Origin of the sequence: Pseudomonas sp. HB05, assembly GCF_016756915.1 — a bacterium.
Taxonomy (GTDB): domain Bacteria; phylum Pseudomonadota; class Gammaproteobacteria; order Pseudomonadales; family Pseudomonadaceae; genus Aquipseudomonas; species Aquipseudomonas alvandae.
Genome location: NZ_JAESPG010000022.1, coordinates 1 through 113827 on the forward strand (window position 1 = coordinate 1; position 113827 = coordinate 113827).

101 protein-coding genes (1 of these 101 cut by a window edge) are annotated in these 113827 nt (G+C 61.6%); 49 read left to right on the forward strand and 52 right to left on the reverse strand.

The genetic code is table 11. The annotated features are described in order from the left end of the window. Positions 1–54 precede the first annotated feature (54 nt). Both JMN22_RS19065 and JMN22_RS19070 read right to left on the reverse strand, forming a co-directional pair. A complete protein-coding gene (locus JMN22_RS19065; RefSeq protein ID WP_198797487.1) occupies positions 55–1338 on the reverse strand; it encodes an arsenic transporter in 1284 nt (427 codons plus the stop codon). 172 nt (positions 1339–1510) lie between these two features. Next, positions 1511–2068: an NADPH-dependent FMN reductase gene (locus JMN22_RS19070; protein WP_198797486.1), complete on the reverse strand. Its 558-nt coding sequence runs from the start codon at positions 2066–2068 to the stop codon at positions 1511–1513. Between the two features lie 186 nt (positions 2069–2254). Between JMN22_RS19070 and JMN22_RS19075 the strand changes: the two genes are divergently transcribed. Both JMN22_RS19075 and JMN22_RS19080 read left to right on the forward strand, forming a co-directional pair. Further along, positions 2255–2515: a hypothetical protein gene (locus JMN22_RS19075; protein WP_030142625.1), complete on the forward strand. Its 261-nt coding sequence runs from the start codon at positions 2255–2257 to the stop codon at positions 2513–2515. A gap of 85 nt (positions 2516–2600) precedes the next feature. Continuing rightward, positions 2601–3494 (forward strand): LysR substrate-binding domain-containing protein, encoded by an 894-nt coding sequence (locus tag JMN22_RS19080; protein WP_030142626.1) that lies wholly within the window; start codon positions 2601–2603, stop codon positions 3492–3494. On the opposite strand, the gene JMN22_RS19085 is transcribed toward JMN22_RS19080, so the two are convergent. The 4 genes from JMN22_RS19085 to JMN22_RS19100 all read right to left on the reverse strand — a co-directional run bounded on the left by JMN22_RS19085 (position 3460) and on the right by JMN22_RS19100 (position 6634). Next, positions 3460–4074, reverse strand: a complete 615-nt coding sequence (locus JMN22_RS19085) for a GNAT family N-acetyltransferase (RefSeq protein WP_030142627.1) — start codon at positions 4072–4074, stop codon at positions 3460–3462. The two genes, JMN22_RS19080 and JMN22_RS19085, sit on opposite strands and share 35 nt — an antisense overlap. 262 nt (positions 4075–4336) lie before the next feature. Then, positions 4337–5098 carry a DNA polymerase III subunit epsilon gene (gene dnaQ / locus JMN22_RS19090; protein ID WP_030142628.1) on the reverse strand — a complete coding sequence of 254 codons (762 nt, stop codon included), beginning with the start codon at positions 5096–5098 and terminating at the stop codon, positions 4337–4339. Positions 5099–5331: 233 nt separating this feature from the next. Next, positions 5332–5784 carry a ribonuclease HI gene (gene rnhA / locus JMN22_RS19095; protein ID WP_030142629.1) on the reverse strand — a complete coding sequence of 151 codons (453 nt, stop codon included), beginning with the start codon at positions 5782–5784 and terminating at the stop codon, positions 5332–5334. 91 nt (positions 5785–5875) lie between these two features. Continuing rightward, the gene (locus tag JMN22_RS19100) at positions 5876–6634 is read right to left on the reverse strand and encodes a class I SAM-dependent methyltransferase (RefSeq protein WP_030142630.1); all 759 of its coding nucleotides are present in this window, start codon (positions 6632–6634) and stop codon (positions 5876–5878) included. Between the two features lie 65 nt (positions 6635–6699). Between JMN22_RS19100 and gloB the strand changes: the two genes are divergently transcribed. From gloB to fabI, 8 genes are all read left to right on the forward strand, one after another. After that, complete coding sequence (gloB, locus tag JMN22_RS19105; protein ID WP_030142631.1) at positions 6700–7467, forward strand: hydroxyacylglutathione hydrolase; 768 nt, start codon at positions 6700–6702, stop codon at positions 7465–7467. Between the two features lie 99 nt (positions 7468–7566). Continuing rightward, positions 7567–9015 (forward strand): transglycosylase SLT domain-containing protein, encoded by a 1449-nt coding sequence (locus tag JMN22_RS19110; protein ID WP_030142632.1) that lies wholly within the window; start codon positions 7567–7569, stop codon positions 9013–9015. A gap of 284 nt (positions 9016–9299) precedes the next feature. Beyond that, entirely contained in the window at positions 9300–11132 is a 1833-nt protein-coding gene (locus JMN22_RS19115; protein ID WP_206768588.1) for an extracellular solute-binding protein, read from the forward strand. Beyond that, on the forward strand, positions 11129–12982 hold the full coding sequence (locus tag JMN22_RS19120; RefSeq protein WP_198797485.1) for an extracellular solute-binding protein: 1854 nt from the start codon (positions 11129–11131) through the stop codon (positions 12980–12982). The genes JMN22_RS19115 and JMN22_RS19120 overlap by 4 nt, the downstream gene beginning before the upstream one ends. Before the next feature lie 4 nt (positions 12983–12986). Beyond that, the gene (locus tag JMN22_RS19125; RefSeq protein ID WP_030142635.1) at positions 12987–14060 is read left to right on the forward strand and encodes a microcin C ABC transporter permease YejB; all 1074 of its coding nucleotides are present in this window, start codon (positions 12987–12989) and stop codon (positions 14058–14060) included. A 1-nt stretch (position 14061) separates the two neighbouring features. Further along, on the forward strand, positions 14062–15081 hold the full coding sequence (locus tag JMN22_RS19130) for an ABC transporter permease (protein ID WP_030142636.1): 1020 nt from the start codon (positions 14062–14064) through the stop codon (positions 15079–15081). A gap of 1 nt (position 15082) precedes the next feature. Next, positions 15083–16693: an ABC transporter ATP-binding protein gene (locus tag JMN22_RS19135; protein WP_198797484.1), complete on the forward strand. Its 1611-nt coding sequence runs from the start codon at positions 15083–15085 to the stop codon at positions 16691–16693. Positions 16694–16712: 19 nt separating this feature from the next. Then, positions 16713–17507, forward strand: a complete 795-nt coding sequence (gene fabI, locus JMN22_RS19140) for an enoyl-ACP reductase FabI (protein ID WP_003202751.1) — start codon at positions 16713–16715, stop codon at positions 17505–17507. 53 nt (positions 17508–17560) lie between these two features. Here fabI and JMN22_RS19145 read toward each other — a convergent pair whose 3' ends face one another. The 3 genes from JMN22_RS19145 to JMN22_RS19155 all read right to left on the reverse strand — a co-directional run bounded on the left by JMN22_RS19145 (position 17561) and on the right by JMN22_RS19155 (position 19832). Next, positions 17561–17974, reverse strand: a complete 414-nt coding sequence (locus tag JMN22_RS19145) for a hypothetical protein (protein ID WP_030142638.1) — start codon at positions 17972–17974, stop codon at positions 17561–17563. Positions 17975–17980: 6 nt separating this feature from the next. Further along, a complete protein-coding gene (locus JMN22_RS19150; RefSeq protein ID WP_198797483.1) occupies positions 17981–18526 on the reverse strand; it encodes a lipid II-degrading bacteriocin in 546 nt (181 codons plus the stop codon). Positions 18527–18869: 343 nt separating this feature from the next. Beyond that, positions 18870–19832, reverse strand: coding sequence for a sensor domain-containing diguanylate cyclase (locus tag JMN22_RS19155; protein WP_198797482.1), 963 nt, complete (start codon positions 19830–19832; stop codon positions 18870–18872). 119 nt (positions 19833–19951) lie between these two features. Between JMN22_RS19155 and JMN22_RS19160 the strand changes: the two genes are divergently transcribed. Then, positions 19952–20776 carry a helix-turn-helix transcriptional regulator gene (locus tag JMN22_RS19160; protein WP_198797481.1) on the forward strand — a complete coding sequence of 275 codons (825 nt, stop codon included), beginning with the start codon at positions 19952–19954 and terminating at the stop codon, positions 20774–20776. A gap of 136 nt (positions 20777–20912) precedes the next feature. Here JMN22_RS19160 and JMN22_RS19165 read toward each other — a convergent pair whose 3' ends face one another. Then, on the reverse strand, positions 20913–21500 hold the full coding sequence (locus tag JMN22_RS19165) for a LysE family translocator (RefSeq protein WP_198797480.1): 588 nt from the start codon (positions 21498–21500) through the stop codon (positions 20913–20915). A 176-nt stretch (positions 21501–21676) separates the two neighbouring features. Between JMN22_RS19165 and JMN22_RS19170 the strand changes: the two genes are divergently transcribed. After that, on the forward strand, positions 21677–23131 hold the full coding sequence (locus JMN22_RS19170; protein WP_198797479.1) for a TrkH family potassium uptake protein: 1455 nt from the start codon (positions 21677–21679) through the stop codon (positions 23129–23131). 77 nt (positions 23132–23208) lie between these two features. Here JMN22_RS19170 and JMN22_RS19175 read toward each other — a convergent pair whose 3' ends face one another. After that, positions 23209–23697, reverse strand: coding sequence for a hypothetical protein (locus JMN22_RS19175; RefSeq protein ID WP_198797478.1), 489 nt, complete (start codon positions 23695–23697; stop codon positions 23209–23211). 146 nt (positions 23698–23843) lie between these two features. On the opposite strand from JMN22_RS19175, the gene JMN22_RS19180 reads away from it, so the two are divergent. The 3 genes from JMN22_RS19180 (at position 23844) to JMN22_RS19190 (ending at position 26255) form a co-directional block, all read left to right on the forward strand. Then, the gene (locus tag JMN22_RS19180) at positions 23844–24926 is read left to right on the forward strand and encodes a bifunctional transcriptional activator/DNA repair enzyme AdaA (protein WP_198797477.1); all 1083 of its coding nucleotides are present in this window, start codon (positions 23844–23846) and stop codon (positions 24924–24926) included. 23 nt (positions 24927–24949) lie between these two features. Beyond that, a complete protein-coding gene (locus tag JMN22_RS19185; protein ID WP_198797476.1) occupies positions 24950–25564 on the forward strand; it encodes a DNA-3-methyladenine glycosylase family protein in 615 nt (204 codons plus the stop codon). 202 nt (positions 25565–25766) lie between these two features. Then, positions 25767–26255 carry a GFA family protein gene (locus tag JMN22_RS19190; protein WP_030142646.1) on the forward strand — a complete coding sequence of 163 codons (489 nt, stop codon included), beginning with the start codon at positions 25767–25769 and terminating at the stop codon, positions 26253–26255. Here JMN22_RS19190 and JMN22_RS19195 read toward each other — a convergent pair. Next, on the reverse strand, positions 26252–26854 hold the full coding sequence (locus JMN22_RS19195; protein ID WP_198797475.1) for a tRNA-(ms[2]io[6]A)-hydroxylase: 603 nt from the start codon (positions 26852–26854) through the stop codon (positions 26252–26254). The genes JMN22_RS19190 and JMN22_RS19195 overlap by 4 nt on opposite strands. A gap of 159 nt (positions 26855–27013) precedes the next feature. Here JMN22_RS19195 and JMN22_RS19200 point away from each other — a divergent pair, with 159 nt between their 5' ends. Next, complete coding sequence (locus tag JMN22_RS19200; RefSeq protein WP_198797474.1) at positions 27014–27877, forward strand: universal stress protein; 864 nt, start codon at positions 27014–27016, stop codon at positions 27875–27877. Between the two features lie 104 nt (positions 27878–27981). Here JMN22_RS19200 and JMN22_RS19205 read toward each other — a convergent pair whose 3' ends face one another. Next, complete coding sequence (locus tag JMN22_RS19205) at positions 27982–28452, reverse strand: DUF1289 domain-containing protein (RefSeq protein WP_198797473.1); 471 nt, start codon at positions 28450–28452, stop codon at positions 27982–27984. A 406-nt stretch (positions 28453–28858) separates the two neighbouring features. On the opposite strand from JMN22_RS19205, the gene acnB reads away from it, so the two are divergent. Continuing rightward, positions 28859–31468, forward strand: coding sequence for a bifunctional aconitate hydratase 2/2-methylisocitrate dehydratase (gene acnB, locus JMN22_RS19210; RefSeq protein WP_030142650.1), 2610 nt, complete (start codon positions 28859–28861; stop codon positions 31466–31468). Positions 31469–31758: 290 nt separating this feature from the next. Here acnB and JMN22_RS19215 read toward each other — a convergent pair whose 3' ends face one another. Beyond that, positions 31759–33039, reverse strand: coding sequence for a serine/threonine transporter (locus tag JMN22_RS19215; RefSeq protein ID WP_198797472.1), 1281 nt, complete (start codon positions 33037–33039; stop codon positions 31759–31761). 635 nt (positions 33040–33674) lie between these two features. On the opposite strand from JMN22_RS19215, the gene JMN22_RS19220 reads away from it, so the two are divergent. Then, positions 33675–34628, forward strand: a complete 954-nt coding sequence (locus JMN22_RS19220; protein ID WP_198797471.1) for a 2-hydroxyacid dehydrogenase — start codon at positions 33675–33677, stop codon at positions 34626–34628. On the opposite strand, the gene tssA is transcribed toward JMN22_RS19220, so the two are convergent. From tssA to JMN22_RS19245, 5 genes are read right to left on the reverse strand one after another with little or no spacing between them, the layout of a single operon-like run. Beyond that, the gene (gene tssA, locus JMN22_RS19225; RefSeq protein ID WP_198797470.1) at positions 34625–35707 is read right to left on the reverse strand and encodes a type VI secretion system protein TssA; all 1083 of its coding nucleotides are present in this window, start codon (positions 35705–35707) and stop codon (positions 34625–34627) included. The two genes, JMN22_RS19220 and tssA, sit on opposite strands and share 4 nt — an antisense overlap. After that, entirely contained in the window at positions 35704–39528 is a 3825-nt protein-coding gene (locus JMN22_RS19230; RefSeq protein WP_198797469.1) for a type VI secretion system protein, read from the reverse strand. The genes tssA and JMN22_RS19230 overlap by 4 nt, the downstream gene beginning before the upstream one ends. After that, entirely contained in the window at positions 39525–40286 is a 762-nt protein-coding gene (locus tag JMN22_RS19235; protein ID WP_198797468.1) for a DotU family type IV/VI secretion system protein, read from the reverse strand. The genes JMN22_RS19230 and JMN22_RS19235 overlap by 4 nt, the downstream gene beginning before the upstream one ends. Before the next feature lie 18 nt (positions 40287–40304). Next, positions 40305–41636, reverse strand: a complete 1332-nt coding sequence (gene tssK, locus JMN22_RS19240) for a type VI secretion system baseplate subunit TssK (RefSeq protein WP_030142657.1) — start codon at positions 41634–41636, stop codon at positions 40305–40307. Between the two features lie 50 nt (positions 41637–41686). Then, on the reverse strand, positions 41687–42145 hold the full coding sequence (locus tag JMN22_RS19245; RefSeq protein ID WP_198797467.1) for a type VI secretion protein: 459 nt from the start codon (positions 42143–42145) through the stop codon (positions 41687–41689). 224 nt (positions 42146–42369) lie between these two features. Here JMN22_RS19245 and tssB point away from each other — a divergent pair, with 224 nt between their 5' ends. The 10 genes from tssB to JMN22_RS19295 all read left to right on the forward strand — a co-directional run bounded on the left by tssB (position 42370) and on the right by JMN22_RS19295 (position 54617). After that, positions 42370–42930 (forward strand): type VI secretion system contractile sheath small subunit, encoded by a 561-nt coding sequence (gene tssB / locus JMN22_RS19250; protein WP_030142659.1) that lies wholly within the window; start codon positions 42370–42372, stop codon positions 42928–42930. 30 nt (positions 42931–42960) lie between these two features. Beyond that, on the forward strand, positions 42961–44442 hold the full coding sequence (gene tssC, locus JMN22_RS19255; RefSeq protein ID WP_030142660.1) for a type VI secretion system contractile sheath large subunit: 1482 nt from the start codon (positions 42961–42963) through the stop codon (positions 44440–44442). A gap of 205 nt (positions 44443–44647) precedes the next feature. Beyond that, the gene (locus JMN22_RS19260) at positions 44648–45145 is read left to right on the forward strand and encodes an Hcp family type VI secretion system effector (protein ID WP_030142661.1); all 498 of its coding nucleotides are present in this window, start codon (positions 44648–44650) and stop codon (positions 45143–45145) included. 12 nt (positions 45146–45157) lie between these two features. Next, positions 45158–45601 (forward strand): type VI secretion system baseplate subunit TssE, encoded by a 444-nt coding sequence (gene tssE, locus JMN22_RS19265; RefSeq protein ID WP_198797466.1) that lies wholly within the window; start codon positions 45158–45160, stop codon positions 45599–45601. Next, positions 45585–47375 carry a type VI secretion system baseplate subunit TssF gene (gene tssF / locus JMN22_RS19270; protein ID WP_198797465.1) on the forward strand — a complete coding sequence of 597 codons (1791 nt, stop codon included), beginning with the start codon at positions 45585–45587 and terminating at the stop codon, positions 47373–47375. The genes tssE and tssF overlap by 17 nt, the downstream gene beginning before the upstream one ends. Beyond that, on the forward strand, positions 47339–48364 hold the full coding sequence (gene tssG / locus JMN22_RS19275) for a type VI secretion system baseplate subunit TssG (protein ID WP_198797464.1): 1026 nt from the start codon (positions 47339–47341) through the stop codon (positions 48362–48364). Before tssF ends, tssG begins: the two co-directional genes overlap by 37 nt. Position 48365: 1 nt before the next feature. Further along, positions 48366–50909, forward strand: coding sequence for a type VI secretion system ATPase TssH (gene tssH, locus JMN22_RS19280; RefSeq protein ID WP_198797463.1), 2544 nt, complete (start codon positions 48366–48368; stop codon positions 50907–50909). A gap of 54 nt (positions 50910–50963) precedes the next feature. After that, positions 50964–52004: a LirA/MavJ family T4SS effector gene (locus JMN22_RS19285; RefSeq protein WP_030142666.1), complete on the forward strand. Its 1041-nt coding sequence runs from the start codon at positions 50964–50966 to the stop codon at positions 52002–52004. 48 nt (positions 52005–52052) lie between these two features. Beyond that, positions 52053–54062, forward strand: a complete 2010-nt coding sequence (gene tssI, locus JMN22_RS19290; RefSeq protein ID WP_030142667.1) for a type VI secretion system Vgr family protein — start codon at positions 52053–52055, stop codon at positions 54060–54062. A gap of 12 nt (positions 54063–54074) precedes the next feature. Beyond that, on the forward strand, positions 54075–54617 hold the full coding sequence (locus JMN22_RS19295) for a toxin-antitoxin system YwqK family antitoxin (protein ID WP_030142668.1): 543 nt from the start codon (positions 54075–54077) through the stop codon (positions 54615–54617). A 142-nt stretch (positions 54618–54759) separates the two neighbouring features. Here the strand turns inward: JMN22_RS19295 and JMN22_RS19300 are convergent, their stop codons facing one another. Continuing rightward, positions 54760–55155 carry a DUF4280 domain-containing protein gene (locus JMN22_RS19300; RefSeq protein ID WP_198797462.1) on the reverse strand — a complete coding sequence of 132 codons (396 nt, stop codon included), beginning with the start codon at positions 55153–55155 and terminating at the stop codon, positions 54760–54762. A 197-nt stretch (positions 55156–55352) separates the two neighbouring features. On the opposite strand from JMN22_RS19300, the gene JMN22_RS19305 reads away from it, so the two are divergent. The 3 genes from JMN22_RS19305 to JMN22_RS19315 all read left to right on the forward strand — a co-directional run bounded on the left by JMN22_RS19305 (position 55353) and on the right by JMN22_RS19315 (position 58545). Continuing rightward, positions 55353–56420, forward strand: a complete 1068-nt coding sequence (locus tag JMN22_RS19305; RefSeq protein ID WP_198797461.1) for a phosphotransferase family protein — start codon at positions 55353–55355, stop codon at positions 56418–56420. Positions 56421–56444: 24 nt separating this feature from the next. Next, positions 56445–57212: an SDR family oxidoreductase gene (locus tag JMN22_RS19310; protein ID WP_003180553.1), complete on the forward strand. Its 768-nt coding sequence runs from the start codon at positions 56445–56447 to the stop codon at positions 57210–57212. Positions 57213–57432: 220 nt separating this feature from the next. Further along, positions 57433–58545, forward strand: coding sequence for a Gfo/Idh/MocA family protein (locus JMN22_RS19315; RefSeq protein ID WP_198797460.1), 1113 nt, complete (start codon positions 57433–57435; stop codon positions 58543–58545). Between the two features lie 159 nt (positions 58546–58704). On the opposite strand, the gene JMN22_RS19320 is transcribed toward JMN22_RS19315, so the two are convergent. Both JMN22_RS19320 and JMN22_RS19325 read right to left on the reverse strand, forming a co-directional pair. Further along, the gene (locus tag JMN22_RS19320; RefSeq protein ID WP_198797459.1) at positions 58705–60135 is read right to left on the reverse strand and encodes an FAD/NAD(P)-binding protein; all 1431 of its coding nucleotides are present in this window, start codon (positions 60133–60135) and stop codon (positions 58705–58707) included. A gap of 676 nt (positions 60136–60811) precedes the next feature. Further along, positions 60812–61375 carry a helix-turn-helix domain-containing protein gene (locus JMN22_RS19325; RefSeq protein WP_018612737.1) on the reverse strand — a complete coding sequence of 188 codons (564 nt, stop codon included), beginning with the start codon at positions 61373–61375 and terminating at the stop codon, positions 60812–60814. A gap of 12 nt (positions 61376–61387) precedes the next feature. Here JMN22_RS19325 and JMN22_RS19330 point away from each other — a divergent pair, with 12 nt between their 5' ends. After that, on the forward strand, positions 61388–62392 hold the full coding sequence (locus JMN22_RS19330) for a DMT family transporter (protein ID WP_198797489.1): 1005 nt from the start codon (positions 61388–61390) through the stop codon (positions 62390–62392). Between the two features lie 26 nt (positions 62393–62418). On the opposite strand, the gene JMN22_RS19335 is transcribed toward JMN22_RS19330, so the two are convergent. The 6 genes from JMN22_RS19335 to JMN22_RS19355 all read right to left on the reverse strand — a co-directional run bounded on the left by JMN22_RS19335 (position 62419) and on the right by JMN22_RS19355 (position 68886). Then, entirely contained in the window at positions 62419–64257 is a 1839-nt protein-coding gene (locus tag JMN22_RS19335; protein ID WP_198797458.1) for a bacteriocin immunity protein, read from the reverse strand. Between the two features lie 82 nt (positions 64258–64339). After that, positions 64340–64621, reverse strand: a complete 282-nt coding sequence (locus JMN22_RS19340; protein ID WP_198797457.1) for a bacteriocin immunity protein — start codon at positions 64619–64621, stop codon at positions 64340–64342. After that, positions 64618–65052, reverse strand: coding sequence for a hypothetical protein (locus tag JMN22_RS26725; RefSeq protein ID WP_337248696.1), 435 nt, complete (start codon positions 65050–65052; stop codon positions 64618–64620). Before JMN22_RS26725 ends, JMN22_RS19340 begins: the two co-directional genes overlap by 4 nt. Positions 65053–65223: 171 nt before the next feature. Beyond that, complete coding sequence (locus JMN22_RS19345; protein ID WP_198797456.1) at positions 65224–65700, reverse strand: DUF6392 family protein; 477 nt, start codon at positions 65698–65700, stop codon at positions 65224–65226. Between the two features lie 136 nt (positions 65701–65836). Further along, positions 65837–66313 carry a DUF6392 family protein gene (locus tag JMN22_RS19350; protein WP_198797455.1) on the reverse strand — a complete coding sequence of 159 codons (477 nt, stop codon included), beginning with the start codon at positions 66311–66313 and terminating at the stop codon, positions 65837–65839. Next, positions 66313–68886 (reverse strand): S-type pyocin domain-containing protein, encoded by a 2574-nt coding sequence (locus tag JMN22_RS19355; protein ID WP_198797454.1) that lies wholly within the window; start codon positions 68884–68886, stop codon positions 66313–66315. The genes JMN22_RS19350 and JMN22_RS19355 overlap by 1 nt, the downstream gene beginning before the upstream one ends. Positions 68887–69144: 258 nt before the next feature. Here JMN22_RS19355 and JMN22_RS19360 point away from each other — a divergent pair, with 258 nt between their 5' ends. The 6 genes from JMN22_RS19360 to JMN22_RS19385 are packed head-to-tail and all read left to right on the forward strand — an operon-like array spanning position 69145 to position 75205. Beyond that, positions 69145–72069 (forward strand): monovalent cation/H+ antiporter subunit A, encoded by a 2925-nt coding sequence (locus tag JMN22_RS19360; RefSeq protein WP_198797453.1) that lies wholly within the window; start codon positions 69145–69147, stop codon positions 72067–72069. Then, positions 72069–72413, forward strand: coding sequence for a Na+/H+ antiporter subunit C (locus tag JMN22_RS19365; RefSeq protein ID WP_030141296.1), 345 nt, complete (start codon positions 72069–72071; stop codon positions 72411–72413). Before JMN22_RS19360 ends, JMN22_RS19365 begins: the two co-directional genes overlap by 1 nt. Then, the gene (locus JMN22_RS19370; protein ID WP_030141295.1) at positions 72410–74095 is read left to right on the forward strand and encodes a monovalent cation/H+ antiporter subunit D; all 1686 of its coding nucleotides are present in this window, start codon (positions 72410–72412) and stop codon (positions 74093–74095) included. Before JMN22_RS19365 ends, JMN22_RS19370 begins: the two co-directional genes overlap by 4 nt. After that, positions 74092–74580 carry a Na+/H+ antiporter subunit E gene (locus JMN22_RS19375; RefSeq protein WP_198797452.1) on the forward strand — a complete coding sequence of 163 codons (489 nt, stop codon included), beginning with the start codon at positions 74092–74094 and terminating at the stop codon, positions 74578–74580. Before JMN22_RS19370 ends, JMN22_RS19375 begins: the two co-directional genes overlap by 4 nt. After that, positions 74577–74855: a K+/H+ antiporter subunit F gene (locus tag JMN22_RS19380; protein ID WP_030141293.1), complete on the forward strand. Its 279-nt coding sequence runs from the start codon at positions 74577–74579 to the stop codon at positions 74853–74855. The genes JMN22_RS19375 and JMN22_RS19380 overlap by 4 nt, the downstream gene beginning before the upstream one ends. Further along, entirely contained in the window at positions 74852–75205 is a 354-nt protein-coding gene (locus tag JMN22_RS19385) for a Na+/H+ antiporter subunit G (RefSeq protein ID WP_198797451.1), read from the forward strand. Before JMN22_RS19380 ends, JMN22_RS19385 begins: the two co-directional genes overlap by 4 nt. 80 nt (positions 75206–75285) lie before the next feature. Here the strand turns inward: JMN22_RS19385 and JMN22_RS19390 are convergent, their stop codons facing one another. The 3 genes from JMN22_RS19390 to JMN22_RS19400 all read right to left on the reverse strand — a co-directional run bounded on the left by JMN22_RS19390 (position 75286) and on the right by JMN22_RS19400 (position 77653). Continuing rightward, a complete protein-coding gene (locus tag JMN22_RS19390; RefSeq protein WP_030141291.1) occupies positions 75286–75723 on the reverse strand; it encodes a DUF3995 domain-containing protein in 438 nt (145 codons plus the stop codon). 282 nt (positions 75724–76005) lie between these two features. Next, positions 76006–77016, reverse strand: coding sequence for an ABC transporter substrate-binding protein (locus JMN22_RS19395; protein WP_030141290.1), 1011 nt, complete (start codon positions 77014–77016; stop codon positions 76006–76008). 187 nt (positions 77017–77203) lie between these two features. Continuing rightward, positions 77204–77653, reverse strand: coding sequence for a hypothetical protein (locus tag JMN22_RS19400; protein ID WP_030141289.1), 450 nt, complete (start codon positions 77651–77653; stop codon positions 77204–77206). Positions 77654–78062: 409 nt separating this feature from the next. On the opposite strand from JMN22_RS19400, the gene JMN22_RS26900 reads away from it, so the two are divergent. From JMN22_RS26900 to JMN22_RS19415, 3 genes are all read left to right on the forward strand, one after another. Continuing rightward, complete coding sequence (locus JMN22_RS26900) at positions 78063–78299, forward strand: hypothetical protein (protein WP_148290004.1); 237 nt, start codon at positions 78063–78065, stop codon at positions 78297–78299. A 122-nt stretch (positions 78300–78421) separates the two neighbouring features. Beyond that, entirely contained in the window at positions 78422–78652 is a 231-nt protein-coding gene (locus JMN22_RS19410) for a hypothetical protein (RefSeq protein ID WP_181290429.1), read from the forward strand. A gap of 90 nt (positions 78653–78742) precedes the next feature. Next, a complete protein-coding gene (locus JMN22_RS19415; RefSeq protein WP_030141288.1) occupies positions 78743–78979 on the forward strand; it encodes a DUF2789 family protein in 237 nt (78 codons plus the stop codon). 192 nt (positions 78980–79171) lie between these two features. Here the strand turns inward: JMN22_RS19415 and JMN22_RS19420 are convergent, their stop codons facing one another. The 14 genes from JMN22_RS19420 to JMN22_RS19485 all read right to left on the reverse strand — a co-directional run bounded on the left by JMN22_RS19420 (position 79172) and on the right by JMN22_RS19485 (position 96340). Next, a complete protein-coding gene (locus tag JMN22_RS19420; RefSeq protein WP_198797450.1) occupies positions 79172–80779 on the reverse strand; it encodes a methyl-accepting chemotaxis protein in 1608 nt (535 codons plus the stop codon). Between the two features lie 171 nt (positions 80780–80950). Next, the gene (locus JMN22_RS19425) at positions 80951–81355 is read right to left on the reverse strand and encodes a TraR/DksA family transcriptional regulator (RefSeq protein ID WP_030141286.1); all 405 of its coding nucleotides are present in this window, start codon (positions 81353–81355) and stop codon (positions 80951–80953) included. A 467-nt stretch (positions 81356–81822) separates the two neighbouring features. Next, positions 81823–82845: an ABC transporter permease gene (locus tag JMN22_RS19430; protein ID WP_030141285.1), complete on the reverse strand. Its 1023-nt coding sequence runs from the start codon at positions 82843–82845 to the stop codon at positions 81823–81825. A 34-nt stretch (positions 82846–82879) separates the two neighbouring features. Beyond that, complete coding sequence (locus JMN22_RS19435; protein ID WP_030141284.1) at positions 82880–84433, reverse strand: sugar ABC transporter ATP-binding protein; 1554 nt, start codon at positions 84431–84433, stop codon at positions 82880–82882. Between the two features lie 73 nt (positions 84434–84506). After that, a complete protein-coding gene (locus tag JMN22_RS19440) occupies positions 84507–85430 on the reverse strand; it encodes a sugar ABC transporter substrate-binding protein (protein WP_030141283.1) in 924 nt (307 codons plus the stop codon). A 53-nt stretch (positions 85431–85483) separates the two neighbouring features. Next, positions 85484–85636 carry a hypothetical protein gene (locus JMN22_RS19445; protein WP_187293342.1) on the reverse strand — a complete coding sequence of 51 codons (153 nt, stop codon included), beginning with the start codon at positions 85634–85636 and terminating at the stop codon, positions 85484–85486. Between the two features lie 142 nt (positions 85637–85778). Next, the gene (locus tag JMN22_RS19450) at positions 85779–86831 is read right to left on the reverse strand and encodes a Gfo/Idh/MocA family protein (protein WP_198797449.1); all 1053 of its coding nucleotides are present in this window, start codon (positions 86829–86831) and stop codon (positions 85779–85781) included. A 150-nt stretch (positions 86832–86981) separates the two neighbouring features. Then, positions 86982–87992 (reverse strand): Gfo/Idh/MocA family protein, encoded by a 1011-nt coding sequence (locus JMN22_RS19455; RefSeq protein ID WP_030141281.1) that lies wholly within the window; start codon positions 87990–87992, stop codon positions 86982–86984. Between the two features lie 31 nt (positions 87993–88023). After that, positions 88024–89955 carry a 3D-(3,5/4)-trihydroxycyclohexane-1,2-dione acylhydrolase (decyclizing) gene (iolD, locus tag JMN22_RS19460; protein ID WP_198797448.1) on the reverse strand — a complete coding sequence of 644 codons (1932 nt, stop codon included), beginning with the start codon at positions 89953–89955 and terminating at the stop codon, positions 88024–88026. A 152-nt stretch (positions 89956–90107) separates the two neighbouring features. After that, positions 90108–90929: a TIM barrel protein gene (locus JMN22_RS19465; RefSeq protein ID WP_198797447.1), complete on the reverse strand. Its 822-nt coding sequence runs from the start codon at positions 90927–90929 to the stop codon at positions 90108–90110. A 32-nt stretch (positions 90930–90961) separates the two neighbouring features. Next, positions 90962–92464: a CoA-acylating methylmalonate-semialdehyde dehydrogenase gene (locus JMN22_RS19470; protein WP_198797446.1), complete on the reverse strand. Its 1503-nt coding sequence runs from the start codon at positions 92462–92464 to the stop codon at positions 90962–90964. A 30-nt stretch (positions 92465–92494) separates the two neighbouring features. Beyond that, positions 92495–93304 (reverse strand): 5-deoxy-glucuronate isomerase, encoded by an 810-nt coding sequence (gene iolB / locus JMN22_RS19475; RefSeq protein WP_198797445.1) that lies wholly within the window; start codon positions 93302–93304, stop codon positions 92495–92497. After that, positions 93301–94194 (reverse strand): myo-inosose-2 dehydratase, encoded by an 894-nt coding sequence (gene iolE / locus JMN22_RS19480; protein ID WP_198797444.1) that lies wholly within the window; start codon positions 94192–94194, stop codon positions 93301–93303. The genes iolB and iolE overlap by 4 nt, the downstream gene beginning before the upstream one ends. A gap of 208 nt (positions 94195–94402) precedes the next feature. Further along, positions 94403–96340 carry a bifunctional 5-dehydro-2-deoxygluconokinase/5-dehydro-2-deoxyphosphogluconate aldolase gene (locus tag JMN22_RS19485; protein WP_198797443.1) on the reverse strand — a complete coding sequence of 646 codons (1938 nt, stop codon included), beginning with the start codon at positions 96338–96340 and terminating at the stop codon, positions 94403–94405. A gap of 312 nt (positions 96341–96652) precedes the next feature. On the opposite strand from JMN22_RS19485, the gene JMN22_RS19490 reads away from it, so the two are divergent. Further along, on the forward strand, positions 96653–97573 hold the full coding sequence (locus JMN22_RS19490) for a MurR/RpiR family transcriptional regulator (RefSeq protein ID WP_030141273.1): 921 nt from the start codon (positions 96653–96655) through the stop codon (positions 97571–97573). A 32-nt stretch (positions 97574–97605) separates the two neighbouring features. Beyond that, the gene (locus tag JMN22_RS19495; RefSeq protein WP_198797442.1) at positions 97606–98217 is read left to right on the forward strand and encodes a glutathione S-transferase; all 612 of its coding nucleotides are present in this window, start codon (positions 97606–97608) and stop codon (positions 98215–98217) included. A gap of 412 nt (positions 98218–98629) precedes the next feature. Here the strand turns inward: JMN22_RS19495 and hcnC are convergent, their stop codons facing one another. The 3 genes from hcnC to hcnA are packed head-to-tail and all read right to left on the reverse strand — an operon-like array spanning position 98630 to position 101611. After that, entirely contained in the window at positions 98630–99889 is a 1260-nt protein-coding gene (gene hcnC, locus JMN22_RS19500; protein ID WP_030141271.1) for a cyanide-forming glycine dehydrogenase subunit HcnC, read from the reverse strand. Then, on the reverse strand, positions 99882–101291 hold the full coding sequence (gene hcnB / locus JMN22_RS19505) for a cyanide-forming glycine dehydrogenase subunit HcnB (protein WP_198797441.1): 1410 nt from the start codon (positions 101289–101291) through the stop codon (positions 99882–99884). Before hcnB ends, hcnC begins: the two co-directional genes overlap by 8 nt. After that, positions 101288–101611: a cyanide-forming glycine dehydrogenase subunit HcnA gene (gene hcnA / locus JMN22_RS19510; RefSeq protein WP_030141269.1), complete on the reverse strand. Its 324-nt coding sequence runs from the start codon at positions 101609–101611 to the stop codon at positions 101288–101290. Before hcnA ends, hcnB begins: the two co-directional genes overlap by 4 nt. A 1-nt stretch (position 101612) precedes the next feature. On the opposite strand from hcnA, the gene JMN22_RS19515 reads away from it, so the two are divergent. The 3 genes from JMN22_RS19515 to JMN22_RS19525 are packed head-to-tail and all read left to right on the forward strand — an operon-like array spanning position 101613 to position 103940. Continuing rightward, complete coding sequence (locus JMN22_RS19515; protein WP_030141268.1) at positions 101613–101897, forward strand: hypothetical protein; 285 nt, start codon at positions 101613–101615, stop codon at positions 101895–101897. Then, positions 101894–102577, forward strand: coding sequence for a response regulator transcription factor (locus tag JMN22_RS19520; RefSeq protein WP_030141267.1), 684 nt, complete (start codon positions 101894–101896; stop codon positions 102575–102577). Before JMN22_RS19515 ends, JMN22_RS19520 begins: the two co-directional genes overlap by 4 nt. Continuing rightward, entirely contained in the window at positions 102555–103940 is a 1386-nt protein-coding gene (locus tag JMN22_RS19525) for a sensor histidine kinase (RefSeq protein WP_198797440.1), read from the forward strand. The genes JMN22_RS19520 and JMN22_RS19525 overlap by 23 nt, the downstream gene beginning before the upstream one ends. 180 nt (positions 103941–104120) lie before the next feature. Here JMN22_RS19525 and JMN22_RS19530 read toward each other — a convergent pair whose 3' ends face one another. The 4 genes from JMN22_RS19530 to JMN22_RS19545 form a co-directional block, all read right to left on the reverse strand. Continuing rightward, a complete protein-coding gene (locus tag JMN22_RS19530; RefSeq protein ID WP_030141265.1) occupies positions 104121–104369 on the reverse strand; it encodes a DUF1652 domain-containing protein in 249 nt (82 codons plus the stop codon). Positions 104370–104609: 240 nt separating this feature from the next. Next, positions 104610–106094: a helix-turn-helix transcriptional regulator gene (locus JMN22_RS19535; RefSeq protein ID WP_198797439.1), complete on the reverse strand. Its 1485-nt coding sequence runs from the start codon at positions 106092–106094 to the stop codon at positions 104610–104612. Positions 106095–106174: 80 nt separating this feature from the next. Then, a complete protein-coding gene (locus JMN22_RS19540; RefSeq protein ID WP_198797438.1) occupies positions 106175–107458 on the reverse strand; it encodes a Zn-dependent hydrolase in 1284 nt (427 codons plus the stop codon). A gap of 150 nt (positions 107459–107608) precedes the next feature. Then, the gene (locus JMN22_RS19545) at positions 107609–109087 is read right to left on the reverse strand and encodes an NCS1 family nucleobase:cation symporter-1 (RefSeq protein WP_030141262.1); all 1479 of its coding nucleotides are present in this window, start codon (positions 109085–109087) and stop codon (positions 107609–107611) included. A 607-nt stretch (positions 109088–109694) separates the two neighbouring features. Here JMN22_RS19545 and hydA point away from each other — a divergent pair. The 3 genes from hydA to preA all read left to right on the forward strand — a co-directional run. Next, a complete protein-coding gene (gene hydA / locus JMN22_RS19550) occupies positions 109695–111134 on the forward strand; it encodes a dihydropyrimidinase (protein ID WP_198797437.1) in 1440 nt (479 codons plus the stop codon). A gap of 183 nt (positions 111135–111317) precedes the next feature. Then, a complete protein-coding gene (locus tag JMN22_RS19555; protein ID WP_198797436.1) occupies positions 111318–112685 on the forward strand; it encodes an NAD(P)-dependent oxidoreductase in 1368 nt (455 codons plus the stop codon). Then, positions 112685–113827: the 5' portion of an NAD-dependent dihydropyrimidine dehydrogenase subunit PreA gene (preA, locus tag JMN22_RS19560; protein WP_198797435.1), read on the forward strand. The gene runs 132 nt beyond the window's last position; 1143 of the gene's 1275 nt are visible here — the first part of the coding sequence; the start codon lies at positions 112685–112687; its stop codon lies off the right edge, out of view. The genes JMN22_RS19555 and preA overlap by 1 nt, the downstream gene beginning before the upstream one ends.

Consider the following 113827-nt stretch of genomic DNA (forward strand, 5'->3'; position numbering starts at 1 on the left):
GGGTAATCATTTGCCGTGTGGGAGCGGGCTTGCTCGCGAAGGGGTCGCTACGGTCTAGAGCGACAACCGCACGGCCAGCGCCGCCAACGTCACCAGCAACACCGGCACCGTCAACACAATCCCCACCTTGAAGTAATAGCCCCAGCCGATGCGGATATCCTTGCGCGCCAGCACGTGTAGCCACAACAAGGTTGCCAGGCTGCCGATCGGGGTGATTTTCGGGCCCAGGTCACTGCCAATGACGTTGGCATAGACCATCGCCTCCTTGACCACGCCGGTAGCCTGGCTGGCGTCGATGGACAAGGCGCCGACCAGCACCGTCGGCAAGTTGTTCATCACCGACGACAGCAGCGCGGTCAGGAGCCCCGTGCCCATGGCCGCGCCCCACACGCCATAACCTGCGAAACCGTCGAGCCAATGGGCCAGGTAGCCCGTCAGGCCCGCGTTGCGCAGGCCATAGACCACCAAGTACATGCCCAGGGAAAAAATCACAATTTGCCAAGGGGCTTCTTTCATCGCCTTGCGCGTGGAAATCTTGTGGCCACTTGCCGCCACGGCCAGGAGCAACGCAGCGCAAACCGCGGAAATCGCACTGATGGGAATCCCCAGCGGCTCCAAGGCGAAGCAGCCCAGCAGCAGGATCACCAACACGGCCCAGCCGGCATAAAACGTCGCCTTGTCGTGGATCGCGGTCGCCGGATCGTCCAGTTGATGTGGGTCGTAATCGCTTGGGATATCGCGACGGAACACCCACAGCAGGATCGCCAGGCTGGCCGCCACGCTGACCAGGTTCACCGGCACCATGACCGACGCATAGCGGTTGAAACCAATGCCGAAGAAATCCGCCGAGACGATGTTCACCAGGTTCGACACCACCAGTGGCAGGCTGGCGGTGTCGGCGATGAAACCGGCGCCCATCACGAATGCCAGGGTCGACGCGGGCGAAAACCGCAGGGCCAGCAGCATCGAAATCACGATGGGCGTCAGGATCAGCGCCGCCCCGTCGTTGGCGAACAGCGCCGACACCAGCGCACCAAGCAACACCATGAAAGCGAACAGCTTGCGTCCATTGCCCCGCCCCCAACGCGCCACATGCAGGGCCGCCCAAGCGAAGAAACCGGCCTCGTCCAGCAACAGGCTGATGATGATCAGCGCGACGAACGTACCGGTGGCGTTCCAGATGATCTGCCAGACCACTGCAATGTCACCGACCTGCACCACCCCACTGAGCAAGGCCAACAACGCGCCGAGGGTGGCGCTCCAACCGACACCCAAGCCTTTGGGCTGCCAGATCACCAGCATGATGGTCAGCAGGAAAATCAATGACGCGACGAGCATTCAAACAACCTGGAGAGAGAACGTTAAAGACAGGGCGCAATACATTGTGGCGAGGGAGCTTGCTCCCGCTGGGTCGCGAAGCGGCCCCAAAATCTGCGTTACAGCAGAAAACTTGGGCCTGCGGTGCAGTCCAGCGGGAGCAAGCTCCCTCGCCACGGGGTTTGCGGTGCTATCAGACTTTCTTGTGTTGCTCGACCCACTTGCCATAGGCATCGATGAATTTCTGCAAAAACGGCCTGACCGAATCCGACAGGTTGCCCGCCTCGTCGAACGCCGTGCCCGCGCCGCTCAGGTAGGCTTCCGGTTGCTGCATGCAGGGCACATCGAGAAATACCAGGGATTGGCGCAGGTGATGATTGGCGCCGAAACCTCCTATGGCACCCGGCGACGCACTGATCACCGCGCCCGGTTTGCCGCTCAGGCAGCTCTGGCCGTAGGGGCGCGAGCCGACGTCGATGGCGTTTTTCAGGGGCGCCGGGACCGAGCGGTTGTATTCCGGGGTCACGAACAGCAACGCATCGGCCGCCCCCACCTTCTGGCGAAACGCGGTGTACGCCGCCGGAGGCGTGACGTCGAGGTCTTCGTTATAGAGGGGCAACTCGCCAATCTCGACGATTTCCAGTTTCAGATGGGCCGGCGCGAGTTCAGCCAGTGCAAGGGCTATCTTGCGGTTGATCGACGCCTTGCGCAGGCTGCCCACTAAAACGGCGACTGTATAGACATGACTCATGGGAGGTTTCTCGACTGTCGGCTCAAAGGAAGCCTGTAGTTATAGATGATCGGCACGACAATTGGACCAGTGGAACGTCGAAAACCCGCCACACCGACTATTTTTTTCTTGTAGGAAAACTTACCGCACTCGACCAAGGTCTACAGAACCGCAAATCGAGTGATCTATTTCCAGAGGTTCTAAGCAATGGCAGCAGTACTTGTCGGACAATTTCATGCACGAGACGCCGAAGGCCGCGTCTATTCGGTGCATGAATTCCAAGAATCAGACCCGTCCCAGGACGGCAGTGGCAAGGATGTCATCACCTATAAGCTGGCCATTGGCGACCGCGTCGACAAGCTGGATGAGGACACTTTCCGCCTGGTGCAGTCCGGCGTCCAACTGATCCGCGAGCCAGAATCAGCGCTGCAGCCTCAGGCCCAAGTTGAACCGCAGATCGCGTTATAACTGCCTGCATGAGCAGAAGTCGCACCCGCAATTGGGTTAGGATTCAGCCACTCAATGGCTTACCTGCCTAATACGGACTTCTTGCATGCGTTTACGCCACATCGAAGTGATCCAGGCGCTGCTGCAGACTGGCCACCTGGGCACAGCCGCCGAATGGCTGCAATTGCCGGTAGTCGAGGTCGAGTCGATCCTGCGCGATGCCGAAGCCCAGCTCGGCTTCATGCTGTTCGCCAGCGTGCGCGGACGATTGCAGGCGACTCGCGAAACCCTGGCGTTGCGCGATGGCATCACGCAGCTGTACGACACCCTCGAACCGATACAACGGCTGGCCAGTAGCCTGAAACACTACCAGGCGCCGCCCCTTCGCATCATTTGCACGCCGCCATTGGCCCAACAACTGGTGCCCCTGAGCATCGCCGCCTTGCGCCGACGACATCCAGACGCGCCTTGCACGCTCCTCAGCCAGCCGACCCGCGACATCGTCAAGCATCTGTTGCTGCGCGAAAGTGACTTGGGCCTGAGCCTGCACGACCCCGAACACCCCGACATCCAGTGCCAGATGATCGCCCAAGGCAAACTGCAATTGCTGGCGCCCCACGGCTGGCTGCAACCGCGGCAAAAATACATTTCGCTTCAGGACCTGGCGGGCCAGTCGCTGGTCGGTCTCGAAGGCCACGACCCCTTGAGCCCGGCCTTCGACCATAAACTCGCAGCACTGCGCCCCGCGCCGGTGATCCAGATCCGCGTGCAGACGCACCAGATGATGCGGGCGATGGTCGAGGCCGGCGAAGGCCTCGCCATCGTCGATCCGTTCACCGCCTCGGGGGCCAAGGGCAGCGGGCTGGACATCTGCCCGGTGTCACCGGCCGTGCCCATCTGTCTCTACGCGTTGAGCCTGAACGGCGCAGAACCATCGACCACGATCCAGTCGTTGCTGGAGCGGATCAAGGAACAAGCCGAGGCGTTGCTGAACCACTGATCGTCATGCCCAGTGGGTCGTCGAACAACCGGTACCAGAACAACGCCACCTCTGCGGTGTGCCGATCGATGCCGCGATAGCGCAGGTGATCGATGCCACCCAGCACATAGCCGCAACGTTCGTAGAGCCGGCAGGCACCGAGGTTGTTGTTCTGCGTTTCCAACATGATCCCCGGGAGTTTTTTCTTGCGACTCCAGAACAGCGCCACGTCCAGCAATGCCTTCGCCACGCCATGCCGGCGAGCCGGGGCATGCACCGCCAACTCGTCGATGTGGGCGTAACCGTTCCAATTGGTACTGACCACCAGATGCCCCACGGGCTGGTCGTCCAGATAGGCCATGAAGATTTCGCTTTCCGGGGCATTGCGGAAGCTGCCGAACTCTTCCGGATCGATGCCATAGCACTTGCGATACGGAACGATGGGCGTCACCGGCCACTGGCTTACCGGGCGACCGATCTGCGCCGTGCCATAGGCACTGACGTCGAAACTGAAATCGCTGCCCCAGATATAGGCGGCGAATCCGTCATCGGCAACGCGGACCGACAGGCCAGGGTGCTTGGGATTCACGACGGGTTGCATACTGGGGAAGGTCCTCATTCCTTGAGGCAACCAACAGCGAAATGCCATCCATTGCCCTTGCCTCTCGAATCTGTGCGCATCAAGCGGATATCCATGGCCTGCCTTTACTTCAGGTTAGAAGCAACTGGTGATTGTGGCGAGAAAATGCACGATGACTAACCCTTGTGGGAGCGAGCTTGCTCGCGATAGCGACAGCCCAGCCAGTATTCACCTTGAATGAAATACCGCTATCGCGAGCAAGCTCGCTCCCACAGGGATTGGATCAATTCGCGGTAGCCTGCGCCTCGACCAGTTGCGTCCACAATGCCGGGGCGCCGGCCGATTTGGCGATGGCTTCCAGACGTGCGGCATGTTCGGCCAGGTCGCTTTCGCTGGCGCGAATGATCCGGGCGGGCTTGCGGTCTGCCGGCAGACGACGGATTTCCGTGGCCTGGTTGCCGGACCCTTCACCGGTACCGTTGCCGTCCGAGGCATTGCCCGCCAGGGACAGGCTGGTCTGGCCGCCGGTCATGGTCAGGTAGACGTCGGCGAGAATCTCGGAGTCGAGCAAGGCGCCGTGCAATTCACGACCGGAGTTGTCGACGCCGTAGCGCTTGCACAAGGCATCGAGGCTGTTGCGCTGTCCCGGGTGCCGTTCCCGGGCCATCATCAGTGTGTCGAGGATGGTGCAATGCCGGGTGATATCGGCCCGGTCATGCTGGCCCATCAGGGCGAATTCGTTATTGATGAACCCGACGTCGAACGCCGCGTTGTGGATGATCAGCTGCGCGCCCTGGATGAACTCGAAGAACTCATCGGCCACTTCGGCGAAACGCGGCTTGCCCACCAGGAATTCGTTGGTGATGCCGTGGACGCCGATGGCGCCCTCATCGCTTTCGCGGTCCGGTTGGAGGTAAACGTGGAAATGGCGACCGGTCAGGCGCCGACCGATCAACTCGACACAGCCGATTTCGATAATCCGGTGACCGTCGGTCACCGGCATGCCGGTGGTTTCGGTATCCAGTACTACAGATCTGTTGGCCATCAGTGTTCAGCTCTCAACGGGCAGTCTTGCAAAAGCGCGGATCTTAACACGCCCACGCGAAGGATTAGCCGGAGACTGCTTTTGTGGCGAGGGGATTTATCCCCGCTGGGCTGCGAAGCGGCCCCCTGATCTATCTGATACACCGAGTTTTCAAGTTTTAGGGCCGCTTCGCGCCCCAGCGGGGATAAATCCCCTCGCCACAGTTTAATCCAGACCAGACTGAGAAGACCGGATCAAGCCTGCTTGTAGCCCCGCACCTCATCCACCCCACGGTTGGCCAACTGGTCAGCCCGCTCGTTGCCGTGATGGCCGATATGTCCGCGCACCCATTTCCAGGTGACGTTGTGGCGATTGACCTGCTCGTCCAGCAGTTTCCACAGGTCGGCGTTTTTTACCGGTTCCTTCGCCGCCGTCTTCCAGCCGCGTTTCTTCCAGTTGGCCATCCACTCGTTGATGCCTTTCATCACGTATTGCGAGTCGGTCACCAGCAGCACATCGCAGGGACGCTTGAGCTCTTCGAGGCCCCGGATGGCGCCCATCAGCTCCATACGGTTGTTGGTGGTGTTGGCTTCGCCGCCCCAGAGCTCCTTTTCAACGCCTTTGCACACCAGCAAGGCCCCCCAGCCGCCCGGACCAGGGTTGCCCTTGCAGGCGCCATCGGTGAAGAGTTCTACGCTATCGCTCATGCCAATCTATCCAGAAAAAATACAAAGACCTGCCGGCCGGGGCGCGTTCAGCACTCGCAACCGGATGCAGGCCAGAACCAGCGGAAAAGGGTCACGGCTCGATGTGGCGGCGATTGACCTTGGCCATTGGCAGGGGAATCAGCTTGCCCATCGGCTCGCGTCGCGCCTGGCGCACCGGGCGCAACCCGACTGCGATCTTGCGCGCCACCAACAGATAAAAACCGCCGCCGGACAGCTGCCAGCCACCGGCCCTGCGCTCCCAGCCGGCCAGGCGGGCCTGCCACTTGGGTGACGCAAGCGGCGGACGATAGCACCCGAAGCGGCGTTTCTCCAGCGCAAAGCCCAGCAGGTTGAGCCAGTCACCGACCCGCGAGGCCGAGATGCAACGGGCCTGGCGCAACGCGTCGCTGGCGAACACGTGGCGCAGCCCCCAACTGCTCCAGGGATTGATGCCGAGGATCAACAGATGCCCGCCGGGGCGCACGCTGCTGGCGGCTTCTCGCAGCAAGCCATGGGGCGACAGGCAGAAATCCAGGCCATGCTGCATGACCACCACGTCGGCGGCATGCTCGCTCAGCGGCCAGGCCTGCTCCTCGCAGACGATCTCCACGCCGGGCAACGGCGCGCCCAGGCGCACATTGCGCTGGACCTGCGGTGCCGACGGCGGCGTTTGCGCCGAAGGGCCGTAATGCACCAGGTAGCCACCAAAGAACCGGCCCAGCTCGTCTTCGAGCATGCGCCGCTCTTCTTCCAGCAAAAATTGCCCGACAGGGCCGGACAGCCATTCACGGGCGGAGCTGATCAATGCCAGCCAGTCAGGATCAGCCTGAGCGAACGCTTCATCGGTCATTGCATTCTCCAACGCGCCAGGAAGTTCTAAGATGCGCCTTTGTTTCAAGCTTGGCGAATTCCACGATGATACAGATCAGTGCCCTGCCCGCGTTTACCGATAACTACATCTGGTTGTTACAGGACCACTCGACCCAACGCTGCGCCGTGGTCGATCCCGGCGATGCCGCGCCCGTACGGGCCTGGCTCGACGCCCATCCCGGATGGACCCTGAGCGACATCCTGGTCACCCACCACCATCATGATCATGTCGGCGGTGTCGAATCGCTGAAAAGCGCAACGAACGCCACGGTCTACGGCCCGGCCAGCGAAAACATCCCGGCGCGGGACATCGCCCTGGGCGACAACGCGAAGATCACTGTGCTCGGCCTGGACTTCGATGTCCATGCCGTGCCAGGGCACACGCTGGGCCATATCGCCTATTACCACCGCGGCCTGCTGTTCTGCGGCGACACGTTGTTCGCCGCCGGCTGCGGCCGGCTCTTCGAGGGCACGCCCGAGCAAATGCACCATTCCCTGAGCCGGCTCGCCGCGCTGCCTGAGGACACCCTCGTCTATTGCACCCATGAATATACCCTGAGCAACCTGAAGTTTGCCGCCGCAGTCGAGCCGGGCAATCCGGACGTCGCCGCCCGCCTGGAAAAAGTCGTCGAGCAACGCAACCAGGGCGTCATGACCCTACCTTCGACCCTGGCGCTGGAAAAACTCACCAATCCATTTTTGCGCACGGCTGAAACATCCGTTAAACAAAAAGCAGACGAACGGAACGGCCAGCGAAACCAGACGCCGAGTGAGGTTTTTGCAGCCTTGAGGGCCTGGAAAGATAAGTTCTAAGGCAGCTATCGATTGATACAAAAATTCTGAATGGTTGACCTGTTGGGGTGCGCTTCCTAGAATCGGCCGACATTTTTGCCCGGAACTTACTTCCAGCCAATGTCGTCATCTATCCGTAGGTCCGTCCAGTCAGACACATTGACCCGCTTGGCTCAAGCCATCGCGGTGGCTGTGTCCGCCACGCTGGCGGGCTGTCAGAGCAGCGGCCAGATGCCGCAGACCGATGCTGCGCATAAGCCGAATGTCGCCGCGCGGGCCAAGCAGAAGCCCGTATGGCTCACGGAAAAGCCCACCCCCCAGGTGCCCCAGGACGTCTGGGAGCGCATGCGCCAGGGCTTCCAGCTCCAGGAAACCGCCGGCGTCAACCCGCGCATCGAGCAGCAGCGCCTGTGGTTTGCCAGCAACCCGTCCTTCCTGGAAAACGCCGGCGAGCGCGGCAGCCTGTACATCCATTACATCGTCGAGCGTCTCGAAGAACGCAACATGCCGCTGGAGCTGGCGCTGCTGCCAGTAATCGAAAGCGCCTACAACCCCATGGCCTACTCACGGGCCAACGCGGTGGGTCTGTGGCAATTCATCCCGTCCACCGGCCGTTATTTCAACCTGCGCCAGACCCGCTTCTACGATGGGCGCCGCGACATCACCGCGTCCACCACGGCCGCCATGGACTACCTGACGCGCCTGCACGACATGTTCAACGGCGACTGGTTGCTCGCGCTGGCGGCCTACAACGCAGGCGAAGGCACGGTCAGCCGGGCCATCGAACGCAACGAGAAGCTTGGCCTGCCCACCGACTACTGGAACCTGCCGCTGCCCAGCGAAACCCAGGCCTACGTGCCCAAGCTGCTGGCGCTGTCCCAGGTCGTGATGGCCCCCGATGCGTATGGCGTGAACCTCAACCCGATCGCCAACGAACCCTACTTCCAGGTCGTCGAGATCAACCAGCGCATGGACCTGTCCAAGGTCGCGGCAGTCGCCAACATCGACGAAGACGAGCTGTTCCAGCTCAACCCGGCCTTCAAGCAACGCACCACCATCGACGGCCCGCAGCACCTGCTCGTCCCGACCTCCAAGGCGCAACTGCTGACAGCCAGCCTGTCGACCATGCGCCCGGAAGAATTGATCAGTCCACGCTCGCTCAAGCCGGTCTTCGAGACCGCCGATGACAGCGAAGTGGAAGGCGCAAGGCGCACCTACCGCGTCAAGCGCGGCGACAACCTGGCCCAGATCGCCAAGGCCAACAACGTCGAGACCAAGGACCTGCAACGCTGGAACAAGCTCAGCGGCAACAAGCTCAAGGTTGGGCAGACCCTGGTGATGCAGGACGTCAAGGCCACCAAGGCCGGCGGCAAGCGCATCAACACCGTCGTGGCCGCCAAGGGCAAGGAACAAAAGAAGCAGACCCAATACAAGGTCAAGCAGGGTGACTCGCTGTATGTCGTCGCCAAGCGCTTCAACGTCGAAATGCAGCACCTCAAACGCTGGAATCCCAGCATGGGCAAGGCACTCAAGCCTGGGCAGATGCTGACGGTCTATTCCCCTCACTGACACCGGGGTTCTTGTAGCAAGGGGCTTGTTGTGGCGAGGGGATTTATCCCCGCTGGGCTGCGAAGCAGCCCCCTGGATCTATCTGATACACCGGGTTGTCAGGTTTTAGGGGCGCTTCGCGCCCCAGCGGGGCGGTGCGACGTTTCGCTAAATCCCCTCGCCACAACTGCCTTCTGCCCAGTAGGTATCACTGCCTACAGAAGCCCCACCGCCTTTTTCCTGCCGATACAAGCTGTTACTGTACAGCCCATAACAGCCCAAGCCGCCTGGATCGGATCCCAGACTTGATACGTCCCCTCCTCCTGCTCCTGATCAGCCTGGCCTTGAGCTCCCCCGCCGGCGCCACCATCAGCGAAAGCCATGGCTATGCGCAGTTCGGCACGCTCAAGTACCCGGCCAGGTTCACCCACTTCGACTGGGTCAACCCGCAAGCGCCCAAGGGCGGCACCTTGCGGATCATGGCGTTCGGCACCTTCGACACCCTCAATCCCTACACCTTCAAGGGCAGCAGCCCGGTTTCCACGCCGAACTTCCTGCAATACGGCATCAACGAGCTGAACGAACCGTTGATGGTCGGCACCGGCCAGTACGCGCCATCCGGTGACGAACCGACGTCAAGCTACGGCCTGATCGCCCAATCCGTGGAGTACAGCGAGGACCGCAGTTGGGTGGTGTTCAACCTGCGGCCCGAGGCGCGCTTTCACGACGGTGTGCCGATCACCGCCTATGACGTGGCGTTCTCCTACCGGACGCTGCTCAAGGACGGCCATCCGCAATACCGGACCAATCTCCAGGAAGTGCTGCGAGTCGACGTCCTCAGCCCACTGAAAATCCGTTTTGTGTTCAAGCGCTCGGGCAATCCGCTGCTGATCTTGCGCCTGGGCGAACTGCCGGTGTTGCCGCAGCACTACTGGAAAGACCGCGATTTCAAGGCCACCACCTTCGATCCGCCCTTGGGCAGTGGCCCTTACCGCATCACCAAAGTGCAGCCAGGCCGCCAGTTGGTGTTCGAGCGGGTCAAGGATTACTGGGGCAAGGATCTGCCGGTCAATCGCGGCAAGTACAATTTCGATCGAATGGAAGTCGAGTTCTACCGCGACAGCGACGTCGCCTTCGAAGCCTTCAAGGCCGGCGAATTCGACATCTACATCGAGCACCAGGCCAAGAACTGGGCCAACGGCTACAACTTCCCGGCGGTGGACCGTGGCGAGGTGATCAAGGCGCAGATTCCCCATCAGATTCCGACCCAGACCCAAGGCCTGTTCATGAACACCCGGCGCAACACCTTCGCCGAGGTCAAGGTGCGCGAAGCGCTGGGGCTGATGTTCGATTTCGAGTGGACCAACCGCACCCTGTTCAGTGGCGCCTACAAGCGTACCCTCAGCTACTACCCCAACAGCGAGTTCTCCGCCACCGGCCTGCCCGTGGGTCACGAATGGCTGCTGCTCAAGCCGTATCGCGAACAGCTGCCGCTGCGTTTGCTGACCGAACCGTTCAGCCTGCCCCAGACGGACGGACGCGGTATTCCCCGGGAAACCTTGCGCAAGGCCCTCGGCCTGCTGAAGGAGGCCGGATGGACCCTCGACGGCCAACGCCTGCTGAACGCCGACGGCCAGCCCCTGCGCTTCGAGATCCTGCTGGTGAACCCGAACCTGGAGCGCATCCTGCAACCCTACGTCGAGAACCTCGCCAGCGTCGGCATCCAGGCCCGGCTGCGCACGGTGGATCGGGCCCAGTACAAGCAGCGCCTGGACCAGTTCGATTTCGACATGATCCTGCTGACCCTGAACCAGACGCTCAGCCCGGGCCTCGAGCAGTGGCAGTATTTTCACTCCAGCCAGGTCGGGATCAAGGGCAGCAAGAACTATGCGGGCATCGCCAACCCCGTCGTCGATCACCTGCTGGAAAAGCTTCTCGCCGCCCAGACCCGCGATGAACAAGTCGCGGCGGGCAAGGCCCTGGATCGCGTGCTGCTCTGGCAGCATTACTGCATTCCCAACTGGTATATCAATTATCATCGCCTGGCGTACCGCAACCGGTTCGCCTTCGTCACCACGCCGCCCTATACCTTGGGCTTGAGCGCCTGGTGGCTGAAATCTTCGGAGAAAGATCAATGAAGCCTTTACGCGCCCTGCTCCTGCAGGCCAGCAGCCTGCTATTCGCCGGGTTGGCCTGTGCCGCGCCGCAGCACGCCGTGACCTTGTACAACGAGCCTCCCAAGTACCCGGCCAACTTCAAGCATTTCGACTACGTCAACCCGGACGCACCCAAGGGCGGCGTGTTCCGCCAGGGCGGCTTTGGCGGCTTCGACAGCCTCAATCCGTTCATCAGCAAAGGCGTGCCGGCCGATGACATCGGCCTGATCTACGACACCCTGGCCAAGCAGGGCCTGGACGAACCCTTCACTGAATATGGCCTGGTCGCCGAAAAAATCGAGAAAGCCCCGGATAACGCTTGGGTACGTTTCTACCTGCGCCCCGAAGCCCGCTTCAACGACGGCCATCCGATGCGCGCCGAAGACGTGGTGTTCAGCTTCCAGACGTTGACCAAGGACGGCGCGCCGATGTTCCGTGGCTATTACAACGACGTCGCCGAAGTCATCGCCGAAGACCCACTCAAGGTGCTGTTCAAGTTCAAGCACACCAACAACCGGGAATTGCCGTTGATCCTCGGCCAATTGCCGGTATTGCCCAAGCATTGGTGGGCCAGCCGCGACTTCAGCAAGGGCAACCTGGAAATCCCCCTGGGCAGCGGCCCGTACAAGGTCGCCGAAGTGAAGGCCGGACGCTCGATCCGCTACGAGCGGGTCAAGGATTACTGGGGCAAGGACTTGCCGGTCAATCGCGGCTTCTACAATTTCGATGTGCTGGTCACCGACTACTACCGCGACAACACCGTGGCAGTCGAGGCGTTGAAAGCCGGGCAGTTCGATTACTGGCTGGAAATGACTGCCAAGAACTGGGCCAACGCCTACAACATCCCGGCCGTGACCGAAGGCCGGCTGATCAAGGAACAGATCCCCAACGGCAATCCTACCGGCATGCAGGGTTTTATTTACAACCTGCGCCGGCCGGTCTTCCAGGACATACGAGTGCGCAAGGCCCTGAGCCTGCTGTTTGACTTCGAATGGACCAACAAGCAACTGTTCAACGGTGCCTACGCCCGCACCCGCAGTTATTTCGAAAATTCTGAGATGGCCGCCACCGGCCTGCCTGGCGAAGATGAACTGAAGATTCTCGAACCCCTGCGCGGCAAGATTCCCGAGCAGGTGTTCACTGAAGCCTTCCAGGCTCCGATCTGCGACGGCAGCGGTATGATCCGCGACCAACAGCGCAAGGCCTATCAACTGCTGCAAGAAGCCGGCTGGCGCATCGTCGACGACAAGATGGTCGATGCCCAAGGCAAACCGGTGGTGCTCGAATTTTTGCTGGCTCAAACCGACTTCGAGCGGGTCTTGCTGCCGTTCAAGCGCAACCTGAGTGACTTGGGCATCGAACTGGTGATCCGCCGCGTCGATGTATCCCAGTACATCAACCGTGTACGCTCCCGGGATTTCGACCTGGTGGTGGGCAGCTTTCCGCAATCCAGTTCGCCGGGTAATGAACAGCGCGAATTCTGGATGTCTGCCGCGGCCGACAAGCCAGGCAGCCGCAACACCATGGGCCTGAAAGACCCAGCCGTCGACCAATTGGTGGAACAGTTGATCAACGCCGACTCGCGCAAGAGCCTGGTGGCAAACGCCCGGGCACTCGACCGGGTGCTGCAGTGGGGCTACTACGTGATTCCCAACTGGCACATCAAGACGTGGCGCGTCGCCTACTGGAACCACATTGGTCATCCGAAAATCACGCCGACCTACGACATCGGCACGACCACCTGGTGGGTCAAGCCGGAGGTCAAGCCGGCCGATGAAGTAGAGAAGCAGGTCATCGAGCAGCAAATCGCCGCCCCTGCGAGCGTGGAGTAACGAAATGCTGGCTTACATTTTTCGGCGACTGTTGCTGATCATCCCGACCCTGTTCGGCATTCTGTTGATCAACTTCGTGATCATCCAGGCCGCGCCCGGCGGGCCGGTCGAGCAGATGATCGCCAAGCTCGAAGGCTTCGAAGGCGCCACCAGCCGAATCGCTGGCGGCGGCGCCGAAGTGTCGGTGGCCGGTTCCTCCTACCGTGGCGCCCAGGGCCTGGATCCGGCGCTGGTCAAGGAAATCGAACGTATGTACGGCTTCGACAAGTCGGCCCCCGAACGCCTGTGGATCATGATCAAGAATTACGCCCACCTGGATTTCGGCGACAGTTTCTTCCGCGACGCCAAAGTCATCGACCTGATCAAGGAAAAGATGCCGGTGTCCATCTCCCTCGGGCTGTGGAGCACGCTGATCATGTACCTGGTGTCGATTCCGCTGGGGATCGCCAAGGCGACGCGCCACGGCAGTCATTTTGATGTGTGGACTAGCTCGGCGATCATTGTCGGCTACGCCATCCCATCGTTCCTGTTCGCCATCCTGCTGATCGTGGTGTTTGCCGGGGGAAGCTATTTCGACTGGTTTCCCCTGCGAGGACTGACCTCCAACAATTTCGACGAGCTGACCCTCGGCGGCAAGATCCTCGACTATTTCTGGCACCTGGCGCTGCCGGTGACAGCCCTGGTGATCGGTAACTTCGCGACCATGACCTTGCTGACCAAGAACAGCTTCCTCGACGAAATCAACAAACAGTACGTGGTCACCGCCAAGGCCAAGGGCTTGACGCGCAACCGCGTGCTGTACGGCCATGTGTTTCGCAACGCAATGCTGCTGGTGATCGCCGGGTTCCCCTCGGCGTTCATCGGGATTTTCTTTACCGGCTCGCTTCTGGTGGAAGTGATCTTCTCCCTCGACGGCCTCGGCCTGATGAGTTTCGAAGCGGCCATCAACCGCGATTACCCGGTGGTGTTTGGCACCCTGTTCATCTTCACCCTGCTGGGGCTGGTGGTGAAGCTGATCGGCGACCTGACCTACACCCTTGTCGATCCGCGCATCGACTTCGAAAGCCGGGAGCATTGAGATGAACCTGTCTCCCCTCAATCGCCGTCGTTTCGAACTGTTCAAGGCCAACAAGCGTGGCTGGTGGTCGTTGTGGTTGTTCCTGATCCTGTTCGGGCTGAGCCTGGGCGCCGAGCTGATCGCCAACGACAAGCCGCTGGTGGTGCATTACGACGACGGCTGGTACTTCCCGGCCCTCAAGCGCTACCCCGAGACCACTTTCGGCGGCGAGTTCCCGCTGGAGGCCAACTACAAGAGCCCATACATCCGTGAGTTACTCGCTGCCAAGGATGCATGGGTGGTGTGGGCGCCGATTCCGTTCAGCTACCAGAGCATCAACTACGACTTGAAAGTCCCGGCCCCGGCGCCGCCGTCCTCGGTGAACTGGCTCGGCACCGACGACCAGGGCCGCGATGTGCTGGCGCGAGTCATCTATGGCTTCCGCATTTCGGTTTTGTTCGCCCTGACGTTGACAGTGCTCAGCTCGATCATCGGCGTGATCGCCGGCGCCCTGCAGGGGTTCTATGGCGGCTGGGTAGACCTCGCCGGCCAGCGTTTCCTGGAGATCTGGTCCGGGTTGCCGGTGCTGTACCTGCTGATCATCCTCGCCAGTTTCGTCCAGCCCAATTTCTGGTGGCTGCTGGGCATCATGCTGCTGTTTTCCTGGATGAGCCTGGTGGACGTGGTCCGCGCCGAGTTCCTGCGCGGGCGCAACCTGGAATACGTGCGCGCCGCGCGGGCGCTGGGCATGCAGAACGGTGCGATCATGTTCCGCCACATCCTGCCCAATGCCATGGTCTCGACCATGACGTTCATGCCGTTCATCCTCACTGGCGCCATTGGCACCCTCACCGCCCTGGATTTCCTCGGTTTCGGCCTGCCGGCGGGCGCGCCCTCCCTGGGCGAGCTGGTGGCCCAGGGCAAGTCCAACCTCCAGGCGCCGTGGCTGGGCATCAGCGCGTTTGCCGTGCTGGCGGTCATGCTGAGCCTGCTGGTGTTCATCGGCGAGTCCGCTCGCGATGCCTTCGATCCGAGGAAGTGATATGAACCAGGACAATCTGATCGAAGTGCGCGACCTGGCGGTGGAATTCATCGTCGGCGAACGCCGCCAGCGGGTGGTCGAGGGCGTCAGCTTCGACATCAAGCGCGGCGAAACCCTGGCCCTGGTGGGCGAAAGCGGCTCCGGCAAGTCCGTGACGGCCCACTCGATCCTGCGTCTGCTGCCCTATCCGCTGGCCCATCATCCCACCGGAACCATCCAGTACGCCGGCCAGAACATGCTGGGCCTGAAGGAAAAAACCATCCGCCACATCCGCGGCAACCGGATCGCGATGATTTTCCAGGAACCGATGACCTCCCTTAATCCGCTGCATTCCATTGAAAAACAGATCAATGAGGTGCTCGGCATCCACAAGGGCCTGACCGGCAAAGTCGCCACTCGGCGGACGCTGGAGCTGTTGGAGCTGGTCGGGATTCCCGAACCTCACAAGCGCCTCAAGGCCCTGCCCCATGAGCTGTCCGGTGGCCAGCGGCAACGGGTGATGATCGCCATGGCCCTGGCCAACGAGCCGGAACTGTTGATCGCCGACGAACCGACCACGGCACTGGACGTCACCGTGCAGCTGAAAATCCTCGACCTGCTCAAGGATTTGCAGGCGCGGCTGGGCATGTCGCTGCTGCTGATCAGCCACGATTTGAACCTGGTGCGAAGAATTGCGCATCGGGTATGTGTCATGCAGCGCGGTTGCATCGTCGAACAGGCATCGTGCGTAGAGTTGTTCCGCGCGCCGCAACATCCGTACACTCGGGAATTGCTGGCCGCCGAGCCCAGCGGCAACCCGGCAGACAACATCGTCGGCCCGCCGCTGTTGCAGGTCGAGGACTTGAAAGTCTGGTTTCCGATCAAGAAAGGCCTGTTCAAGCGCACGGTCGATTACATCAAGGCCGTGGACGGCATCCGCTTCAACCTGCCCCAGGGCCAGACCCTGGGCATCGTTGGCGAAAGCGGTTCCGGCAAGTCCACCTTGGGCCTGGCGATCCTGCGGTTGATCGGCAGCCAGGGTGGGATCCGCTTCGAAGGCAAGGATCTGGACAGCCTGACGCAACAGCAGGTCCGGCCGCTGCGCCGGGAAATGCAAGTGGTGTTCCAGGACCCGTTCGGCAGCCTGAGCCCACGGATGTGTGTGAGCCAGATCGTCGGCGAAGGGTTGCGGATCCATAAGATCGGCACCCCGGCCGAACAGGAACAAGCGATAATCGCGGTATTGAAGGAGGTAGGCCTGGACCCGGAAACCCGGAACCGCTACCCCCATGAATTTTCCGGAGGGCAACGGCAGCGTATCGCCATTGCCCGGGCCCTGGTGCTCAAGCCGGCGTTGATTCTATTGGATGAACCGACGTCGGCCCTGGACCGTACCGTGCAACGCCAAGTGGTGGAGCTGTTGCGGTCGCTGCAAACCAAGTACAACCTGACGTACCTGTTTATCAGCCATGACCTGGCTGTCGTCAAAGCGCTGAGCCACCAGTTGATGGTGGTCAAGCATGGCCAAGTGGTCGAACAAGGTGATGCCCGCAGCATATTCGCCGCGCCGCAACACCCCTATACACAGCAGTTGCTGGAGGCCGCCTTCCTGGCCCCAACAACTGCCGAATAACCTGAAAGAGGAGCAACACATGGGTTTTCTCGCCGGTAAGCGCGTACTGATCGTCGGTGTCGCCAGCAAGCTGTCCATCGCATCCGGCATCGCTGCCGCCATGCATCGCGAGGGCGCTGAGCTTGCCTTCACTTATCAGAACGACAAACTCAAGGGTCGTGTCGAAGAGTTCGCGCAAGGCTGGGGTTCGAGCCCTGAGCTGTGCTTCCCGTGCGACGTGGCCAGCGATGAAGAAATCGCCAAGGTCTTCGAAGAACTGAGCAAGAAGTGGGACGGCCTGGACTGCATCGTGCACTCCGTCGGCTTCGCCCCGGGCGACCAGTTGGACGGCGACTTCACCGAAGCCACCACCCGTGAAGGTTTCCGCATCGCCCACGACATCAGCGCCTATAGCTTCGTGGCGCTGGCCAAGGCCGGTCGCGAAATGATGAAAGGCCGCAACGGCAGCCTGCTGACCCTGTCGTACCTGGGCGCCGAGCGCACCATGCCGAACTACAACGTCATGGGCATGGCCAAGGCTTCCCTGGAAGCCGGCGTTCGCTACCTGGCCGGCTCCCTGGGCCCGGATGGCACCCGCGTAAACTGCGTATCGGCTGGCCCGATCCGCACCCTCGCCGCCTCCGGCATCAAGAACTTCCGCAAGATGCTGGCCGCCAACGAAGCGCAAACCCCGCTGCGTCGCAACGTCACCATCGAAGAAGTCGGCAACGCCGGCGCCTTCCTGTGCTCGGACCTCGCGTCGGGCATCAGCGGTGAAATCATGTACGTGGACGGCGGCTTCAACACCACCGCCATGGGTAATATCGAAGAGTAATCTTCGCGATTCAACAAAAACGCCGCTTGCCCTGGGAAGGACAAGCGGCGTTTTTAGTTTGCCTTGTGTGGAATGGCTAACAACACCCCGACGAAAGAGAGTAGAAACAATAACGCCGCCAGTACTCCCGAAATGCTGTCATACATATAGGCCACTGAAACCAACATCCCCAGAAGGGACGTTAAAACAAACGGAGCATTGGAAAATACATACAGACCTATATGCAGTCTGAACGAGCCGTGCTTGAGAAGCTTACGCGCAACACTACCTAATCCCGTCAGAGCCACTGATGTCACGGCCAGTATGATCAGTACGACCAAATAGATCGAAACAGGGGGCAACCCATAGGTGTCATTGGGATTTCCAGGATTCTCCACCACACTGTCTGACGGAAAGAAAAACAGCATTGCACAGGCTGCCAGAATGCTAATAACAGCCGCTACCAACCTCTTCTCTCTGCGAATCATAGTGGGTTACCTTGAAAAATTGATGGGGAGTTCACCCGTAATCCGTATCTCGTAATCCTGTGCTCGGGCCACTCGCCCCACTTGACGCAGTGCGCTGGTCGCGCCCTCGTCAAATATCGCACGATGGTTGCTGGCATTGGCGTCATAGCGATCCGAAAAAGCCTTGGCGGTACCGGCAAATTTCAGGCTACCCGATGTATTGCGGATTACCTCACCGGTAATTTGAAGCGTGATATTTCCAAGATATATTCTCGCGATGTTCGAGTCCTGAGCCGTGGAGTAGGGAACCCTTAGATTAACGGTGGTTACGCCAATTCCAGCCGTGTTGATAATCGCCATCAAGTCAGGAATTTTGTTCGGCGCTGGGCTGATCCCAGTTCTGTCGAGTCGAACGCTGACAGGTTTGCCCTTCCCCAGCAGCCAATGACCAATAGCCCTGAAAGGGGTAAAAATACCTCCAGAAAATTCCTGCTCGACTGCCAGTTGTTCAGTATTTTTCAAATAGGCGTAACGCTGCGGTTGTGACTCAGCATTACCGGATGCAAAACCCATCTTGCATATTTCCCGTGCCCATCGTGCGGTACATATTTATAGCGTTGCACCTATTATCAAATTGGCACGTTGCGCAAAACTCGCCGTCCTACGTTGCGGTCTTTGAAATGAGTCAAGATTTCCGTTGCAAATGCCCCCTTGGATTTAGCGCCTATAATTGATCTTCAGGTTGCAGAAAAACGCCGCTTGCCCAGGAAAGGACAAGCGGCGTTTTTTTGCCCTGCACAATACTTGTGGGAGCGGGCTTGCTCGCGATTGCGGCGGATCAGCCAATGGTGATGAGCGCCAACTGACCCACCGCTTTCGCGAGCAAGCTCGCTCCCACAGGGTACTGTGGCCAGGGCTATCGGCGCTGTGCCTGCTTCTGCCGGTACATCGCCGCATCCGCCTCCGCCAGCAGGCTGTCGATCGATGCATGCCGCTCGGGGTCGTATTCGATCTGGCCAACGCTGAAACCGATGTCGTAGCCGCGCTTCAAAGTCGCGTTGCGCTCGTCGAGAATTTCCCCGAGCCGCGCCATGATCGCAGTCGTCTCGACATGGGAGGAGCCAGTAAGCAACGCCACGAACTCATCACCGCCCAGACGGCCGATCACGTCACTTTCGCGGAAGGCGATACGCAGCACGTCGGCAAAGGTTTTCAGCGCGCAATCGCCCTCGGCATGCCCGAAGCGATCGTTGATGGGTTTGAAATCGTTGAGATCAAAAAACAGCAGCGTGGCCGGTCGTGAAAGCCGATCGCATACGTTCAGCGCATGCTGGGCCAACGTCTTGAAGCCGCGCCGATTCGACAACAGCGTCAGTTCATCCATGCTGGCCATCTGCACGGCGATCAATTCCTGCTCGGCCATGCTCGCCAGATCCCGCAGCAGCTCGCGCTCTTCGTCATTGAGCTTGCGCGGCTTGGTGTCCAGCAGGCACAAGGTGCCCATCTTGCTGCCATCGCCCAGGTCCAAGGGGTGGCCTGCATAGAAGCGGATGCCGGGCTGGTCCGTAACCAGCGGATTGTCATGGAACCGCTCATCCTGCTCCGCGTCGCAAATCTCCAGGATCTCGTCTTGCAGAATGGCGTGCCCGCAGAAGGATATCTCTCGCGGGGTTTCACTGGCATCCAGGCCGGCGCTGGACTTGAACCATTGCCGGTTGGCATCCACCAGTGAAACCAGGGCAAAAGGCACGTTGAACAGGCGCCGGGCGAGACGGGTGAGTCGGTCAAACCGCTCCTCGGGGGCGGTATCGAGCAACTTCAGCGATTGCAGGTTTTTCAGCCGGACGGCTTCGTTGTCAGGTTTGCCGGGCGCAAGCATCGGAAACTCCGTTGGCGAGAGTCCTTGCATTCTAGTCCAGGCCCGTGCCGAACTCGAACGGGCATTTTGCGGCACAGGCGAATACACTCAAGCAGCCAAAAAAAACAGGACACACATCGATGAAGCCCGCCAACCACGACGCCGCCCCACGCTTCTGGCGCGACGCGGCGCTGCCCTTTATCGAAGCCCGATCCATCGCCGATGGCCGCAAGGTCTGTTATTCGCGCCACGCCCACGACCATTTTTCCATTGGCGCGATCACGGGCGGACGCAGTACCTATCTGCACGAACAGTCGCGCTTCCAGGTCCAGAGCGGCACGGTGGTGCTGATGAACCCGGGCGATGTCCACGCCTGCAACCCGATCAACGATCAACCCTGGTCCTACGTGATGCTGTATGTCGACACGCAGTGGCTGCGGGACCTGCAACGGCGGATCGGCTTTGATCCGACGTTGGACTTCCAGGCATTCGACACGACGCACAGCCGGGACGTCGTGCTCTATTCCGGCCTGTGCGCGCTTTACGAAGTATTGGTGGACGAGCAGATCGATGCCGATGAAAAGACAGGCGCCGCCATGGCGTTTTTCACTGACCTGCAGCATCGGCTCAACCCGGCGGGACGCCCGGATCGGGGCAGTCATCCGGCGCTGATGCGGGCCGCGCAGTTCATTCATGATCATTGCACCGAAGCCCTCAAGCTTGAAGACATCTGCGCCTTCGCCCAGCTTTCCCCATCCTATTTGAGCCGGGCGTTCAAACGTCACTACGGCATGACGCCCCATGCCTTCCTGATCAACCGGCGAATCCAGTTCGCCCGTCGCCAATTGCGCGAGGGCAAGTTGATCGCCGACGTGGCGCTGGAGAGTGGGTTTGCCGACCAGGCGCATTTCCAGCGCGCCTTCAAGCAACACCTGGCGGCAACGCCCGGGCAGTATCGCGGCTGATGCAGCCCATTCCCCGTGGCGAGGGAGCTTGCTCCCGCTGGGCTACGCAGTAGCCCTCGATTCTGGGCGACTGCTACGCAGTCGAGCGGGAGCAAGCTCCCTCGCCACAACAAGTGCGGATGCTGTCACCGCCGGCTCAAGGCAACACCAGATACACCGCACTCGCCACCAGCAACGCCGCCATCGCCCGATTGAACAGGCGCATGGTCGCCGGATTCCCCAGCCAAGTACGCAGGAAGCTGCCGGCGTACGCCCAGCAGCCCACGGACAGGTAACAGATCACCAGGTAAATCGCCGCGAACTGCCACACCAGCGATGCCTCGCCATCGGCCACAAAAGCGCCCATCCCCGCGACGCAGGCCAGCCAGGCCTTGGGGTTGAGCCATTGCATCAGCGCGCCATGGAACATCGACGGCGCGCGCCCCTCGTCCCGGTCCCCCAGCGCGCCGTTGTCCATCGCCAGTTTCCAGGCCATGTACAACAGGAACGCCACGCCCGCCAGTTGCACCACGCGGGTCAGCCCCGGCCAGCGCTGCAACACCTCGTGCAACCCCAACCCCATCAAGACCAGCAGCAGGACAAACCCCAGGGTCGCACCAGCGACATGACGCAAGGTGGCGCGAACCCCATAGCGGGCCCCGGCGCTGAGGGCCACGATATTGACCGGCCCTGGGGTAATGGAAGCCACCAGCGCGAAGGTTGCCATGGAAAATATCAAGCTCATCACATAATCTTCTTCAGTTCAGGAAAGAGACCCAAAGGTAAACGGGCCTGCTCCGGGGGTATTGAAGAAAACTGCCTTGTCATCGAGCGCCACCGCTCATTTTTTTACGCAAACTTTACGCGGCAGGCGATTCACCAAAATCGATACTGTGCGGCTCATTGGATCAGGCGTTTCTCATGTCAATTGCGGTTCTGCGTCTCATCGGTTTCATCCTTGGTATTTTCCTGATCACCCTCGCGATCAGCATGGCGATTCCGCTGTTCACGCTGATGTTCTACGACCGCAACGATGACTTGTCGGCGTTTCTCTGGTCGAGCCTGATCACCTTCGTCTGCGGCATCGCACTGGTCGCCCGTGGCCGTCCGGAACATGCCCAGATGCGCCCCCGGGAAATGTACCTGCTGACCACTGCCAGTTGGGTGTTCGTCTGCGCGTTCGCCGCCCTGCCCATGGTGTTCATCCAGCACATCAGCTACACCGATGCCTTCTTCGAGACCATGTCGGGCATCACCACCACGGGCTCGACCATCCTGACCGGGCTGGATACAGCGTCTCCGGGCCTGTTGATCTGGCGCTCGATGTTGCACTGGCTCGGCGGAATCGGTTTTATCGGCATGGCCGTGGCGGTCCTGCCGTTGCTGCGGGTCGGCGGCATGCGGCTGTTCCAGACCGAATCATCGGACTGGTCGGAGAAAGTCACGCCGCGCTCTCACGTCGCGGCCAACTACATCCTGTGGATCTACGTCGGCTTGACCGCCCTCTCGACCCTGGCGCTGTGGCTGGCCGGCATGACGCCCTTCGAAGCGATCAACCATGCGATGTCGTTGATTTCCACCGGCGGCTTCTCCACCTCCGATGCTTCGCTGGCGCACTGGCCGCAACCGGCGGTTCATTGGGTGTCGGTGGTCGTCATGATGGCCGGCTCGCTGCCCTTCACGCTGTACGTAGCGACGCTGCGAGGCCACCGGCGCGCCTTGCTCAAGGACCAGCAAGTCAGGGGCTTCATCGGGTTCCTGGTGGTCACCTGGCTCGTGGTCGGTACCTGGCTGAGCCTGAACAGCGACAACAGCTGGTGGGACGCGGTCCGTATCGTAGCGGTCAACGTCACGTCTGTCGTCACCACCACGGGCGTGGCCTTGGGTGACTACACGCTGTGGGGCAGTTTCGCCCTGTTGCTGTTCTTTTACCTGACCTTCGTCGGCGGTTGTTCAGGGTCTACGGCCGGGGGCCTGAAGATTTTTCGCTTTCAGGTCGCCAAGGTCCTGCTGATGGGCAGCTTGAAGCAACTGATCCACCCCCGGGCGGTGATCCAGAAGAAATACAACAACCACCCCATCGACGAGGAAATCGTTCGCTCGCTGCTGACCTTCTCGTTCTTCTTCACCATCACGATCGGCGCCATTGCCCTGGGCCTCGCGCTGATCGGCCTGGACTGGACGACCGCCTTGACCGGCGCAGCCACTGCCGTGTGCAATGTGGGCCCGGGCTTGGGCAATATCATCGGCCCGGCCGGCAATTTTTCGACCTTGCCCGATTCGGCAAAATGGCTGCTGACCATCGGCATGCTCCTGGGGCGATTGGAAATCCTGACGGTGCTGGTGCTGTTCACGCCGGTGTTCTGGAAATACTGACCCTTCGCCACGGCCGATTGGCAGACGAAAAAAAGCCGCGATACCTGCAAACAGGCATCGCGGCTTCCTTCAAGCAATCAGCGGTCGTTCTTTATCGAAGAGCGGGTCGCGTTGGTCAGGCCCTTGGTGTTGTGAGTGCCTGGCGTGGCAGTGGAAATTGCCGACGCCTTGGTCAGGCCGCGCGCATCACGATCCTTGGCAATGGCTGAGGTCACGGAAGACTTGCTGGCACGATCGGTGCGGGTGGTACCGGTGTGCTTGCCGCTCAGGCCATGATCGCGGGTGCGGGTGCCGGTGTGGTCGCTGGCCAGTCCCTTGCCATGACCGCTGGAATCGCCCGACTTGTCATGGCCCTGGCCACCGCCAATGCCGCCCCCCATGCCACCACCGTGGCCGCCGCCATTGCCGCCACCGTTTCCGCCGCCGTTACCACCCCCGCCCCCATTGCCACCGCCTGCGGCATAGCTCGAGCCGATTGGCGACAGGTCGGCAGGCAACAATGCCGAGGCACCGAACGCCAAGGCACAGACAGCGACGGCAATCAGGGTTTTCTTATGTTTGGACATGATGTCTCCGAAAGACAAAAACAGCGGGTGAACCTCTAAGACTCAAAGGTTCAATTTTTGTTCGTGAGCGTCCGACCAAATGACAGGAAAATTCCCTGTCGATTTTTCGGTGGAGTCGTCCCGGACGCGGTTCTATGCTCTGCCACATGAACCTACATGACTCGCTGCTCCCGCCCCACGCCGAGATGGTCCGCGCCATGCTCGAACGAGACACCGCCTATGAGGGGGTGTTTTTCACTGCGGTCAAGACCACCGGCATCTTCTGTCGCCCCAGTTGCACCGCGCGCAAGCCGAAACCGGAGAACGTGGAATTCTTTGCCCACGCCGACGAAGCCATGTCCGCCGGTTATCGAGCCTGCCTGCGCTGCAAGCCGCTGGACGCCGCGGCCATTGCGCCGGACTGGATCCTGGCGCTGCTCAAGGCCGTGGACGCCGAACCCGACCTGCGCTGGACCGACGCCCTGCTACTGGAACAAGGCATCGAACCGCTGACATTGCGCCGCTGGTTCAAGCAGCATTTCGGCATGACGTTTCACGCCTACCTGCGCACCCGGCGCCTGGGCATTGCCTTGGGCGGCATCAAGGACGGCGCGTCGATCGACAACGCGGCGTTCGATTCCGGCTATGAATCCCTGAGCGGTTTTCGTGATGCCTTCGTGAAATCCTTCCATATCACGCCTGGCCGGGCCGGCCTGAGTGAACCCTTGTTGTTCACTCGCCTGACCACGCCGCTGGGACCAATGCTGGCAATGGCCGAGCGCCGAGGCCTGGTGCTGTTGGAATTTCTCGACCGCCCGGCCCTGACCAAAGAGCTGGAGGAACTGCAGCAACGCTACGGCTACACGGTCGCACCGGGGCACAACGCTCATCTGCAACAGATCGAAACCGAACTGGCGGAGTATTTCGCCGGCAAACTCACGGTGTTCAACGTCCCGCTGCACATGCCCGGCAGTGCGTTCGCGGTCCGGGTCTGGGCCGAACTGCAGACAATCCCCTACGGTGAAACCCGCAGCTACGGTGCAGTCGCCTCCGCCCTGGGCAGCCCTGGCGCCAGCCGCGCCGTGGGCCTGGCCAACGGGCAGAATCGCCTGGCCATCGTCATCCCCTGCCACCGGGTGATTGGTGCCGATGGCTCGCTGACCGGCTACGGTGGCGGCCAGCCACGCAAGGCTTTTCTGTTGCGGCTGGAAAAAGCCAAGGTGCAGGTTTCACTGCCGCTGGCGTTTTGAACGTTCCGGAGGACCATCACCGGATGCCTGCGCCCTACCACGACGCCAGTGTCTTCCTGGCGAATCTCGACGAAGACTGGCGACGGCACGTCGAGGCGATTGGCCCTTGCCTGCTGCTGCCCAAGCCGGCCCGTGATCCCTATGAAGCCCTGGTCAGGGCGATCGCCTACCAGCAACTGCATGCCAAGGCAGGCGATGCGATCCTCGGTCGCCTCCGGGCGTTGTTCCCGGCGCAGGCGTTTCCCCGCCCCGAGCAGATCCTGGCGACAGACGTGGCGCAACTGCGCGGTTGCGGATTTTCCGCCAGCAAGATCACAACCCTCCAAGGCATCGCCCAGGCGACACTGGACCGCATCGTTCCCGATTACGCCACGGCGCGAGACATGGACGACGAAGCGCTGATCGAACGCCTGGTCAGCTTGCGCGGCGTCGGGCGCTGGACCGTGGAGATGCTCTTGATCTATAGCCTGGAGCGGCCCGATGTGCTGCCGGCGGATGACTTTGGGGTTCGCGAGGGGTATCGGCGGCTCAAGGGACTGGAGGCTCAGCCAAACCGCCGACAGATGATCGCTATCGGCCAGGCCTGGAGCCCTTATCGTACGGTGGCAGCGTGGTATTTGTGGCGGGTGCCGAAGTGATGCTGGCTGTACCGGCCTCTTCGCGAGCAAGCTCGCTCCCACAGGGGATTTTCTGTGTAGATACAATGTGTGGACACTGAAGATCCCCTGTGGGAGCGAGCTTGCTCGCGAAGGCGTCCGCATATTCAACATAAATCCAACCGGCAAAAAACGCCGACCGTCTAGGCTGTACTGAACCATTTCCAATCCACTGGAGGTTCCCATGCACCTCGAAGGATCTTGCCACTGCGGCGCCGTGTCATTCAGCCTGGACAGCCGCCATCCCTACCCTTATCAGCGCTGCTATTGCTCGATCTGCCGCAAGACCCAGGGCGGCGGCGGTTTTGCGATCAACCTGGGGGGCGACGCGAAGAGCCTGAAGGTGCAAGGCCGCAAGCACATCACGGTCTATCACGCGCGACTGAAGGATGAAGGCGATAAACGCGCCCACCGCAGCAGCGCCGAACGACACTTCTGCTCGTTATGCGGCTCGGGGCTGTGGCTGTTCAGCCCGGAATGGCCGGAGCTGATTCATCCATTTGCCTCGGCCATCGACACGCCGTTGCCGATCCCGCCGGAACACACCCACCTGATGCTGGGCTCCAAGGCCCCGTGGGTCGAGGTCGAGGCGCATCCGGGCGACCAACAGTTCGAGGTGTATCCCGAAGAGTCGATTGCCCAATGGCATGAGCGGTTGGGTTTGGGCCGCTAGGCCGGCACCCCACTGTGGAACCGGAACTCCACATCCGGCGACTCAATCAGCTCCCGCTCGGCGGCGCGCACCTTGTCGATCACCTGGGCGATGTCCTTGGCGTCGCCGTACTGATAGGCCAGCTTCAAGTAGCCCTGGAAATGCCGGGCCTCGCTTTTCAACAGGCCGAAGTAGAACTTACCGAGCTCCTCGTCCAGATGCGGTACCAAGGCCTCGAAACGCTCGCAGCTGCGGGCTTCGATAAAGGCGCCAACCACCAGGGTGTCCACCAGTTTCACCGGTTCGTGGCTGCGCACCACTTTACGCAAGCCCGAGGCGTAGCGCCCGGCGGAAAGCTGGCGCAGGCCGACCTTGCGCTTTTTCATCAGGCGCATGACCTGTTCGTGATGCACCAGTTCTTCCCGGGCCAGGCGCGACATCATATTGATCAAGTCAACATGGGAATGGTACTTGGCGATCAGGCTCAGGGCAGTGCTGGCGGCCTTGAACTCGCAGTTCTTGTGATCGATCAGCAAGGTTTCCTGATCGGCCAGCGCAGCCTGGACCCAGGCATCGGGCGTGCGGCAGCCAAGGAATTCGTGGATTTCGGGAAGGATCATGGGGCTCACGGGAAAAGGTAGTCGAGCAAAGGGCGCCGATTATACCGGCCTGCCTCCAGACCACCAGCCACCGCCGTTGATATGCATCAAGTCGACGGGCCATCCACAGCAACTATAGTTGAGCAACGCCATGCCTCTTTATTGCTGGAGACGCCGATCATGCAAGCCATTCGCAGCATCCTGGTGGTCATCGAACCCGAACATTCGGAAAGCCTGGCGCTCAAGCGCGCCAAGCTGATCGCCGGAGTGACCCAAGCCCACCTGCACTTACTGGTGTGCGACAAACACCACGACCATGCCGGCATGCTCAGCGTGCTGAAGGCAGCGCTGGCGGCGGATGGCTACAGTGTGACCACCGAGCAAGCCTGGAACGACAGCCTCCACGAAACCATCATCGACGTGCAACAAGCCGAAGGCTGTGGCCTGGTCATCAAGCAACATTTCCCCGACAGCCCGTTGAAAAAAGCCCTACTGACCCCGGCGGACTGGAAACTGCTGCGCCATTGCCCGACCCCGGTGCTGCTGGTCAAGACTACCGGCTCCTGGAAGGACAGGGTCATCCTCGCCGCTGTCGACGTCGGCAATGCCGATGGCGAGCATCGCCACCTGCACTCGACTATCATCGACCATGGCTATGACATCGCCCTCCTGGCCAAGGCGCACCTGCATGTCATCAGCGCCCATCCGTCACCGATGCTCTCGTCGGCCGACCCGACGTTCCAGCTCAAGGAAACCATCGAGGCTCGTTATCGCGAACAATGCCGGGCGTTCCAGGCCGAATTCGACATTGACGACCAGCACCTGCACATCCAGGAAGGCCCGGCGGACGTGTTGATTCCCTACATGGCCCACAAGCTCCAGGCCGCGGTCACGGTGATCGGCACCGTGGCGCGCTCCGGTTTGTCAGGCGTGTTGATTGGCAACACCGCCGAAGCCGTGCTCGATGCGCTGGAAAGCGACGTGCTGGTACTCAAGCCGCAGGAGGTCGAGGATCACCTGGTGGAATTGGCGGTCAAGGAGTGAGGTTGTTGTCCTTAAGATCGCCATCGCGAGCAAGCTCGCTCCCACAGGGGTGTGGACTCCCAAGTCCAGTGTGGGAGCGAGCTTGCTCGCGATGCCTTTAAGGCTCAGCCGCCAATCGCATCCTTCAGGAACCCCGGCGCGATATAGCGCTGGTAATGCGCTTCGGACAGCAGGAAAAATTCCCGATCAATGGCATCGCGCAGGTCCGGCAGCTCCCAATCGCGGAATTCGGGCAGCAGCACCATGCCATAGGCTTCCAGGTTGTTGATCACCCGCGCGCCACGGGCGATCAACTGGTAGGCCCAGCAATATTCCGACTGGTGCGGCACGAAGCGGATCTTGCGCGCTTCCAGTTGCTGGCGCAGCAGCGCCGGGTCGAACACCTCCAGCTTCGCCACCATCACCTGCACCAGCAGTTGCTCGAGCCGCATCCATACCGCGCGTTTTTCGTCCTCGTTGTAGCCGTTCCAGTGAATCACTTCATGGTGGAACCGCTTGCAGCCACGGCACACCAGATCACCGTAGACAGTGGAACAGAGGCCGACGCAGGGCGTCTTGATGAGCTGGTTGGGCATAAGGCAACGCACACGCAAAAACAGGACAGGCGGGCATGTTAGCCCTTTGTCTAAGATTGATCACCCCTCAAACCTGGAAGCCCAACTTACCTTTAATTTTTTTTTCCCGTAGAATCAGCCAGCCTTTTAAGGCGCCAATGTCCGTTAGAAGCTGTTTTCAAAGCGTCACGAGCACAGTCGTTCCTTCAGAGCGGTGTTGGCGAAGGGTCTTTCCAGCGGGGAAAGCCCAACGCCAACCCTCATCAGCTCCCGTTCTGCAGGCGTAAAACTTTGAAAGCAGCTTCTGTGAGGAACTCCGGCCATCCTGGCGCGGCGGCTCAAAAAGCCCCCTGCGCGCATGAATGCCGTGAGTTTCTGGATGAGCGTCCCGGACACCCATTTGGGACCACTGATGAGGGTAATAACTGTGCTTGAAGCCTACCGCAAACATATCGAAGAGCGCGCAGCACTGGGTATCGTTCCCCAGCCGCTTAACGCCGAACAAACCGCAGGCCTGATCGAGCTGCTGAAGAATCCTCCGGCTGGCGAAGAAGCTTTCCTCGTTGACCTGATCACCAATCGCGTTCCGCCTGGAGTCGACGAAGCCGCCTACGTCAAGGCCGGCTTCCTGTCCGCCCTGGCCAAGGGCCAGGCCCAATCCCCTCTGCTGGACAAGAAGCGCGCCGTCGAACTGCTCGGCACCATGCAGGGCGGCTACAACATCGTGACCCTGGTCGAGCTGCTGGACGACGCCGAGCTGGCGCCAGTCGCCGCCGAAGAACTCAAGCACACCCTGCTGATGTTCGATGCCTTCCACGACGTGGCTGAAAAAGCCAAGAACGGCAACGTCCACGCCAAGGCCGTGCTGCAATCCTGGGCTGACGGCGAGTGGTTCAAGAAGCGTCCGGTGCTGGCCGACAAGATCAGCCTGCGCGTGTTCAAGGTCACCGGCGAAACCAACACCGACGACCTGTCCCCTGCCCCGGATGCCTGGTCGCGTCCTGACATCCCGCTGCACGCCCTCGCCATGCTGAAAATGGCCCGTGACGGCATCGTTCCGGACGAGCAAGGCAAGACCGGCCCGATGAAGCAGATCGAAGAAATGCGCGGCCAAGGCTTCCCGATCGCCTACGTCGGTGACGTGGTTGGTACCGGTTCCTCGCGTAAATCGGCCACCAACTCGGTGCTGTGGTTCTTCGGCGACGATATCCCGTACGTGCCGAACAAGCGCGCTGGCGGTTTCTGCTTCGGCAGCAAGATCGCCCCGATCTTCTACAACACCATGGAAGATGCCGGCGCACTGCCGATCGAGTTCGACGTGTCGAACATGAACATGGGCGACGTGATCGACCTGTACCCGCACGCTGGCAAGGTCTGCAAGCACGGTACCGACGAAGTCATCACCACCTTCGAAATGAAGACCCCGGTGCTGTTGGACGAAGTCCGCGCTGGCGGCCGTATTCCGCTGATCATCGGCCGTGGCCTGACCGAGAAGGCTCGCGCCGAACTGGGCCTGCCACCGTTCGACCTGTTCAAGAAGCCTGAAGCGCCAGCCGAAAGCACCAAGGGTTTCACCCTGGCGCAGAAAATGGTCGGCAAGGCTTGCGGCCTGGCAGAAGGCCAAGGCGTTCGTCCTGGCACCTACTGCGAACCGAAAATGACCACCGTAGGCTCCCAGGACACCACCGGTCCAATGACCCGTGACGAACTGAAAGACCTGGCGTGCCTGGGCTTCTCGGCTGACCTGGTGATGCAGTCCTTCTGCCACACCGCGGCCTATCCGAAGCCGATCGACGTGACCACCCACCACACCCTGCCTGACTTCATCATGACCCGCGGCGGCGTTTCCCTGCGTCCGGGCGACGGCATCATCCACTCGTGGCTGAACCGCATGCTGCTGCCAGACACCGTGGGTACCGGTGGTGACTCGCACACCCGTTTCCCGATGGGCATCTCGTTCCCGGCCGGTTCCGGCCTGGTCGCGTTCGCCGCTGCCACCGGCGTCATGCCGCTGGACATGCCGGAATCGATCCTGGTGCGCTTCAAAGGCAAGATGAAACCTGGCATCACCTTGCGTGACCTGGTTCATGCCATTCCGTACTTCGCGATCCAGAACGGTCTGCTGACCGTCGAGAAGAAGGGCAAGAAGAACGCCTTCTCCGGCCGCATCCTGGAAATCGAAGGCCTGGAAGGCTTGACCCTGGAACAGGCGTTCGAACTGTCCGACGCCTCGGCCGAACGTTCGGCTGCCGGTTGCACCATCAAGCTGTCGAAAGAGTCGATCACCGAGTACCTGCAGTCGAACATCACCCTGCTGCGCTGGATGATCGGCGAAGGCTACGGCGATGCACGTACCCTGGAACGTCGCGCCCAAGCGATGGAAGCCTGGATCGCCGATCCGCAACTGATGGAAGCCGATGCCGACGCCGAATACGCCGAAGTCATCGAGATCGACCTGGCCGACATCAGCGAGCCTGTGCTCTGCGCGCCGAACGACCCGGACGACGCCCGCCTGCTGTCCAGCGTTGCTGGCGAGAAGATCGACGAAGTGTTCATCGGCTCGTGCATGACCAACATCGGTCACTTCCGCGCCGCCGGTAAACTGCTGGATCAGGTCAAGGGTCAGCTGCCAACCCGTCTGTGGCTGTCGCCGCCGACCAAGATGGACGCTCACCAACTGACCGAAGAAGGCTACTACGGCATCTACGGCAAGGCCGGTGCGCGGATGGAAATGCCAGGCTGCTCGCTGTGCATGGGTAACCAGGCACGCGTCGAGCCGAACGCCACCGTGGTCTCGACTTCGACTCGTAACTTCCCGAACCGTCTGGGTGACGGCGCGAATGTCTACCTGGCTTCGGCCGAACTGGCATCCGTAGCGTCCATCCTGGGTCGCCTGCCGACCGTCGAGGAGTACATGGAATACGCCGGCAAGATCGACAGCATGGCAGCGGACGTATACCGCTACCTGAGCTTCGACCAGATCGCCGAGTTCCGTGAAGCGGCTGCGAACGCCAACATCCCGGTCGTCCAAGCCTAACGCTTAAGACGCCCGACTAAAAACGCCGCCCTTCTTGCGAGGGGCGGCGTTTTTTTATGCCTGGGATTTCACTGTCGGATGAAACTGTGGGAGCGGGCTTGCTCCCACAGGGATTGAGCATGAACACAAATTTTGAGAACACCCCAAAACCAATGTGGGAGCGAGCTTGCTCGCGATAGCGGCGGCACAGCCAACATCCTTGCCGACTGACCCACCGCTTTCGCGAGCAAGCTCGCTCCCACAGGGATTTATGCCGGACGCAATGCCATAAACACCCACAAAAACGCAGGTCAGGCCAGGAGGGAATAGACCAACGCAGTGATCGCCACCAACCCCACCAACACCACAAAGACATTCGACGCCTGGCCTCGATAGCGGGCCATGGCCGGGACCTTGCGAATGGCGTACATCGGCATCAGGAACAGGATAGCCGCGATCACCGGGCCGCCCAGGGTTTCGATCATCCCCAGTATGCTCGGGTTAAGAGTGGCGACGACCCAGCACACCACCAGCATGAACGCCGCCGTCAGGCGATCGAGGGTTTTCGGCGCCGGACGGCGGCCGCTCTTGACGATCAGGCCCTTGAGGCCTTCGCTGGCGCCGATGTAGTGCCCGAGGAACGACTTGGAGATGGCAACAAACGCGATCAACGGCGCGGCAAAGGCGATGGTCGGGTTGCTGAAGTGGTTGGCCAGGTACGACAGGATCGACAGGTTCTGCGCCTTGGCCTCGGCCAGTTGTGCCGGGGACAGGGTCAGCACGCAACTGAACACGAAGAACAGCACCATCACCACCATCAGCACATGGGCACGCGACAGGATTTGTGAGCTGCGCTCTTCGGCATTGTTGCCGTAGCGCCGTTTCTGATCCACCGCAAACGCCGAAATGATCGGCGAATGGTTGAACGAGAACACCATCACCGGAATCGCCAGCCACAAGGTATGCAGCAACGCCGAAGGCTGCGGCAGCGTCGACGCGGTGCTCAGGATGCCGCCGTTCCAATGGGGCACGAGGAATACCGCGAGGAACAGCAGCGCCACGATAAACGGATAAACCATCAGGCTCATGGCCTTGACGATCGCCTGCTCGCCGCAACGGACCACGGCCAACAAGCCGAGGATAAGCATCAACGACAACACAACCCGAGGAGGCGGCTGCAAATGCAACTGATGTTCCAGGAAGCTGCCCACCGTATTGGTCAGCGCCACGCTGTAGATCAACAGGATCGGGAAGATCGCAAAGAAGTACAACAGGGTGATCAGCGCGCCAGCCTTGATACCGAAATGCTCCTCCACCACCTCGGTGATGTCCGCCCCTTCGCGACCGGACAGCACGAAACGGGTCAGGCCCCGGTGCGCATAGAACGTCATGGGAAATGCCAGCACCGCCAGGATCAGCAGCGGCCAGAAACCGCCAAGGCCAGCATTGATCGGTAAAAACAGCGTGCCAGCGCCAATGGCGGTACCAAACAGGCCCAGCATCCACGTCGTGTCGTGGCGACTCCATTGGCTGAGGGTGGCTGGGGCTGTCGTTTCAAAGCGCTCTTCGACGCTGTTGGCCTGATCATTCATCCGGTCGGATCTCCGCTTTCCGGTCACATGCACCCGGCCGGGACGAGTCGGAAAACCCCGACAGGCAGCGCCCTGGCCGAAACAGGGGCGCGATTGTCCGGGATTAGCGAGCAGAAGCAAAGGCTTAGCTGAGGAGTGGTTTTGCGGAGCAGGCTTTGGATATACCGCATTCGCCGGATTTACGGCTGCTTCGCAGCTGAGCGGGAGCAAGCTCCCTCGCCACGGGGCCGTCGTTTTTCTTGAGTGAACTGCATTACCATAAAGCATTGTATTTTCAACAATACGAACCCACGCCAATTACGAAGAAACTCGACCTGTTCAATTGTTGTAAACATGCCTCGCACAGACACGTTTAAATACATTCCAAAATACGCGCTAAAGGCTACGAAACCTTGCGTCCTTACTTACGCATGCTTCAGAATCCGCTGGCTTGTGCGCTTTGCCCCCGGCCTCTATCGTTCACCTGCCACTGCTCATCAGCCAGCAAACGCTACAGCGTCTCTTGCTTATTCTGTTCAGCAACCCAAGAACAACCGATCTCAAAATACCCCTAAAAAGCCCAAGCTACCCCTCCCTTCGGCTCCTACAATCAGGTTGAATACCTGAGATCAAAAAATCGCCCACAGGAGCCCAGCATGACCGCAACCGTTCTGGTACTGGTTGAAACCGTCAACGAATACCTGCCGATCCTCGAGCGCCAGGGCTATCACCTGGAGTTGGCGCCCACGCCCGCCGAACGCAAGGCAGCGATCTTCGAACACGGCGACCGATTCAGCGCGGTCCTGACCCGTGGCCCGCTGGGTTTGACGTCTGAAGAAATGGCGACCCTGCCCAACCTCAAGATCATCTGCGTGATCGGCGCCGGTTATGAACAAGTGGACCTGCAAGCCGCCAGCGACCGAGGCATCGTCGTCACCAACGGTGCCGGGGTCAACGCCTCGTCGGTGGCCGACCATGCCATGGCGTTGTTGCTGGCATTGGTGCGCGATGTGCCTCGATCCGATGCAGCCCTGCGCCGGGGCGAATGGCCGCGAAGCACGCGCCCTTCCCTCGCCGGCAAGCACCTGGGCGTGCTGGGACTCGGCGCCGTGGGCATGGCGATTGCCAAGCGGGCCGCCCTCGGTTTCGACATGAACGTCAGCTACCACAATCGCCGGGTGCGCACCGACGTGCCCTACACCTTCTGCGCCACGCCCACGGAACTGGCGCGGGTTTCCGATTTCTTGATCGTTGCGACGCCTGGCGGCCTGGATACCCGGCAACTGATCAGCAAACAGGCCCTCGATGCGCTGGGACCCAACGGCTTCCTGGTGAATATCGCCCGGGGCAGCGTGGTCGCCACCGCCGACCTGATCAGCGCCCTTGAACATCGGCGAATTGCCGGGGCTGCGCTGGACGTATTCGACCATGAGCCCGAAGTACCCGACGCCCTCAAGCATTTGCCCAACGTCGTGTTGACACCTCACGTGGCCGGGCTGTCGCCGGAAGCGACACGCGCCATGGTGGAGCTGGTCGGCGATAACCTGAACGCGTTCTTTTCCGGCAAACCGGTACTGACGCCGGTGGAGCTGCCCGACGCACAGCATTAAAGCACCCCGAGCAGTGTCCACAGCCGTCGGGACTCGGCATCGGCGCTGATCAGTTCACCCAGCAGTTCGCTCAGCGGTTTGTTGCCCCACTCCACACCGCGCCGGATCAGATAGGGCACGGGACTGTGGGGTTCGGTGCGCGCCAGATAACCGGCGATGACCAACAGTTGTCGATAGGCCTCTTCCCGATTGGCCGGTTCCAGGAAGACCTGGGCAGGTGCCGCCGTCGGCTGGGTCATCGGCGTCGCTGCCACCGCGGACGTTTGCGCGGGCGCGACAGCGGGTTGCTGTGGATGCATCGCGATGAACTCCTCTACCAATGCCAACATGGCTTGCATCACGTCCTGCAAGGATTTGTAGCCCGGGGCCAGGTTGCCCAGGTACGCGTCGCTCCAGGCTTCGAGTCGTTGCAGATGCTGCAGGCTCAACATCAGGCTGCCCTGGCGATGCAACCAGAAAGACAAGGGCGTGCCGCGAATCAGTTCGCTGAGTTTCTTTTGTTCGTTGCGCGCCGCCTCCGCCGAGGCCTTGGCGTTCTTGCTGTCGTTGCCCTGCACTTGCTGGCGCTGCAGGCGCTGCCAATCGTCCAGGCTGAAACCGGCGAAGGTCGGATCGCGGCCTTCAAGCAAAGGCACCCGCGTCAGCAACACTTCGCTGTAGCGACGGGCCAGCCATTCCAGCGGAATCACCCGCCACGACTGATCGCCGTCCTCGGCAAGGGGATGCAGCTGTTCCGGATAGCGTTCGCACAGCCCCGCCACCAGCGCCAGGCTGCCCGGCAAGCCGTCCAATCCGGCCAGGTGCAGCCAGGCCTCCCCCAGCCAGGCGCTGATCATCAGGTCCTTGCTGCGCTCAAGCAGCAACGTGGTCGCGAGCCGCTCCAGGTCCGGCCAGAGCGCGCGCTTGATTGAAGACTGCCACACGCCGGTGGGTAGGCTGGTGTCGTCTTCCCGGCGCAGTTCGCGTAGCTGGTCGTACTCTGTTTCGTAGCGCAGGTCCTGGCCACAGGGCGACTCGGCGCTGATCGGTTCGAGCAGTTGGCTGACCAATTCGGGCAACGGGGTTATCGGCAAACTCACAGGCCCTCCTCACGGGTGGCAATGGCAGGCCTCGACGCAGGCGCGAGGAAAGGTGAACGAGGCGCCTGTGTCGGCAGCGGCGGGATTGACAGCGGCAATTTGGAACCCTGGCTCATCAACGACAGGCGCACGAACATCAAGGTCTGTTGCGCCGTGCGTGCCTGGGTCTGGGCGGTCACCGGCAGTTGCAGGGCCAGGGGGAAATCGGTGTAGTCGACATTCGGCTGGCGTTGGGCCGACACCAGCGAACGCATCAGGCGCAACAATGACCACGGCCCCTGGTATTCCCAGCCGGCTTCGAGGTCGCGCACCACCAGGTTCGGCTGCAACGGATCGTTGGCCGGACGCTGGTAGCCGTTGCGGGCCCAGCGCAAGGTCAGGCGCACGGGCTGGCCGACCATCCAGCGCAGGTTCTGCTGGCCTTCACCGGGGTAGTTGATCTGCTGGTTGCCGGCGTCCAGGCTCCAGGCGATCACTTGGTCGGCGCCACGCTCCTCATCGCGATCGGTACGCCAGCGCACGTCCATTTCCACGCCCAGTATGCCGCTCTTGTCCCGCACGAACAGCGGCCCGAGCCAGACACCGGCCTGCTTCAAGCGGTTGAGGAAATCCGCGGCCGCCAAGCGCTCGGGCGTCTGGCTCAGCGTCAACCCGGCCTGGGCCAGGGGCACGCGCGTCTCGATCAATTCCAACAGGTGCTGCACCCGCGCCGGGTCGGCATCGCTGGCCCGCACGTCCTGGGAAAACGGAAAGCGTCCCGCCAAGTACTGATTGAAATAATTGGCCAGGTCATTCCAGGCCATCGCCGCCTGGTTCTGTTGCAGGTACAGGCAACGTTGCAGCGCACCCTGCTGCAATGCGACGGTGCGCCGAGCCAGGTCGCCGCGCCCACCGGACAGGCTGGAGGTCTGCAAGATCTGCGCACAGGACGCGATGTCCATCGCATTGAAATCCCGACTTACCAATTGCTCCAACTGGGCAGCCGAGCTGGCCGGGTTCTGATTCTTGTACTTGAGCAATTCGTCGTTGAGGGCCATGAACCGCGCCACCTGGTCATGCTCCAAGGCGGACAGGTCGTCCTGTTGGACGATCAGCCATTCCAGGGCAGGCATGCGCTGTTCGGCGATCTGCAGCATGGCGCTGAATTGCTGGTTCAGGTTCAGCTTCAGTTCCTGTGGATCGTTGGCGCCATACAGCTGCAAGCCGAAGTTCTTCGAACCGTCCCAACGCTCGATATCGGCGCGCTGGCTGAATAACGGCTGGGCATCGATTTCGGCCAGGCCACTGTTGATCTGCGCCAACGCCCGGCGATTGAGCAAGCGCTGGAAACGTATCGCCAGGTCGCCCCGGTTCACATCCATGAAGGCTTTTTGCAGCGCAACCGCCTGGGTCGTTTGCACATTGAAGCCGGTGCCGGGCAGCGGCTGGTCATTTTCGTCCAGGCTCAACCACATGGCCCGCGCCGCAGCGTTTTCGGCGGCCTGCATCAGCGCGTCACGGTAATCTGGCGGAATCCGCGACAGCTCTTCGCTGGCATAGCTTTTGTAGCTGGCGAAATAATTCAGGGCGACGCTGAAATCATCACCGCCATCGCCCCGGCCGATTGAATCCGGATTGCCGGGCGACGGATCCTTCTGCATCGCCAACGCCACGAAATCGCGCTTGAACAGCGCTTGCACCGCACCGTCCAGGGCCGTGACGTGATCCTGCAACGTCAGCAGGCCGCTGCCCTGTTGCACCAACAGATTGTCCCGGGAACCGGTCTGGACGATCCACTGGTCGCGAAAGCTCTGCTGCAGCTTCGCCGCCTGGCTCTCCAGGTCCTGTGTGATGTCCGGGCCAAGCAAAGTGCTGTGGCTGACCTTGTCCAGCATCTGGGTGTAGCCCGGCACCAGGTCCTGGCCCTTGCCCCGGCCCCAGGCGGAGTTGGTCAGGCTGACCAGCGTCTGCAGGTCATCGATCAGCGCCGTCAGGTCTTCCAGTTCACTCAATGAATTGCCGCTGCCGGCCTCCAGTCGTTGCAGGTGCAACTTGAGATAACCGGCCTGGCGAACGAAGTTGTCCGCCAGGAAGTAATGGTCCAGCCAACGTTGCATCAGGCCGGTGAAATTATCGGCGATCACCGGGCGCGCGGCGTTCAGGTCCAGCCCTTGCAAATCACTGTTACGCGCATCGAACAGGACCCGGTTGTAAAACTGTGGGCGACTCAAAGTCCCGGTGTTGAGGCCCAAGGACAACGCGGCGTTGCTCAACTGCACCAGTTCGTCCAGCGGCGCCTTGGGGTCGTTCACCACTTGGCTGAACATCTGGTTGTGCTGCTCGAGGCGTGCCGCCAGATCCACCAGCGCCTTGGCCTTCAGGTAGCTTTGCCACTGCGCCGGGTCGTCGTTCTCGACGTTGCCCCGCCGCTCGGTGTTGCGGATGGACTTGAGTTGTTCCAGGTCGGAATTGAGCAAGTCTCGCAGCGGTAATATCCAATGGTGCCGGGCGGTCAGGCGCAAGCCATCCTCCAACTGCGTGTCCACGGAGGAAAACCAGGATGTGGGGAAGACGACCGAGACATAACGCCAGCGCGGGGCTTTTTCCAAGACGTTCCAATAGTTCTGCACGTTATGCCGGGTCGGTTCCAGTTGCGGCTGGTCCGGGTCGACGACGATGTGGTTCTTGTGGGCGCTGAGGACCAACCGCGACAGCTCCTCGGCGTTTTCCACCGAATCGCGCCAGACCCAGAGCATGCTCCCGAGCCAGACCAGGCCCACCACCAACGCCACCGCTCCGGCCAGCCGATGCCCGCGTTGGCGCACGCGCAGCAAGCGAGGCACCGGCTGGGCCAGGCCGCGTTCGGCTATCAGACGTCGCGACCACAATTGCCGGGCGAACACCGTTTGCCGCTGGCCATTGTGATGGGCGTTCAAACTGTCGCCGCTGATGGCCGGTGCTTGACTGGCGGTGAAGTACACGCCGCGAAATCGCGGCGCTTCACCTTGGGCGTTGCCCTGGAACACCGGCTCCAACAAGATCTGCAAGGCTCGTCGCAAGCCTTCGAAGCGTTCCGGCAGGCCATAGAGATCGGTGCTCAGTTGCCCCGACAGCGCGCCGATCTCGATGATCGATTGGGCCAGCGCGGCGTTGATCTCATCCAACGCCTGGTCACTCCAGTGCGACTGCCACGCCGCATCCGGCAAGTAAGGCGACGACCAGCCCAGCATCGACTCTCGCGCCTTGGCAGACAGCGCGCCGACCAATTCCTGGAACCCGGGCAACTCTTCCATCCCGGTGATCACCACGTACACCGGCAGGCTGAGGCCAAACCGTTGCAGCAGGTCAATAAAAACCCGCCGGACCTTGAGGCTCAGCTCAGTGGTGTGCTCGATGTCATCGAGCTTGCTGAACGGTACTGTCCAGATCACTCCGTCCAACGGCCGCTTGCTGCGCAGCCGCAACAGCAGGCCCAGCAGTCGCCACCAATTGCCTCGTTGCCGGCTCATGCCTTCATCGGGCAGGAACAACGCCTGGGGCACCACCAGTACGGCGCCTTCGGCATCGCAAAACCAGCGCCCGAACCAGCCCGCCTTGTCCGTGGGTTGCAAACGCCATTGGCTGCACAGCTGGGCACCGTCGGTTTCGTTGCCGAGCATCATCAACCAAGGCGTCTGATAGCGGTCGCGGGTGCCCTGCTCCTGCTCCATTTGGCGCACCGCGCCGTAGAAATTGCGAATCGCCGCCCCGCCCTGGGTTCGCAACCACCAGACCGCTGCCGCGATCACCAGCACCCCGACAATGGCGAGCAGCACCAAGGCGACGATGCTCAGGGTGTTCATGAATCCTGCTCCTGGACTGACGACTCGTTCAATTGCAACACCGGTTCGAGCTCCAGGCGGATGTCACGCCAGAGGACTTGCCCCAAGCCAGTCAACAACAGCACCATCGCCACGATCGCCAACCCCAGGCGAAAGCCGTCCGGCAAGGATTGCTGCGCTGGCATCCGCGCGGGCGTCGCCGCCGCAGACATCGCCAGGCGCTGGCTGACATCGACGTAATCGGGTTCGTGCTGCCAGGCAAAGGTGAACAACGCCACACGCCATTTTTCGTGTTGGACCTGGCCAGGCTCGCCGCGCAAGCGCCCTTGGAACCCCAGGATCAGGCATTGCAGGTAGACATTCGCCAGGTCCCGAGTACCGGGCATCTGCTCATCCAGCAATTTCTTGATCGCTGCGGGCAAGCGCTCGCCGGCCTGGCGGCTGGCGTACATGCGTGACTCGAGGGGATGCTGCTGCCAAGCCAGTTGGCCGGGCCAGGTGCAGAACAGCAACGTCTCGTCCACCAGCGCGACGAAGGCATAGACCAGCGCCTTGACCTGCTCGGAAGCGGCATCGCCGACGGTGGCGTAGGCCACCCGCCAGAGACGCTGGGCACCGCGACCGGAAAACTCCACGACCCGATTGAGCACGATTGCCGGATCACTGTCCTTGGGCAGGTCTTGCCACTCCTGGGACCACTTCAACCAGGCTTGACGAAACGCGCTGCTCAGCGGCGCCTCGTGCAGACTCCGAACCACCCCGCCACTTCCGTCAGGCATACAGCTCCCCTTTTGCGATCAGGCACTTTCACTGGCTTGCGCCACGAACAACACCACTTGCCATGGACTGCTGGCCTGGGCCGAAGCCGGCGCCACGATGTGCAGCGGCAGTTGGCCGTCGAACCATTGCCCGCTCGCGGCCACCACAAACAAACGGGTGTCGTCACCGACGCTGTAGGCCACCTGCTCGTTGCGGCTCATGGCCTGGTGCGGCAAACCGCTCATGCGTTGGCGGCTCAGCAGCGCAATGTGGGGCGCCGACGCGATGATCGCGCCGCGCAACCATTCGGCCGCCGCTTGTTCGCCGGCGCCGTTGGGCATGCGCAAACCGATCACCAGGCGTTGATTCGGCTGGTCGTCAGGCAACTGGATCGAGAAGACCTGCTCGTTGCGCTCGAACGCCAGGCTTCGGTAACCGGCGCGGACCAGTTCCAGGGTGGTTTCCAGCCAGTCGAGCAGCGGCTCGTAGCCGCGCTGCAACTCGACAAAATCCAACGGCGCGAAAGCCGGGACGCCCGCCAGCGGATCCAGCGCCGACCAGCTCCCCGCCAGCCCCAGCAACAAACCGTAGAGCGCCTGGGGCGTCGCCACCCGGGTATTCAACATGCCTTCGACCTCCGGCAAGCGCGCCCACAGGGCCGTCAACTGCCGACGGATCTCCATGGCATCGTCCTGGTTGCCAGCCGCCTGGGCCTGACGCAAGCGACCGGCGAGGAACATGCACTTTTCCCTGGCCCTCGCGCACACCCCGGCCACCCGCCGACCAAGGGCCGACTCCGGCAGCAGGATCGGCGTTGGCGGCGTATACGGCACGCGCCAGAAACCGCCGCCCTCCTTGCGGATACGCAGTAATGGCAGGCAGATCGAATCAGCCTTGCTCAGTTGCGTGCACAGCCTCGGGTTGGGTCGCCAGACCGTGATCGATTCGGGGAATTCGCCGCTGGTGAGGTCTGGCAAAGCCTCGCCGACCACCGATTGCAAGCGCCCCTTGAGCGGTAGTAATTGCCCGGCGCGCCATAGCGGGCTCACCGCGAGGTACACGGTCACCGTGGCGTCATCGGTCTTGTCGATCGCCTCGCTGACGTCCAGTTCCAGCATTGGCCCGATACCGGCTTGCAGATTGACCGGCAAGCCGTCCGGCAAGGTGCCTTGCAATTGCAGCAGGCGTACCTGGCCGGCACTCAGGGCCGAAGGATCGACTTCCAACTGGCTGACGCCCCAGAACCAAGGGTTACAAGCCCCGGCAAAATGCGCGGCGAGTGCCTCGGCGCGCAGCCCTTGCAACTGAAAATGCTGGGGCAACAGTTGCATGCCCTCGTGCCAGCACACCGCGTCAGGTAACAGGCTCATACGACTCCCTTCGACATCCCAAATCGCCGCGCGAGGCGGCCCGCGGTCACTCAAGGCTGCTTGTGCCGGTCGTCATTCACGAGGGTCATCTCGCGGCTGTCGAACTTCAGCCAGGCCTCGTGCTGATCGTCCAGCCGAAGCCGGTGGGCTCCCGGAGTGTTATAGCTGGCGAAGACCAAAAGTCCAGCGGCGCGCCGGCCCTCCAGCGGGAAGGGTTGGCGGTCGATGAATTGCCCCGGGACCAGCTCCAGCCCCCACACCGACAGGAGCTGGCGATAGTCGCGCTGGAATTGTTCGCGCCCGGCAAACCACTGGCTGGCGGTGATGCCCGACAGCTGCTTGAGCAGGTCCGGGTCGTTCACCGCGATGAAATCCACGGCGATCGGCGTGTCGTCGTTGGCCCGAGGCGCGACGTCCAGGGTCAGGCTGTCGAGGTCGACGCTGGGGGCGAACAACGAACAACCGGTGAGCGCCAGGCTGAAAAAAAATCCATAAAAAAACGCACGCAAAATGAATCTTCCTTTTCTCAGCGGTCAAAAATTGTTTTTGCTTGCATTTTTATAGACCTGTTCTAGCGTCTTGGATAGTTCGACCCACACAGTCGAATGGACCAGGTTCGTCAAGGGAATGACAGGTTTTCTGCCGTCCATTTGCAACCTGCGGATCAGCAAGGGAATGCGATGAGCGGGACTCCCGATGCATTGCTTCCACACCTGCATCGGAGTCGGCCGCCATGGCAGAAAGTACCCAGCACAAGCTCGACAGAGTCCGTCCTCCCCGCGTCCAGATCACCTATGACGTGGAAATCGGCAACGCTATCGAGAAAAAAGAACTGCCACTGGTCGTCGGCATTCTGGCCGACCTCTCGGGCAAGCCATTGGAGCCGCTGCCCAAGCTCAACGAGCGGCGCTTCACCGAGATCGATCGGGATAATTTCAACGAGGTGCTCGCCTCCATCTCCCCCCGCGCCACGCTCCAGGTGAACAACACCCTCAGCGGCGACGACAGCAAGCTCAACATCGAACTCAACTTCCGTCACATCGACGACTTCGACCCGGTCAAGGTTGTCGAGCAAGTCACGCCGTTGCGCCGCTTGTTCGAAGCGCGGCAGCGCCTGCGGGACTTGCTGACCAAGCTCGACGGTAACGATGACCTGGACAAGCTGCTGCGTGACGTGATCGCCAACACCGAAGGCCTGCAGGAGATCAAGTCGGCCCGGCCCCAAGACGCGACGCAAGAACTGCCGACCGTCGCCGCCAACGATGACCCTGCCCCAGCCGAACCACAGGCCTGATCGCGCGCCTCATTCAAGGGAGATAAAGCCATGCCTGCTTCATCCAGCGCTCAAACCAGCGAGAGCACGACCCAGACCCTGTCCCTGTTGGACAAGATCATCGCCGAAGGCCGCATGGCCCACGACGACAGCCAGCAAGACTATGCCCGCGACATGCTGGCCGAATTCGCCACCCAGGTCCTCGACGAAGGCATGGCCATCGACAAGGACACCGTGGCCATGATCAACGACCGCATCAGTCAGATCGACGAGTTGATCAGCGCCCAACTCAACGAAGTCCTGCACCACCCCGACCTGCAGAAACTCGAAGCCTCCTGGCGCGGCCTGCACCTGCTGGTGCAGAACACCGAAACCAGCACCCGCCTTAAATTGCGCCTGCTCAACGTCACCCAGAAAGAACTGCAGAACGACTTGGAAAAAGCCGTCGAATTCGACCAGAGCGCCTTGTTCAAGAAAATCTACGAAGAAGAATACGGCACCTTCGGCGGGCACCCGTTCAGCTTGCTGGTGGGCGACTACACCTTCGGCCGGCACCCGCAGGACATCGGCCTGTTGGAAAAACTCTCGAACGTCGCCGCCGCCGCGCACGCGCCGTTCATTGCCGCCGCCAGCCCACGTTTGTTCGACATGACCAGCTTCACCGAACTGGCGATCCCCCGAGACCTGTCGAAAATCTTCGAAAGCCAGGAGCTGATCAAGTGGCGCGCCTTCCGTGAAAGTGAAGACTCGCGCTACGTGTCCCTGGTGCTGCCGCACTTCCTGCTGCGCCTGCCATACGGCCCGGACACGCTGCCGGTGGAGGGCATCAACTACGTCGAGGACGTCAACGGCACCGACCACAGCAAATACCTGTGGGGCAACGCTGCCTGGACCCTGGCGCAACGCATCACCGAAGCCTTCGCAAAATATGGCTGGTGCGCGGCCATTCGCGGAGCCGAGGGCGGTGGCGCGGTCGAAGGCCTGCCGGCCCATACCTTCCGCACCAGTTCCGGGGATCTGTCGCTCAAATGCCCGACCGAAGTGGCGATCACCGACCGTCGTGAAAAGGAACTCAACGACCTGGGATTCATCTCCCTGTGCCACAAGAAAAACAGCGACGTGGCGGTGTTCTTCGGCGGCCAGACCACCAACAAGGCCAAGCTCTACAACACCAACGAGGCCAACGCCAATGCGCGGATCTCGGCGATGTTGCCATACGTGCTGGCGGCCTCGCGTTTCGCCCATTACCTGAAGGTGATCATGCGCGACAAGGTCGGCAGTTTCATGACCCGCGACAATGTGCAGACGTACCTCAACAACTGGATCGCCGACTACGTGCTGATCAACGACAACGCGCCGCAAGAGATCAAGGCGCAGTACCCGTTGCGCGAAGCCCGGGTGGACGTGACGGAGGTGGCGGGCAAGCCAGGCGCCTACAAGGCCACTGTGTTCTTGCGGCCGCACTTCCAACTGGAGGAGTTGACTGCCTCGATCCGTTTGGTGGCGACGCTGCCGCCGCCCGTCGCTGCCTGACCAATAAAACCTGTGGCGAGAACGCTCGTTGTGGCGAGGGGATTTATCCCCGTTGGGCTGCGCAGCAGCCCCCTAAGCGGTCAACTCAATCTGCCTGACACACCGGGTTGTCAGGTTTAGGGCCGCTTCGCGCCCCAACGGGGATAAATCCCCTCGCCACAGGTTTTGCGTTGAACAACCCACTCGAATTCAGGAGTTCCACACAATGGATGCAATCATTCTCGACCTCGGCGGCGACATCAAGGGCGACAGCCTGCTGGAGGGTTTCACGGACAAGATCGAGGTCATGTCCTACAGCCATAACGTGGCCATGCAGGTCACCAACGACGTCAGCAACTCGGAGCGTACCTCTGGCCGGCCGCACATCGGCGAATTCACCCTGACCAAATTCGTCGACAGCTCCACCCCGTCGCTCAATGAGTATTGCTGCGCCGGCAAGCCGATCCCGCAAGCCGTCGTCACCGTCGGCCGCAACGCCGCCGAGGGCAGCGGCAAACTCATGCCGTTCATCATCTACACCCTGACCAACGTCGTGCTGTCCAACGTCAGTGTCAGCGGCGGCACCGGTGGCAAACCGGTGGAAACCCTGTCGCTGAACTTCACCAAGATCAAATGGGAGCTCACCGCGCAGAAAGACGACGGCACCAAGGAAGGCACGGCAGGCACGACCTGGGACCTGGCCGCCAACAAAATGACCAAGTAAGGAGCCGCGCCCATGGCAGGCTTCGGGCTGCGCCCGCCCCTGTTCGAACGCCTGGCCAGCCCGGCGGACGACAGCGGGCGGGCGTTCGACCGGCAGGCATTGCAAGACTCGGTGCATGCCGAACTGTCGCGCCTGTTCAATACCCGCCGCGGCCCACGGGCGCTGACCGAGCCACCGAGCATCCTCGACTACGGCATCGCCGACTGGACCGCGCTGCAACAGCAGCGCAGCGATGACCGTCGCCAACTGACCCGGGAGATCCGCCAGGCCATCACCCACTTCGAACCGCGCCTGCGCCTGGGCGAGGTCGAGGTCTGCCCGGTGCCGGGCCATCCGCAGCAACTGTGCATACGGCTGCTGGGCGAGCTGCGGGGCGACCTGCATGCCTGGCCCGTGGCCTTTGTCATCGAGCACGCCGGCGACGGCCTTGAGGTGCGCCATGAGCGACTCGATTGACCCGCAACTGTTGGACTATTACCAACGCGAACTGACCTGGTTGCGGCATGCCGGGAGCCTGTTCGCCGAGCGCTACCCCAAGGTCGCCCGGCGCCTGGAGTTGTCCCCCGGCGAATGCCCCGATCCGCATGTCGAGCGCCTGCTGGAGGGTTTCGCCCTGTTGGCTGCACGCTTGCAACGCCGGCTGGACGACGACTACGCCGAATTCAGTGATGCCCTGCTCGAACAGCTTTATCCGTTGGCCATGCGACCCCTGCCGTCGTGCGCCATCGTGCAGTTCGAGCCCGACCCGAGCAAAGGCAATTTGAACGAGGGCTACCCCCTGCCCCGCGACACGCCGTTGTTCGTCACCACGGACAAAGGCCAGAGCATTCATTTTCGGACCACCGCCGCCGTGCATTTGTGGCCGGTGGAAATCAGCGAGGCATTGCTGCTGGGCAGCGACGAAACCCAGGCGCTGACCGGAGTGGTCCGGGGCCGCTCGGCCTTGCGCCTGGAGCTGCGGTGCCTGGGCGAAAGCCAGTGGTCGACACTGGGAATCGACTCGCTGCGGGTACACCTGGCAGCGTCACCGATCATCAACGCCGGGCTGTGCGATTTGCTGGGCGCGCACGCCATCGAGGTCCTGGCCGGTGCGCCGGGCAGCGCGCCGGAGTCGCTGACAGGCTTGCCACAGATCGTCGGCTTCGCCAGTGACCAGGTCTTGCTGCCGGATGAAGACGGCGTGCATCCTGGCATGCGTCTGCTGGCCGAGTACTTTGCCTTCCCGGATAAATTCGGCTTCTTCGACCTGCCACTGGCCGGTGCCACCAGCGACGGCCCGTCGTTGTACCTGTACATCGTTTTCGACCGCCCTCCCACCAGCCGCCTGCCACTCCAGGCCAGCGACATCGCCCTGGGCTGCACGCCCGTGATCAACCTGTTTCCCAGGACTTCCGAGCCGCTGCGCCCGGATGGCACTCGCAGCGAGTACCGGCTGGTGGCCGACAGTCATCGGGAAAACAGCGTCGAGATCCACAGCATCCGTGGCATGCGCGCCATGTCCAGCCAGGGCGTGCGCAAAGTGCCGGCCTATTACGGCAGCCAGCATGGCAGCGACCAAACCTGCTATTGGCATGCACGACGGGTCAGTGGCATGAGCCCGAACCGATTGGGCACCGACTTGATGGTCAGCCTGGTGGACACCCAGTTCGACCCGCTGGCCGAAACCCGCGACTACAGCCTCACCGCCGAACTGCTGTGCACCAATCGCCACCTGGCCCAGAGCCTGCCGGCCGGCACCCCGCTGGGTTTCGAGCGTCCGGGGCCGGTGGCCTGGGCGCGCCTGCGCAACCCACCCAGCCCGCAAAGCCTGCCGCGCCTGGACGGTGAATCGCGCTGGCGGCTGGTGTCGCAACTGACCCTCAACCATCTGTCACTGGTTGAAGGCCCCCAGGCACTGGACGCACTGCGGGAGATTCTTCAATTGCACAACCTGCGGGACGAGGCCAGCGCCCATCGCCAGATCGAAGGGGTATCGGGGCTGAGTTGCGAGCGGGTCATCGCCCACGTCGGCGAAGACGCCTGGCGCGGCTGGCGCAACGGCCTGGAGGTGCGCCTGCAACTGGATCCGCAACACTTCGTCGGCAGCAGCGCGGTGCTGTTTTCCGGGGTGCTGGCGCAGTTCTTTTCCCTTTACGCCACCGCCAATCGCTTCGTGCGCACCGTGCTGGTCCAGTCCGACAAGGAGGTGAAGACATGGCAACCCCAAGCCGGCAAACCCCTGGTGCTCTGAACCTGAGCGAGCGACTGCGGCGCGACCCGCAACGCTTCGAATGGCTCCAGGCCTTGCTGTTGCTCGAACGTGAACATCCCCAGGCCGAGCCCCTGGGCAGCGGCACCGCGCCGCACGCCGAAGCCTTGCGTCTGCGCGGGCCGTTGACGCCGCTGTTCGCCGCCAGTGAAGTCGAGAGTCTGAGCCAGGAACCCGGCCTGCCGCCAACCCTGGCCACGCCGATCTTCGGCCTCGGCGGCCCGGACGGTCCGCTGCCCTACGCCTACCAGGAATGGCTGCAACAACGGGCGCGGGCGAAGGACCATGCGCCAGCGGAATTCCTCGACCTGTTCCAGCATCGCTTGCTCAGCCTGCTCTACAAGGTGATGCGCAAACACCGCATCGCCCTGGGGTTCACGGCCCCAGGCGCATCGGCCGTACACGCGCAAATGCGTGCATTGACCGGCTTGCTGCCCAAGGCCTTGCAGGAACGCCAGGCAGCCCCCGACTCGGCCGTGCTGGCCTGCACCGCGCTGTATGCCGACGGTCGGCGTTCCCTGGCAGGGTTTGCGGCGATTGTCCGTGAACAGTTCGGCTTGCCCGTCGAGCTGAACGCCTATGAAGGTGGTTGGCGTGAAATTCCGCTGGCCAGCCGCAGCCGCTTGCAACCGGGCGGACGCAACCTGCGCCTGGGTCGCGACGCAGTGGCCGGCATCCGGGTCTGGGACGAACACGCCGGCGTGCGCCTGACGCTGGGACCGCTGAGCGCGACCCAGGCCAACGGCTTGCTGCCCAACGGCGAAACCCATCCGCTGCTCGCCAGCCTTTATGCGCTGTATTTCGGCCCTGACCTGGATTGCACCCTGGTGCTGCTGGTCCGTGGTGCCGGGCCGCTGCAACTGGGCCGCCAGGCAGCGCCACGGTTGAACTGGAACGGCGGCCTGCAACGCCAGCCGAGCCTGGCCATGCAACGCATCGAAACCCGCCTTCGTCAGCTGGAGATTGCCTGAAATGGAACTGGCCAGCCTGATCGGACGCCTCAACCCGGACAATCGCCGAGCCCTGGAAAGGGCCGCGCAACGTTGCCTGCAACGCAGCCACCACTACGTGGAAATCGAACACCTGCTGTTGGAATTGCTGGACATCGAAGGCGGTGACTTCGCCTGCCTGTTGCCGCGCTTCGGTCTTGAACGTGATGCGGTGGCGGCGGAAACCAACAAGGCGCTGGACTTGTTCAAATCCGGCAGCACCCGCACGCCTGCCCTGTCGGCGCAAACCATCGGCCTGTTGGAAGATGCCGTGGTCCAGGCCAGCGTGTTGGGCCTGGACAGCATCCGCTCCGGGCTTTTACTGCTGGCACTGCTGGACCGTGATGAGCGCCGCAGCCTGCTGCTCAACAGCGCCTCTTCGTTGCTGCGCATCCCCCGTGATGCCCTGCGCGCCCATCTATTGGAATGGACCGAAAGCTCCCGTGAGCATGTCGCTGGCATGCGCCCGGCCAAACCCGGCGAGCCTCCCCAGAAACAGGACCCGGTCCTGGACCAGTACACCCAGGACCTGACCGCAGACGCAAGGGCCGGGCGCATCGACCCCATCGTCGGCCGCGACGGCGAGATCCGCCAATGCATCGACATCCTGCTCCGACGTCGGCAGAACAACCCGATCCTGGTGGGCGCGCCGGGTGTCGGCAAGACCGCCGTGGTGGAGGGCCTGGCCCTGCGCATCGCTGCCGGGGATGTGCCGCCGTCGTTGCAGGAAGTCACGCTGCGGGTCCTCGACCTCGGCCTGTTGCAAGCCGGCGCGGGCGTCAAGGGCGAGTTCGAACAGCGCCTCAAGGGCGTGATCGATGCGGTCCGCAGCGCGGAAAAACCGATCATCCTGTTCATCGACGAAGCCCATACGCTGATTGGCGCGGGCGGTGCCGAGGGTGGCAGCGACGCGGCCAATTTGCTCAAGCCAGCCTTGGCCCGGGGCGAGTTGCGCACCCTGGCCGCCACAACCTGGCTGGAGTACAAGAAGTACTTCGAGAAAGACCCGGCCCTGGCCCGCCGCTTCCAGTTGGTCCAGGTCGAAGAGCCGGACGAGCTCACCGCCGTTGAAATGCTCCGTGGCGTGGCGAGCAAACTGGAACAGCACCACGGCGTGCAGGTGCTGGACGCAGCCATCCATGAGGCAGTGAAGCTGTCCCACCGCTATATCTCCGGGCGCCAGTTGCCGGACAAAGCCATCAGCGTGCTGGACACCGCCTGCGCCCGGGTCGCCCTCGGCCAGCACGACGTACCGCCGCCGCTGGAAAGCCTGCGCCATCGGCAGAACAGCCTCAAGGATGAAGTCGAACGCCTGCGCCGGGAACAGGCCACCGGACTGGACCATCGCGAGCGCATCACCCTGCTGGAGGGCGAGTCGGCCAGCAACGTGCAGGCCATCCGCGAACTGGAAACCCGTTGGGGCGAAGAACGCGAGGCCGTGCGCGAACTGCTCGACACCCGCCGCGAACTGCTCGCCTTGAGCGAGCGCGCCGACAGTGAAAAAGCCGACACCGAGATTGATAACCGAATCGACCACCTGGCCGCCGAACTGCTGCGCCTGGAGGCCGGCCTCGATGCCATTCGCCAGGACGACCCGCTGGTGCCCGAACAGGTGGACAGCAAGACCGTCGCCGCGGTGATCGCCGGCTGGACCGGCATCCCGGTCGGCAAGATGCTCGCCGACGAAGCCCACGCCGTGCGCACCCTCGGCCAACGCATGGGCCAGCGAGTCATGGGCCAGGGCACCGCGCTGAACACCATCGCCCAACGCCTGCAAGCCTACCGCGCCGGCCTCACCGACCCGCAGAAACCGGTCGGCGTGTTTTTGTTGGTGGGCCCCACCGGCGTGGGCAAGACCGAAACCGCCTACGCCCTGGCCGATGCCTTGTACGGCGGCGAACGCAACCTGATCAGCATCAACCTCTCGGAGTACCAGGAAGCCCACACCGTCAGCCAACTCAAGGGCGCCCCGCCCGGCTACGTCGGCTATGGCAGCGGCGGCGTGCTCACCGAAGCGGTGCGGCGCAAGCCCTATTCCGTGGTGCTACTGGATGAAATCGAAAAGGCCCACCCGGACGTGCTCGAAGCCTTCTACAACGTTTTCGACAAAGGCCTGATGGAAGACGGCACCGGCCTGGTGGTGGACTTCAAGAACACGGTGATGCTCGCCACCAGCAACGTCGGTGCCGAACTGCTGCTGGATACGCCGGTCGCGCAGTTGGGCAGCGATGCCTTCAACGAAGCGTTGCACAAGGTGTTGCTGCAAGCGTTCCGTCCGGCGTTTTTGGCGCGGATGACGGTGGTGGCGTACCGGCCGCTGGATGAAGCGACGCTGGAAGGGATCGTGCTGGCGAAGCTGGAGAAATTGCGCGGGCGCTACAAGGCCGCGACGGGCAAGCAGTTCGAGTTCGACGCCGGGATCGTCAAGGCGGTATTGGCCAAGTGCAGCGCCGCCGGGGCGCGGGATGTCGAGAACGTGCTGATGACGCAGGTGACGGGGAAGTTGGCGGAGTGGGTGTTGGAGTAAGGATCGACAAAAAACGGTTTGCAAATAACCCAAAGGGCATAGAGGGAACGCATGATGGCCAACACAGTATTTGCTAACGCGGCAGAAGCCGAAGTCAGTTTAAGAGCCAACAACTTTCGCTTTACCAAATTCGCAAACGGCGAGCGTAAAACGGCTCCGGCGCCGCTGGATGACGCTCTTTTCTATACTGCCTACTCACATATCGCGGCTTTCCTTTGCAATGACCTTCATTTCCAAACCAGTCTGACCGAGGTCTCTGCAAAGATCTGGGAACATTATCGAAGACTAACCCCGATGACGCCGAACAAGTTTACCCGGGCAATGGGGCTGGTCGCCGCCCAGTATGGATTTCAGTACCACGAAGGTTTACGTAACGATACCTCGGAGCGAGGGCTGCCCATCGCCGTGCGCCTGATCGGGGGCGATCGCTTCCTTGGCCAACTGCTACGCGCCAGTCTGTTCTGGAAAGACAGTATGGATGGCCGACATGGCGAACATACCCACAGCTTGCAATGGCTGGCCATTGCCAACGGTCTATTGGGCACAGTGGCGGAGATCCCACGCCTGTATAGCTACACCGCCGATTATCGAGCACCTTCGCAAAGCGATAAACCGGGTAAGCCGTCCCTGTTTCTCTGGCAATGGCTGGCGGATTGCTTTCCAACTGACTTGAATGGATATGCCACCGAGAAGTTCATTAACGATGAAACCCTCGAATCGCAAAGCTACCGGGCGCCGCAAGTCATCAGTGATTACTTGTTCGGGAGGCATCCCAGGACCGAACAGCCGATTCCAGGGCATTTTGTTTCCAATTATCTATTTCACCGTTATAGAAATAGGGAATGGCTGCAGACCAAGGAACAGTTCAACGCCGCCAGCGGAGAAAACGAGACAGTCATCACGAAGTGGTTTACCGGTTCCATACAGACTGATGCCAAAGCTAGCGCGCCGGCTCATCGGTGGGGGCCAGCATACAAAAATGACGCGCGCCTAGTTCGTAATGCCGCAGCGGAAATAGACAAATTAAAAGAAAAAAAGCCACAGGCCATCAATAGTTTTTTTCATGGGAAGTCGGGAAAGCTCTGGTTTGGTTAGTTAAATATCGTCTAGCCAGGAATCCAGTCTATGCCTTGAGGCTGCTCCATGCCCCGTACCGTCGACATCAACACCACCCTATCCCTCACCGCCAGCTCGCTGTCGGCGCTCTACCCTGACTCATTGTCCGGCGAAGAGCGCCTCAACGCGCTGGGCTCGCACATCCTCAACGGTCTCAACGACGGCGCCTCGCTTGACCTCACCACGGCTGTCGCCAGCCATGTGACCACCACGTTGCACAAGGACGCCTTGCTGCGCCCGCTGGATTGGCTGGTAGCCGAGATCCGCCAACTGCCAGCCGACGCCACCGCCGAGCGATATCAACTCCTGCTGCGTCCATGGCTCTGGTGGTTGAGCCTGGCCAGCAACAATCGGGTGTTCCAGAACCTCGCCACGTCGGACATCGTCACCACGATTTTCAAGGCCCACGGCTTCACGGACTTCCAGCTCAAGCTCACCGGCAGCTACGCACCCCGTGAGTACTGCGTGCAATACGGCGAAACCGACCTGGCCTTCGTGTCGCGCCTGCTGGAAGAGGACGGGATTTTCTGGTTCTTCAGCCATGAAGACGGCAAGCACACCCTGGTCCTGGCCGACAGCAACGACGCCTTCGCGCCCATCCCCAATGGGCCGACGGTGAATTATCTCGGGCAGAAACTGGGGGAACGCGAGCTGCACGGCATCCGCTCAGGCCAGGTCTGCCTGCAAGCGGTGGCCGGGGTTTACCAGGCCACCGATTATGAGTTCACCACGCCGACAACATCGCTCTTCAGCCAGGCCGAAGCCGTGGCCGGGCCGAGTTCGATGTACGAACATCCGGGCAGCTATACCGCCAAGGCCCAGGGCGACGCGTTGACCAAACAGCGGGTGGACGGCCTGCGCAGCCAAGAGAAACGCTTCGTCGGCGAAAGCGATTGTCGCTGGCTGGTGCCGGGCTATTGGTTCACCCTCGCCGGTCATGAAGATGCGACGTTGAATATCGATTGGCTGGTGACGGCGGTCAGCCATGAGGCCAGCCACGACAGCTACCGCAACCGCTTCGAAGCGATCCCCAAGGCCACCGCCTACCGACCGGCTCGCATCACGCCCAAACCGCGCATGCACACCCAGACGGCGCTGGTGGTGGGCAAGGCCGGCGAAGAAATCTGGACAGACGAATATGGCCGGATCAAATTGCAGTTCCCCTGGGATCGCACCGGCAAGAACGACGAGGCCTCCTCCTGCTGGGTGCGCGTGGTCCTGCCCTGGAGTGGCAAGGGCTTTGGCATGCAATTCGTACCGCGTATCGGCCAGGAAGTCATCGTCACCTTCATCGACGGCGACCCGGACCGCCCCTTGGTCACCGGTTGCGTCTACAACGGCGACAATGCCCTGCCCTACGCGCTCCCAGCGAACCAGACCCAGTCCGGGATCAAGACGAACTCGTCCAAGGGCGGTGGCGGTTTCAACGAGCTGCGGTTTGAAGACAAGAAGGACGCCGAAGAGGTGTTTCTCCAGGCGCAAAAGGACTTCAACATCAACGTGCTCAACGACACCACCGCCACCGTCGGCCACGATGAAACCCTCACGGTGCAGAACGCCCGAACTCGCACGGTGAAGGACGGCGACGAAACCGTCACGCTGGAGAAAGGCAAGCGCAGCGTGACCATCCAGACCGGCAGCGACAGCCTCGACGTGAAGGACACCCGCACCGTGACCGTGGGCTCGGACCAGACCCACAGCACTGGCGGCAACTACGATCACAAGGTCACCGGCAATTACAGCCTGACGGTGGATGGCAACCTGACCATCAAGGTCAGCGGCACCCTCACCCTGCAAAGCGGCGGCAGCTTCGCCATCAAGAGCGGCGCGGACCTGGCCGCCCAGGCCAGCACGTCCATCAGCCAGAAGGCCGGCACCGCCTTGAGCAACCAGGCGGGGACATCCTTGGAAAACAAGGCCGGCACCACCCTGACCAACGACGCCGGCATCAGCCTGGTGAACAAGGCCGCCGCCGAACAGACCGTGGACGGTGGCGGCATGCTGACCATCAAGGGCGGCCTGGTGAAGGTCAACTGAGGAAGCGCGGCCATGGCCTCGAAGAAACTGGACGTGGAACGTGACGACAGCCAACTGAAGGGGCAACTGATCGATGGCAAGCTCGACGGCCCGTTGCAAATTGAAGAAGCACAGCGCCCGCAAGCGACACTCAACTACAGCCAGGGTGAACTGGAAGGCACCAGCACGTTGTATCACCCCAATGGCAAGGTCTCGGCCGTATTGCCGTTCGTGAAGGGCAAACTGCACGGCGTGGCGAGCTTCCATGCGGCCGAGGGCGGCTTGCAACGCCAGGCCACGTACCGCCGTGGGTTGTTGCACGGTGAGGCGAGCAACTACTTTCCAGACGGGCAACTGGCCGAGGCCGAGTTCTATCGCGACGGCGTGCGTGACGGTCATTATCGGCGCCTGCACCCCAACGGCAGCCCGGCAGTAGAAGCCCGTTACCTCAACGGCCAACTGCTGGAACCGGCCCAGGCCTATGCCGAAGACGGCCGGCCATTGGATGCCGGGGGCAAGCCGATCTCCCGGGTGCGCTGGTGGTTCAGGCGCTGGAATGATCCGGCGCAGGCATAACGATTGTCTTGCCTCTCCCCCTGTGGGAGCGAGCTTGCTCGCGATGACGCCAACACATCCAACATCACCACCCACTGACCCACCACTATCGCGAGCAAGCTCGCTCCCACAGGGGGCGGTGCAATGCCTGCAAGATTGCCGATCAGGGGATGAGCATCTGCACCTGCCCTGGCACGACGATCTTGATCACCCCGGCCCAGGTACACATCAAGGTGCTGTTGGCATCGATGGCCGGCATGTTGCCGAGCAACAGGGTCGGGGCGCCGCCGGGGATCCATGGGGCCGCGGTGGCCGGGATGCAGGGCATGGGGGTCAGCACGCCGAGTGCCGCCGCGGTGGCGGCGGCCACGGTCGGGTTCGCCAGGCTCTGGCACATGCCGAACGTGGTGACGTTCACCAAGGGTATGTGATCCATGATATTCGCCGCCGGCATTCCGCCGGTCAGCAGGCGATTGACCGGGAGCACATTGAGCACCGCCGGTGCCGCGCCGAAGCTGCACTGCAGGGTCGCGGTGCTACAGACTTGCGGGCATCCCATCGCGATTTGCTCCTTGGAAGCGGCAGTCTCCACACCATAGCTCGCCCCCGCCCACTGCGCACGACGCGATGCATCAAGCCCGCTGATTATCCAGCAACACGCTAACCTATAAGACCCCGGCGTGCTTGTGACGCCTCCCACGCGCCATTAGATTAGCCAATGATCGATGGCCTCCAAAATAAGCAGAAGGGATAAGCATGGCAGTGACTGATCAGTCCACCCACGTGCGCGACGGTGAAGAACTCGATGCCAACCTGATCGACCCGTACCTCAAGGCCCACATTCCTGGCTTGACCGGTACGCCGGTGATCAGCCAGTTTCCCGGTGGCGCGTCGAACCTGACGTACCTGCTGGAATACCCCGAGCAGGAGTTCGTCCTGCGCCGGCCACCGTTCGGCCACAAGGCCAAGTCGGCCCACGACATGGGCCGTGAGTTCCGCATCCTCAATCAACTGCGCGAAGGTTTCCCGTACTGCCCCAAAGCCTACGTGCACTGCACCGACGAGTCGGTGATGGGCGCCGAGTTCTACGTGATGGAGCGGGTCAAGGGCATCATCCTGCGCGCCGAGCTGCCGCCGGAACTGGGCTTCGACGCCGCCCGCACCGAAGCACTGTGCAAGAGCTTCATCGACCGGCTCGTCGAGCTGCACCGCGTCGACTACAACGCCTGTGGCCTGGCTGACCTGGGCAAGCCCGAAGGCTACGTGGCGCGGCAGATCCGTGGCTGGAGCGAGCGCTACGAAAAAGCCCTGACCCCCGATGCGCCCAAGTGGGAGGCGGTCAAGGCCTGGCTCAACGACAAGATGCCCGTCGATCATCCGACATCAAGCATCGTCCACAACGACTACCGCTTCGACAATGTCATCCTCGACCCGGAAAACCCGATGCAGATCATCGGTGTGCTGGATTGGGAACTGACCACCCTCGGCGATCCGCTGATGGACCTGGGCAACAGCCTGGCCTACTGGATCGAGGCCAACGACCCGGCACCGGTGCAACTGATGCGCCGTCAGCCAAGCCACGCGCCGGGCATGCTGACCCGCCGCGAATTCGTCGATTACTACGCCGAGCGCGCCGGAATCCGCATCGACAACTTCGACTTCTACTACACCTACGGACTGTTCCGCCTCGCCGGTATCGTCCAGCAGATCTACTACCGCTTCTTCCATGGCCAGACCCAGGACAAACGCTTCGCGCAGTTCGTTCAGATGAACAAACTGCTGGAGCAGATGAGCCTGCAGGTCATCAGCAAATCCACGCTCTGAGCGCACCTATAACAAGGAAACAGCATGTCCAAGACCCAGTTGTTCGACCTCGACGGTAAAATCGCTTTCGTTTCCGGCGCCAGCCGTGGCATCGGCGAAGCCATCGCCAAACTGCTGGCCCAGCAAGGCGCCCACGTGATCGTTTCGAGCCGCAAGCTCGACGGTTGCCAGCACGTCGCCGATGCGATTATCGCCGCTGGCGGCAAGGCCACCGCCATCGCCTGCCACATCGGCGAGATGGAACAGATCAGCCAAGTGTTCGCCGGTATCCGCGAGCAGTTCGGGCGCCTGGACATCCTCGTGAACAACGCCGCCACCAACCCGCAGTTCTGCAACGTGCTGGACACCGACCTGGGTGCGTTCCAGAAAACCGTCGACGTGAACATCCGCGGTTACTTCTTCATGTCGGTGGAAGCCGGCAAGCTGATGCGCGAGAACGGCGGCGGCAGCATCATCAACGTGGCGTCGATCAACGGCATCTCGCCGGGCATCTTCCAGGGCATCTACTCGGTGACCAAGGCCGCGGTGATCAACATGACCAAGGTCTTTGCCAAGGAGTGCGCGCAGTTCGGCATCCGTTGCAACGCCCTGTTGCCGGGCCTGACCGACACCAAGTTCGCCTCGGCGCTGGTGAAGAACGACGCCATCCTGAAGACCGCCCTGGCGCAAATCCCCCTCAAGCGCGTGGCCGACCCGAGCGAAATGGCCGGCGCGGTGCTGTATCTGGCCAGCGATGCGTCGAGCTACACCACGGGCGTGGCGTTGAATGTGGATGGTGGGTTCCTTTCCTGACAGTGAGCCCTGTGAAAGACCCTGTGGGAGCGAGCTTGCTCGCGATAGCGGTGGATCAGTCAGCACTTGTGTAACTGATGCAGCGCTATCGCGAGCAAGCTCGCTCCCACAGGGGATCTTCAGTGCTCGCACATTGAATATTTATTCCAAGATTTGCAATTAGCGAATATTTATTCCATAAAGAGCCCTTCTGAAAATAAAAACTCAAAGGGCTCTTCTCATGCGTGAACTCGGCATCGGTCTGATTGGCACCGGCTTCATGGGCCGCGCCCATGCCTTGGCGTTCCATAATGCCAAGGCGGTGTTCGACCTTCCCCTGAACCTGACGCTGGCCGCCCTGGCCGACGCCGATCCGCAGCGTGCCCGCCAGTGCGCCCAGAGCTGGGGATTCGAAACGGCTCATAGCGACTGGCAACGGCTGATCGATGACCCGAAGGTTCATCTGGTCGCCATCACCACCCCCAACCACCTGCATTTCCCGATGGCCATGGCCGCGCTGGCGGCGGGCAAACCGGTGTACTGCGAAAAGCCCCTGGCGGTCTCCCTGGAACAGGCCGAGCAGATGCGCCAGGCAGCCAAGGCTGCTGGCGTGGTAACACGGGTCGGTTACAACTACCAGCACAACCCGATCATCCAGTTGGCGCGTGACATGATCCAACGCGGCGAACTGGGGCGGATCATCAGTTTCCAGGGCGAATTCAGCGAAGATTTCATGGCCGAACCGACCTCACCGTGGTCATGGCGTTGCGAAGCGAGCCATGCCGGTGGCGCGCTGGCGGACCTGGGCAGCCATTTGCTGGCGATGGCTCGGCATTTGTTGGGGGATGTCGAAGCCGTATGTGCCGACAGCCAGACCGTTCACAACCAACGCCCTGCCAGCGTAGGCAATGCCGAACAACGCGCCATTGCGGTCGATGACCAGGTCCACGCGCTGCTGCGTTTCGCCAACGGTGCCCGGGGCACGGTGAGCAGCAGTTGGCTCAAGCATGGCTACAAGAATCACCTGAGTTTCGAGATCAGCGGCACCCTCGGCACCCTGGCGTTCGATCAGGAACGACTGAACGAACTGCGCGTCTGCCGCGCCGGCCAGCCCGGCTTCCAGCGTTTGCTGGCCGGCCCGGATCTGCCCGGCTATGCCGCGTTCAGCCCAGCCGCCGGGCACCAGTTGGGCTACAACGAATTGAAGACATTGGAAGTACAGGAACTGATCATGGCGCTCGCCGGCGAAGGCGCCAGCGGGACGGACTTCGAAGAGGCCTGGGAAGTGGAACGGCTGGCGGCGGCGATTCGGGTGGCGGCGCGGGAGGAGCGTTGGGTGAGGGTGAGCGAATAGTCACGGCCCGCTGCTGACCTGCTTTTGTGGCGAGGGGATTTATCCCCGTTGGGCCGCGGAGCGGCCCTGAAATATACCTGACACACCGAGGCGTCAGGTCTTAGGGGCGCTTCGCACCCCAGCGGGGATAAATCCCCTCGCCACAGGATGTGTATTGCTTCAACGCTGGGCTTGGAGTTCAGCCAACCGTGCCGCCAACGCCTTGGCCTGGCTCGCCACATCAGTCACCGCCGTGCTCTCCCACCACATCCCCCGCAATGGCGGGCCCATGGCGAACAAGCGGTCGGCCGGCTCGCCCTGGATATCCAGCACCGCGCCATCAGCGCGCGCGGCGATACCCAGTGCCAACGGCCCCGGTCGGATCAGCCCCCGCGCCAACAACTGCTGCGGCAATGGCCGGGCAACCCGACGCCAGTCATATTCAATGCCGCTGGAGTTGATCAACGCGGCGCCCTGCACCACTTCCAGTCCAGCCTCGCCCCGTCGGCGAATGTTGATTGCCACCGACCCTTCGCCAGACGATACAAGCCCCTTGTACGAAGCCGCCTGAATCCGCAGCCGCCCTTCCCCATGCAAACGCGCCACCAGTTCCGCGCTCAACGGCGGCGAGCGATGATGATGACTCTCCCACCACGGCCGCACATGCCGCACGAACTGCCGGCGCTGTACATCGCTGGCCTGATTCCACAAACGCCCGATATGGGCGCGCACCGTGTCCAGCGGCGCCTGCCAATCGATGCCCTGGGCTTGGGCCTGGCGGCATTGCTCACGCAGGGCTCGCATCAACTGGCGTGGCGAACGCAGGGTGTGATCTTCGGCGAGGAAATCCACCCAGGCCGGTGGTTGGCGGCGCACATGGGGCAGCAGGCCGTGGCGGGAAAACACTTCGATCGGCCCGCGATGCCCTGCCTGTTCCAAAGACACCACGGCATCGACCATGGTCAGCCCCGAGCCGATGATCAACACCGTGGACTGCGGATCGAGCTGGCGCATGGCGGCTACATCCCAGGGATCCAGCGCCGCCGCGTTCAAGCCGCTCGATTCAGTTTGTGGGGTTCGCGCCGCCGGAAACATGCCGGTGGCGAGCACGGCAAAGCGTCCCTGCAGGACTTGTCCGTCGCCGAGTGTCACTCGTACGGCATCATCGATGACCTGCAAATCGACGGCCTCTGCGCGCACGTGCTCCGCCACCGAACCATTACGCGCGCCAAGCGCACGAGCCTCGGTCAACCGTTGTTGTGCGTAGAGGCCGAATATTCCACGGGGCGGGAACAACTCGCTGATGGGCACGTGTTGCTGATCCGACTCGGGCCAGCCTCCGGCCTCGATGAATGCGGTGAGCCATTGGGTCAAATCGTCGGCGTTGTCCGGGTCGACGCTCATGCGGGCGGCGTTTCCATTCAAGGTATGGCCCAGTTCCACGGCACTGTAGGCCTCGCCCCGGCCCAACTCGCTACGCGGCTCGACAATCAGCACTTCGCGCCGGCCCGGCAAGCGCAGCAATTGCGCGGCGAGCATGGCACCACTCAAGCCACCGCCGATGATCAAGACATCGGCGGAACGGGAAATCGAGGTTGGCACTTCAGTCATCGAACGCTTCCGCCGTGAAAACAGCCTGCACCCAGGTCGGTTATCGTTCGCGTCTCATGGGACCAGGGGCGCCAAGCAACGAAACGACGAGACGCTACCTTACTGCCATCGCCTGATGCTCCGGAAGCGTTCTTTGGTAGCAAACGAGTGACAGCTGTTTATAACTCGGCCAGCAGCCGATGACGGAGGGATAACCTGCGCGTTGGACTTTCAAGTCACAACGGCATATTCCCGCAACGGAGAGTCGTACAGATCATTGTTTTGGATCTGAACCACGTACTTCAACCGTACCCAACTTCCTGGCGCCAAGGAGTAGTCCCAACAAAGCATGTGCCAACACACCTCCCTCTCCTCCAGCAAGTCCTGAGTGATGACCATTGGCGAGCTGAAGAACTCGCCCAAGGGTGTATAGAGATGAAAGTTGATTCTATCCCCCGGCTCGGCGGTCCCTGGAATGGGTGCGATAACCTTGCAGTCGTCGAGAAGATCGCAAGGCACGCATCCGTTCAAGGCTCGCTTTATTCGAGGCGGTAGAAACATTGGATCTACCTGCGCAAACGCCACCCCGTCTTTGGTTTCCATCGTAAGAATTTCGGTGTATTGATCGGCTTTTGATAATAAAAAACCTGTCCACAAGCCGCTACTGTCAGATCTGACAGGTACATGCAATGGGAACTTAGATCACCACATTGCGCACAAACCGCGCCGCCACCGGACCATCGTTGCGATAGGCATGGGGCTGGTTGCTGGCGAACATGAAGAACTCACCGACGCCTATGCGGCGCTCCTCGCTGCCCAGCAGCAACGTCAGGCAGCCTTCGAATACATAAAGCTGTTCGCTCCATCCATCTGCGTCGCACTCGGAATGGTAATGCTCGCCCGGCTCCAGCCGCCATTCCCAGAGTTCTACCTCACGGCTGGCGGTGGCCTTGGCGAGCAACACAGCTTTGCTGCCCGGGATCACACCGGCCCAGACCAGTTCGTTGATTCGGCTCGGATCGCGGGCTTCGGGGGCCTGGATCAAATCGCTGAAAGCCACATCCAAGGCTTCGGCAACCCGGTCCAGCGTCGTCAAGCTGACGTTCTTTTCGCCGGCCTCGATGGCCACCAGCATCCGTCGGCTGACTCCCGACAGTTCGGCCAGCGCCGTCTGGCTGAGTTCGGCCGCATGCCGCAGACGACGGACGTTTTGGCTGACGTGTTGCAGGACGGAGGCCCGTTGGCCGGATTCTTTGTGCACTATATTGCTCACATGGCTGGGTTGCGCATTATACTGCCCAACTTCGGGCGCATTGTGCGTCCGCCTCAAGTAGCGCGCAAGGTCATGGCATCGTTGAACTCCCCGCAAGCATCCTCCCGTCTCCCAAGGTTCAGCAAGGCCGAATGCGTGCTGGTGCTGATCACCATGATCTGGGGCGGAACGTTCCTGTTGGTGCAGCACGCCATGACGGTCAGCGGACCGATGTTCTTCGTAGGCTTGCGCTTCGCCGCGGCGGCGGCGTTTGTCGCGTTGTTCTCCTGGCGGCATCTTCGCGCGCTGACGCTGTTCGAACTCAAGGCTGGATGTTTCATCGGCGTAGCAATCATGCTCGGCTATGGCCTGCAGACGGTTGGCCTGCAAACCATCCCCAGCAGCCAATCGGCGTTCATCACAGCACTTTACGTGCCGTTCGTGCCGTTGCTGCAATGGCTGGTGCTGGGCCGGCGGCCAGGACTGATGCCAAGCATCGGCATCATGCTGGCGTTCACCGGGCTCATGTTGTTGTCGGGCCCCGCCGGTGCATCACTTAATTTCAGTTCCGGTGAAATAGCCACGCTGATCAGCGCCATCGCGATCGCAGCCGAGATCATCCTGATCAGTACCTACGCCGGCCAGGTCGATGTACGCCGGGTGACGGTGGTGCAACTGGCCAGCACGGCGGTGCTGGCCTTCCTGATGGTGGTGCCGACCCAGGAAATGATCCCTAGCTTTTCCTGGCTGCTGCTGGTCAGCGCCGTCGGCCTGGGCGCCGCCAGCGCGGCGATCCAGGTGGCGATGAACTGGGCCCAGAAAAGCGTCTCGCCGACCCGCGCCACGCTGATCTATGCCGGCGAACCGGTATGGGCCGGCATCGCGGGGCGGCTGGCGGGTGAGCGGTTGCCGGCGATTGCGTTGCTCGGGGCAGGCTTGATTGTGGCGGCGGTGATTGTCAGCGAGTTGAAGACTCGGAACAAAGGTGTTGTCGAGACGGATGAGGGGCTTGAGCGCGAGGGCTGAGCCGCTCATGCCCAAGCCCCCGGGTTTCAATATCGAATAATCAGGTTATCGAGATCGTAGACGCCACCGCCCTGTGTGACGCCGACGCGGTGCAGAATGCGCAGCGCACGGTTGTCTTCAGGCAACTCACTGCGGGGCGCCAAACCGCTGAGGAGCAACGCCCTGTTGTCGATGTTGAATTGGGCGTTCAACGTCGGCACGGCCGCAACGGCCTTCCAGAACGCACGCTTGAACAGATCGAAACGCTCGAAGACTTGCCCGCGCAACAGGTCGGCGACCGATGCAGGGACCGAAGCGCCCTGGCTGCTCAAGGCTTGCTCTTGCCAATCGTTAGCCTCCGCGTGCCCTTCTCCGCTCACGACACCCGGACCATCCCGATGGTCATTGAACAGCACATAGACCGGCTCCAGACCGGAATCCGGCGGGAACACCACGACATAGTCATCGAATCGCACCTCCTCGGCGGAGTCGAACAAGGCCAATTCCGGCACCGGTGACGAGCGGGCAAAACCAGTGGAATCGAGCCTATCCGGCTTTGGCGCCACCGACGCTTCCAGGCCATCATGTAGTTCTGTCCACTCAATAACGGAAGGCTGCGGGCCATCGCTCGTGAATCGATAGGCCCTCTCGCCTTCCTGCCAAACTGCGGGCCTGACACGAACCTTCGCAGGCACCCCTCCGGCACTGGGCGTGATATAGACCTCAAAAAGCTCGCGTATCTCTTTTAGCCCATACGACAGGCTGCCATGTTTCACGGCAGCCGTCGTGGTACTCATCCGCAGCGGTAACTCCACGTTGCCATGCTGGGCGGCAAGTACCTGCCAATCGGGATCGATCAGAGCAAGTTCGGTCAACGCAACGCAGAAGCCAAAACGCACGGCCTTCGCTCGGCTGGCGAACCTGAAGCTCAGCACGCCGGCGTATTGCCCTGAATGTTCCGACGCTCCGTCACTCAACGACCAATTGAACTCGGCGACTGCGGAACGGAGCGCCTTTTGCAGGGCCGTTCGCTGGAGGGGGACCAAAGGCTGCGCGTTACTGACCAATAGTTTCGGGCATTCCAGATTGTCGGCTGCGGACACACGAAATAAAACGGCGCCAAGATCCGCTGCCCGCGAACGCACCAAGTGCTCCCAAGCGTTATCCAGCGCGGTTTCGGCCTTGAGATGTAGTTCAGCATGACGCTGGGAGATAAGCGCCAAACGTGCGACATAATGACTGTGGTTGGCGATGGCCTGCTGCAAATTGGCTTGCCAGATGGTCTTATCCGCCTGGTTGTGGGCGAGATTCTGCTGGGCCCAATTCTTGGCGAATTCAACGGTCATCTTATCGCGCTCAAATGTACGTACGGCCATGAGCAGCTCATGTTGAGCGTGCTCGATATGACGAATGTCTTTCTCCATAGGGCCCAGCGTCGCGTTCGGACTCTGCTCCGCCAGCGACCGGATGGCGCTCCCAAGCAGCGTGAAGGCCGATTCTATCTTCTGCTCCGCAGCGGCAATTTCCCCAGCTATCCGCCGCGCCTTGGCAAGTTCTTGCGTGGCTCTCGCCGTGGCGCGTCCAACATGGCTCAACGTGGGCGCAGGCTTGACCGGCGCGGGAAGCGCTCCGCCCTTGAACGCAATGATGTTTTTCTCGTGGTGCCAGTGTTTAACCTCATGGACAACGCCTGCCGGGGAGTTGCGGTTCGTCGTGTCCTGCGGATAAAAAAGCAGATCCGCGCCCTCGGGATGACCTACGATACGGTCAAAATGGTTGATTAGTTGATCGTGCGTTTCCTTGCGCATGTCGGCGTTCCATATTTTTTCGACAAACGTTTGAAACTCGGACTCGGAGTAATCCTGGAGTTTGGGTTTAAGTTCCATCTTTGTTGTTCCTTGTTTAAGCGATCATCCTTGATGACGCACCTGCTCGCGGCGGATTGAGCAGATGCGTCCCCCGGCTGAATTATTCTGGTTTGAAGCCAGGTTTGTTATTGCGGGTTCGCCATTCCTTGATTTCTTTCAGGATGCCTTCAGGGCTGTCTTCCTGCCCCTCCTTGGGGTAAAAAATAACGTCCGAACGACTTGGATGTTCAGTGATCTGTTCGAAGTGACGAAGAAGTTCATCTCTATATTTTTCCAGTGCTGCCCCTTTTAGGCCACTTGTTTGATGGAAGAACTCACCAAGAAACGCTAGAAACTCTGCCTCGGTATAGTCCTCTAATTTTTCTTTAAAAATGGCACTCATAAATTCTCCTTGTGAAGTTCGATATGACGCCTCGGCGTAAGAACATAAATATTATTCAGCCCATAAACATCGCCACCCTTGGCGATGGTGATCTCATGGTGGAGCTCGAAAACTTTCCGACCTCCAACTTGATCCTTCCCTATTGCGTACGGCGAGCTTCCGTCCCGCATGCGGTCTAAATTGCCTCTAGTGAATTGTTGCCTCAACTCTTCATCCGCCGCCACCGCCCTCCAAAACGCCTCCCTGAACCGATGGAAATTCGCAAACGCCCTCCCCCTCAACTGATCCGCAATCCGATCAGGAATCGCCGCCCCAGTCGTTCTCGCCGCCTCCCCCAACCAAATGCCTGAAACTGGCTGCCCAAAACCGAGGGCCATCCCGGGGTCATCCCGCCGGTCATAAAACAGCGCATCCGGCGAGGGCAACTCCATATCCCCCGGGTACCCTGGAATACTCGCACCGGCCTGCCCTTCGTCAACAGCCGAAAACGTTCAATCTTACGGAGGCAGAGGGACGATCAGCTATCTCAAATATGACGACTCTCTTTGGTCATTCCTGGTCGGCCGGATAAGTTCTCCCTTGTCCATACAAGCTAAGTTACCTCAAGAGTGACCTGTATCTAGCAAGGTAAAAACCAAGGTATTTACTTTCATATCAACGCCATATTGAAATACAACCTTTTTACCAAAATACCGCTCTGGATCCAGTTGGTAGGACTCCCACCCTCCTGTCTGCCCGATCGGTAGCGGCATTTTAATGGGACCTTTTGATACCATCGGCTCGCCAAAAATCGCGTGCACGTCAGCTTGTGTCATCTCCCGAACATAGGGGGCGGGAAGCTCGCCCTGATATGCAGATGTTGAAGGTGTGGTTTTTCTGAGCGTAATGAAAAGGGTTTCAAGTTTTTTCGTCTCTCGCCAGAAGTCCATATTGATACCAAGCTCTGGCTTAAACCCCAATCGATCCCGACCTTCATACATTTCAATCAACTGCCAATCCGGCAGGAGCCCCCGACTTATCAAGGTCTCATGACTACTTCCAATACTTCCAATAAGCTCTTCAAGCTCAACTTTCTTCATTAATACCATCCTTGTTTTTCATGAAGGTCATGTAGTGATTTCTGAGCTGCATTTAGCTCCGCCTCCGAAAAACCTGACTGGACAAGTCCCGGTTTAAGCGCTGCGGAAAAAGTGATGCAACGCACTCATCACCTGATCAAAGGTGCCCTTTATCTATCAAAGTGAAGACCAAGGTTTTCACTCTCACATCCTGGGTATATTGAAAAACAACCTTTTTACCGGGATACAGTTCTGGGTCCAACGGGTACGAATCCCACCCCCCGGTCATCCCTATCGGCACTGGCATTTGTATGGGGCCTTTCGATGCCATCGGCTCCCCGAAAATCGCATGAACATCCGCCTGGGTCATTTCCGACACATAGGGAGCAGGAAGCTCGCCTTTATACTCCTTCGTCGAGGGTGTGGTTCGTATGAGTGAAACGAAAAGCGTCTCGAACCTGCCCGTCTCCCGCCAGAAACCCAGATCTATACCCGGTTCGGGTTCAAGCCAAAGTTGATCGTCCCCTTCAAAAATTTCGGTCAATGATTGATCGGGCAATATGCCCTCGTTTACCAACATCTCGTGTTGACGTCCAATACGTTCAATTAGCACTTCAAGTTCAAAAGCTTTCATCAATACCACCCTTGTTTTTTATGCAGTTCATGCAACGATTTCAGGGCGGCATCTATATCTGACTCTGACGCTCCAGACTCAATAAGCCCCGGCTTAAGCGCTGCCAAATTACTGTTCACCGCCGCCTCCAGATCCGCAGCGTCATTCATGCTTTTCTCCAAACTGTTGCGCCCACCATACGTCTCACTGAATTTCCGATGAACACTTGAAGGAACGGCAATACACGGCGCCTGTCGGAGGGCATCCCGGATTTCCAAGGGCCTCATATCTTTATAGTTCATATGAATATAGGCCTTCAGCGCCTTCCTAGACGGTATGTGATCAATATCCAACCCATCCCCCCTACTCCGACCACTGAGTTCGTTATACGGCCCCACCTCCAAGGGTTCCACAGGAGGCCCGACAAACACCAACCCTGGCGAGGGCAACTCCATATCCCCCGGGTACCCTGGAATACTCGCACCGACCAGCACCGGATCGACAGCCGGAAACGTCTCGTTTTCCGGTAGGACGGGGACTACGGGTTTGCCGGGATATTCCTGCGAAAGCGGTGGCGTGACCGGCAGAGTGGTCGGGCCGAGCTGTTCGATGCCCGGCGGAACCAAAGGCGTTCGGGTACCGTGGCCGATGGGAGGCGCCGGCCAGGGGATGACCGCCGGGACGATGCCCGGCCTGCCAAACAGGCTGTTGGGCGTGGTAACGCTGATGCGGTCGAGGTTGAATGGGTTTTCGCCCAGCTCCGCCCGCTCCTGGTAACGCAGTTCGAATTCGCGACGCTCACCCACCCATGTGCTTTTCGGCGCATAGGGCGCAAAGCCGCGTTCGATGCGTTTCTGGTTGATCTCGTCTGTGTTTGCCCACCGCGTCGGATGCTCGGCGAGCGTGCGCCATAACGCCTGGTCGAAGGCGCTGAACGACTTGATCTCCTGCGCCCGCATCGAGTGGCCGATGGGCTCGGGGATGGCCGCGCCTTGTGCCTGGCTAGCACCGTTCCACCAATCGTTCGCTGCCGGTTTGCCAGTGCCGGTGACGATCCCCGAGCCCAACGGTGGCGCAGCGAAAGAGAAGTAGGTCGGCGGCATGCCAGGCACGCAGACGATGCAGTCCTGGATGCGCAGGTCCACGCCCACGGGCAGGGTTTGTACCTGGGGCGCCGGCAAAGTCACCCCAGGCGGGCTCGCGGGGGCAACCTGCGCAACCGTGTCGGCAGTGAATTGCAAGTGGCGTGTCGGGAAGCCGGGCACTTCAGCGTTGTACAGACCGGTCAACGGGTCGAGCACGGCGTTGATGACCGGCACCCGCGCGCCAATGCCCTCGCCAACGCTGGCGGCATGGATAGCGGTACCTTGCGCCGTGGTTTCAGGCTTGAGCCTGTAGGCCACTTCAACCGAGCCACCGGCATCGGCCGCGCGCTGCAACGCCTGGTCGTCTGCAAGGCCCAAGGCCTGCGCGGGTATCCCAACTCCTTGAAAGAGGCGCCTGCGCTGTTCCGGTGTCAGTTCAGCGTCGCCCAGCACCGGCGAATAAACCATGGCCGTGATGAAGACCGGTCCCGTGCGGGCCAGGATCCGTCCATAGGCCATGAGTTCCGCGACGCCGGCCTCGATGGATTTCTCCAGTATCGCTGCGGCTTGCTGGGCAACGAAAACCGTCTCGCGAGTCAGGACCATCCCACCTGCGGCCAGGGCTGAGGTGGGCACGCTCAGGGTATGCGCTTGCTTGAAACGCTGGTATCGAGTGCTTTCGTCAACTTGCTGCTTGAAGCGGATGCGCTCCGCCCGTTGCTCAGCGTATTGCCGCTGGCGTTCACTGACCGCGTCCCGTTCACGCCAAACGACAGTTTGCTCGGCATGGTGCCTGGCCAGGGCGTTGGATTTTTCGCTCAAGGCCTTGATTTGCTCGGAAAGCAACCGAGCTTCTTGGCCTGCGACGTAAGCCTGTTCCCAGAGTCGGTGACCGTCATCCAGCGCGGCACCGAATTGATCCAGTCGCGCGCGGTAGTCATCGACCGAACGGGACAGCGGATCCTGTCCGTCAAAGACACGGGCGGCGAGATTCTTCGCGTTGAATTCTTGGGACTTGCGGGCGATCAGCCCGTCAATCTCATTTTTTTCCTTGGTAATGGTGTAAAGCAGCCAGCGCTCGGTTGAGTTCGAGGTGGGCGGTCGTTTTGCAGCCGAGATTTCTTTTTGCAACGCGGCGTCGAGTTGTGACCGTTTGCTCGCGAAGTTTCGATCCACCTCGGCCCGGGTGGTGGTGTGGCGCTGCACCATGGTTGCCAACGCCTGTTGACGCGCCTGCTCTTTAGCCTTCGCGGCCGCAGCGGCCTTGGCGTTTGCAGCGTCGGCCTTGGCTTTCGCGGCGGCTTTCGCTGCTTCTGCCTGGCGCTTGAGCGTCGCTTGCCGCCTCTTTGCCATCCCCTTGGCTGAACGCCTTGGGCCGCCTGTCGCGCCGACGCGGTTTCCCCCGAAGCCGCCGCCATAGCCGCCCCCGGAACCGCCGCCCGATGAAGGACGTCCCGGTCGGATGACGACAGAGCCGTCCGATCCATCTCCTGATGTTTCCTTTGCCATACAGTTCTCCTTTTCTGTATGGCGCAGCATGGCGATGGAGCGATGCCCGGGTGCGGTACATAGGTACCGCACCCGGATTCCGTTTTTGGGCTAAGAGCGCTTCGATATCCGCGACCAATCCCCACAGCCCGCCACTGACCGAAACAACCCTAAACAGGAAAAATCCATCTAACTTGTAGGATTCTGCGACACCCTCGCGGTTGGTGATCGGGAATACGCCACGTATGATCCCGGACAACCTTTGCCGAATAGAAACCTATGTCACTGATAGTTCTATTGCTTTTGCCCTTCATCGGCAGCTGTGTCGCGGCGCTGTTGCCGCACAACGCGCGTAACGCCGAATCCCTGCTGGCCGGCCTCGTGGCCCTGGTCGGCACGGGACAGGTGGCCTTGTGGTACCCGCAGATCGCCGACGGCGGCGTGATTCGCGAGCACTATGACTGGCTGCCGAGCCTGGGCCTGGATTTCGTGCTGCGCCTGGACGGCTTCGCCTGGCTGTTTTCGCTGTTGGTGCTGGGCATCGGCACGTTGGTGTCGTTGTACGCTCGCTACTACATGTCGCCGGACGATCCGGTGCCGCGTTTCTTCGCGTTTTTCCTGGCGTTCATGGGCGCCATGCTCGGCCTGGTGATTTCCGGCAACCTGATCCAGATAGTGTTTTTCTGGGAGCTGACCAGCCTGTTTTCATTCTTGCTGATCGGCTATTGGCATCACCGCGCTGACGCTCGACGCGGTGCCTATATGGCCTTGATGGTGACCGGCGCCGGCGGGCTGTGCCTGTTGGCCGGGGTGATGCTGCTCGGCCATGTGGTGGGCAGCTATGACCTGGACAAGGTCCTGGCCGCCGGCAACCTGATCCGTGACCACGCCCTCTACCCCATCCTGCTGCCGCTGATCCTGATCGGTGCGCTGAGCAAAAGCGCCCAGTTCCCTTTTCATTTCTGGCTACCCCACGCCATGGCCGCACCCACGCCCGTGTCGGCGTACCTGCACTCGGCGACCATGGTCAAGGCCGGCGTCTTCCTGCTTGCGCGGTTGTGGCCGTCTCTGTCGGGCAGTGAAGAATGGTTCTACATCGTCGGCGGGGCCGGGGCGTGCACGCTGGTGCTGGGCGCTTATTGCGCGATGTTCCAGAACGACCTCAAGGGCCTCCTCGCCTATTCGACCATCAGCCACCTCGGGCTGATCACCTTGCTGCTCGGCCTGAACAGTCCACTGGCGGCGGTGGCGGCGGTGTTTCATATCCTCAACCACGCCACCTTCAAGGCTTCGCTGTTCATGGCCGCTGGCATCATCGACCATGAGAGTGGCACCCGGGACATCCGCAAGCTCAGCGGCCTGGTGCGGCTGATCCCGTTCACCGCCACCCTGGCGATGGTTGCCAGCGCGGCGATGGCCGGGGTGCCGCTGCTCAATGGCTTCCTGTCCAAGGAAATGTTCTTCGCCGAGACCGTGTTCATTTCCGCCACGGCCTGGGTCGAGCTGGCGCTGCCGATCATCGCCACCATCGCCGGGACCTTCAGCGTCGCCTACTCCCTGCGCTTCACCGTGGATGTGTTCTTCGGTCCGACCGCCAGCGACCTGCCGCTGACACCCCACGAACCGCCACGCTGGATGCGCGCGCCAGTGGAACTGCTGGTGTTCACTTGCCTGCTGGTGGGCATCTTTCCTGCCCAGGTGGTGGGCTCGTTGCTGGCCGCCGCCGCACTGCCGGTGGTGGGCGGCCCGCTGCCCGAGTACAGCCTGGCAATCTGGCATGGCCTGAACGCGCCGATGATCATGAGCCTGGTGGCAATGTCCGGCGGCATCGTCCTGTACCTGTTGCTGCGCAAACAATTCAAGCAAGGCCGCATCAAGCATCCGCCGTTGATCGGTCGCCTCAGCGGCAAGCGCTTGTTCGAGCGCTGCCTGGTGCTGATGATGCGCCAGGGTCGGCGCCTGGAACGCAAGATCAGCACGCGGCGCCTGCAAGCCCAGTTGTTCTGGCTGGTATTGGCGGCGGTTTTGGCCGGGCTGATTCCGATGATGAACAGCACGCTGGTCTGGGGTGATCGACCGAAGATCCCCGGTTCGGTGGTGTTCGTCGTCCTGTGGGTGCTGGCGATTGGCTGCGCCCTGGGTGCCGCTTGGCAGGCCAAGTATCACCGTCTCGCGGCGCTGACGATGGTCAGTGTCTGCGGCTTGATGACGTGCGTGACCTTCGTCTGGTTCTCGGCTCCGGACCTGGCCTTGACTCAATTGGTGGTGGAAGTGGTCACCACGGTACTGATCCTCTTGGGCCTGCGCTGGCTGCCACGGCGAATCGAGGACGTGTCTCCCCTGCCCAACAGCGAACGCCGGGCGCGGGTCCGGCGCCTGCGGGACTTGTTGCTGTCCGTCGCGGTGGGTGGCGGCATGGCGCTGTTGTCCTATGCGATGCTGACGCGCCAGACGCCCAACGACATTTCATCGTTCTACCTGAGCCGGGCCCTGCCCGAAGGCGGCGGCAGCAACGTGGTGAATGTCATGCTGGTGGACTTCCGTGGCTTCGACACGCTCGGGGAAATCACCGTGCTGGTGGCGGTGGCCCTGGCGGTGTTCGCCCTGCTGCGGCGTTTTCGACCGCCCAAGGAAAGCATGCAACTCCCGGCGCAACAGCGCCTGCTGGCGCCGGACGTGGTCACCGACCTGGTCAACCCGCGCCACGCCAGCGACACCGCGCTGGGCTTCATGATGGTGCCGTCGGTGCTGGTGCGCCTGCTGCTGCCGATCGCCCTGGTGGTGTCGTTCTACCTGTTCATGCGCGGCCACAACCAACCCGGCGGTGGCTTCGTCGCCGGCCTGGTGATGTCGGTGGCGTTCATCCTGCAATACATGGTCGCCGGCACCCAATGGGTCGAGGCCCAGATGAGCCTGCGACCGCTGCGCTGGATGGGCACCGGGCTGTTTTTCGCCACTGCCACGGGCCTGGGGGCGATGGCGGTGGGTTATCCGTTCCTGACCACGCACACCTGGCATTTCGAACTGCCGTTGCTGGGTGATATTCACTTGGCGAGCGCGCTGTTCTTCGACATCGGCGTCTACGCCGTGGTGGTCGGCTCGACGCTATTGATCCTCACCGCCCTCGCCCACCAGTCGGTGCGGGCCCATAAACCGGGCCTGCACGCCAGACCCGTCGCCCCGCTCAAAGGAGCCAACGCCTGATGGAAGAAGTCATCGCGATTGCAATTGGCGTGCTGGCCGCCTCCGGTGTGTGGCTGGTGCTGCGCCCACGGACGTTCCAGGTGGTGATGGGCCTGTGCCTGTTGTCCTACGGCGTCAACCTGTTCATTTTCAGCATGGGCAGCCTGTTCATCGGCAAGGAGCCGATCATCAAGGACGGTGTACCGCAGAACCTGCTGCACTACACCGATCCGCTGCCCCAGGCGCTGGTACTGACCGCCATCGTGATCAGCTTCGCCATGACCGCGCTGTTCCTCGTCGTATTGCTCGCGTCCCGGGGACTGACCGGCACCGACCACGTGGACGGTCGGGAGCCCAGGGAATGATGTTGACACCCCACTTGATCGCCGCGCCCATCCTGCTTCCGTTGCTGACCGCCGCGTTGATGCTGATGCTCGGCGAGAAACATCGACCGCTCAAGGCACGGATCAATCTGTTTTCCACGCTGCTGGGCCTGGGCATCGCCGTGCTGTTGCTGGCCTGGACCCAGGACCAGCCCTTGCCCGCCTCCATCGGCGTCTACCTGCCGGGTAACTGGCAGGCGCCGTTCGGCATCGTGCTGGTGGTCGATCGTCTCTCAGCCCTGATGCTGGTGCTGACCGGCATCATCGGGGCCTGCGCCCTGCTGTTCGCCATGGCCCGCTGGGACCGGGCCGGGGCGAGTTTCCACGCGCTGTTCCAGATTCAATTGATGGGCCTGTACGGGGCGTTCCTGACGGCGGACCTGTTCAACCTGTTCGTGTTCTTCGAGGTGCTGCTGGCGGCGTCCTATGGCCTGATGCTGCACGGCTCGGGCCGGGCACGGGTCTCGTCGGGGCTGCATTACATCTCGATCAATTTGCTGGCTTCGTCGCTGTTCCTGATTGGCGCGGCCCTGATCTACGGCGTCACCGGCACGCTGAACATGGCGGACCTGGCGCTGAAAATCCCGCTGGTGCCGGAAGCCGACCGGGGCCTGCTGCACGCCGGCGCGGCGATCCTGGCCGTGGCGTTCCTGGCCAAGGCCGGCATGTGGCCGCTGAATTTCTGGCTGGTGCCGGCCTACAGCGCGGCCAGTGCACCGGTGGCGGCGTTGTTTGCGATCATGACCAAGGTCGGTGTCTACACGATCCTGCGTCTGTGGACCTTGCTGTTCTCCGGGCAGGCCGGCGCCTCGGCGTATTTTGGTGCCGATTGGCTGGTCTACGGCGGCATCGCGACGATCACCTGCGCGGCGATTGCGATTCTCGCGGCCCAGCGCCTGGAGCGCATGGCCAGCCTGAGCATCCTGGTCTCGGCCGGCATCCTGTTGTCGGCCATCGGTTTCGCCCAACCCAACCTAGTGGGCGCGGCGCTGTTCTATCTGGTGAGCTCGACCCTGGCGCTGTGCGCAATGTTCCTGCTGGCCGAGTTGATCGAGCGATCGCGCTCGGCCAATGACTTGGCGCTTGAAGATGACCTCGATAGCCTGCCGCGACCGCTTGAGTCGCTGCAGCCACCCAAGGGCAGCAACCTCGATGACGAGCAGAAAGCCGTGGTCGGCCAGGTGATTCCCTGGACCATGGCGTTCCTGGGCCTGAGCTTCATCGCCTGTGCGCTGCTGATTATCGGCATGCCGCCGCTGTCGGGCTTCATCGGCAAACTGAGCCTGCTCAGCGCGCTGCTCAATCCCGGAGGGCTTGGGGCGAGCGGTGATGTGCCGGTGTCCAATCAGGCGTGGGGCCTGCTGGCATTGCTGATTCTTTCCGGGTTTGCTTCGCTGATCGCTTTCTCGCGCTTGGGCATCCAGCGCTTCTGGACGCCGCAAGAGCGACCTTCGCCACTGCTGCGACCTTTCGAATGCGTGCCGATCATCGCGCTGCTGGGCCTGGGCATCGTGCTGAGTTTCAAGGCCGAGCCGTTGCTGCGCTACACCCAATCCGCCGCCGATGCGTTGAACGCGCCTGAACACTATGTGATGGCGGTGCTGGCTACCCGCGCCGTCCCCAACCCGCCAGCCAGCGCGCCATTGCAGGCGGTGCAGCCATGAAGCGCCTGTTTCCCGCACCCTGGCTGTCCCTGGCGTTGTGGTTGCTCTGGCTGTTGTTGAACCTGTCCCTCAGCGCCGGCCATCTGTTGCTGGGCGCGGCGCTGGGTTTCCTCGCACCATTGATGATGCGACCGCTGCGACCGCGCCCCATCCGTATCCGTCGACCGTGGGTCATGCTGCGGCTGTTCCTGCTGGTGGGCCGCGACGTACTGGCTTCCAACCTGGCGGTGGCCTGGGGCGTAATCAACGCGGGACGCCGCCCGCCTCGCTCACGGTTCATCAAGGTGCCGCTGGACCTGCACGATGCCAACGGCCTGGCGGCACTCGCGATGATCGCCACGGTGATTCCCGGGACAGTCTGGTCGGAGTTGGCGCTCGATCGCAGCCTCTTGTTGATGCATGTGTTCGATCTGGAGGACGAGGCGGCGTTCATCGCGCACTTCAAGTCCACCTATGAGCGCCCGTTGATGGAGATTTTCGAATGAGCCCGCTGCTGTCCAACGCGATCCTGCTGAGCCTGTTCCTGTTCTCGCTGACCATGGTCCTGACCCTGGTGCGCCTGTTCAAGGGCCCTTCGGCACAGGATCGGGTCCTGGCCCTGGACTATCTGTACATCATCGCGATGCTGATGATGCTGGTGCTGGGGATTCGTTATGCCAGCGATACCTATTTCGAGGCGGCGTTGTTGATCGCCCTGTTCGGCTTCGTCGGCTCGTTCGCGCTGGCCAAGTTCCTGTTGCGTGGCGAGGTGATCGAATGACCGGGGAATTGTCGATGTGGGTGCAAATCCCGGTGGCGATCCTGCTGGTGTCCGGCAGCCTGCTCGCCCTGGTCGGCGCCATCGGACTGGTGCGCTTGAAGGACTACTTCCAGCGCATGCACCCGCCCGCCCTGGCTTCGACACTGGGCACCTGGTGCGTGGCGCTGGCCTCGATCATCTACTTTTCGGCGCTCAAGTCCGGGCCGGTGCTGCATGCCTGGCTGATACCGATCCTGCTGTCCATCACCGTACCGGTGACCACCCTGCTGCTGGCCCGGGCGGCGTTGTTTCGCAAGCGCATGGCGGGAGATGATGTGCCGGCGGAGGTGAGCAGCCGCCGTACCGACTGACAAACATCTCGAGCCAGTACAGCATTTGTGGCGAGGGAGCTTGCTCCCTCGCCACGGGACTTGCGATTATCTGCACGCGCTCAAGCCCACGCCACCGCCAGCAACCCTGCCCCCAACACGACGCATAACGGCGAGTACACCCAAGTATCGAGCCGGGCAAACGTCGAATCCTTGACCTCCTTGAAGAAGCCCACCAGGTTCGACTCGCCGATGGCGCGGGCGAACATCAGCAAGGCAATTGCGCTGATCAGCCATTGCAAGGCGCGGTGGGTCACGGGCGGCGCGATCAACCCGACCCGCAGGCACACCAGCACCGCGATCATCAACAGCGCGAGGGCCACCAACAGCGTCAGCCAACCCGATGGGTTGAAAGCCGGTTGCAGCGTACCGCCCTGCTTCACCGCAACCTGCGGCACGACCGCTGAAGCAGCCCAGCGGCCCCCCAGCGCCCAATACAAATGAATCAAGCTGATGGTCGCAAAGACTGCGACCAGCGACCGAGCCAATAAAAGCGTCATTCGCCAGCCTCCTGAATAAGATTGAACATTCATCCTAGGCTTTATACGACAAGTGCCTGCGCGACGATCATGCTGCGTTGAAAACAGGCTCGGAATGCTCATTTACAACCCGTAAACTCCGCTTCCTCGCCTGTTTTCGCCTTGCCTGATCGCCGCTCGGCGACTTTTCGTACAAAGCCTAGCTCGAATTTGGCATTTCGCTGGACCGGCAAAGATTGCCAGTTTCCAGCGAATAACGACTTGCCCAGGATCAACTGTTCAACGGACTGGCGCAGGAGCTCGCTACAGCCCGGCGGAAACCTTGTCGGCGACTTCCTTGGGGACCCAGGCCTGCCAGACCTGAGGATGGGCCTTGAGGAATGCCTCGGCGGCCTCGCGAGACGGCGTGCGGTTCTCGCTCATGTCGGCCAGGGCCTTGTTCAGCGGCTCGATGGGCAGGTCGACCTTGCTGAAAAACTCGGCGATGTCCGGGTGTTGCTGCTGGAACGGCGCGGACACACCAATCGACAGCTTCGACGCCAGGGACCGGGTCGGTTTCGGATTGGGGTTATCGGCATCGGTCAGGGTTTTCCAGGCCTCGGCATCGAACGGCGGTTCTTGCAGTTGCACCAGCTTGAATCGCCCGAGCAACGGCGTGGGGGACCAGTAGTAAAACAGGATGGGCTTGCCACGGCGGATCGAAGAGGTGATTTCCGCGTCGAGCGCGGCGCCGGAACCGCTGCGGAAATTCACGTAGCTGTCGGAAAGGCCGTAGGCCTTGAGCTTCTGTTTATTGACCACCTCGGACGTCCAGCCGATGGGGCTGTTGAGAAAGCGGCCCTTGTCGGGACTTTCCGGGTCCTTGAATACGTGCTTGTAGCGCGCCAGGTCCTCGACGCTGCGCAAGTCCGGCGCCAGGGGCTTGATGCCCTTGGCCGGATCGCCCTTGATGACGTATTCCGGCACCCACCAGCCTTCGGTCGCGCCTTTGACGGTATCGCCCAGGGCAACCACTTTGCCCTCGGCCTCGGCCTTGACCCACACCGGACTGCGACCGGCCCATTCTTCACCGATCACTTGGATGTCGTTGTTGGCCAGGGCGGTTTCCAGAGTGATGGTCGTCCCCGGCAGCGTGTCGGTCGATAGACCGTAGCCTTTTTCAACAATGATTCGCAGCATATCGGTGATCAGGCTGCCGCTTTCCCAGTTCAGGTCGGCGAAATGGATCGGCGCCGATGCAGCAGACGTCGGAAGGGGTGAAACCAACACACCGAGGGTGGCCCAGGCAGCCAACCACTGTCGAACTCGCTTCATGCTTGATACCTCATGCCGAACACAGCAATAAACCGAACGGACTGGCGAACCAGACGCAAGCCTCTGAATAGTTCAGTCAATTGACTGTAGCCAAGGTTCCGGCAAGAGCCTTTAAAACTGTCACGAACAGGGAAAGGGCGAAGGCCAATCAACCCGATTCATCATTTCTTATACCAACGGTCACTTGTTACTCACTGGCCTTGAATGTCACAAGTTCACCTTTGCGCCATTTGGCAGCCTTGGCGGTGACCGCTTTCAGGGTCTTGGTCAAGCCTTCCTGCAATTGTTCATTGGCGGCAAATACGGTGACCACGCTGTGGCCTTCCTTGAAGAGGATGGCGTGGCCGTCGGCCGTCGTGACGAAGGCATAATCGCCAAGGCCATAGGCAGTCAATTTGATTTCACGAAACCTGATTTCAAACTTGCCGCCCTCGCGACTTGGCAACACTGCCGCGCGGAAATGATCACCAACCTTGAGCTCGAGCCGCGGCTTGTCATCAACCACCAATGCCGACTCAGTATCGATTTCGGCAACATAGATGCCTTCGGCGGTCTGCTCGGTGATGTAGACAAAACGTGACTGGAATAGCTTAACCAGCTTTGCCCGCAGATCACCCAGTACAAATAACGCATGCATGTCGAGATTACTTACTGCCAAGGAAACATCCCCATCTTTATACGGCCACCCTTGGAGGATGGACCACGAGAACCCGCACGGTCGCAATGACCGGTAGTTGAATTCGAAGTGAACGGCGCGCCCAGGCCCGGGGCGAGAAAAGACTAAAGGATTGTCGCTCTCGCTGTCTTTCCCGGCGGTCACCAGAGGCTGAAGGAAAACGCCACTCTGACCATCGGAAAAGGTGGGACTACTAACTTTAGGGAAATTTCTCACTTAAAAAAGCTTTTTTCTGACATCGAGGCCAAAAAAAATTGCTTTAGATAGCACAGCCGCCCCCACGGTGTAGTCGATTCTAGAGCAGCCGATGGCGCGCAGACTACTCGAAATAACCGGCAATTCGTCGGTAAACCATAGAAAAGGAATTCGCATGGCAACTTCCACTACCCTGATCCGCCCTGTTACCCCCAGTATTGCCCAAGCCCGTGGGGCTGCTGACGATGGCGATTATCTGCCCATTGCGTTGGTCCAGCCGCGTTACAGGGTTGTCCTTGCCGGCAGGTGTTTTTTTCACATCGAAGAAACATCGACTGGACGTGTAAGAGGTTTCCGCGCCGATCACAACGAAGCCTGCCATCTGGCCAGAAGCCTCGAACAGCGCGCTTGAGCTCATTTATCAGCCGTCCATGACTTAACTCAGCCGTGCCACGACAAGTGCTGCCATACTGGCTGCCCAAAAAAGACCGCCGCTCATTGGCGGTCTTCGCAGAAGATGAAGGGAAGCGCGACGTGACGGAACTTGATATCGGTGATTTTTTTATTCGAGGCGAGGCCAGAGAGGTCGAAGGCGAATTCCAGGCGGTGATTGTCATGCGCGCCAAACCACCGTTGACCGCCATCACCTGTCACCAGGTGGAAAAGGATCGCTGGTTCAAGACTCCTGAAGTTGCCGCCCAGGCAGCCAGGGAAGCGGCGAAGGCCCTCAAGCGCGCCATCGACGAAGGTGCGCTGAAAGCTTGAAACCGATCGAACTCCTGACGACTGCTTGCCTCAGATAGAAGGAAGCAACCGAGGCGCCATGACGGCGGCAGTCCAGAGGAGTCCTACAAAATGGAACAACCATCCCACGAGCTCAAAACCCTGTTTGACCAACTCGGCCTGCCTTCGGACGGCACAGCCATCGACGATTTCATCATGGCGCACCCGCTGGACCCGAATACCAAGCTGGTCGATGCGCCCTTCTGGTCAGATCAGCAACAAGACCTGCTTCGGGAGTGGCTGCTTGCTGACGGCGAAGAGGCGGTATTGGTGGATCAGTTGAACGTGCGTCTGCACGACGGGAAATAACCCCTACATGAGCCAACGACAGTTAAGTTTTTGTGGCGAGGGGATTTATCCCCGCTGGGCTGCAGAGCAACCCCTCGAAAAACCGGTATGCAGCCCCCTGACGTAGCGCAGCGATAGCTATGAGGGGCGCTGCGCACCCCAGCGGGGATAAATCCCCTCGCCACAGGTTAGTCATATTGCCGGTGATCAGGCTCAGCGCGGCTTCTCGGGCTTATAGCCCAACCGCAACCCACCCCAATGACGCCCCTTGAGCATGATCGGCACCGACAGGTCATGCATCAGCTCACCGGTGTCCCGGGTGTAGGTTTGCAGCAGCACCGGCTGCTGGTGACTGCCACAGCGAATCCCGGTGCGGTCGGAGAACTTGCGCTTGGTGCGGTTGCTCAGCGTGTCCACCTGGGGATCGCCCGTCAGCGGCTGGCAGAACGCGTTGTTGTGGGTTGGCACGTAGCCTTGCTGGGTGCAGGCAATCGCAAACACCAATCCTTCATGTCGTGCCAGCAACGGCTCCTGGATCGCCGGCAGCACCTGATCGGTGTAGCGGTCGAAACGCGTCTGGAACTTGGCTGGATGGGTATTGGGGATGGGTTGGTAGTTTCGGTCGAACAGATCGTCCAGACTGATGCGGCCCTGGTCGATGTCCGCCTCGAATTGCGCGGCAATCCGGCTAGCCCCTTCCCGGGCCAAGTCATAAACCCGTTGGTGATAATCGTCCAGGCCCACCTCGGCCAGGCGCTCGCTGATGGTTTCGGCCTGGCCCTCCATCTGCACGGCCGCTTCGGCCAGGCGCTGGGTCTGCTGGTCGCTGATGGCCAGGTCACCCCGCATCTGCTCGATGGCATGGAACAGGCTGTCCAGTTGCTCGCGATTGGTGTCGGTACCTTGGGCGATGGCGCTGACCTGGGTTTCGACGCCAGCCGCCAGGCGAGCGATATTTTCCAGGTGCTGGCCCGTGTGCTCGACTTGCTGCACGCCGCTGTCCAGGTCGCCGGCCAACTGACGGATCTGCTCGACGACTTGCGCGGTGCGCTGCTGGATGTCCGCCACCATCACGCCGACCTCGCCGGTCGCCGCGGCGGTGCGCCCGGCCAGGCCGCGCACCTCATCGGCCACCACCGCGAAGCCACGACCATGTTCACCGGCCCGCGCTGCCTCGATGGCGGCGTTGAGGGCCAGCAGATTGGTCTGGCTGGCAATCGACTGGATGACCAGGCTTACGCGCTGGATTTCATCGCTGCGCACGCTCAGCGCTTCGATCAGTTCACGACTTTCATTGGCGCGCTGGCTGAGCTGATGCATGCGACTGATGGATTCCACCAGTTCGCTGCGCCCGGCCACGCTGCTGCGATGAGCCTCGCTGGCCGCCCCCAAGGCCTGTTGGCTGAGCTGCGAGGTGGCCTGTTCGGTGGCGATCATCGATTCGGCATTGCTGACGATCTGCGCGGCGGCACCCAGTTGCGACTGGACCTTGCCGGCCAACTGCTTGACGGAATAGGCCACGCCAGCTGCGGACAGCGCGTTATGGCTGGTGGTATAGGAGAGGTCGCGGGTCAGCTCGGCCAGGCTGTCGTTTGCCGCTTGTGCCGGCACATTGGCCAGGCGCGAGCGCAGGCGTGGCAACCAGACAATGAGCATTGCCAGGGGCAGGCCCAGGTACAACGGCCACCCGCCCAACGTCACGCCGCACAGCAACACAACCAGCGCCAGGCTTTGCAACGTCGGCGCCAGCCAGCGCGCCGTACCGCGCGCCACAGGCACCGAGGCCGACGCTGTCGCCGCCAGAGATCCGTCTGTCGCCATTTTTCGTCACCCACATTTCTCGTTGTTATGCCAGCATTAAACGCCACTACCGAGCCATTATCCATGGTCCATTAGTCGTGTTTTCGGCTACAGATCAAGAAGCGTGAAGATCAGAAAGCAAAAAGATCGCAGCTTCGGATGAAGGGCTGCGATCTTTTCCAGAAACGGGGATCAGGCCTGACGTTGGTGCTTGTCGATCTGCTCGTGGCGTTCTTGAGCTTCGATGCAATATTTGGTGGTCGGGCTGATCAGCAGGCGCTTGAGGCCGATAGGCTCGCCGCTGTCATCGCACCAGCCGAAGCTTTCATCGTTGATGCGGTCCAGGGCCTGCTCCAGTTGCGGCAGCATGCGTTGGTCGCGATCGATGGCGTTGACCAGCCAGGTGCGCTCTTCTTCTACGGAAGCAGCGTCCGCCGGGTCGGCCGGGCTGTCCAGGCTTTCAATGGCGATTCGGTTCTGTTCGATGCGCTCGTGGGTTTCGACTTTCATGTTCTGCAACAGCTTGGTGAAGTAAGCCAGTTGCTCGGCATTCATGTAGTCATCCGCCGGCATGGCCAGCAACTTTTCCTTTGTCATTGATTTCTCTATAAAAAAACGTGCATTAAGGCGAATTATGGAGCGTCCCGCATCAAGCGGCCACGCTCATCGGAAAGGCGCCGTCTATTCCAAGCGCCACCCGGCACTCAATTTACGAGGGGCGGCAGTCTAAGGCCGAGTTGGGGCGTCAGCAACCGAAAACATGGGGAAAATGTCCGACAAGTGCTTCAAATGCCGTTTAACGGGCCTCTGCCAGCCGTCGAAGTGCGTTTATAACAAGAAATTCGCTGCAATGGCTGTACTAAGAAGACAAATGGCAGCGCCACGCGGGTCAGGCGTGGCGCTTTGTCGCATCAAGATAGTTAGGGCTTGTGCGAAAAGTCGCCGAGCGGCGATCAGGCAAGGCGAAAACAGGCGAGGAAGCGGAGTTGACTGGTTGTCAATGAGCATTCCGAGCCTGTTTTCAACGCAGCATGATCGTCGCGCAGGCACTTTTCGTACAAAGCCTAGCGTTTTAGCTTGCGCTTGTTACGGTACTGATCGATCACCACCGCGACCACGATAATCAAGCCTTTGATGATGTCTTGGATGTACGCATCGACACCGACGAAGGTGAAGCCGCTGGCCATGACCCCGAGGATCAACGCGCCAATCACCGTCCCGGTGATGCGCCCCACCCCACCGGCGAGGCTGGTGCCGCCGATCACCGCCGCGGCAATCGCGTCCAGCTCATACGACATGCCCATGCCCGCCTGCCCGGTCGCCGCCCGCGCTGATGCCACCACACCGGCCAGCCCCGCCAGCAGCCCGGCGATGCTGTAGACAATCACCAGGTGACGCTTGACGTTGATGCCCGACGTTCGCGCCGCCTGCATGTTACCGCCAATGGCATAGGTGTACTTGCCGTACTTGGTGTAGCGCAGGGCAATGTGGAAGATCACCGCCACCACCAGGAAGATGATCACCGGCATCGCGCCATGGCCGATGGCCGTGTACGAATCGGACAACATGCTCACCGGCTGGCCTTCGGTGTAGTAGCGCGCCAGGCCACGAGCCGAGACCATCATGCCGAGGGTGGCAATGAACGGCGGGATGCCGGTCACGGCAATGATACTGCCGTTGATCGCCCCCGCCAGCAGCCCTACGCCGAGCCCCGCCACCACCGGGATCCACACGGGCAGGTCAGTCAGGGAGGGGAACACCGCCCGGGCGAAATCGGAGGTCTGGGCCAGGCTGGCGGCGATCATCGCCGACAGGGCCAGCACCGAGCCCGATGACAGGTCGATGCCGGTGGTAATGATCACCTGGGTCACGCCAATGGCCAGCAAGCCGATGATCGACACCTGCAGGATCATCAGCACCAGGCGCTGGGAGTTCATCAGGAAGCTCTGGTCGCGCATGATCCAGCCGAACAGCTCGAACACCAGGCCGATGCCAATCAGCACCAGGAAGATGCTCAGTTCCGTCGGCAACCGCCGACGCGTCCTGGCCGGTGCGGCCGCGGGTTTGTTTTCCAATATTGCGTTCATAGCCATTTACCTTTTTTATCTGGACTGACGGCCATCAGGACAGGCCCGACGCCAGTTGCATGACGCGTTCCTGGGTGGCTTCGCTGCGGTCGAGGGTGCCCATCAGGTCGCCTTCGTGCATGACCATGACGCGGTCGCTCATACCCAGCACTTCCGGCAACTCCGAAGAAATCATGATCACCGCCATGCCTTCACTGGCGAGGTAGGCAATGAGCCGGTAGATCTCGGCCTTGGCGCCGACGTCGATGCCGCGGGTCGGCTCGTCGAGGATCAGGATGCGCGGGTTGGTCATCAACCAGCGCGCCAGCAAGGCCTTCTGCTGGTTGCCGCCGGACAAGGTGTCGATGCACTGCTCCAGGGAAGGCGTCTTGACCCGCAGCTTCTTGCACATGTCTTCGCACAGCGCCCGCAGGGCTTTCTGCTGGATGAAGCCGTTGCCGACGTAATGGGGCAGCACGGCCATTTCCATGTTCTCCAGCACCGACAGGCACGGGAACAGGCCACTGAGCTTGCGGTCCTCGGTCAACAGCGCGAAGCCCTTCTCGATCGCCATGTGCGGGTCGGTGATGCGCACCGGCTGGCCGTCCAGCAGGATCTCGCCGCCGGTACTCGGGGTCACGCCGAAGATCGCCTCGGCAACGTTGGTCCGGCCCGAGCCCATCAGCCCGGCGATGCCAAGGATTTCCCCGGCATGCAGGTCGAACGACACGTCTTTGAAAATGCCGTCCAGGCTCAGGTCACGCACCGACAGGACCAAGTCACCGATGGGCTTGTCCCGCACCGGGAACAACTGGCTCAGTTCGCGTCCGACCATCATCGAAATCAGACTGTCGCCGTCCATGCTGTCGGCCCGTTGCAGGCCGATGTAGGCGCCGTCGCGAAACACCGCCACTTCATCGGCGATAGCGAACACCTCGTTCATTTTGTGGGTGATGTAGATGATGCCCTTACCCTGGGCCTTGAGGTCGGCGATGATCGAGAACAGGTGGGCGACTTCGGTCTCGGTGATGGCCGAGGTCGGCTCGTCCATGATCAGGATGTCGGAGTCGTACGAGACCGCCTTGGCGATCTCCACCATCTGCCGCTCGGCGATGCTCAGGTTGCCCACCTGCTCCTCCGGGTCGAGCTTGATGCGCAAGCGCTCCAGCAACCGGGCGGTGCAGCGATGCATTTCACCGTGGTCGACCATGTGCAGGCCGTTGAGCTGTTCACGGCCGATCCAGATGTTCTCGGCGATGCTCATGTGCGGCATCAGGTTCAGTTCCTGGTGGATCATCGCAATCCCGGCCTGCAACGCCGCCAGGGGCGTGTCGAAGGTGACAGGCTTGCCGCGCAGGCGCAGCTCGCCGGCGTCGGGCTGGTAGATGCCGGCGATGATCTTCATCAAGGTGGATTTGCCTGCGCCGTTTTCGCCCATCAGGGCCAGCACCGAGCCGGGACGCACCCGCAATTGCACGTCGGACAACGCCACCACGCCGGGAAAGCCCTTGCTGACGTTGACGACCTCCAACAGGTACGGTTCGTCGGGTAATACGTCCGGCCGGAACGTTGCCGCCGGGGCGCTCGAAGCAGTCGCAGATGCGAACATGGTCAGGTACTCCCTCGGCAAGATCGGCGCGGCGACCTTGCCTGCTTATTGTTGTGGTGGGCCAGGCGCAGCGTCACTTGAACTGGTCGACGTTCTCCGGCGTGATCAGGCGATACGGCACCACGACGGATTCCATTTTCTCGCCCTTGGCCATTTTGACCGCCGTGTCGATGGAGCCATCGGCCTGGCCCTTGGCGTCCTGGAACACCGAGACCGCCATGTCGCCTTTCTTGATGGCGTTCAAGCCGTCCGGCGTGCCGTCGACCCCGGCAATCAACACGCTGCCCTTCTTGGTGCCCGCTTGCTTGAGGGCCATGGCGGCGCCGATGGCCATCTCGTCGTTGTTGGACACCACCGCGTTGAATTCACGGCCTTGGGTCAGCCAGTCGTTGACCAGGGTCATGCCCTTGTCCCGGGACCAGGTGCCGGTCTGTTCCTGTTCGATCTTGATGCCCGGGTATTTGGCGAGGATTTCCTTGACGCCCTTGGTGCGGTTGGTGGTGGAGTTGTTCGCCAAATCGCCCAGCAGGATCACGATGTCGCCCTTGCCGCCCATCTTGTCGGCCAGGTATTGCATCTGCATGCGCCCGGCCTCCAGGTCATCCGAGGCCACGGTGACCACGCCTTGCGGCAGCTTCGGATCGTCCGGACGGCGGTTGACGTACACCAGCGGGATACCGGCGGCCACGGCGGCCTTGGTGATGCGCTGGGTCGCGGCGGTGTCCACCGGGTTGACGATGAGCGCGTCGACCTTCTGGCTGATGAAGCTTTCCACCTGGCTCAGTTGCTTGACCACGTCGCTGCGCGCGTCTTCGAACTGCAGCGTGACGCCGTCCGGCAGGGACTTGGCCTTCTTGTCCATGGATTCGCGCAGGTAGGTCAACCAGGTGTCATCGAACTGAGACATGCTGACGCCGATCTTCAGGTCCGCCAGGGCAGCGCCGCTGGCGAACATCAATGACAGGGCCAGCGAGGCAATGCGAGTCTTGGTGTTCATGAACGTTCTTTCTCCACTTTTTTGTTTGTTTTATGGATAAGGCGTGACGGACTTCAGGAACGCGGCAAACGCACGATCGGGGCGCCGGGCATGCAGCACACCACGGCGCCCTTGCGCTGGATGCACAGGGATTCAAACAAGGGAAGAATTGCGGACAGGCGCAAGGACGGTGGCAAGTGAAACGCAGAGCGGTTGAAGGTTTTCATCGACGGTACCTGGCTGTGTTTCTTGTTTTTGTTTCGTCCTTCGTCCATCCAGGGCAGGCCTGGATAAACGCGGACAGGGTTGTCGGTAACCTGGAATCGACTTTATTGGAAAATATTTTCCATATCAACTCATTTTAGAATTTTATTCGTTTTTTGTTCCATGTCCTACAGGCGCTGATAAACACACCACCTCGCCTTGCTCCGCACTTTGCCTGGCAGCGTCCAGGATACGCGTCGTGGCCAAGGCATCGCGGGCCGCCACCGGCAGAGGGCCGTCGCCCTGCAACGCGGCCTGGAGGCGCTGATAGAACTCCAGCCAGCAACCGCGCTCCGAGGCCACACGTTCGCGCTCGGCACCGTGCTCGAACCAACCCCAGCGCCGGTGCTCCTCGGCGCCCCAGCGTTCGCCTTCGGTGGCTGGGCTCCGCCCCGCCAATGCCAAGGCTTCCTGCCCGTCGAGGCCTTCGACGGTATAGCAGCCTTCGCTGCCGCTGACCCGGAAACGTGGGCGTGGAGCGTTTTGCACGCAATTACCGCTCAAGTGGGAAATGACGCCACCGGCATGGGTCAGTGAAAGGAAGAAACCGTTATCGAACGCCTGGCCCGGCTGTCGATAATCCAGCTCGGCATAAACCCGTATCACCGGCCCGAACAACTGCAGCGCCTGGTCCACCAGATGGCTGCCCAGGTCACGCAGGAATCCCCCGCCGCTGCCTTTGCCCACCGAGGTCGGCGAGTAACGCTCTACGCTGGACTCAAAGCGAATGACCTGACCCAGGGCGCCGGACGCGAGCAATTTGCGCACGGTCAGGAAATCCGAATCCCAGCGACGGTTCTGGTACACGCTCAACGGCACGTTGCGGCGTTCGGCGGCCAGCACCATCGCTTCGGCCTGGGCGGAGTCAAGGGCAAAAGGCTTGTCGCTGACCACCGCCACGCCGTGCTCGATGGCTTCCATCACCACGGCCGGACGGGCCTCCAGCGGCGTTGACACCACCACCGCATCGACGCCGGCCGCCACCAGTTGCGCCAGGCTGTCGAAGGCCTGGACGCCGGGGTGGTCGGTTGCCAATTGCTGGCGCCGCTCGGCGGAGCGGGTCACCACGCCGACGAACGTAGCGCCGGGCAGACTGCTGATGAGTGGCGCATGAAAGAACCGCCCACCCTTGCCATAGCCGACTAGTCCGATTCGCATGAAGGCTCCTTATCTGGAAATAACGCAGGCCCCTTGTGGGAGCGGGCTTGCTCGCGAAGGCGTAGTGTCAGTCGACATCCATGTTGGATGTGCCGCCGTCTTCGTCGGATCGTCGCCCGGAGCAAGCCCGCTCCCACAGAGGGAATGTGGTCAGCCGTAAAAGCGTGGCCGCTCCGGCAGGTCGACCTTGACGATCTGCCCACTCTGCTGCGCTTCGATGCAGGCATCCGCCGCCACCGCCGCCGCAAAACCATCCCACGCCGACGGCCCGCCCACCTGCCCGGCGCGCACGCCGTCGATAAACGCCTGCAACTCGACGTCATAGGCGGCGATGAAGCGATCCTTCCAATCCATCAGGATCGCATTGGACAACTTGGCGCCGCTGCGCAGCTGCACCTGGGACGGTTCCGGCAGCTTGGCGATGCCGGTCTCCCCCACCACTTCGCATTGGATGTCGTAACCGTACTGGCAATTGACGAACACCTCGACGTCGATCCGCGTGCCCTTGGCGGTTTCCAGCAGGACGATCTGCGGATCGCGCAGGTGAGCCAAGGCCTTGCTGCTCTTGCGGGGGAACACCACCTGCACCGACACATAGTCATCGGCCAGCAGCCAGCGCAGCACGTCCAGCTCGTGGATCAGGGTGTCGGTGATCGCCATGTCGGTCTTGTAGTTTTCGCCCACGCTCGGGTTGCGGTGGGCGCAATGCAGCATCAGCGGCTCGCCGATCTGGCCGCTGTCGATCACCGATTTGAGCGCTCGATAACCTTCATCATATGGCCGCATGAAACCGACCTGCACCAGGCGCTTGCCGTGGGCCACTTCGGCTTCGACGATCTTGCGGCAGCCTTCGGCCGTGACCGCCAGGGGTTTTTCGCAGAACACCGGTTTGCCTGCCGCGATGGCCGCCAGCACGAATTCTTCATGGCTCGGTCCCCAGGACGTGACAAGGATCGCCTCGACGTCCGGCGCCTTGATCAGCGCGTGGCCGTCCGGATACACCTCGGCGGTCAGTTTCAGGTCGGCCACCACTTTCGCCGCCTGGGCAAGGTTGATGTCGGTCACCGCCACCACCTGGCTGTTGAGCAAGGTCTGGCTGCAACGACGGATATGGTCCTGGCCGATGGCCCCGGTGCCGATGACGCCCAGCTTCAAAGACATGTGGAACTCCTTAATGTAGGTGTTGGCGCAATCAGTATTGACGGGCCTTGGCCAGTCGTTCGTTGAGGGTCTTGGCGACGGCATCGGTGCGGGCGCTGGTGGAGACTTGCGCCACGCCGACCCGCCACCACGACAGGTATTTGTGGATCATGGTCTTGGGCAGGACCTTGATGTCGATCAGCGTCGAGACCGTCTGGCGCCGGGCATCGGCCAGGGCCGCGTGCAACTCGTCCAGCGTCTTGACCGTGTAGGTCTTGCAGCCGTAGGCCGCAGCGCTCATGGCGAAGTCCACCGGCACGAAGCCGCCGTCGAGCTTGCCAGTCTCGGGGTTGCGGAAGCGGAACTCGGTGCCGAAGCTGTCCATGCCGTGTTCCATTTGCAGATTGTTGATGCAGCCGAAGGTCATGTTGTCCAGCAGCACCACGTTGATCTTGCGCCGCTCCTGGATCGAGGTCGCCAGTTCCGAATGCAGCATCATGTAGGAACCGTCGCCCACCAGCGCGTAGACCTCTTTGTCCGGCTCGGCGAGCTTCACCCCCAACGCCGCATTCACCTCGTAGCCCATGCACGAATAGGCATATTCGACGTGGTAAGTGTTCACGCCCTTGCTCCGCCAACTGCGTTGCAAATCGCCAGGCAGGCTGCCGGCGGCAGCGACGATGATGGCGTCGTCCGCCAAGGTTTGGTTGAGCGTGCCCAGCACGCGGCTCTGGGTCAGGCAGGAGCCGGTGAGTTCGATGAATTCGCGAAACACCGCCGGGTCCATGTGATCGTTGATTTCCGGGACGAAATCCTGGGTCTGGAAATCCGCCTGGTAGATCCGGTCCACTTCCGCGTCGAGCTGGGCCTTGGCGTCGGCGATCTGCCCGCCCCATTCGGCACGGTAGTCCCCCAGTTTGCCGGCCAGCGCCTCCAGGCCAGAACGGGCGTCGGCCAGCAGTTGCACGCCGTCGAGTTTCAGCGCATCGCACGGGCTGATGTTGAGGTTGAGGAATTGCGCGTCGGGGTGCTGGAACAGCCATTTCGACGCCGTGGTGAAATCGCTGTAGCGGGTGCCGATACCGATGATCAGGTCCGCTTCCTTGGCCAGCAGGTTCGCTGCCAGGCAACCGGTCTCGCCGACGCCGCCCACGTTCAGCGGATGGCTGGAGACGATGGCGCTTTTCCCCGCCTGGGTTTCGGCAAAAGGAATGTCGAAGCGCTCGGCGAAGGCTTGCAATACCGCGTTGGCCCCGGAGTATTTCACCCCGCCGCCGCAGATGATCAGCGGCTTGCGCTTGCCCTTGAACAGCGCCAACGCGTCGCCGAGCATCGCTTCGGTGGCCGGACGGCGGTCGATACGATGCACGCGTTTCTGCAGGAAGTAATCCGGGTAATCATAAGCTTCGGCCTGCACGTCCTGGGGCAGCGCCAGGGTCACCGCACCGGTTTCGGCCGGGTCGGTCAACACGCGCATGGCCTGGATCGCGGCGCTCATCAATTGCTCGGGGCGGTTGATGCGATCCCAGTATTTGCTCACGGCCTTGAACGCATCGTTGGTGCTGATGCTCAGGTCATGGAATTGCTCGATCTGTTGCAGCACCGGGTCCGGCTGGCGACTGGCGTAGACATCGCCCGGCAACAGCAGCAGCGGGATGCGATTGGCCGTCGCGGTGGCGGCAGCGGTCAGCATGTTCGCCGCGCCGGGACCGACCGACGAAGTACAGGCGTAGATCTTGCGCCGCAGGTGCTGCTTGGCAAAGCCGATGGCGGCATGGGCCATACCCTGCTCGTTGCGGCCCTGATGGACCACCAGGTCGCCGCTGTCCTGCTCCAGCGCCTGGCCCAGGCCCAGCACGTTGCCGTGGCCGAAAATGGTAAACACCCCGGCGATAAACTTGCTCTGGACGCCATCGACCTCGACGTACTGGTTATCGAGGAATTTCACCAGGGCCTGGGCCATGGTCAGTCGTGTTGTGGTCATGCTTGCACCTTTTTCAAACGCAACTCGGTCAACTGTGGGAGCGAGCTTGCTCGCGAAGGCGACCATACATCCAACATTAATGTCGCCTGACATACCGCTATCGCGAGCAAGCTCGCTCCCACAGGGGAGGCTCCATCGTTCAGCAAATCGTGTCAGGCCCGGGAGCTTTGCAAGTGATTCATGCTCGCCCCCAACGCCTGGCGAATATCGGCCAACTCATGAACGCTTTCGGCAAACGGCTCGAAGGACAGGTAACCGTCATAGCCGCCGCGGAGCAGCGCCTCGATCTGCCCGGCATTGCCGAGAATATCGCCCTCGCCCACCAGCACCCGGTGGCCGTCACGAATCGTCGCCAAGGGTGCCTTGGCATCCTCGACCCCGGAGATGTGCACCAGCCCGGTCAGTTCAGGGAAGAATTCCTGCTCGCCGGCCAGATGATGGTGGAAGGTGTCATGCACCAGGCGGAACACGTCCAGCCCGCCAATGGCCTTGATCGCTTCCACCGCCGTGCGTTTGCGCCGCAGCGAGCACTCCTCGAAACCCAAAGGCTCGATGAAACCGTAGATGCCGAAGGCGCGCAGGATCGGTGCCAGTTCATTAAGGGCCGTGCGCAGCCCCGACGCACGTTCGGCCTCGCTGCGTGGGTCCGCGCGGTCGTTGAGCGGGCACATCACCAGCCCTTCGGCACCGCACTCACGGGCATAGTCGGCCAGGCGCACAGCCTGGGCGCGACGCTCTTCGTTCCATACATCGAACGGGTACAGGGCGTTGATCGACAGCACCTTGATGTCGCGTGCCTCGCACAACTCGCGGACGCGGGCCGGGGGCATGCCGTCTTCGATCTCGACACCTTTCAGATCATTGCGAATCTCGATGGCGTCGGTTTTCAACGCCAGCGCCAAGTCGATGAAAGCAGGCAGTGACAGGCGTGGGGCAACCATTCGGTTCAGGGCAAAACGCAGGGGCTGGTTCATTGTTGTTCTCCCTCCGGCATTCATGAAATGAGTTATTGGGCAGTGGGCATGCTGAATTCGGGGCCCTTGGCGATGCTGTCGGGCCAGCGTTGCATCACGCTCTTGTAGCGACTGTAGAAACGCAGGCCTTCCTCGCCGTAGGCATGGTGGTCGCCGAACAGCGAACGCTTCCAGCCGCCAAAGGAATGCCAGGCCATCGGCACCGGGATCGGCACGTTGATGCCCACCATGCCGACCTTGATGCTGCGCGCGAACGCCCGGGCGATGCCGCCGTCACGGGTGAAGCACGACACGCCGTTGCCGAACTCATGGGCGTTGATCAGCGCCACCGCGGTGGCGAAATCCGGTACACGAACGATGCCCAGCACCGGGCCAAAGATCTCTTGCTTATAGATGCTCATCTCGGCGGTGACCTGGTCGAACAGCGTCGCGCCGACGAAAAATCCTTGCTCGGCCCCCGGCACCTTGAAACCCCGACCGTCGACGATCAGCCGAGCGCCCTCGGCCACGCCAGCATCGATAAAACCTTCCACCTTGGCCTTGTGCTCGGCGGTGACCAGCGGCCCCATGTCGGTGCCGGGTTGCTGGCCATTGCCGACCTTCAATTGGTCGATACGCGGCAGCAGCCGGGCGATCAACTCATCACCGACATCGCCCACCGCCACGGCAATGGAAATCGCCATGCAGCGCTCGCCGGCCGAGCCGTAGGCCGCGCCGATCAAGGCGTCCGCCGCCTGGTCGAGGTCGGCGTCGGGCATGACGATCATGTGGTTCTTCGCCCCGCCCAGGGCCTGCACGCGCTTGCCATGCGCGGTGCCCTGCTGGTGGATGTACTCGGCGATGGGCGTAGAGCCGACAAAGGAAATCGCCTCGATATCCGGGTGCTGCAACAGCGCATCCACCGCCGCCTTGTCGCCCTGGACCACATTGAACACGCCGTCCGGCAAGCCGGCTTCAGTCAACAGGCGGGCCATCAGCAGGCTGGCGGACGGGTCGCGCTCCGAAGGTTTGAGGATGAAGCAATTGCCGGCAACCAATGCCAGCGGAATCATCCACAGCGGCACCATCACCGGGAAGTTGAACGGCGTGACGCCGGCGCACACACCCAGCGGCTGGCGCAGGTTCCAGTTGTCGATACCGCCGCCGATGTTGTCACTGAAATCGGTCTTGAGCAGGTTGGGTGCACCGCAGGCGTACTCGACGATCTCGATGCCGCGAGTGACTTCACCGTGGGCGTCGGACAGCACCTTGCCGTGTTCACGGCTGATGATTTGCGCCAGTTCGTCGTGATGGCGGTCGAGCAGTTCCTTGAACTTGAACATCACCCGCGAACGGCGCAACGACGACTGTTCGGACCAGGCCGGGAACGCCGCCAGCGCCGAGGCCACCGCCGCGTCGACGGTACTCGGCTCGGCCAGGGCCACCCGCGCCTGCACCGCGCCGGTGGCCGGGTTGAAGACGTTGCTGGAGCGCGCGGTTTCGCTGTCCTGCACTTGGCCGTTGATGTAATGGCCTATTACCGGGGTGTCGCTCATTGTCCTGGTTCTCCGTTGGAATATTGGAATTCAGAGGTCGAGCAGCCAGCTGTGCTGCGGGTCGTTATGGAACTGCCAGACCCGCTTCGGACCGGCCATGACATTCAGGTAATACGACTCGTACCCATAGGGCACGCTGACCGGGTGATAACCCTTGGGTACCACCACCAGGTCACTGTTCTCCACGGCCATGGCCTGGTCGATGCTGCGGTCGTCGGTGTAGACCCGCTGGAACACGAAGCCCTGGGACGGGTTGACCTGGTGGTAATAGGTTTCTTCGAGAAAACTCTGGTGCGGCAGGTCGTCGGTGTCGTGCTTGTGCGGCGGGTAGCTGGACGAATGGCCGGACGGCGTGCGCACTTCCACCACCAGCAGCGAATGGGCCGGCTCGCTGTCGGGCAGGATGTCGCAGACGTATCGGGTATTGGCGCCCTTGCCGCGCACGCTGCGTTTCATGCTGTCCGGACGGATCAGCCGTGGACCATAAGTATGCTGGGCAGCCCCCGGCGCGGCGCACACCGCCACCTGCACATCGTTCAGGGCGGTGACTTGGGCCTGGCTGCCGGGCGGGAGATACGCCGCGAAGGGTGATTTGTCCTCGAACACCGATTGGCGGTCACCGAGGTTGTCCCAGTTGAAGGCTCCCTGCCCGGGCGCTTCGCCCTTGAGGTCGATGCGTCCGCTGAGCAGGACCACGCACAATTCCTTGTCACCGGCCATCACCGGAAGGGTTTCGCCGAGGCTCAGGCGGTAGGCGGCGAACCCCACGTACTCCAACGCGCCATGGGGCAGTTCGACCAGCTTTTGGCCGCTGGGATTGCTCTTGATCAACAGGCTCATGCCGGCATCCTCTCTTGCAGCAGGGCACGCAAGGTGTCGTAGCCCTTCTTGGCGTAGACATAGCTCGGCGCTACCGCCGGATCCTGCTCGGCTTCCACCACGAGCCAGCCGTGGTAATCGGCGGCGAGCAGGACGTCGAGCAACGCGGCGAAATCGATGTCGCCGTCCCCCGGCACGGTGAAGGTGCCGTTGATGATGCAGTCGGGGAAACTCCAGAGGTTGTTGCGTGCCAACTGCACCACCGGTTTGCGCACGTCCTTGAAATGCACGTGGCAGATGCGCTCGATGTGCTTGCGCAGGACTTGCAACGGTTCGCCGCCGCCCATGTAGCAATGGCCCGAGTCGAACAACAGGCCCACTTCGCTGCCGGTCAGGGCCATCAGCTTGTCGATGTCCGAAGGCGATTCGACGTAGGCGCCCATGTGGTGGTGATACGCCAGGCGCACGCCGTGGGACAAGGTGAAGCGCGCCAGTTCGGTGAGCTTGTCGGCGTAGGCTTGCCAGGCTTCGTCAGTGTGGAAGCGCGGGCGTTCGATCAGCGGGATGCGCTGGCCCTGGATCGAGTCCGCCACCTCGCCATAGACCAGCACCGTCGCGCCGTTCTGCGCCAACAGCTCGACATGACTGGCGATGGCGTCGATCTCCTCGGCGGCCGAACGCCGCGCCAGGCGACTGGAGTACCAGCCGGACACCAGCGCCAGGTCATACGGGCGCAGCACGTCGCCGACGCCCTTGGCGTCCTTGGGAAACTTGCCATTGAGCTCGAAACCTTCGTAGCCGATTTCCTTGCCTTCGCTCAACGCCGTGCTCAAGGGCGTCTCGCCGCCGAGGGATGGCAGGTCGTCGTTGCTCCAGGAAATCGGGTTGATGCCAATTCGGATTGCGGGCATGGCTGCACCTTTTATTGTTTTTCAAACTGAATAACGAAAATCGTTTGGAATACTTATTGTGGCGAGGGGATTTATCCCCGCTGGGTCGCGAAGCGGCCCCTTAAAGACTTAATGCAAGTTGCCTGACACACCGAGTTGCCGGTTTTGGGGCCGCTTCGCAGCCCAGCGGGGATAAATCCCCTCGCCACAAAAGCCGGCACAACACCCTTCAGGCCCGCGCAGCACGCCACGCCTCGATCAACTCCACAAACCGCCCCTGCACGTCCCGGATCAACGTTTCATCATCGATTTCCCCGGCCAACCAGGCCCGGCTCGGTTCCTGGAAGATCGTCCGGCCCACGGCAAACCCGCGGCAGGTGGTGCTCTGGCTGGCCTGGCGGAAGCCCTCGGCCAACGCGGAGGCCGGGGCGTTGAGGCCCAGCAGCACCACGCCACGGCAGTACGGGTCGCGTTGCTGGATCAACTCGTCAAGCTGCTTCCACTCTTCGGCTGTCTGCGCTTCGATCTTCCACCACGCCGGGAAAATTCCGAGGTTGTAGAGGCGCTTGAGGCCGCGATAAAGCACGTCCGGATGGGCCGATGGATGATCCTTCGGCGGGATGACTTCCAGCAGCAACTCATGACCACTGGCCTGGGACGCCTTATACAAGCCCATCAACTGCGCCTCCTGTTCCAGGCGCAGCAGCGGCTCGTCGTCGGGGTGAAATTGCACCAGGCATTTGATGATCTGTTCCTGCGGCCAGGCGATCAGGTTGCTGCCGATGGAGCGCCCATGCTCGAACGCCAGCGGTCGCGAGCCCTGCACCTCCACGGGCCGCGCCACCCACCAGCCACGTCCGGTGGCCGCGTTGAGCGAATCCTGGCCGAAACGCTGATCGGCCAGCAGCCCGACATCGGCGTCGATGCCCTGGCGTTGCAGGTCGGCTTCGACCCGCTCCACCGCCTGGATGAACAATTGCTTGAGCTCGCCGATGCTGCTCAGTTCACGACCGCCCTTCTGCGCCAGCTCCACCAACTGCCAGCGATGATCGAAGGCAAAGATGAACAGCTGTTTCCAAGCCTTGCGCGGCACGCTGACCTGATGCAGCCGTTGAAGCACGACATCCTGGTCCGGTCGGGTAATGGGCACCGGGCTCTTGAACAGATAATCGAGCTCGGCCCGGGTCGGCATCGCCGGGGCGCACGCATGGCGCGACACCACCAGGCCGCCACAGGCGTTGGCCAATTGGCAGCAGCGCTCATCACTGGCGTCTTCCAGCCAACCGGCGAGGAAACCCGACATGAACGCATCGCCTGCGCCCAACACATTCAGGACTTCGACCCGCACGCCAGGGTAAAGGGCTCCGTCCTCCAAGCGGCTTGGAATATCACCGTGAATCACCGTGCACCCTTGCGGACCGAGCTTGACCACGAGGGTTGCGGTCGTCAGCGCGCGCACCGTCCGCAGCGCGGTCAACAGATCTTCGCTACCACCGGCAATCAGGAATTCTTCTTCGGTGCCGACGATCAGGTCGAACCGCGGCAGGATCCCTTGCACGTGCTGGCTGACTTTACGATCGGCGACGAAACGGGTTTCGCCATCGGCCTTGCCTGCCAGGCCCCAGAGGACCGGGCGGTAATCGATGTCGAGGACGCATTTGACGTTGTGTTTTCGCGCATGGTCGAGCGCCTGGACGCTCGCGTTGTAGACGCCTTCGGTGGAGAAATGGGTGCCGGTGATCAGCAGCGCCTTGCTGGAGGCGATGAAGGCTTCGTCGATGTCTTCGGCCCGCAGCGCCATGTCGGCGCAGTTTTCCCGGTAGAACACCAGGGGAAAGGTCTCGCGATCCTTGATGCCCAGCAGGACCATGGCGGTGAGTCGCTCAGGATCGACCTTGATCCCGCTGACGTCACACCCTTCGCGCGCCAGGGACTCCACCAGGAAGCGCCCCATGTGATCGTCGCCGACCCGGCTCAGCATCGCCGACCGGAGCCCCAGGCGAGCCGTGCCGAAGGCGATGTTGGCCGATGATCCGCCCAGGTATTTGGCGAAGCTTGAAACATCTTCCAGGCGCGCGCCGACTTGCTGCGCGTAGAGATCGACGCCCAGGCGTCCCAGGCAGATCACATCCAATTGACGCCCACTGGCAAAACGAGTCTGGCCCATGCTGGCTCCTGTTATTTTTATCAGCCTGCGCTGGTCGTCGGAACCGACATCAGCGCTTTGGTGGATGCAGACTAAAACGAGCCAGCGCCAATAATCAATATTTTTTCCATAAATTTTTATCGTGGAATATTTTTTCCAATATGCTACTGCTCAACCGGGCCAGACGCAGTGCATCGTTTCAGCAGGCGCGACAACTTCGCTCAACCATGATTTTCCCGGCGCCTACGCTGTAGACTGCGACCAGCCAACCTATTGTCGAGGGCGGCCCGTTTCCGCGGGCTGCCCTATAAGAACAAGCCAGAAGGATTTCCTATGACCCGCCCCGATCTGCCGGCGCCGTCCGAGAGCGCGTCCGAAGCCGCCCTCCCCAGCCCACCGATCAACGCCGAGCGTCTGCTGCAACTGATCACCGAGGAATACGAAAGCCTGCCGCGCCAGCTCAAGCGCATCGCCAGCTACATGAGCCAGCAAAGCGACCGGATCATGGTGGATCGCATCAGCGACATCGCCCGGGAATGCGAAGTCCACCCTTCGGCCATCGTGCGGTTCTCCCAGCGCTTCGGCTTCAGCGGGTTCAGCGAAATGCAGGCCTTGTTCCGCGAGGCCTATACCCACAAGACCACGCCGGTGCAGAACTACCAGCAGCGCATCCGCAGCATGATCGCCAACAAATCGCAGAAGGCCAGCGCCGGCGACCTGGCCCGTGAATGCGTCAACGCGACCCTGTCAGGTATCGAGCGCCTGGGGCTGGAACTGGACGACGAGGCGTTCGAAAAAGCCGTGGACCTGGTGGTCAATGCCGACAATATCTATGTGGTCGGCGTGCGGCGTTCATTCGCGGTGGCCGACTACCTGGTCTACAACCTGCAACACACCAACAAGCGCATTCACCTGGTGTCCGGCCTGGGCGGCAGTTATCGCGAGCAGATGCGCAGCGTGCGGGCCAATGACCTGGTCATCGCCATCAGCTTCACGCCCTACGGCAAGGAAACCCAGCATTGCCTGCGCATTGCCCAGCATCACCAGGCCAAGACGCTGATCATCACCGACAGCAACCTGTCGCCGCTGGCCAAGCGGGCCAACGCGGTGCTGCTGGTCAACGAAGGCAGCTCATTCGCGTTCCGCTCGTTGAGTGCGACGTTGTGCCTGTGCCAGGCGTTGTTCATCGCCGTGGCCTACCGCCTTGAACTCAAGGTTGATGAAATCCATGAACAGGTCGGCTTCGAGGATTGATGCCCGAGCTGAAAACCGCTGAAGGAGAAGCCATGAAACTGATCGGCATGCTGGACTCGCCCTATGTACGCCGCGTCGCCATTTCCGCCAAACGCCTGGGGATCGCCCTGGAACACGAATCGGTGTCGGTGTTCAGGCAATTCGAGCACTTCCAGAGCATCAACCCGGTGGTCAAGGCACCGACCCTGGTCTTGGATGATGGCTCGGTGTTGATGGATTCCACCTTGATCATCGATTACCTGGAGGCCCTGGCCGGGCCAACGCGCAGCCTGATGCCGAACGGTCCGGAACAACGGCTGCGCTCGTTGCAACTGATCGGATTGGCGTTGGCGGCGTGCGAGAAGTCGGTGCAGATCTACTACGAACGTACCCTGCGGCCGGCGGAAATCCAGCACGGTCCGTGGCTCGAGCGGATCTGCGCCCAACTGCTGGCGGCATACGGCGGGTTGGAGCAAGCGCTGGCAAAACAGCCATTGCCCACCGATGGCTCGATCGACCAGGCCGGCATCACCATCGCCGTGGCTTGGACCTTCACCAACCTCCTGGTCGCGGACCAGGTCGAAGGCAAAGCCTTCCCGCAGATCAGCGCATTCACCGCCTACGCCGAAGAACTGGAAGCGTTCCTCAGCACACCGGTGGAATAACCGGCTGGATACATTCCCGTGTGGGAGCGAGCCTGCTCGCGAAAGCGGTGCATCAGTCACCATGGATGCCGACTGACATGACGCCTTCGCGAGCAAGCTCGCTCCCACAGCTTCTTTGGCGAACGAAATTCCGCGGACAGCCGAGAACGGTGTGGGAGTTCAGTTTGCTCGCGAAAGCGGTGCATCAGTCACCATGGATGCCGACTGACATGACGCCTTCGCGAGCAAGCTCGCTCCCACAGCTTCTTTGGCGAACGAAATTCCGCGGACAGCCGAGAACGGTGTGGGAGCGAGCTTGCTCGCGATGGCGGCGTATCAATCACCATTGATATTGGCTGAACGGACGCTATCGTCGGATCGCCGCCCGGAGCAAGCTCGCTCCCACAGGGGACCGGTTGATCACAGGATTTGCTCAGACCGGTTCCATTTCCCTTGGTTCTGCAATCGGCGCCACCTCGAACCGATCCGCGAGGAACGGCGTGATGTCCAGCGGCAACGGCTCATCATTGACCAGTTTATCCAGTAACACCCCGGTAATGGCCGAGGTGAGGATGCCGGTGCGGAAATGTCCGCAGGCGTTGAGGTAGCCCTCCACGCCGCGCATCGGCCCTAGGATCGGCAGCTCGTCGGGTGAGCCGGGACGCAGGCCGGCCCAGGTGCGTTTGAGATTGATGTCGGCCAGTTGCGGAATACAACGCATCGCGCCTTGCACCAGCCCTTCGATCTCCGGGTAAGTGGTGGTCACGTCGAACCCCTTGTCCTCCGTGGTGCTGCCAATCAGGATTTCGCCGTTGTCTTTCTGCGCCACATAACAATCGCTGGTGGTCAGGCAGCCGTTGAGGATCTTGGGCATGCGTTCGGTCAACAGGATCTGGCCCTTGACCGGCTTGACCGGAATCCGCACGCCCGTGGCCTGCTCGCTGAGGTCCGCCGCCCAGGCGCCGGCGGCATTGATCAGAATCCGGCAATTGAACGTTCCGGCTTCGGCGGTTTGCACGCCGGTCACCCGCGTGCCGCTGCGCAAGACTTCAGTCACGTGGGTGTTGAAGTACAGGTCGACGCCGTTCTGCCGCGCGCCCTCGGTGTAGGCGTCGGCGAGGCGGAACGGGCTGACCTGGTGATCGCAGAGAAACTCCAGAGCGCCGAGGGCCTCATGGCTCACATTTGGCTCTGCCTCGCGCAAGGCCGCCTGGTCGAGCCAACGCACCTGATCGGCCAGATGGGGAATGGAGGCGGCGATGTGCTCGGCGTACAAGCGGTCCTCATCGTCATAGATCACGAACTTCAGCCCGGTCTCTTCGAACTTGAAATCCATGCCGTGGCGCTCAAGCAACTCGCGATGCAGTTGCGGGTACATCGCGTTGGACTGCAAGGCGAACTGGAAAAACGAGTCGGGCAGGATGTGCGGCGTACTCGCATCCACCGCCACGGCGGCGCCCTGGGCCTGGCGCTTGCGATTGGCCGACATCATGCGGAAGAAAATCACCCCGCAGCCCAGGCCCACTGACTCGCCGATGGCCCACAAGCCGCCCGCCGACGCACGGGTAGCGTTGCCGGGACGCTTGGCGTCGATCAGGGCGATCTTCAAATGGCTGCGTTTGGACAGCTGATAGGCACAGGAAGCGCCAATCACGCCGCCGCCGGCAATCACCACGTCATAGTGCTTAGTCATGGGAAGCGGCCTCCGTGCCGACATTCTGAAAGGCTGAAAATGGAATCGGATCGATCGGAAACCGCGGCCGCAACCAGCCCACATCGGCGCGTCCGGTGGCCTCGCGCAACCGGTCGCTGCAGTAACCGACGCACATGCGCCCCTGGCAATCACCCATGCTGACGCGGGTGCGCATTTTCAGGCTGGCCATGTCCTGCACACCCTGCTCCAGGGCTCGGTCGATGTCGGCACGGGTGGCATGCTCGCAGCGGCAGATCACCGTCTCGGCAGTGGGCAGCGCAGTCTGGCCCGCCCCGCGCCGGGTATAGCGATCGACGGCGGCGCGAAAGCGAATGATCCGCTCCAGTCGGGCCTGATAGCGCCCACGCCGCTCCAGGGCTGCCGGCTCATCCAGGACATTGCGTTGCATCAGCACTGACAGCGCGGCAATACGCCCGCTCAGCATGGCGGCTTCACCTCCGCGAATCCCGCCCATGTCGCCCGCCAGGTGGATATGCGCCTCGCTGCTGCGTTGCCAGGCATCGGACATCGCACGCAAATAACCGTCTTCGCTGAAGCCATGTTCCAGGCCCATCTGCTGGCTCAACTGGGTGCGCGGGATAAACCCGTAGCCAACCGCCAGCGTCTGGGCCGGCAACTGTTCGGCGCGCTCAAGGTCCGGCGCCCAATCGGCGGAATACGGCGCGACGGTCACGCCGCTCAACTCGCCCTCGCCCTCGGCTCGCACCACGCCCCAGCCATAACGCACCGGAATGCGATGCCGCTTGAGGTACGCGAGCATGCCCAGGCCATCGAGGAACAGCTGCGGCTTGTTCAGCAACGCCAGGCTTTCCTTGGCGATCCGGCCAAACGCACAGGCCTCGTAGACGCCCGCCACGGTGACGCCCGAGGCATGTAGCTGGCAGGCCACCAATGGCAGCAGCGGCCCCGTACCGGCGATGACCACCGGGCTTGGTGGCCTGACCACGCCGCTCTTGATCTGCAATTGCAAGCCGCCGAGCATCATCACACCCGGCAACGTCCAGCCAGGAAACGGCACGCTGCGTTCATGGCAACCGGCCGCGAGGATCAGTTGGGAGTAGGCAACCTCGCGCAAGCGCTCGTCGGCATCCAGCAGCATCAGGGCCCGGAACCCTTCGGCGCCGATGACCCGGCTGCCCAGTCGCACGTCGATCAGGCCGGCATGGTGCTGGAATTCACCGTGGAGTCTTTCCAGGGCTTCGCTGTAGCGCGGCCCCAGGTAATCCAGGCGTACCCCATCGCGCAAAGGGCCGCGATACACCACCCCACCCAGGCGCGGCGCCTCTTCGAGCAAGCTGCAGCGCACGCCATGGGCGGCCAGCTCAATGGCCGCCGCCATACCTGCCGGGCCGCCGCCGACAATCACCGGATCGTGGTTCATGGCGCCTCCGTTTCGGCAATGCGGTTGGTCCGGGTCTCGATGTGCATGCCGGGTCGCACCAGGGTCTGGCAGGCGCGACGCTTGTGGCGACCGTCGATCTTGACCAGGCAGCATTGGCACACGCCCATGCCGCAATAGGCACCGCTGATCTGGTCATGATCGTTGCGCGCGACCTGGCGCTGGCCCAGCGCCTGGATGACCGTGAGCACGGTTTCGCCCTGGGCGGCGTTGACAGCCTGGCCGTCCAGGTGCACGGTCATGTCGGCCTGTTCCAGGGGTTGGATATCAAATGGTCGGTGTATGGGGTCTTGAGGTTGCATCATGCAGCTCTTCCTTGAAAGTTCAGTCGGTCCCGGCTCCTTGCGGCACGCCACTCTTTGCCTTGCGTCAATGCCCATCGGCGACAGCGCGCCAGAACAGGGCAGCGGGCGCAGCATGATGGTGCGCAGGGCAATGATGTTAGGGAATATTTGTGACGAAGTATTGATCCAGGCCACTGAATGCGCAGGCTGGCGCCTGATGAACTTTTTTTCAGAAAGCCGACAGGTATTCTTTGGCAAAATGCTGCGCAGTCGCTCCAACTTCCCCACACGGTACTGCCCATGAACCGCATCCTGACCATCGAAGACGACGCCGTGACCGCCCGTGAGATCGTCGCCGAACTGACCCGCAACGGCCTGGATGTCGACTGGGTCGACAACGGCCGCGAGGGCCTGGAACGTGCCGTCAGCGGCGACTACGACCTGATTACCCTGGACCGCATGCTGCCCGAGCTCGACGGCTTGGTGATCGTCACACAACTGCGAAGCATGGGCGTCGCCACGCCGATCCTGATGATCAGCGCCCTCTCCGATGTCGATGAGCGGGTCCGTGGTCTACGGGCAGGCGGCGACGATTACCTGACAAAACCGTTCGCCACCGACGAAATGGCCGCCCGGGTCGAAGTGCTGCTGCGACGCAACAACGGCGCCCGTGAACCGGAAACCGCCTTGCGGGTAGCGGACCTGGAGCTCAACCTGATCAGCCGCGAAGCCAGCCGCAACGGGCAGTTGCTGAGCCTGCTGCCCACCGAATACAAACTGCTGGAATTCCTGATGCGCAACAGCGGGCAGATCCTCTCGCGCATGATGATTTTCGAGGAAGTCTGGGGTTATCACTTCGACCCCGGCACCAACCTGATCGACGTCCACATCGGCCGCCTGCGCAAGAAAATCGACCCGCCGGGCCTGGAACCGCTGATTCGCACGGTACGGGGTTCCGGCTATGTCATTGCTGAACCCCGCTAAGGGCTGGCGCTCCTCCAGCAGCCGCCTGCTGGCGCTGTACAGTTCGCTGTTCGTGCTCTGGAGCGCGATCCTGATGGGGGTGATGTACTACGAGGTATTCGGCTACCTCGACAGCCTCGCCAAGCACTCCCTGATGCAGCGCCAGCATTTGTTCGCGCGCATCCACGGCGATCAGTTGGAAGACGCGCTGATGGCCAGCCTGACCCTGGACGAACGCGGCGTCGACGCCTATGGCCTGTTCGACCCGCAACTGCGTCACCTGAGCGGGCCGATCCAGCGAATCCCCGCCGACCTGCCGCTCGACGGCAAGATCCACATGCTCGGCGGCTGCGTGGATTCCGACGATCCGGACGTGCCTTCCGACAGTTGCGATGCCGTGGCGTCCCGGACCCAGGACGGCCGCTGGCTGGTACTGGCCCGGGACAACGGTTCGCTGTTCGCCGTCACGCGCATCATCCTGCACGCGCTGTTCTGGGGCGTCTCGCTGACCATCCTGCCGGGCATCGCTGGCTGGCACCTGTTGCGCCGCCGACCGTTGCAGCGCATTCGCAAACTGCAGGCCAGTGCCGAAGCCATCGTCGCCGGCGACCTGACCCATCGCCTGCCGCTGTCGAGCCGGCGCGATGAACTGGACATGCTGGCAGCGATCGTCAATGCCATGCTCGACCGCATCGAACGGCTGATGAACGAGGTCAAGGGCGTGTGCGACAACATCGCCCACGATTTACGCACCCCGCTCACCCGCCTGCGCGCGCAGCTCTATCGCATCCAGCAGGAAGCCGCCGACGGCTCCCCCGAAGCGTTGCAGATGGATCAGGTGATCGCCGAGACCGATACGCTGATGGCGCGGTTTCGTGGTCTGTTGAGGATTTCGGAACTGGAGGACCAGCAACGCCGCTCAGGTTTCGTGCGCCTCGATCCGTTGCAGCTACTGCAGGAATTGCATGATTTCTATCTGCCCTTGGCGGAAGAGCGCGAGCTAGTCTTCACCCTGGAAGTGCCCGACGCCCTACCCCTGCTCAACGGCGACCGGGCACTGCTGTTCGAAGCGGTGTCGAACCTGCTGAGCAACTCGATCAAATTCACCCCGCCGGGCGGCGAAGTGATCCTGCGGGGCGTGGACCAGGGCGACAGCACCCGCATCGAAGTGCTCGACTCCGGCCCCGGCATCCCCGAGGCCGAACGCAAGGCGGTGTTTCGACGCTTCTATCGCGCCGAGGGCAGCAGCCAACACGGCGGATTCGGCCTCGGCCTGTCGATCGTCGCCGCGATTGTCAACCTGCACGGGTTTACGCTGGAGGTGGATCGCAGCGAGTCGGGGGGCGCGCGGTTGGTGCTCGATTGTCGGGCGACGTTGTTGTAAGAACGTTGATCTGCTTGGAGAACTGCTTTCCTGTGGCGAGGGGATTTAGTGAAACGTCGCACCGCCCCGCTGGGCTGCGCAGCAGGCCCCGTATCGATGCAACGCTAGCAAATGGCGAGCGCTTCGCACTCGAGCGGGGATAAATCCCCTCGCCACAACTAACTCCCGTCGACCTTGGAGTCAGGCAGGATCACTGCGATGCAACGGTGTGTTATGCAGCTCATAGCGCAACTCATCGACCAGCTTTTCCAGACTTTCTTCAGAGCGGATGCTGTCGACGCTCATGCCGCTGACCACCAGGTCGACCTCGCCGCTTTCCTGGTGATACAAACGAATGGTGAGCGTGCCGTCGCCATTGAGGCTGCAGTCGCAGGACAGCGGCGCAAAACTGTTTTCGAGACGGGCGCGTAACGGAGCCAGGTGAGTCATGGGTCGCACCTCAGCTTCGAAGTCGCAAATGGCCGGAAAATCGTTCCGGCCTCCTGGCTCCCGCAGACGTCCTGTCGATCTCACTTTTGAAGGGTTTGCTGCACATCGTGACGTATTCCTTGACTGTTTCGTGGGGACGCGACACCTACAACAAATGTCGCACCCCACCAGCCTAGGGACGTAACCGCCTGGGTAGAACCCGAATTTGCACCAGAATGCCAGGTGCATATGCACTAGCTATCATGGTGCCTTCATCCGCCATTCGTTCCCGAAAAGACCTCGCTCCCGGGCCCAGACGATCGCTTCGCTGCGGCTGTGAACGTCCAGTTTCGAATACAGCGTCGCCACATGATTGCGCACGGTGTTGGGGGCCAATTTCAAGCGCGCGGCAATTTCCTTGTCGGCCAGGCCTTCGCAAATCAGCCCCAATACATCACGCTCCCGGGCCGTCAGTTCGGTGAACGACGTCGAGGGTGATTGCGCGTTGATGCTTTTCACATTCGCCAGTTTTTCGATCAGGGTCCGGCTGAACCACGAGGCGTCCTTCATCACTTCCTCGATGGCCGCCACCAACTCCAGCTCCGAGCGCTTGCGTTCGGTGATGTTCATCAGCACCAGCAAATAGCAGGGTTTGTCCTGGATTGCCACGGTATCGGCGGCCACTTCGCAATCGATCTGCTCGCCGCCTTTCTTGTGTACCTTGACATCGACGCTGGACACGGCGGCGGCTTTCTCGAGCCGGGCAAACAACGCAGCGCTCGCCTCCTTGTCCAGGAAGCCGATTTCGTCCACGGTCTTGCCCAGCAGTTCCTCGCTGGCGTAACCGGTCGCCTGGAGGAAGGCTTCGTTGATTTCCAACAGTTGCAACTCGCCGCTGCAAATCAAGGTCGGCACCGGGGACAGGCGGAATGACTTGGCGAAGCGCTCCTCGCTCTGGCGCAGCGCGGTCTCGGCCTTGCGCCGCGGCTCCATGTCCATGAACGAGAACAGCATGCAGTCTTCATCGTGCAGGTCCAGCGGCTGTCCGGCGACGATCACCTGCTTGTTCGTACCGTCCGGCAAGCGCATTTCGGCCTGCATTTGCGGAATGGTTGCGCCCTGGCTGAGGCGTTCAATGGCGAGATCACGCTTCTCGGCGGCCTCCAGCACATCCAATTCGTACACCGAACGGCCGATCACCTGCTCGCGGCTGTAGCCGGTCATTTCCAGGAAGCCGGGGTTGACCTTGATGTAGCGCAAGTCGCTGAGACGGCAGATCACCGCGGGCGCCGGGTTGGCGGCGAAGGTTCTCTCGAAACGCTGCTCGGCGCTGGCCCACTCGGTGGCATCGCTGAGAATCAGCACCAGGTATTCCGGCTCGCCGGCGCGGTCGGCCAGGACCATGCTGCGGATGCGGTGCACCCAGGTTCGATCGGGGTCGGCCACTGGCGTGACTTCCACCAGCACGTCACTGAACTCATCACCACGGGCCACGCGGGCGATGGGATAGTTTTCTTCAGGCAGCGGATGATTATTACGATAGCGCAAGTTGAAACGCCGGGCATATTCCTTGGCATTGGTGCCCAGTTCCCTCAGTTCCTGGACACCGTGCATGGTCAGCGCAGCCTCGTTGGCCCAGGCAATGGTCTGGTCGACCTCGACGAGTATGACGCCGTCGGACAGCCCGGCGATGATCTGCAGCAACTGGCGGCGATTGGTGTCGGTGTTCGGGACATCCTGATTCATTGGGTCTCCATGGGTCGTCACGTTCAGGCATGGATGCGTTGAAGGTTACGACCACATGGCTCTGGGATAGTGCGCCAGCCTCAAGCCGCCATGCGCCCCTCGGCGATCGCCTGGGAGGCGGCCAGCATGGCGCGCAGCAGCACGGCGCAGCCGGCGGCGAGGTCGTCGGGGGCGGCGTTTTCGATTTCGTTGTGGCTGATGCCGCCTTCGCAGGGCACGAAGATCATGCCGGCGGGGCCCAGTTCCGCGAGGAAAATCGCGTCATGGCCGGCGCCGCTGACAATGTCCAGGTGCGACATTCCTAGCCCTTGTGCAGCGCCGCGCACCGCCTCGACGCAGCCCGGATCGAAATACAGCGGCGGGAAGTCTGCCGTGGGTTTCAAATCGAAGGTCAGGCCGTGCTGCCGACACGTGTCTTCGATCACTTGCTTGACCTCGGCGATCATCGAATCCAGGCGCGCCGGTTCCAGGTGACGGAAGTCCAGGGTCATGCGCACCTCGCCAGGAATGACATTGCGCGACCCCGGATAGGCTTGCAGGCAACCGACCGTGCCGCAGGCGTGGGGTTGATGACCGAGGGCGGCGCGGTTGACGGCACCGACGATGATCGAGGCGCCCACCAGGGCGTCCTTGCGCAGGTGCATCGGCGTGGGGCCGGCGTGGGCCTCGACGCCGCGCAGGGTCAGGTCGAACCATTTCTGCCCGAGGGCGCCCATCACCACGCCGATGGTCTTGCCCTCGTCTTCGAGGATCGGCCCCTGCTCGATGTGGGCCTCGAAATACGCGCCCACCGGATGACCACTCACTTGCCGGGAGCCGGCGTAACCGATGGCGTTCAACGCCTGGCCCACCGTGATGCCTTCGGCGTCGGTCTTGGCGAGGGTTTCTTCGAGGGTGAATTTCTCGGCGAACACCCCGGAGCCCATCATGCACGGGGCGAAGCGCGAGCCTTCTTCGTTGGTCCAGACCACCACTTCCAAGGGTGCCTCGGTCTCGATGCCCAAGTCGTTGAGGGTGCGCAGCACCTCCAGCCCGGACAATACGCCGAAGCAGCCGTCGAACTTGCCACCGGTAGGCTGGGTGTCGATGTGGCTGCCGGTCATCACTGGCGGCAGGTTCGGATTGCGCCCCGGGCGCCGGGCGAAGATATTGCCTACCGCATCGATGCTGACCGTACACCCTGCCGCTTCGGTCCATTGCACGAACAAGTCGCGGGCCTGGCGATCGAGGTCGGTCAGGGCCAGCCGGCACACACCGCCCTTGACCGTGGCGCCGAGCTGGGCCAGGTCCATGAGTGATTGCCAGAGGCGGTCGCGGTTGATGTGCTGGTGGGTGGATTGCAGGACGTCGGTGGCTGCGTTCATGGGGATCTCCATTTTTTCTGGCATGTTTTCGGTGTACTTGAGGCCGCCATCGCGAGCAAGCTCGCTCCCACAGGGATGTGCTGCGCACACAAATTTTTCATCCACCCCAATCCAATGTGGGAGCGAGCCTGCTCGCGAAGAGGCCCTCCTTCACACCGCTGTTTTAGCAACGGACGGGCTCGCTCGCATACTGCACAACCCGTAATAAATCACTCCGCCCAGCGCCGAGCCGGTGAACCAGCCGTAGCTGTAGAACCAACTGAACGCATTGCTGCCCAGGGACAGCAGCGTCAGCGCCACCGGTACGCCAAAGGCGATGAAACCGTTCCAGTTCCAGGCCGGGTAGATGTCGTCGCGGTACAAGCCGGCCAGGTCCAACTGCTGTCGCTTGATCAGGAAATAATCCACCACCATGATCCCGGCGATCGGCCCCAGCAGGCTCGAATAGCCCAGCAGCCAATTCGAATAAACTGACTCCAGGCTGACGTCGGAAACGATCCAGCCGAGTTTTTTCAGCAATTCGTGACCCATCAGCGCCAGCCCCACCAGGCCGGTGAGCAGCACGGCCTTCGTACGGCCGATCAGTTTCGGCGCCAGGTTCTGGAAGTCATTGGTCGGCGAGACGATGTTGGCCGCGGTGTTGGTCGAGAGCGTGGCGACAATGATCAGCACCATGGCCAACGCCACCCACATCGGGCTCTGGATGTGCCCGATCAAAGACACCGGGTCGGAGACGGTCACGCCCACCAGTTTTTCCGAGGCGGCGGTCATGACCACGCCGAGGGAGGCGAACAGGAACATGGTCAACGGCAAGCCGATGATCTGCCCGACGATCTGGTCCTTCTGACTCTTGGCATAACGGCTGAAGTCCGGGATGTTCAAGGACAAGGTGGCCCAGAAACCGACCATCGCCGTCAACCCGGCGAGAAAATAGCCAGTCACGCCAGCGCCTTCGGGTCGCTTGGCCGGGACCGCCATCAGCTCGGTCAGCGACACATTGGGCAACGCCCAGACCAGGAGCCCGGCCCCCACCAGAACCAGCAGCGGCGCAGACAAGGTTTCCAGCCACTTGATCGACTCGGCGCCGCGCAGCACCACCCACAGGTTGATGACCCAGAACACCATGAAGCCGATCACTTCGCCGGTACCGCCGAGGCTCTTCCAGCCCTCGAACACCGAACCGAGAAACAGGTGGATCGCCAGCCCGCCGAACATCGTCTGGATACCAAACCAGCCACAGGCGACCAGGGCGCGGATCAGGCACGGCACGTTGGAACCGATGACGCCGAAGGACGAGCGCAGCAGCACCGGGAACGGGATGCCGTACTTGGTCCCGGCAAAGGCGTTCAAGGTCAGCGGGATCAACACGATGATGTTGGCGAACAGGATCGCCAGCAGCGCCTCGCCCACCGTCAAGCCGAAATAGGCCGTGAGCACGCCGCCCAAGGTATAGGTCGGCACGCAGATCGCCATGCCGACCCACAGTGCGGTGATGTGCCATTTGTTCCAGGTTCGCTCGTGCACCTTGGTGGGTGCGATGTCGTGGTTGTAACGGGGGCTGTCGAGGACGTCGCTGCCGGCTTCGAGTTCGAATAATCCGTCGCGCTCGGTCACTGTTGATCTGGTCATGTCCGCTCCACTGTTTTCATTATTTTTGCTCATCGACGGGCGATGGCTGGAGTACTTGCACACGTACTGCCAATCACCTCGCCAGACCACGACAACACTCAATAACCGTGCCGAATGATCTGAATAACTGACGGGGTAATCGATATATTCCTTTCAACCATTTGATCTTCAACGCTTTAAGGTCAACTTGTCGTCCTGCTCCACTCTCTGATCATCGATGTTCAGGCTAGATGACCTCCGCGTCCTGTCGAGTGGGAGATTCAAAGTGGTGCGCCGTTGATCCACGCGAAGTGTCTAGACCGCACTACAAGCGCTTTCAAGCGGCTGATTTACCATGATAAATCTCGCTCAAATAGCGATCCTGTCAAGTGCGTCAAATTGGTGAGCATGCTCACCAATTTGGTGATTTGAATAGTTAATACTTTAAATTCAATAGGTTATAAAACGAATAAGCTTATAAAAAATAATCTTGCTCATTTCAATAACTCAAGCTAGCGTCTAATCCTGACAGTCGTGACAAGATTAAAACACTGCGCGACTAACCTACCGTGATGGATAAAACATAAAGAGCCGGCAACAGTCGGTCATGCCCTGCGAGGAACTCGGAATGTCTCTGTTGATCCGTGGCGCCACCGTTATTACCCATGATGAAAGTTATCGCGCCGATGTGTTCTGCGCCGACGGCGTGATCAAGGCCATTGGTGAAAACCTCGATGTTCCGGCCGCGACCGAAGTGCTCGACGGCAGCGGTCAATACCTGATGCCAGGCGGCATCGATCCCCACACCCATATGCAACTGCCCTTCATGGGCACGGTCGCCAGCGAGGACTTCTTCAGCGGCACGGCGGCGGGGCTTGCCGGAGGCACCACTTCGATCATCGACTTCGTGATTCCCAACCCCCAGCAATCGCTGATGGAAGCCTTTCATCAATGGCGGGGCTGGGCCGAAAAAAGCGCCAGCGACTACGGCTTCCATGTAGCGATCACCTGGTGGAGCGAACAGGTTCGCGAGGAAATGGGCGAGCTGGTCAGCCATCACGGCGTCAACAGCTTCAAGCATTTCATGGCCTACAAGAACGCGATCATGGCCGCCGACGACACCTTGGTGGCGAGCTTCGAACGCTGCCTGGAACTGGGCGCGGTGCCCACCGTGCATGCAGAGAACGGCGAGCTGGTCTATCACCTGCAACGCAAGCTGCTGGCCCAAGGCATTACCGGGCCGGAAGCCCACCCGCTGTCGCGCCCTTCCCAGGTGGAAGGCGAAGCCGCCAGCCGGGCCATCCGTATCGCCGAGACCCTCGGCACGCCGCTGTACCTGGTACACGTCTCGACGAAAGAAGCGCTGGACGAAATCACTTACGCCCGCGGCAAGGGCCAGCCGGTCTACGGTGAAGTATTGGCAGGGCATCTGCTGCTGGACGACAGTGTCTATCGCGATCCCGACTGGCAGACCGCCGCCGGTTATGTGATGAGCCCGCCTTTCCGTCCGCGCGGGCACCAGGAAGCGCTCTGGCATGGCCTGCAATCCGGCAACCTGCACACGACCGCCACCGACCACTGCTGTTTCTGCGCGGAACAGAAAGCCGCCGGCCGCGATGACTTCAGCAAGATCCCCAACGGCACCGCTGGTATCGAAGACCGCATGGCCGTGCTCTGGGACGAAGGGGTCAACAGCGGCAAATTGTCGATGCACGACTTCGTTGCCCTGACCTCCACCAACACCGCCAAAATCTTCAACCTCTACCCACGCAAAGGCGCGATCCGCGTCGGTGCCGACGCTGACCTGGTGCTCTGGGATCCCCAGGGCAGCCGGACGATTTCCGCCAAGACCCACCACCAGCAAGTGGACTTCAACATCTTCGAAGGCAAGACCGTGCGCGGCGTACCCAGCCACACCATCAGCCAGGGTCGGCTGGTCTGGGCCGACGGCGACCTGCGGGCCGAACGCGGGGCCGGGCGCTATATCGAACGACCGGCGTATCCGGCGGTGTTCGACTTGCTGAGCAAGCGGGCTGAGTTGACCAGGCCAACTGCTGTTAAACGCTGAAATCGAGGCCTTCGGCCTTCGCGAGCAAGCCCGCTCCCACATTGGATTTTGGGTGAATGCAGAAGCCATGTGCACAGCAGGTCCCCTGTGGGAGCGAGCCTGCTCGCGAAGGCGTCAGCCCAGGCAACGAAAAAACCACTGCCCACCAGAGGCAGCACCTCAAACACCGTGAGGCCCGATTCCATGATCCAGCCCTTGAGCCATCTCCCCCATTCCCAGGAAGACCCGACCACCCTCGCCGCCCGCTTCAGTGACCTGGCGCCGCCCCTCAATGCGCGCCAGGCCCACCTGGAGGCGTCCCGCTGCCTGTATTGCTACGACGCGCCTTGCGTGAACGCTTGCCCTAGCGAGATCGATATTCCATCGTTCATTCGCAACATTCATCAGGACAACGTCCAGGGTGCGGCCCAGCGAATTCTCTCGGCGAACATCCTCGGCGGCAGTTGCGCCCGGGTCTGCCCCACCGAGGTGCTGTGCCAGCAAGCCTGCGTGCGCAACAACGCCCAGGAATGCGCGCCCGTGCTGATCGGCCTGTTGCAACGCTACGCCGTCGACAATGCCCGCTTCAGCGAGCACCCGTTCAAACGCGCGGCCGCCAGCGGCAAACGCATCGCGGTGGTCGGGGCAGGTCCCGCCGGGCTGTCCTGCGCGCACCGCAGCGCGATGCACGGCCATGACGTGGTGGTTTTCGAAGCCCGGGACAAGGCCGGCGGCCTCAACGAATACGGCATCGCCAAGTACAAACTGGTGGACGACTACGCCCAACGCGAATTGGACTTCCTGCTGGAGATCGGCGGCATCGAGATCCGTCACGGCCAGAAGCTCGGCGACAACCTCAACCTGAGCGACCTGCACCAGCAATTCGACGCGGTGTTCCTCGGCCTCGGCCTGGCTGCCAGCAAACAGCTGGGCCTGAGCGACGAACAAGCGTCAGGGATGCTGGCCGCCACCGAGTACATTCGCGAGTTGCGCCAGGCTGACGACCTCAGCCAGTTACCACTGGCCGACCGTTGCATCGTGCTCGGTGCTGGCAACACAGCCATCGACATGGCCGTGCAGATGGCGCGCCTCGGTGCCCGCGACGTCAGCCTGGTGTACCGACGCGGCCTGGAGGACATGGGCGCCACCGGGCACGAACAGGACATCGCCAAGGCCAATCAGGTTCGCCTGCTGACCTGGGCCCAGCCGCAGCAAGTACTGCTGGACGACAGCGGCGTGGTGCGCGGCATGCGTTTCTCCCGGACTCATCTGGAGAGCGGTCGGCTGGTGATCGGCAGCGAGACCTTCGACCTGCCCGCCGATGCCATCTTCAAAGCCATCGGCCAAGCCTTCGACGACGACGCGCTGGTGGACCCGCTGGCCCGGGAACTCAAGCGCCAGGACGGACGCATCCTGGTGGACGAACACCTGCGCACCAGCATTCCCGGCGTCTACGCCGGCGGCGATTGCACCAGCCTCGACCAGGACCTCACCGTGCAGGCCGTGCAGCACGGCAAGCTCGCCGCCGAGGCAATCAATGCTCATCTCATGCTCAATGTGGAGGCTGCGTAATGGCCGATCTGTCGATTGTCTTCGCCGGCATCAAAGCGCCCAATCCGTTCTGGCTGGCCTCCGCGCCGCCCACCGACAAGGCCTACAACGTCGTGCGTGCCTTCGAGGCGGGCTGGGGTGGCGTGGTCTGGAAAACCCTGGGGGAGGATCCGGCGGCGGTGAACGTGTCCTCGCGCTACTCGGCTCACTACGGTGCCAACCGCGAAGTGCTGGGCATCAATAACATCGAGCTGATCACCGACCGTTCGCTGGAGATCAACCTGCGGGAAATCACTCAGGTAAAGAAGGACTGGCCGGACCGGGCGCTGATCGTGTCGCTGATGGTGCCGTGCGTCGAGGAGTCCTGGAAGAACATCCTGCCCCTGGTGGAAGCCACCGGTGCCGATGGAATCGAGCTGAACTTCGGTTGTCCCCACGGCATGCCGGAACGGGGCATGGGTGCGGCGGTGGGCCAAGTGCCGGAGTACGTCGAGCAGGTGACGCGCTGGTGCAAGACCTATTGCTCGCTGCCGGTGATCGTCAAGCTCACGCCGAACATCACCGATATCCGCGTCGCCGCCCGGGCCGCCCATCGCGGCGGTGCCGACGCGGTGTCGCTGATCAACACCATCAACTCCATCACCAGCGTCGACCTGGACCGCATGGTCGCCCTGCCCATCGTTGGCAGCCAGAGCACCCACGGCGGTTACTGCGGCTCGGCGGTCAAGCCGATTGCGCTGAACATGGTCGCGGAAATCGCCCGTGACCCGCAGACCCAGGGCCTGCCGATCTGCGGCATCGGTGGCATCGGCAGTTGGCGCGACGCGGCGGAGTTCATCGCCTTGGGCAGCGGCGCGGTGCAGGTCTGCACGGCGGCGATGCTGCACGGCTTTCGCATCGTCGAGGAGATGAAGGACGGCCTGTCGCATTGGATGGACGAGCACGGTCACGCCAACCTGCAAGCCTTCTCCGGCCGCGCGGTGGGCAACACCACCGATTGGAAGTATCTGGACATCAACTACCAGGTCATCGCGAAAATCGACCCGCAAGCCTGCATTGGTTGCGGGCGCTGTCACATCGCCTGTGAAGACACCTCGCACCAGGCCATCGCCAGCCTCAAGCTGGCGGACGGCACCCATGCCTACGAGGTGATCGAAGAGGAA

What these genes read in the sequence shown, in the direction of transcription:
- JMN22_RS19065 (WP_198797487.1), bottom strand. Translation starts at nt 1,338, where the DNA reads ATGCTCGTCGCGTCATTGATTTTCCTGCTGACCATCATGCTGGTGATC.
- JMN22_RS19070 (WP_198797486.1), bottom strand. Translation starts at nt 2,068, where the DNA reads ATGAGTCATGTCTATACAGTCGCCGTTTTAGTGGGCAGCCTGCGCAAG.
- JMN22_RS19075 (WP_030142625.1), top strand. Translation starts at nt 2,255, where the DNA reads ATGGCAGCAGTACTTGTCGGACAATTTCATGCACGAGACGCCGAAGGC.
- JMN22_RS19080 (WP_030142626.1), top strand. Translation starts at nt 2,601, where the DNA reads ATGCGTTTACGCCACATCGAAGTGATCCAGGCGCTGCTGCAGACTGGC.
- JMN22_RS19085 (WP_030142627.1), bottom strand. Translation starts at nt 4,074, where the DNA reads ATGCAACCCGTCGTGAATCCCAAGCACCCTGGCCTGTCGGTCCGCGTT.
- dnaQ (WP_030142628.1), bottom strand. Translation starts at nt 5,098, where the DNA reads ATGGCCAACAGATCTGTAGTACTGGATACCGAAACCACCGGCATGCCG.
- rnhA (WP_030142629.1), bottom strand. Translation starts at nt 5,784, where the DNA reads ATGAGCGATAGCGTAGAACTCTTCACCGATGGCGCCTGCAAGGGCAAC.
- JMN22_RS19100 (WP_030142630.1), bottom strand. Translation starts at nt 6,634, where the DNA reads ATGACCGATGAAGCGTTCGCTCAGGCTGATCCTGACTGGCTGGCATTG.
- gloB (WP_030142631.1), top strand. Translation starts at nt 6,700, where the DNA reads ATGATACAGATCAGTGCCCTGCCCGCGTTTACCGATAACTACATCTGG.
- JMN22_RS19110 (WP_030142632.1), top strand. Translation starts at nt 7,567, where the DNA reads ATGTCGTCATCTATCCGTAGGTCCGTCCAGTCAGACACATTGACCCGC.
- JMN22_RS19120 (WP_198797485.1), top strand. Translation starts at nt 11,129, where the DNA reads ATGAAGCCTTTACGCGCCCTGCTCCTGCAGGCCAGCAGCCTGCTATTC.
- JMN22_RS19125 (WP_030142635.1), top strand. Translation starts at nt 12,987, where the DNA reads ATGCTGGCTTACATTTTTCGGCGACTGTTGCTGATCATCCCGACCCTG.
- JMN22_RS19130 (WP_030142636.1), top strand. Translation starts at nt 14,062, where the DNA reads ATGAACCTGTCTCCCCTCAATCGCCGTCGTTTCGAACTGTTCAAGGCC.
- JMN22_RS19135 (WP_198797484.1), top strand. Translation starts at nt 15,083, where the DNA reads ATGAACCAGGACAATCTGATCGAAGTGCGCGACCTGGCGGTGGAATTC.
- fabI (WP_003202751.1), top strand. Translation starts at nt 16,713, where the DNA reads ATGGGTTTTCTCGCCGGTAAGCGCGTACTGATCGTCGGTGTCGCCAGC.
- JMN22_RS19145 (WP_030142638.1), bottom strand. Translation starts at nt 17,974, where the DNA reads ATGATTCGCAGAGAGAAGAGGTTGGTAGCGGCTGTTATTAGCATTCTG.
- JMN22_RS19150 (WP_198797483.1), bottom strand. Translation starts at nt 18,526, where the DNA reads ATGGGTTTTGCATCCGGTAATGCTGAGTCACAACCGCAGCGTTACGCC.
- JMN22_RS19155 (WP_198797482.1), bottom strand. Translation starts at nt 19,832, where the DNA reads ATGCTTGCGCCCGGCAAACCTGACAACGAAGCCGTCCGGCTGAAAAAC.
- JMN22_RS19160 (WP_198797481.1), top strand. Translation starts at nt 19,952, where the DNA reads ATGAAGCCCGCCAACCACGACGCCGCCCCACGCTTCTGGCGCGACGCG.
- JMN22_RS19165 (WP_198797480.1), bottom strand. Translation starts at nt 21,500, where the DNA reads ATGAGCTTGATATTTTCCATGGCAACCTTCGCGCTGGTGGCTTCCATT.
- JMN22_RS19170 (WP_198797479.1), top strand. Translation starts at nt 21,677, where the DNA reads ATGTCAATTGCGGTTCTGCGTCTCATCGGTTTCATCCTTGGTATTTTC.
- JMN22_RS19175 (WP_198797478.1), bottom strand. Translation starts at nt 23,697, where the DNA reads ATGTCCAAACATAAGAAAACCCTGATTGCCGTCGCTGTCTGTGCCTTG.
- JMN22_RS19180 (WP_198797477.1), top strand. Translation starts at nt 23,844, where the DNA reads ATGAACCTACATGACTCGCTGCTCCCGCCCCACGCCGAGATGGTCCGC.
- JMN22_RS19185 (WP_198797476.1), top strand. Translation starts at nt 24,950, where the DNA reads ATGCCTGCGCCCTACCACGACGCCAGTGTCTTCCTGGCGAATCTCGAC.
- JMN22_RS19190 (WP_030142646.1), top strand. Translation starts at nt 25,767, where the DNA reads ATGCACCTCGAAGGATCTTGCCACTGCGGCGCCGTGTCATTCAGCCTG.
- JMN22_RS19195 (WP_198797475.1), bottom strand. Translation starts at nt 26,854, where the DNA reads ATGATCCTTCCCGAAATCCACGAATTCCTTGGCTGCCGCACGCCCGAT.
- JMN22_RS19200 (WP_198797474.1), top strand. Translation starts at nt 27,014, where the DNA reads ATGCAAGCCATTCGCAGCATCCTGGTGGTCATCGAACCCGAACATTCG.
- JMN22_RS19205 (WP_198797473.1), bottom strand. Translation starts at nt 28,452, where the DNA reads ATGCCCAACCAGCTCATCAAGACGCCCTGCGTCGGCCTCTGTTCCACT.
- JMN22_RS19215 (WP_198797472.1), bottom strand. Translation starts at nt 33,039, where the DNA reads ATGAATGATCAGGCCAACAGCGTCGAAGAGCGCTTTGAAACGACAGCC.
- JMN22_RS19220 (WP_198797471.1), top strand. Translation starts at nt 33,675, where the DNA reads ATGACCGCAACCGTTCTGGTACTGGTTGAAACCGTCAACGAATACCTG.
- JMN22_RS19230 (WP_198797469.1), bottom strand. Translation starts at nt 39,528, where the DNA reads ATGAACACCCTGAGCATCGTCGCCTTGGTGCTGCTCGCCATTGTCGGG.
- JMN22_RS19235 (WP_198797468.1), bottom strand. Translation starts at nt 40,286, where the DNA reads ATGCCTGACGGAAGTGGCGGGGTGGTTCGGAGTCTGCACGAGGCGCCG.
- tssK (WP_030142657.1), bottom strand. Translation starts at nt 41,636, where the DNA reads ATGAGCCTGTTACCTGACGCGGTGTGCTGGCACGAGGGCATGCAACTG.
- tssB (WP_030142659.1), top strand. Translation starts at nt 42,370, where the DNA reads ATGGCAGAAAGTACCCAGCACAAGCTCGACAGAGTCCGTCCTCCCCGC.
- tssC (WP_030142660.1), top strand. Translation starts at nt 42,961, where the DNA reads ATGCCTGCTTCATCCAGCGCTCAAACCAGCGAGAGCACGACCCAGACC.
- JMN22_RS19260 (WP_030142661.1), top strand. Translation starts at nt 44,648, where the DNA reads ATGGATGCAATCATTCTCGACCTCGGCGGCGACATCAAGGGCGACAGC.
- tssE (WP_198797466.1), top strand. Translation starts at nt 45,158, where the DNA reads ATGGCAGGCTTCGGGCTGCGCCCGCCCCTGTTCGAACGCCTGGCCAGC.
- tssF (WP_198797465.1), top strand. Translation starts at nt 45,585, where the DNA reads ATGAGCGACTCGATTGACCCGCAACTGTTGGACTATTACCAACGCGAA.
- tssG (WP_198797464.1), top strand. Translation starts at nt 47,339, where the DNA reads ATGGCAACCCCAAGCCGGCAAACCCCTGGTGCTCTGAACCTGAGCGAG.
- tssH (WP_198797463.1), top strand. Translation starts at nt 48,366, where the DNA reads ATGGAACTGGCCAGCCTGATCGGACGCCTCAACCCGGACAATCGCCGA.
- JMN22_RS19285 (WP_030142666.1), top strand. Translation starts at nt 50,964, where the DNA reads ATGGCCAACACAGTATTTGCTAACGCGGCAGAAGCCGAAGTCAGTTTA.
- tssI (WP_030142667.1), top strand. Translation starts at nt 52,053, where the DNA reads ATGCCCCGTACCGTCGACATCAACACCACCCTATCCCTCACCGCCAGC.
- JMN22_RS19295 (WP_030142668.1), top strand. Translation starts at nt 54,075, where the DNA reads ATGGCCTCGAAGAAACTGGACGTGGAACGTGACGACAGCCAACTGAAG.
- JMN22_RS19300 (WP_198797462.1), bottom strand. Translation starts at nt 55,155, where the DNA reads ATGGGATGCCCGCAAGTCTGTAGCACCGCGACCCTGCAGTGCAGCTTC.
- JMN22_RS19305 (WP_198797461.1), top strand. Translation starts at nt 55,353, where the DNA reads ATGGCAGTGACTGATCAGTCCACCCACGTGCGCGACGGTGAAGAACTC.
- JMN22_RS19310 (WP_003180553.1), top strand. Translation starts at nt 56,445, where the DNA reads ATGTCCAAGACCCAGTTGTTCGACCTCGACGGTAAAATCGCTTTCGTT.
- JMN22_RS19315 (WP_198797460.1), top strand. Translation starts at nt 57,433, where the DNA reads ATGCGTGAACTCGGCATCGGTCTGATTGGCACCGGCTTCATGGGCCGC.
- JMN22_RS19320 (WP_198797459.1), bottom strand. Translation starts at nt 60,135, where the DNA reads ATGACTGAAGTGCCAACCTCGATTTCCCGTTCCGCCGATGTCTTGATC.
- JMN22_RS19330 (WP_198797489.1), top strand. Translation starts at nt 61,388, where the DNA reads ATGGCTGGGTTGCGCATTATACTGCCCAACTTCGGGCGCATTGTGCGT.
- JMN22_RS19335 (WP_198797458.1), bottom strand. Translation starts at nt 64,257, where the DNA reads ATGGAACTTAAACCCAAACTCCAGGATTACTCCGAGTCCGAGTTTCAA.
- JMN22_RS19340 (WP_198797457.1), bottom strand. Translation starts at nt 64,621, where the DNA reads ATGAGTGCCATTTTTAAAGAAAAATTAGAGGACTATACCGAGGCAGAG.
- JMN22_RS26725 (WP_337248696.1), bottom strand. Translation starts at nt 65,052, where the DNA reads ATGGAGTTGCCCTCGCCGGATGCGCTGTTTTATGACCGGCGGGATGAC.
- JMN22_RS19345 (WP_198797456.1), bottom strand. Translation starts at nt 65,700, where the DNA reads ATGAAGAAAGTTGAGCTTGAAGAGCTTATTGGAAGTATTGGAAGTAGT.
- JMN22_RS19350 (WP_198797455.1), bottom strand. Translation starts at nt 66,313, where the DNA reads ATGAAAGCTTTTGAACTTGAAGTGCTAATTGAACGTATTGGACGTCAA.
- JMN22_RS19355 (WP_198797454.1), bottom strand. Translation starts at nt 68,886, where the DNA reads ATGGCAAAGGAAACATCAGGAGATGGATCGGACGGCTCTGTCGTCATC.
- JMN22_RS19360 (WP_198797453.1), top strand. Translation starts at nt 69,145, where the DNA reads ATGTCACTGATAGTTCTATTGCTTTTGCCCTTCATCGGCAGCTGTGTC.
- JMN22_RS19365 (WP_030141296.1), top strand. Translation starts at nt 72,069, where the DNA reads ATGGAAGAAGTCATCGCGATTGCAATTGGCGTGCTGGCCGCCTCCGGT.
- JMN22_RS19370 (WP_030141295.1), top strand. Translation starts at nt 72,410, where the DNA reads ATGATGTTGACACCCCACTTGATCGCCGCGCCCATCCTGCTTCCGTTG.
- JMN22_RS19375 (WP_198797452.1), top strand. Translation starts at nt 74,092, where the DNA reads ATGAAGCGCCTGTTTCCCGCACCCTGGCTGTCCCTGGCGTTGTGGTTG.
- JMN22_RS19380 (WP_030141293.1), top strand. Translation starts at nt 74,577, where the DNA reads ATGAGCCCGCTGCTGTCCAACGCGATCCTGCTGAGCCTGTTCCTGTTC.
- JMN22_RS19385 (WP_198797451.1), top strand. Translation starts at nt 74,852, where the DNA reads ATGACCGGGGAATTGTCGATGTGGGTGCAAATCCCGGTGGCGATCCTG.
- JMN22_RS19390 (WP_030141291.1), bottom strand. Translation starts at nt 75,723, where the DNA reads ATGACGCTTTTATTGGCTCGGTCGCTGGTCGCAGTCTTTGCGACCATC.
- JMN22_RS19395 (WP_030141290.1), bottom strand. Translation starts at nt 77,016, where the DNA reads ATGAAGCGAGTTCGACAGTGGTTGGCTGCCTGGGCCACCCTCGGTGTG.
- JMN22_RS19400 (WP_030141289.1), bottom strand. Translation starts at nt 77,653, where the DNA reads ATGCATGCGTTATTTGTACTGGGTGATCTGCGGGCAAAGCTGGTTAAG.
- JMN22_RS26900 (WP_148290004.1), top strand. Translation starts at nt 78,063, where the DNA reads ATGGCAACTTCCACTACCCTGATCCGCCCTGTTACCCCCAGTATTGCC.
- JMN22_RS19415 (WP_030141288.1), top strand. Translation starts at nt 78,743, where the DNA reads ATGGAACAACCATCCCACGAGCTCAAAACCCTGTTTGACCAACTCGGC.
- JMN22_RS19420 (WP_198797450.1), bottom strand. Translation starts at nt 80,779, where the DNA reads ATGGCGACAGACGGATCTCTGGCGGCGACAGCGTCGGCCTCGGTGCCT.
- JMN22_RS19425 (WP_030141286.1), bottom strand. Translation starts at nt 81,355, where the DNA reads ATGACAAAGGAAAAGTTGCTGGCCATGCCGGCGGATGACTACATGAAT.
- JMN22_RS19430 (WP_030141285.1), bottom strand. Translation starts at nt 82,845, where the DNA reads ATGAACGCAATATTGGAAAACAAACCCGCGGCCGCACCGGCCAGGACG.
- JMN22_RS19435 (WP_030141284.1), bottom strand. Translation starts at nt 84,433, where the DNA reads ATGTTCGCATCTGCGACTGCTTCGAGCGCCCCGGCGGCAACGTTCCGG.
- JMN22_RS19440 (WP_030141283.1), bottom strand. Translation starts at nt 85,430, where the DNA reads ATGAACACCAAGACTCGCATTGCCTCGCTGGCCCTGTCATTGATGTTC.
- JMN22_RS19445 (WP_187293342.1), bottom strand. Translation starts at nt 85,636, where the DNA reads ATGAAAACCTTCAACCGCTCTGCGTTTCACTTGCCACCGTCCTTGCGC.
- JMN22_RS19450 (WP_198797449.1), bottom strand. Translation starts at nt 86,831, where the DNA reads ATGCGAATCGGACTAGTCGGCTATGGCAAGGGTGGGCGGTTCTTTCAT.
- JMN22_RS19455 (WP_030141281.1), bottom strand. Translation starts at nt 87,992, where the DNA reads ATGTCTTTGAAGCTGGGCGTCATCGGCACCGGGGCCATCGGCCAGGAC.
- iolD (WP_198797448.1), bottom strand. Translation starts at nt 89,955, where the DNA reads ATGACCACAACACGACTGACCATGGCCCAGGCCCTGGTGAAATTCCTC.
- JMN22_RS19465 (WP_198797447.1), bottom strand. Translation starts at nt 90,929, where the DNA reads ATGAACCAGCCCCTGCGTTTTGCCCTGAACCGAATGGTTGCCCCACGC.
- JMN22_RS19470 (WP_198797446.1), bottom strand. Translation starts at nt 92,464, where the DNA reads ATGAGCGACACCCCGGTAATAGGCCATTACATCAACGGCCAAGTGCAG.
- iolB (WP_198797445.1), bottom strand. Translation starts at nt 93,304, where the DNA reads ATGAGCCTGTTGATCAAGAGCAATCCCAGCGGCCAAAAGCTGGTCGAA.
- iolE (WP_198797444.1), bottom strand. Translation starts at nt 94,194, where the DNA reads ATGCCCGCAATCCGAATTGGCATCAACCCGATTTCCTGGAGCAACGAC.
- JMN22_RS19485 (WP_198797443.1), bottom strand. Translation starts at nt 96,340, where the DNA reads ATGGGCCAGACTCGTTTTGCCAGTGGGCGTCAATTGGATGTGATCTGC.
- JMN22_RS19490 (WP_030141273.1), top strand. Translation starts at nt 96,653, where the DNA reads ATGACCCGCCCCGATCTGCCGGCGCCGTCCGAGAGCGCGTCCGAAGCC.
- JMN22_RS19495 (WP_198797442.1), top strand. Translation starts at nt 97,606, where the DNA reads ATGAAACTGATCGGCATGCTGGACTCGCCCTATGTACGCCGCGTCGCC.
- hcnC (WP_030141271.1), bottom strand. Translation starts at nt 99,889, where the DNA reads ATGACTAAGCACTATGACGTGGTGATTGCCGGCGGCGGCGTGATTGGC.
- hcnB (WP_198797441.1), bottom strand. Translation starts at nt 101,291, where the DNA reads ATGAACCACGATCCGGTGATTGTCGGCGGCGGCCCGGCAGGTATGGCG.
- hcnA (WP_030141269.1), bottom strand. Translation starts at nt 101,611, where the DNA reads ATGCAACCTCAAGACCCCATACACCGACCATTTGATATCCAACCCCTG.
- JMN22_RS19515 (WP_030141268.1), top strand. Translation starts at nt 101,613, where the DNA reads ATGCAGCTCTTCCTTGAAAGTTCAGTCGGTCCCGGCTCCTTGCGGCAC.
- JMN22_RS19520 (WP_030141267.1), top strand. Translation starts at nt 101,894, where the DNA reads ATGAACCGCATCCTGACCATCGAAGACGACGCCGTGACCGCCCGTGAG.
- JMN22_RS19525 (WP_198797440.1), top strand. Translation starts at nt 102,555, where the DNA reads ATGTCATTGCTGAACCCCGCTAAGGGCTGGCGCTCCTCCAGCAGCCGC.
- JMN22_RS19530 (WP_030141265.1), bottom strand. Translation starts at nt 104,369, where the DNA reads ATGACTCACCTGGCTCCGTTACGCGCCCGTCTCGAAAACAGTTTTGCG.
- JMN22_RS19535 (WP_198797439.1), bottom strand. Translation starts at nt 106,094, where the DNA reads ATGAATCAGGATGTCCCGAACACCGACACCAATCGCCGCCAGTTGCTG.
- JMN22_RS19540 (WP_198797438.1), bottom strand. Translation starts at nt 107,458, where the DNA reads ATGAACGCAGCCACCGACGTCCTGCAATCCACCCACCAGCACATCAAC.
- JMN22_RS19545 (WP_030141262.1), bottom strand. Translation starts at nt 109,087, where the DNA reads ATGACCAGATCAACAGTGACCGAGCGCGACGGATTATTCGAACTCGAA.
- hydA (WP_198797437.1), top strand. Translation starts at nt 109,695, where the DNA reads ATGTCTCTGTTGATCCGTGGCGCCACCGTTATTACCCATGATGAAAGT.
- JMN22_RS19555 (WP_198797436.1), top strand. Translation starts at nt 111,318, where the DNA reads ATGATCCAGCCCTTGAGCCATCTCCCCCATTCCCAGGAAGACCCGACC.